We start from the raw sequence: 115,343 nt of genomic DNA, 5'->3' as shown, positions 1-115,343 counted from the left end.
AACCCTGGATGGATTTTATGCGAATATACAGGAGAACAGGGCTATCCCAAATTCTTCTAATCTTGGAGAGAATATTTCCATGACTATTTTATTGGCAGGAGTGGGATATGAATATAAAATTACAAATCATTTAGTATATTATCTGTATGGTGGGCATACTCTTATGAATGACATTAGAATAAGGGATGATAACCGGGATGATGTATATGAAATAAATAAAGTAAATACATTTTATGGCCGTACAGGCTTAAAAATTAGTATATTATAAATATGGCAAAGATTCTAATTATTGAAGACGAAGCGGCAATACGCCGGGTCCTTGTAAAAATACTTTCTGAAGAAAATAAAACTTATGAAGTTGACGAGGCCGAAGATGGCCTCGCGGGAGTGGAAAAAGTGAAGGAAGAAGATTTTGACCTCGTATTATGTGATATCAAAATGCCTAAGATGGACGGGATAGAGGTCCTTGAGGCTATAAGAAAGATCAAACCAGAGATTCCTGTTGTGATGATCTCGGGCCATGGAGATCTGGATACGGCTGTAAATACTATGAGACTGGGCGCCTTTGATTACATCTCAAAACCCCCAGATCTTAACCGGCTGCTTAATACTGTGCGCAATGCCCTTGACAGGAAGGAGTTGGTTGTTGAAAATACCCGGCTTAAGAAAAAGGTTGGTAAAAATTATGAGATGGTGGGAGAATCGCCTGCAATTTCCAGAATTAAAAATATCATTGAGAAAGTCGCGCCTACAGATGCTCGTGTACTTATCACCGGTCCTAACGGAACAGGTAAGGAGCTGGTAGCTCATTGGCTTCACCAAAAGAGCGAAAGGTCCAAAGGGCCAATGATTGAAGTGAATTGTGCCGCTATCCCATCAGAGCTTATTGAAAGCGAATTGTTTGGCCACGTGAAAGGCGCATTTACCTCTGCCAACAGGGACAGGGCCGGGAAATTTGAAGCCGCCAACGGCGGCACTATTTTCCTGGATGAGATAGGGGATATGAGCCTCTCTGCCCAGGCTAAGGTGTTAAGGGCTTTGCAGGAAAACAAAATCTCCAGGGTTGGAAGTGATAAGGATATTAAGGTAGATGTAAGGGTTGTGGCCGCCACAAACAAGGACCTTAAAAAAGAAATTGAGGATAAGAAATTTCGGGAAGACCTTTTTCATAGACTGGCCGTGATCCTTATAGAGGTGCCGCCATTGAATGAAAGACGGGAAGATATCCCGCTGCTGGTTGAATTTTTCAGTGAAAAGATCACCGAGGAGCAGGGTGGTAATAAAAAGGAATTTACACCAGAGGCTATTGACCTGCTTAAAGAATATAACTGGACAGGGAATATACGGGAGCTTCGTAACGTGGTTGAAAGACTTATTATCCTTGGTAGCAGCCAGGTAACGGAGGAAGATGTGAGGCTTTTCGCAAGTAAGAACTAGGACAGGGGGTATTAACTGCAAGCACAGCCGTCTTTTAAATTTTAGAGGTTAAGATGACTGTTCTTTCAGGGATTTTGGGATGTATCTTAAGAAATACATAGTATCCCCGCTTGGATGATTCCATTTATGGAATAGTTCAAATCCAAATCTTTGATATACAATGGCGTTTTGCCGCATCCTGGTTTCAGCATAGAGCGGAAGTTTGAATTTTTCTGCCCGGCGATAGAATTCATCCTTCATTTCCTTACCGGTTTGGGTATCGGCCCCGCGGGCATCTGCCAGGATCCCCCAGAACCAGCAATAAAGATATTCCCCTTCTTTGGGACGTTGGTTCTTGATATAAGATTGAGATTTAAGGATCTTCATGGCGTTCTTAAAGCCGGTGACATTTTTTAGAAGACCAATTTGTGTAGGTAGTTCCTGCCAGAAATTCTCATCCTTCTTACTTGTTTTGAATAAGATCGCAATACCTTTTTGATTTTCAGAAATAATAAGGGCATCCTTTTCAATAGCTTTTTCGACCATATGGGTTGCCAGGTAATGAAATCGTTGATCCTTTTTTGAATCATCTTTTACAATTTCCATGGAAGTAGGTATTTCCTTAAGGAGAATTGCAACTTTTTCAATAACTTCTTCTTTTTTCAAGCTTTCAGCATTTAAGGGCGAAGATAAAAAAAATATAGCTGAAGAGATTGTATATTTAGGGAAACACGAAGCTTACCAATGAAAAATATCGACCACAACCAATTTAGAGTAACATCTCCTATTAATGTAAAAGAACTTGGTACCTCCATAGACATGGAGGCAGATGAGAAAGAGATCAAAAAACATCTTAAGGAGACAAGGAAAAAACTGGCCGACTGGCAGGATACCTTATATGCCCATAAAAAATATTCAGTGCTGTTTTGCATCCAGGGAATGGATACCTCTGGGAAAGATAGTTTAATAAGGGAGGTGTTTAAAGGGTTTAATTCGCGCGGAGTTGTAGTGCACAGTTTTAAGGTGCCAAGCTCAAAGGAACTTAAACACGATTATCTGTGGCGGCATTATATAGCACTTCCTGAACGGGGTAAATTTGGGGTGTTCAATCGTACACATTATGAGAATGTGCTGGTCACCAGGGTGCATCCAGAATATATACTTAAGGAGAACCTCCCGCAGGTTAAAAACCTGGATGATATTGATGACGAGTTCTGGGAAAGGAGGTTTAACCAAATAAGGAATTTTGAGAAACACCTGGAAGAAAATGGGACTATCATTTTTAAATTCTTTCTAAATATTTCCAAAGAAGAGCAACGGCAAAGGCTCTTAAGAAGATTGCGAAAACCTAACAAGAACTGGAAATTCTCTCCTGGGGACCTGGAAGAAAGAAAGCTTTGGAGCAAATATCGGGAGTATTATCAAGACGCTATTAACAGGACTTCTTCAGAGAAGGCACCGTGGTATATTATCCCGGCAGATGATAAAGCCACTGCCCGCTACCTGGTTGCCAAAGTGTTATGGGAAGAGCTATCTAAATATAATGACGTAAAAGAGCCGGAATTACCTGCAGATATACGTCATAATCTTGAGGATTATAAGGAGCAATTACAAAAAGAACACTAACCCGGTTTCCTTTTAAGGATTTATTTTTTTTATTTAGCTGAAAATTTAATGACTATGAAAAAGTTTCTCTTTCTGTTTTTATTTGGAATAACCGCCCCTGGATTTTCCCAGGAGCAAACTTCAACTGAAGATTCCCTGGAGATTAGAAAGATCTATGATATGGCACTGCTAAATGGGCAGGCATATAACTGGCTGGAACATTTATCATTGAAAATTGGTCCCCGGCTCTCGGGATCCCTTAATGCCCAGAGAGCTGTTGAATATACCAGGAATGAACTGGAGGAACTGGGCCTGGATAAAGTTTGGTTACAATCTGTAATGGTTCCAAAATGGGTGCGGGGAGCAAAAGAAAGAGCCTATGTCCAAACCGATGCCACCACCCGTAGAGAGATCAAGATTGCTGCCCTTGGTGGCTCTGTTTCGACTCCTGCAAATGGTACAAAAGCCGGGGTTATCGAGGTGCAGGGGATAGAAGATCTCGCAAGGTACGGGGAAAAAGAGATCAAGGGAAAGATCGTTTTCTTTAACAGGCCAATGCGGGCAGATGTTATAAATACCTTTGAGGCATATGGTGAATGTGTCGATCAACGCTATGCAGGCGCGGCAGAGGCGGCTAAATATGGCGCTACCGGGGTGATTGTTCGTTCCCTCACTCACAGGCTGGATGATTTTCCCCACACGGGAAGCATGACCTATAATGACCTGCCTGTTTCTAAAAGAATACCCGCGGCTGCTATAAGTACAAATGATGCCGAATATCTAAGCTCCTTGCTAAAATTGGATCCCACAGCAGAGCTTTATATGAAAATTAACAGCAGGCAAATGGAGGATGTGGAATCCTTTAATGTCATAGGAGAGATCACCGGCTCTGAATTTCCAAATGAATATATCGTCGTGGGTGGCCACCTGGATTCCTGGGACCTGGGAGATGGCTCCCATGATGACGGTGCCGGGGTGGTTCAATCTATGGAAGTCCTGCGCCTTTTTAGGGAATTAGGGTATAAACCTAAAAGAAGCATACGAGTGGTGCTTTTTATGAATGAAGAGAATGGCCTAAGGGGGGTAATAAGTATGCCGAAATGGTCAAACAAAATAAAGAAAACCACATCTTTGCACTTGAAAGCGATGCCGGTGGGTTCACTCCCCGCGGATTTTCCTTTGATGCCGGTGATTCTCAATTTGCTCAAATAGAAAAATGGAAATCCCTGTTTGAACCATATTTGATCCATCAATTTGACCGCGGTGGGAGCGGGGCAGATATTGGCCCACTTAAGAACAATTCCATCGTACTGGCAGGACTCCGGGCAGATTCCCAGAGATATTTTGACCATCACCATTCAGATAATGACACCTTTGAGCATATCAACAAAAGGGAACTTGAACTTGGTGCAGCTACTATGACGTCTCTCATATATTTAGTGGACAAATATGGGTTTAATCGTATTAGAAATGTGGAGGAGCCTAAAATGTAGTTGAAACCGGATTACGCGGAGAGGATAGTCGTTAGTCTTTAGTCTTTAGTCGTTAGAGGGATTTGTTGTTTGGGGTTTGGCGTTTGGTGTTTGGTGTTGTTTACCGTTTACCGTTCGCTGTTTTCCGTTTTCCGTTTACCGTTTGCTGTTTTTCCTTTGATTTGGAATTTGGTGCTTGGAGTTTGTTTGTTGTTGGGTCGCGATAAGTGGGGTGATTCTCCTATTTTCGAGTCTATTTTTATATAACCACGGAGTTTGGCGGAGTTCTTATTTTTAACATGTATAGACTATTTAAGTTCCACTTTCCCTTTAAAATAAACTAACTGCATGGAGGTCTGCAATCTAAAATCTTGCAGTGCAGCATTCTTTTTTATATTGCTCCCCTATGGGGGTAGGGAGCCACGTCCAGACTTTCCTCTCTCCTCTTTCCACTTTCCACTTTTTTAAAGAATGAACTGCAATCATTAATATATACATGCTATTATAATTCAATCAATATAAAATTTCCTCAGCAGGAAAAGCATACTATCTTTGCACACTAATTTTCGGCTTTGCAATTATCACAATATACGAGGGAATTTCGCACCAACTTAAACATCGCCTTCCCGGTGATGATGGGGCAGTTGGGGCACGTGCTGGTGGGGCTGGTGGATAATCTTATGATTGGAAGACTGGGTGCTGCTCCCCTGGCAGCTGTTTCACTTGGGAATAGTTTGGTTTTCATTGCCTTGTCCCTGGGAATAGGATTTTCTTTTGCCATCACACCCTTGATCGCAGAGGCCGATGGCGCCGGGGATCTTGATAAAGGCCGCAGCTACTTCCATCATGGGATCATCCTGAGTGCTACAAGCGGAGTCTTTTTGTTCCTCTTGCTACTGCTGGCCAAACCTATCCTATACCACCTGGACCAGCCGCCCGAGGTGGTGGAGCTTGCAATTCCCTATCTGGAGATCGTAGCTTTCTCGATGATCCCTCTAATGATCTTCCAGGGCTATAAGCAGTTTGCAGATGGGCTCTCCCAAACCAAATATGCAATGTATGCTACCCTTATTGCCAATGTGGTGAATGTAGTGGCAAACTTCCTTCTTATTTACGGGATATGGATATTTCCAAGACTGGAGCTGGAAGGGGCTGCCATTGGAACGCTCATTTCCCGCTTCTTTATGCTGTGGTTCATTTGGGAAATCCTTAGGAGAAAGAAGAAATTCAGGGATTACTTTATTTGGAGTAAAAGAAACCTTATAAAGCCTGAAATATTTAAACGTCTTTTATCACTTGGCTTTCCCACTGCACTACAAATGTTCTTTGAAGTGGGTATTTTTACCGGTACTATTATTCTTGCGGGAACTCTGGGAACGAATCCACAGGCAGCAAACCAAATCGCCCTCAACCTGGCTTCAATGACCTTTATGATCGCAGTGGGGCTTGGAGTTACTGCCACGATAAGGGTAGGAAACCAAAAGGGATTAAGGAATTACAGGGATCTAAGACGAATAGCTTTTTCTACCTTCCTCCTGGTATTCCTTATCGAGGCGGTGTTTGCGATTGGGTTTATTCTCATGAAAGACTGGCTGCCAACTTTATATATAGATAATATGGAGGTGATCCTACTGGCAGCGCAACTACTGGTAATAGCGGCTCTATTCCAGTTAAGCGATGGTTTGCAGGTGGTGATATTGGGAGCGCTAAGGGGGCTTCAGGATGTGAAGATCCCTACGCTTATCTGTTTTGTTGCGTACTGGATCATTGGTTTCCCTGTATCTATCTATTTTGGACGGGAAGATCAGCTGGGAAGTATGGGCATCTGGTTGGGTCTTCTCGCGGGTTTAACAGCTTCAGCAGTGATGCTTCATTTTAGATTTAACTATCTTAGCAAAGAATTGATCCTGAAGCAGGAAACAGCCCTCGAAAAGCCAGCTGTTTGATGTGAAGAATAACCTTCAGAAACAAGATGAAGAATGATCTTTTCTGAAACATTTAATTTTAATAGAAACTAAACGATCTATGGATTTTCCAAAATTCCTTTTAGGTGATAATACAGATTATCCCGATGCCATTTTTGTTGTACATACAGAATATCCACGATTTATTATAAATCTTGAAAACGACGATGTGGAGTGGCTCGAAGATTTTGACCAGAGTGATGAAAAAGAACTGGCCGAACAAGCTGAGGATTTGATCACCCAGGCGAATGAGTTTTATGACAGGGAGGTATCCCGTTACGAAGAGTAGATAAATGCTGGAAAAAATAAACGAGCTGGATCGCCAGCTGTTCTTTTATTTTAACAATCTCGGAAATTTCACCTGGGATCCTTTTTGGCTGCTGGTTACAGAAAAATGGACAGCCATTCCTCTCTATGCCTTGCTGCTTTATTTAATCTTTAGAAAGTTTAAATTAAAAGGAGCTATAATTACAGCAATCCTTATCGCCCTGCTCATTACGGTTACAGACCAGCTTGGCAATATCTTTAAAGATCATTTCATGCGCCTACGCCCTTGCGGACAGGAAGGAGTGATGGAATATGCCCGTTTTGTGGCTAAACGTTGTGGCAGGTATGGGTATTTTTCTGCACATGCTTCCAACTCCATGGGAGTGGCAGTGTTCCTGGGAATTATTTTAAAGAAGTATTACCACTATCTCATCTACTTCTTACTTGGCTGGTCCCTGCTGGTATCGTATAGCAGGGTATACCTTGGAGTACACTATCCCGGGGATATTTTGACGGGGATGTTTATTGGTGCTCTTTTCGGGTATTTGTTTTCCTTACTCCACAATTACCTTATGAGGCGTTTTAGGGTTCCTGCAGGATAAGAAGGTAGTAATTTCGAATAAGACGGTTATTTGTACCTGTTTGATGAACCGGGTTGAGGTCCAGTACCCCTAGGGCTTCAGTTTTATATTCAGGGAAGTCCTTTTTCCATTCGGGAAAAGCACTTTCCTCTACCAGCAGAAGAAATCTTTTGGCGGTAGGAGCGGGAGTTTTTTCCAGAACCTGTGGGATCGAAGTCCCAAAATGCCAAACCAGCTCTGGCAACATACTCTTATAATCGTATACCTTGAGGTTTTCCTTAATACTTAGTTCTTTTATGTGAGCTACATTAGGAGAATTTCTTTCCGGGTTTATTAATTTCAACAGTGGAAAACCTGCTGCAATAATTATGATCATGAGGCTTACCTGCAGCCCAAAAAGCAACTTCATATTCTTTTTTATAAGTGCGTAAATAAATGCTAAAGCGCATCCTAACATAAGTATGGAAAAAATGAAGAAAGTCCATTTCATTTCCAGGATCTCTGTTCCTGCAATTACTACCAATGTTACAGGGATAGCCAGCGAGATTATTATAAGCACTACAAAGTTGAAGTAAACTGGGATCTTTTCAAGGACTTTAAATTTATTTTTAAAGTTCTTTATAACATATTCTGCATAAAAACCTGTAGTGGTGGCCAGCGGGATGAGGACGGGAAGCAGGTACCTGCTTTTCTTTTCAGGAATTATGGACAGAAGTACCACAGAGCAGACAACCCACAGGAAGAAAAATTTATAGGCACCGGGTTTAGAGATTTTTGGTTTAAGGTACCAATATCCCAATCCCATAAGTGCCGGGATGGTCCAAATGCCGCTTTGGGTAAAGAAACTCCAGTAATAATAAAATGGTCGCACGTTATAATTAAACCAGCGATCACTCTCTACCTCTGCAATGCGGGTAAATTCGGCCGGGTCATAATAATGCACGAGTAAGGTCCACCAACCCCCGGTAAGTAGCCCAATAACAACCATTAACAGCAGTGACTTCCATTTAAGCTGTAGATTTTTGAATCTAAAAGTGAACGCATAGCTAATAAGGAAAGGCAGGAACAGAGCGTAGACTGATACCGGACCTTTGCTCATTAAGCTCGCTCCCAGGAAGAGGCCTGCGTACACTGCATTTTTATAATCTTCATCCGGCTTTTTTAAAAGCCGGATAAGGAAAAAAATACTGCCGGCCATAAAGCTGTGGGTAAATATATCCCATTGCCCTTCACGGCCGGCAAAGAAAACATAGAACGAGGTGATCAAAATAAGGGAGGAAAGGAAAGCCAGGGATTTATGCAGCTTTAGTTCCAGTTGTATCCTGTAGAATATCCACATTAAAAATAAAGATGCCAGGGCGGCAGGAAGACGATATGCATATAAGCTTTCCTCTCCAAAGATCCCTGCGCTTATTGCCGTTAGCCATGTGGGCAGGGGCGGCTTTTGATACCTGGGCATCTCGTTCATGGTAGTAAAGATCCAGTTATCATGAACCAGCATTTCCCTTGCAGTTATAAAATTACGGGCTTCCATGATATTCACAAAAAGTGCATCAAGGTTCATAAGAAAAACCAGGCTGCCGGCCAGGAGCAGAAGCAACTGCGGATATTTATGGTAAAGGTGTGGAAGCAGCTTCAAGCTATTTTGTGTTTTTTTCTTTTATATGGTAATTGATGTAAGTCTTCTTCATCCATACATATCCAAAGCAATCAAACAATGGCCCCAGGAACCTGTTCTTAAAGCTGTATTTTGATACCCCGGCACTTCGTGGGTAATGAGGAACAGGTACTTCTTTTATCCTGCCCTTTTGTAAAAGGATCATTGCGGGAATAAACCTTTGTAAGCCGGTAAACATGGGTATTTGCTTAGCATTTTGGGTATGTATGACCTTAAGTGGGCATCCTGTGTCATGAATTCCATCATTGATGAAAAGTCCCCTTACCTTATTACCTACTAAGGAGGAGATCTTTTTGACACCAGTATCTTCCCGCACCTGCCTCCAGCCGGTGACAAGTTCATAGTCATTGGCAAAAACCAGTAATCGTTCAAAATCTTCTGGATGGGTTTGAAGATCGGCATCCATATAACCCAGCAGGGGGGAGGTAGTGGCTTCAAAACCTGCTTTAAGTGCAGCACCTTTTCCTGCATTTTCCTGGAATAATATTCGATATATATCTTGATTTCTGTCGCTTATTTCCCTTATCATCTCTGTGCTACCATCTGTAGATCCATCATCCACAAGAATAACACAGGTCTTTTTCGATGCTTTTTTAAGGTATTCAAGCAACATTTCTTCCAGTCGCTTCAAACTTTCCGATTCATTGTAAACCGGAATTATGATCGTAAACTCATACTTCATTCCATAACTTTATCAAATGTTTTGCTGCTGCAAAGGGACTGGTCTTTTTTTGCTCAATAGCCTTTAGCTGCACCTGCAATTCTTTTTTTATTTCAGGATGTTGGTAAAAACTCTTCTTTAAATGTTCATTGATAGTTTGTAACATCCAGAATTTATTTTGTTCGTGCCTGTTTGCTTCAAAAAAGCCATTGGCCTGCACAAGCTCGAGATAATTCATTATTTCCTCCCAAACTTCAGGGATCCCTTGATGATTGATTGCACTGCTTAAGAGCACCTGTGGCTGCCACCGGCTTTCCCGTGGAGGATATAGATTCAATGCCCTTTTAAATTCAAGCCTGGCATCCCTGGCTGCTTTCTGGTTCTCCCCATCGGCCTTATTGATCACTATAAGATCTGCCATTTCAATGATCCCTCTTTTTATTCCCTGGAGCTCGTCCCCGGCACCGGCAAGCTTAAGCAAAAGAAAAAAATCTGTCATACTATGAACGGTAGTCTCACTTTGTCCTACACCCACTGTCTCAATAAGCAAGACATCAAAACCGGCCGCTTCACATAGAACTATACTTTCCCTGGTTTTTTGCGCAACCCCTCCAAGAGAATCACCAGAGGGTGATGGTCTTATAAAAGCATTCTCCATTGTTACCAGTTTCTCCATCCTGGTCTTATCGCCCATTATACTTCCATGAGTAACACTGCTAGAGGGATCAACTGCGAGCACAGCAACTTTTTTGCCCTTCGATACCAGGTAGGTTCCAAAAGCTTCTATAAAAGTACTTTTTCCTACACCCGGCACCCCTGTTATCCCAATTCGTACAGAACGTTGGGCGTGTGGTAAACAGGCTTCTATTACCTTTTGCGCTCGTTCCAGGTGGTCTTGTTGATGGCTTTCAACAAGCGTAATGGCGCGCCCCAAAGCGGTTTTGTTGCCGGCAAGAATTTTCCCTACTAGCTCCTCTTCAGGTATCTGTTTTTTTCTGAAGGCTTTGATCCTGGCTATAGATTTTGGATTAATACCCGGGGTAGAAGGAGTACCTTCAGACTCGTGTAATGCAGATTTATTGCGGGATTTATCCAAAACAGGTAAATAGATTTATGACAAATTTAAGAAACTTCCTTTGATGTAAACTGCAATAGTAGGTATATTCCAAAATTATATAATTCTATTAAACAGAAAAATAATGAAAAGATTATACAAAGCCGCTGTAACAGCCTCTGGCGGGAGGGAAGGCCATGTTAAAAGTGAGGACGGGATCCTTGATATGGATGTAAGTTTACCTAAAGGCCTTGGTGGCAAGGGTGAAAAGAAAACAAACCCTGAACAACTTTTTGGAGCCGCTTATGCTGCCTGTTACGGTAGCGCCTTGCAGGTAGTGGCAGAAAAACATAAGGTAGACCTTGGAGATTTTAACGTGACCGCTACGGTGGGAATAGGAAAAACCGAAGAAGGTGACCTTCAATTATCTGTAATCCTTGATTCCTGGATACCGGGAGTTGACGTTGAAACCGGGGAAAAACTAGTGAATGAGGCTCACGAGATATGTCCTTATTCAAGAGCCACCAGGGATAATATAGATGTTACACTTAACCTTTTACTGGACGAATAATTAACGGGATATTTATTTAAGGATTTAAAGGAGCGCCACGGGCGCTTCTTTTTTTGTTTGAATGGGAACGCTTACCAGGGTTTGGTCCCAGGCCAAATTAAGTGTTATCATCTCATTTCCTTTATCAAAAAAGATGCTGAACTGCTCCAGGGGGTCTTGCATTTCTTTCACCGGTACTTCCAGGATGAGCGTATCAAAGTCAGGATCCCTGTATGGTTTCTTATCCTTATCAATTCCCCAGGGATACATTTTTGAATTAAAGATCACTTTCCAGCTCTCGGGGCCTGGAATGGTCCAAAGCGTATATTTTCCCGAAGCTAAAAATGAGCCATCCACCAAAAGGTCCTGGTTTGTAGTAAAGGTAGTGGCTTCATTAGCTCCCGTACGCCATACTTCTCCATAGGGTACAAGGCCGCCAAATATCTCCCTTTCTTTTTTATATGGCCTGTTATAGAAAACCTCCAGCTCCAGGGACTGCTCCTGGTACACCACAATATCCTCAGGACTGTGGGCCTTGGTGCTATATCTTTGGAAAAAAAGTACAATAGCCACCACAACAAGCAGGCCTGCAACAATCTTAAGTATTGTACTAAAATTCATTTTCATTCTAAATGGTATTAATATACTCTACAGGTCTAAAATTATGCCATAAAAAGTAAAGTTAAACCTTTAATCATTGACAGGGTGTAAGCCACAATTAAAACCTCTTCGAGAATGCCGGGAGGGATAATATGGTTTTTATATCCCCGGTGCTTTAGCCTTTATCTTAATTTTCTTCTGAAAAAAATGTAATTTTTGCAACGCAAAGAAAATTGTTTCGTCTTTATGATACCAGCTAACCAATATTAAGTTAAATGCAACAGTTAATAGCAGATTGCCACGCAAATGACCGGAAGGCACAACTTAAGTTGTATAATCGTTACTGTGAAGGGATGTTCATCGTGGCAAAGCGTTTTTTAAAAGATCCTTTTGAGGCAGAAGATGCCATGCAGGAGGCTTTTATTAAAGCATTTTTAAAACTTCATCAATATAACGGGGATGTAACTTTTGGAGCCTGGCTAAAGAGAATAGTTATAAATAAATGCATTGACAAACTAAAATCCCGAAAGCTTGAGCTCGTGGCTTTAAATGAGCACGTGCTGGGCACAGCAGATGAGGATGAGAACTGGCAAATTGATGATGGCATAGGAATAGAGCAGGTTAAGAAGGCAATAGAAGACCTGCCCGAGAAATATAAATATCCGCTAATGTTATATCTCATAGAAGGATATGATCACGAGGAAATAGCAGAAATTCTAAATATTACCCAGGTGGCATCCCGAACCCTGGTTCATAGAGGAAAAAAGAAACTTCAGGAAGAACTAAAAACTATAAAAAATGGCACAGGACATTAGAGACATGTTCCGCGAAGATAAACCGGAGTCTAAGGAAAAATTAAATAAAGGCCATGAGCAACGCTTTAAGGCCAGGCTGGAAGAGGAAATGCCACTGAAACACAATAAGGGCAACAAATATTTTTACTTCAGTATTGCAGCTGTGCTGGTAGTAGCACTTGGAATAGGATTATTTCTTTTCAACGACCCCATTACAAACGGGAATGAGTTGGAACTGGTAGAAACTCCTGCGGTAGAGGAGGAGCCAGAAAATTCCCTGGAGCAAAGACAATTTCAGCTAAGTGATGTTTCTCCTGAATTCAAGCAAATAGAGAACTATTATATGGCCAGTATAAATTTGGAACTGGCAAAACTCGAAATAAACAATGACAACAAAGCCCTTATTGATGCATTTATGCTCGAACTGGAAGAACTCGATAAGGAATATCAACGTCTCAATGCCGAGTTAAATGAGGCAGGCCCCAACGAGCAAACAATAGAGGCAATGGTGGCAAACCTGCAGCTAAGACTGGAACTGCTGCTTAAATTAAAGAATAAATTAAACGAAATTAAAAACTCCAAAAATAAGAATTATGAGAATCTTCAAGCTTAATACCCTGTTACTTCTGCTGGTTTTATCCACAGGAACGGTTTTAGCCCAACACAAGAAGCTGGATAAGACCTTTAAGACAAATGAGGATGTTAAGATCAACCTGGACGCTAGGCATACCAATGTTAGCTTTGAAACCTGGAATAAAAACGAGGTGCGGGTTGAAGCTTATATCGATGGAAAAATAGATGCGGCTGAAGCCAAAGCTCTTCTCGACAGCTGGCAATTTGATGCCCGTGGCAACGCTGTTGAGGTTACTATTAGTTCAGGCGGAGGAATGATGAGGCAGCCAGATATGAATATGGCAGCACTTACTGAATCTCTTGGGCACCTCCAGGAACTCATTGCTCCTTTGATGACCGAGATGGTCGCCCCCATGATGCAAAGTTTTTCTGAAAACCCTCCACTTCCACCAGATTTTGCCGATAAAATGGGCGCACTTAATTTCGATTTTGAGGCCTATCAAAAGGACGGTGAAAAGTATATGAAGAAGTGGGAGGAGAAAATAGAACAGAAGTTCGGGAAAGATTTTGAAGCTTCCATGGAAAAATGGGCTGCCCAGTTTGAAAAGAATGCCGAGGTATGGGAGAAGAATATGGAAAAGAAAATGGAAGTAAAGGGAGAGAAATTTGAAAAATCCATGGAAAAATGGGCAGAGAGTTTTGGTGCAGAAATGGAAAAATGGGGAGAACAATTCGAGAAAGAAATGGAGGCCCGGGAAGGGAATTCCGGTGTCAGGGTAATGAGCATAAAAGGAGGGGCAAAAGCTAACCGTCACCTCAAAATTATGATACCTGCCAACGCAAAACTTAACCTTGATGTGAGGCACGGCGAGGTCAAACTGGGAGAAAAAACCACAAATCTTAAAGCCAGCCTTTCTCATAGCCAGTTAACGGCCAACATAATAGATGGGCAGGGTACAGAAGTAAAGGCGTCCTATTCTCCCATACGTGTTTCACAGTGGAATTATGGGGTGCTAAATACCAGCTATGTTCAAAACTGTGAGATCAAAAAAGCAAGGAGTATTAAGCTTGTTTCCAATTCCAGTGATGTGAGTATAGGTGAGATCGAAGAAACCGGGATCCTCTCGGGTACATTTGGAGAATTAAAAATTGGAAAGCTCAACCCTGCATTTAAAAACCTGGATATAAGTTTAAAGAACAGTGATTTGCACCTAAGTATCCCTAAAACAGGACTTAACTTTAATTACAATGGTTCCCAGAGCAAGATCGACTACCCTAAAGCTGCAACAGTGAAGTCTACCACATCATATGACAACCAATTGCTGAATGGATATTACGGTGCAGGAAATGCCAACAGGAGTATATCCATTAACGCAACTTTTAGTGAAATTGTAATAAAATAGGTTATTTTTGAAAAAAAATGACCAATGGCCACACAGGATTTTGCTAATCTTTTGAAGGAATGTACTACAGGGTTTACTCCTGTTATAGATACGAAGTATAAGCAAAAGGATTTTGTACATATAGATCTCTCAGGTAAAAATAAGGAGCTTAATGCCATTAAGATCCCATCCTCTGGAGAGTACAAAAAATATATAGATCAATATGTGGCTTCCAGGAAAGGAAAGGTGGCGTATGGCGGTTATAATGAAATACGTAATTTATACCAGCGCAGTGTGATATTCAATAATGAGAGTACACCATCACCCCGGGAGATACATATTGGACTTGACTTATGGTGTGATGGCGGTACAACAGTGCTGGCCCCGCTAGACGGGACAGTGCATAGTTTTCAGGATAATGAGGGTTTTGGGAACTATGGCCCTACTATTATCCTGGAACATGTGTTTGCAGAAAAGACTTTTTATACCCTGTATGGGCATTTGAGCCGGCCTTCGATTAAAAACCTAGCCTTTGGTCAAATTGTGGAAGCAGGTGATAAAATAGGAACCCTTGGTTCTTCTAAGGTAAACGGAGATTACGCTCCTCACCTACATTTCCAGGTTATTGATGATCTGCAGGGAAACTCGGGAGATTACCCTGGCGTAGCGGCAAAAGAGGATATTGAGTTCTATCTTGGTAATTGTCCCAATCCTAATTTGTTGTTGAAGATTGGTTAGAATTTAAGAGATAGGAGTTAGGGGTTGTCAGTTGTGAGTTATCGGTTGTCGGTTGTCAGTTGGGTTTCTATTAAGTTGAAGGATTTTCATTTCCTCGGGGCTATCTTTGTTTAACCACGGAGTATGAGGAGTTCTTCACGGAGTTTTTTTTAAGAAGAAACAAGAAACAAGAAACAGGAACCAAGAACCAAGAACCAGGATAATTTTTTGTGCTGAATGATTATCATTCTTCTCGAGACAACCTACAACCTACAACCTACATCCCTTCCACACTTATTCTACTCTCTTCGTCTTAACAAACCACGCGACTACTGCTGCAGTGACCACTCCCATAACCAAAGCGCCGAAGGTTGCCTGTATCATATAGGACCTAAGGCTAAAATAGGTTTCTGCCTGTTCCCTGGTCATCCTGTTATTCTCTACGCTGTAGGAGATGATGTTTTCAAAGTATTGAGGTGAGATGAGGGTGTAAACTATGTACTGGGAGAGGGGAGAGAGAATTGTGATTATAATCGTAAGCACGATCCCCGATGTAAATCCTTCTTTCCAGCTCATTTCATTTTTGAAGAACTTCAGCTTTTTCTCTCTTAAAGCCAGAATATAGATCACCACGGCTATTATTCCGAAGAAATTAGTATAGAGTGGGTGCTGGGCAATATAAACATCGTGCAGGCCAAAGATCACTTCGAGCCATACCCATAAGATGCCGGAGATAATGAAGATGATACCCCATTTAAGTTCAATGCTGAAATTTTTCATGAGTGGTTAGATTTAAAATAAAAGTAGGGAAAATTAATGTTGTGACCAGCACCTAATTAGAAGTGGATAATATCCTCATCCCCTTCATAGAACGCAAGATTTATTATTTAAGGATTTTCTGGTATAAAAAAATCCCGGCGTGCTGCCGGGATTTATGGTTTATGGCAAGGATGAATTACGGTTGGCTACCTGTCAATACCCAATCTCCTTTTTCTATAAGAGGAATGGCCTGTTTGTATTTCATACTTTTATTTTCACCTGTCATCACATTCTTAATGGTGACTTTGTCATTTCTTCCTATTTTAGCGTGCTCCCTTACAATAGTTTCAGTTACCTGCGGGCGTTGTTGAGTTCTTTGTCCGGCTGCACGGCTTTGTGCTGCACGTTCGTCCATATTTGGGATCTCTTCCTTGGAAGTTTCAACCTTCTCCTTACGACGGGTTTGTCTTGCTTCACTAATGTTCTGTACGTTTCCTTCCGGGATCTCTCCTTTGAACAGGAAAGAGATAACATCTTTGTTCACCAGGTCGATCATTACCTTGAAGAGTTCAAAAGCTTCAAATTTGTAAATTAATAGTGGATCCTTTTGTTCGTGAACTGCCAGCTGCACACTCTGCTTCAATTCATCCATTTTACGCAGGTGCGTTTTCCAGGATTCATCGATTATTGCAAGGGTGATATTCTTTTCGAAATCTTTTGTGAGCTGCTTTCCTTCGGTCTCGTAAGCTTTTTCAAGGTTTGTTACAACCTGCAGGCTCTTGGTACCATCTGTAAATGGAACAGCTATACGTTCAAAATTATTGGATTCGTCTTCAAAAACCTGTTTTATAATAGGGTAAGCGGTTTTCGCTGTACGCTCCATTTTGGCATGGTAATGCTCAAAGGCCGATTTATATACCTCACCGGCGATCTTCTGCACGTCCATTTTTGCAAATTCATCTTCAGTAACCGGGGAGCTCATTGAGAAATATCTTATAAGCTCAAACTCAAAATTCTTAAAATCCTGAGCCATTTTGTTGGTTTCAGTAATACTTTCAGCAGTATCAAAGATCATATTGGCGATATCTACCTTAAGACGTTCCCCGAACAATGCGTGGTAACGACGTTTGTAGATCACTTCTCGCTGGGCGTTCATTACATCATCATATTCAAGTAACCGCTTACGAACCCCAAAGTTGTTCTCCTCCACTTTTTTCTGAGCGCGTTCGATGGATTTAGAGATCATTGAATGCTGGATCACTTCGCCTTCTTCAAGACCCATACGGTCCATTAACTTGGCAATTCTTTCAGATCCAAATAAACGCATTAGGTTATCTTCCAAAGAAACATAGAACTGTGAACTTCCCGGATCTCCCTGTCGTCCTGCACGTCCTCGCAACTGCCTGTCCACACGCCTGGAGTCATGACGCTCTGTACCAATGATAGCAAGACCGCCTGCTTCTTTTACTTCCTTACTCAATTTAATATCTGTACCACGACCTGCCATGTTGGTAGCAATTGTTACTACCCCGGCATTACCGGCTTCAGCAACAATATCTGCCTCCTTCTTATGGAGTTTTGCGTTCAATACGTTATGCGGCACCTTACGTAGGGTAAGCATACGGCTCAAAAGTTCTGAAATCTCTACGGAAGTGGTACCAATAAGTACCGGTCTTCCTGCCCGTGAAAGTTCGGTAACCTGCTCGATTACCGCATTGAATTTTTCACGTTTGGTTTTATATACTAAATCCTCCTTATCATTACGGGCAATAGGCCGGTTGGTAGGAATTTCTACCACATCCATTTTATAGATCTCCCAGAATTCACCGGCCTCTGTAACCGCGGTACCTGTCATACCAGATAACTTGCGGTACATCCTGAAGTAGTTCTGCAGGGTAATGGTCGCGAAAGTTTGAGTGGCATCCTCAATCTTGACATTTTCCTTGGCTTCTATTGCCTGGTGAAGACCATCACTATATCGACGACCTTCCATAATACGACCGGTTTGCTCATCAACGATCTTAACCTTGTTCTCCATCACCACATACTCTGTGTCTTTCTCGAACAGGGTATAGGCTTTAAGAAGCTGCCGCATGGTATGAATACGTTCGCTCTTTACACTATAATCGCGGAAGAGTTCTTCTTTTTTCTCGGCTTCTTCCTCTTTGGTTAAACCTTCTTTTTCGATCTTGGCTATCTCCATTCCAATCTCCGGCATCACGAAGAAATCTGGATCATCCTTACCTGAAAGAAATTCGATCCCTTTATCTGTAAGATCTATTTGGTTATTCTTTTCTTCAATAACAAAATACAGCTCCTCATCTACCGTAGGCATCTCACGGTTATTATCGGCCATATATTTGTTTTCGGTCTTTTGGAGCAGTTGTCGAATTCCTTCTTCACTCAAAAATTTAATGAGCGCCTTGTTCTTTGGAAGTCCGCGGTAAACCCTTAAGAGTTGTAAGCCGCCTTCTTCTGTATTCCCTGCAGCAATAAGCTTTTTAGCCTCAGCCAGGATCTTTGTAAGATGCTGTCTTTGTACTTCTACCAGGTTTGAAATGGTAGGCTTTAGCACTTCAAATTCGTGGATATCCCCTTTAGGAATAGGTCCTGAAATAATAAGTGGGGTACGGGCATCATCAATTAAAACCGAATCCACCTCATCTACGATCGCATAGTTGTGCGGGCGTTGTACAAGATCATCTGGCGCATGGGACATGTTGTCACGCAGGTAGTCAAAACCAAACTCATTATTTGTCCCGTACGTAATATCAGCATTGTAAGCTTTTCTTCTTGCGGCAGAATTAGGCCTGTGGTAATCTATACAATCCACAGTTAGGCCGTGGAATTCAAATATAGGAGCCATCCAGGCGCTGTCACGTTTTGCGAGGTAGTCGTTAACGGTAATAAGGTGTACTCCATTTCCTGCAAGGGCGTTGAGGTACATAGGAAGAGTAGCTACAAGAGTTTTTCCTTCCCCTGTTTGCATCTCGGCGATCTTTCCCTGATGCATTGCAACCCCACCAATAAGCTGCACGTCATAGTGCACCATATCCCAGGTTACGGGTTTCCCGGCAGCGTCCCAGGAGTTATGCCAAATGGCCTGGTCGCCATCAAGTTCCACATAAGATTTTTCTGCAGAGATTTCACGGTCAAATGCACTTGCAGTCACTTTAAGCTGAGGATTGGCCACAAACCTTTTAGCGGTCTCCTTTACGGTCGCAAATGCTTCTGGCAGGATATCATTTAGAACATCCTGTGTAATCCCATACATAGTATCTTTTAATCCGTCAATTTCAGCATATATGTCTTCATTTCTGGTGATATCATCAGATGCGTCTGCTTCTTTATTGAGATCTTCTATTTGCTTTCTTACATCAGCAGTAGCATCAGAGATCTTCTTTTTAAAGGTGGTGGTCTTTTCGCGAAGTTCATCCAGGGAAAGTGCCTCGAACTCCTTTTCGAGGGCTTTTATTTTTTCCACAATGGGCTGTATTTCCTTGACGTCCTTCTTGGATTTATCGCCAACAAATACTTTTAATACAGAATCTAAAAAACTCATAGTTTTTTGTTGTTTTATACGGTTCAAATGTACGCAAAAAAAAAGCCTCAAATTTGAGACCTTTTTACTTTATCCTGCGTCATGTTTTTTAATATTCATCCTCATTCCAGAGGTAATCCTCATCTGTAGGATAATCAGGCCAAATTTCTTCGATAGAGTCATATGAGTCCCCTTCATCTTCAATAGACTGAAGGTTTTCCACTACTTCCAGCGGAGCGCCTGTTCGAATGGCATAATCGATCAACTCATCTTTTGTTGCCGGCCAGGGTGCATCACTTAGGTAGGATGCTAGTTCTAAAGTCCAATACATTGATTATCGGGTTTTGTTTTTTGCAAAAATAATTTTTTTGCTGTAATAGGCAAGTAAAAAATCTATTATTTCATCATTAATATAAAGAACATACTTTGCATTGGTAATGTTGGGGGCAATTACCTGTGAAAAAGGAAATCCACAGGGAGTTATTTACCTTTTTCAGGGATCCACTGGACCTCCTCTGCATTTAAATCTTTGGACAACTTTCGTGCCAGCACAAAAAGGTAGTCAGAGAGCCGGTTGAGGTACTGCAAAACCAGGACATCAAATGGGTTCAATTCGTGCAAAGCTGTAGCCATACGCTCTGCCCGCCTGCATACACAGCGTGCTATGTGACAGAATGACACTGCCTGGTGGCCACCTGGAAGAACAAAATGTGTCATTTCAGGCAATTCCTCATTCATCCTGTCCATTTCATCTTCAAGGAGCTTAATATCATCATTGGTGATCCCGGGTATGGTGAGGCGTTTTTTACCACTTTTCAACTGTGCTTTTTCAGGTTCAGTTGCCAGAGTGGAGCCAATGGTAAACAAACGGTCCTGCACCCGGTTAAGGACTTTGCGGGTGTCTTCGCCGCAATCCTGGTCCTTCACAAGCCCTATATGAGCATTAAGTTCATCTACGGTACCATAACTTTCTATCCTTATATGGTGTTTTGGCACACGGGTGCCACCAAATAGGGAAGTAGTTCCTTTATCACCGGTTTTAGTATAAATCTTCATTAGGATTCTTTTTAATTTTTTAATTGATGTATAGAACTTTGACTTATTCCAGAATCCTGGGTAAATGGCTTTCTTATCTCTTAATAATACGGTATAAAAGATACCCCACGAATTTATAGAATACTTTTTTAGTACTAAATATAAAGTCCTTTGCCCAAAGGTAAAGTAATATCCCTATTGACGCAAGCTGGTTCATTATCGTGGATATTTCTCCTGCTTATAAGGTTTTTAATAAAGTACAGCTTGAATTCAGCAAAAGTTGGAGCGCAATATGAAGCGGTATTTAACACTATTTTGTTACATTTGGCCTCACGATATTTAACTATGAAATACCTTTTCCTACTACTTTCCATTATTCTTATTAGTTCCTGCCAACGCCAGGAGGAGGAGATCACTGCTCAGGATGTTATTGACAGGACTATTGAAAGAGCAGGGGGAGAACGTTTTAAAAGGGCAACTGTAGAATTCAGGTTTAGAGATCATACTTATAAAAGTATAAGGAACGGCGGGGAGTTTCACCTGGAAAGAAATAGAAAGGATTCCATAGGACATTATAGGGATATCCTGAGCAACACAGGGTATCAACGATTTTTAAATGACAGCCTGCTTACCGTTCCTGATTCTATGGTGGTACGTTACTCCAGCAGTGTTAATTCTGTTCATTATTTTGCGCATTTGCCTTATGGACTTAACGACAGGGCTGTAAATAAGGAAATGGCGGGGGAAGCCGTAATTAAAGGAGAACCTTACTACCAGCTAAAAATAACTTTCCAGCAGGAAGGTGGTGGGGCAGACCATCACGATGAATTTATGTACTGGATACACAAGAAAAATTATACCATAGATTACCTGGCGTATAAATTTCAGGTTAATGATGGTGGGATAAGATTTAGAGCTGCATACAATCCCAGAGTAATAGGGGGCTTAAGATTTGTAGATTATAAGAATTATACCATTGAAGATCTCGAAACCAGGCTTGAAGAGCTTGACGAGCTATATGAACAGGGCCAGTTGGATATGCTCTCTAACATTAAAACCGAGATATTAAATGTCGAGGTGAGATGAAGGACTACACAAAAAAGTAGTCATAATTAAGGCCGCAGGGAACAGGAGTTGGATTACCTGGAACCGCTACGGCATATTAATTAGGTTGTACGACAGGAATCGAGGTCAAAAGATTTCAAATATGAGATTTTCTCAAATTCCTCAATTTCCAGAAGCCACTTTTATCTCACCACTTACCCCACTTAAATCTGGCCTGAAAATCCATATTTCAGAAACTTTTCCGCCTGCAGCTTCTTCCCAGTCTGCAGTAAATTTGTCGTAACTACCATTACCGTGAACTTCATTGTAAGCTTCTTTAAATTTAGGATCCTCTCCCATCCAGCTCCATTTATCAAAAAAGTAAACTACAGCGAGGTCATTTCCTTCAGAAGAATTAGTTAACTCGTTCGTATACACCATATATGTTAATTCCGGGAATTTTTCCATCATCACCTTTTGAACATTCTTTACTTGTTCCATTGCTTTTTCTCCCTTTCCACGATTTATAGTATAGGTGTCTATAAGAAGCTTATTGATGTTAAAGTCCTTTGGAATATTGCCCTTATCTGCATGAGCTCTCCAGAAGGTTCTTTCGCTTCCCGGGTTTGATTTTGCTATGACATTTGAATACCAGTCTGTGTCATGGTCTTTTGATTGTTCCGGCATCCCATCTGCAGCGGCCCAGGACATTGGGCCCATGATGACTACATATTTTCCTGTATTCTTTCCATTATATATCTCGTAAGTACGTGCACCAAACATTTCCTGGTTATGGAATTTTTTATTGTGAGCTGCAAGGCTCTCTTCAAACTCCTGCAAGTGCATTGGATTGGGAGAAATGATCTCATTAACGAGAACTCCATAATCGCCACTAACCTGTGATACTGCTAAAAATGGTAATAGCAGTAATAAATAAATTGCTTTTTTCATAATACTACAGTTTAATTAAACTTTGATTAAGCCATAATAGGGAAGTAGCAGGAGGAAGAATGAATGTGTAGAAAAAGGCAGATTAATGTACGAATAAATAACTGATAATCAATTAATTAATTTTAACTGGATGTAAAAATAAAAAAGGAAGCTTCGCCAGAAACTTCCTTTTTTACTATAGATAAAAATTTTCTAGAAATTATATTCTGCTTTATAAGCCGTAATGGCACTCTGCAGGTCCTCTTGATTTTCCATGAACGGGATGTGACCGCCATCATTTTTCCAGAGGAGCATGTTTGGGAATTTCATTCCTTTATAATGATTAGGTCCAACCATCCAGTCCTTTGTACCATAGTAGAATAGTACAGGAATAGTAACATTGGCAGTAGCCGGTTTAAAGTCTTTCCAATAGCCATCATATGAAAATGCGGCATTTCCAAAATCAAAATTCCAGTCTGGAATCTCAGAATAGGTGGCATCCAGAAGTGCTTCTGCTTCTTTTGTGGCAAAACCCATTTTCCAGAATATATCTTTCTGTTTTAATTCATAAATATGTGATTGCATTCGATTCATCAAAGGCAAAGTATCATTTGCACACCCGGGAAGATTATTTATTTCCAGGAACTCTGCTGCTTTTGGGCTCCAGCTCTCACAGAAACTCTCGTTTATATCAAGAGTACAATTTACCATAATGAGACCTTTTGTGGAATTTGGATAATTTTCTACATACTGCATTTGGAGGATTCCCCCAAAGGAATGACCCAGGGTAATCCAGGAATCGTAACCCAGCGCCTGTCTTACTTCCTCAAAATCTAATGCCATTCTTTCTGGTGAGAAATCTTTATTCCCGGGACTGGAAGATCTTCCCACCCCGCGTTGATCCAGATAGATCATTGTAAATTCACTCTCCAACTGTTTGCCATAGAATTTTTCTACCCAGTAGCTACCCGAGCCGGGACCGCCATGAAGATAAAGACAAGGCTCCCCGGTTCCTTCAATTTTTACATAGAGCTGGACCCCGTCTGAGGTGGTGATATATCTTTCTTCTGCCTTTAATTGGAAGGCAAGGAAAGTAAAAATACAGATTAATAAAATTTTTTTCATTGGTTTTGTATTACTGGTTATTTATTATAGAAGATTGTTTGATCAAAATGTTACAATCAACAACTTTTATTTTTTGAAAAATTTAATCAATTCCCACTCTATTACTTCGTTTTTCCAGGATCAGGTTGTCCTTCCACGTTTTGTGAAGTTTCCCAATTCTCACCCTATCGCCTATTAGCCTGAAACCACTTTGTAAATGAATCTTTAAACTGGCCGTATTTTCAGGAAATAATCCTGCCTGCAGGGTCCAAATACCATTATTCTCACTTTCTGTAATTAAATGGTTCAGGAGATATTTCCCTTTTCCCTTCCCGCGGTAACCGGAATCTACATAGACACTTACCTCTGCAACCCCACCATAGACGCACCTGCCGGAAACCGGGCTTAAAGCTGCCCACCCTGTGATACGTTCCTGCTCCAGGGATACCAGCCGGGAAAATTGCAGGTGAGCCCTGTCCCAATCTTCCCAGGTCGGGGCGGTGGTTTCAAAGGTGGCAATGCCTGTGGCTATTCCGGCTTCATAGATCTCTCTCACCCTATACCAGTCATCAGGCACCATAGGCCTAATTGTTACAGCTGCCATTCGTACAGGTATTGTTATCCTCACTAACAACCTCGGTTCTTACTACCTCCCGGCCATCGTTACCGGTCCACTGCTCCATTACCTCAGGGGCAGGCCTGGCATTTTCACCTTCTCCATATACTGTTGCAGAACCATGAGTATAAAATGCTTCCCAATCTACTCCCTGTGGGTCTGTGATCCAGCTTTTTTGGGACTTTGAATAGCAACAGGTGCATTCTCCTTCTTCTCTTACTGTTCCTTTGGCGTTTTGCAAATTCCTATATACTTCCAGCAGTTCCTGCTCTGTTTCGGTTTGCAAGCCTAGATGCTCTATTCCATTTTGATTGTGGCCAGAGGAGATTGCGAAATTAATATGAGGATCTTCCAGCATCCATTTAGCATAATCTGATTTTAGGATAGTAGCCGGTGTATCAAATAAGGCATTGTAAAATGCCACACTATCATTAAGGTCTTTTACTCTTACGTGTACGTGAAATCTTTTCATCTTAAAGGTTTTATATGTTTTACACCTTCAGGACGTAGAAGCATTAAAAAAGATGCAAAAAAATTAAAAATTTTTTTTGCGATAGGAAATCAATGGAGCACAGGTGGCTTTGATATCAAAAGATACAAGATTGCCCTGTGCATCTGTCTCAAAATTACAGCAGGTAATAAATTCCGCTTTAAGAAGCTGTCTTGCCCTTTGGATCCTGGATTTTGTTGCCGGGAGGGAGAGCCCTAACTTACAGGCAATTTCAGCCTGTTTTAAGCCATCGATATCTGCCATTTTAAGAGGGACTGCATATTCTTCAGGCAGAAATCCCAGCATAGGCTCTATAAAATTTACTGCCTCCTTAAAAGCCATATTCTCTTCTTCAGCAGCAACGTCAGGAATATCACGGTCCTGAAATTTGGAAGATTTTCTGTAATGGTCCATAATCGTATTTTGGGCTATTTGGAATAACCAGCTACGCAGGTTCCTTACTCCAGATTTTGACAGGCAAAAATTATAGACCTTCAGCAAAACTTCCTGGAGGATGTCTTCTGCAAGTTCCCTGTCCTTCACCCTTTTAAAAATATAATTATAAAGCTCCTTTTTATGCGAGAGCCATATCGCCGGTACATCGCAGGAAGCTAAAGCTGGAGGCAATTTTTTTACCATAGAATAACATCAAGGTACTCAAATTTAAATATTCTATCAATGCGCCGGCGAAATAAAAAAGCAGGCAAATTAAAATTTTTCACCTGGTTTTTGTTACGGTCTAAATTGTCTAAATATTTCAGCAGCATTGCCTTAAGGTAGAAGCTTTTTTATGAGTCTTTTCATGTGAAGTTCTATTAATTCCCTCTTTATAATTCTGCAAGTAGGCTTTTCAGGTCAAGGGGGCGGGTGTACATTTTGATCTTACCTTCCGGATCCCTGGGCCACTCCTGGCTTGGGCGATCCCAATAGAGCTCTACACCATTACCATCTGGGTCGTCAAGATATATTGCTTCACTAACCCCATGGTCTGCAGCTCCAGTAAGTGGATAATCTGCTTTCTGCAGACGGTCAAGAATTTCTGCAAGCTCTTTTCTTTCCTGATATAAAATAGCTGTGTGAAACAATCCAACGCCGGTTTTAGGGGCAGGAGGAGAATCCTTGCTGTTCCATGTGTTGAGGCCTATATGATGATGGTAACCTCCTGCCGATAAAAAAACCGCCTGGTCACCATAACTTTGGGTGACCTCAAAACCCAGCAGGTCCCGGTAAAATTCAAGGGCTCGGTCAAGGTTGGAAACCTTTAAGTGGATATGTCCAATGCGGGTATTTTTAGGGATTGAATATGCGTCCATTGTATAATTACTATGCTAAACCTTGGAGCGGTTATTTAAAAATAAGGATTAAAAAATAAATCGTTGATCCCCTGTCCATTCTTTTAACTTTTTAATAATCATAAGCAGCTCTTTCCTGGTGCCGGCAAAAGGTCATTCCGTGAAAAGACAACTGCCTTCAGAGCGTTTATTGAGGGTTATTTCTTCTCAGGAACTCAAGCTATGACACATCGCTGAAGTTAAAGGGAATGCAAGATTAATAAGAAAATTAATGAGGACTAAGAAGTTCTTTGAGAAAAATGTTTTTGAACTGTAAAAAAGCTTAATTTTAACCACTTTGCATACTATTAATCAACAGCTACAAATATGAAAAAATTAATTTTCTTAGGTGCGATGCTTCTGTTCCTGGTTTCCTGCAAGGAGGAACCAAAAGAAGTAGAGAAACGGGAAGTAGCCACTTATTCTATTGAGCAATTCATGGATAATGAGGCGGTCTACGGGGGCAGTTTTTCTCCAGATAATTCCAAATTACTGGTTACCAGTAACAGGTCTGGAATTTTGAATATGTATACAGTGCCAACCGCGGGTGGGGAATTTTCTCCTGTTACCACCAGTGATTCCTCTTCGGTTTATGCTATTTCCTATTTTCCTAATGACGAGAGAATACTTTTTAGAATGGATGATAATGGCGATGAGGTATATAAGATATTCTTGAAAGAGGGTGACAGCATAAAACGGTTAACACCTGCTGAAAATGCCCGGGCTTTATTTTATGGCTGGAAAAAGGATGGAACAGCATTCTATTACGGAAGTAATGAGCGCGATTCCCGTTATACAGATGTTTATGTCATGGATGTGGAAACATTTGCACCTAAGCTTTTATATGAGAATGATGAAGCTTTTGATTTTGGAGGAGTATCTCCAAATGGAAGGTATATCGCATTCGCGAAATCTATTAATACAAATGATTCAAACCTGTTCCTGTATGACACAGAAGAAGAATCTTATACTCAAATCAATACAACCCAAAGCGGAAATTCCCCACAGGAATTTTCTATGGACAATGAGTATTTTTATTATACTACAGATGTTGATGGGGAATTCTCATACCTTATGAGATATGATATAGAGAATGCCACTTCAGAAAAAGTCCTGGAACGGGATTGGGATATCATGGGAATGGGATTAAGTGAAAATGGCACTTATAGGGTTGTATATATCAATGAGGATGCAGCCAATGGCGTAGAAGTTATCAATACAAGAACCGGAGAAGAAATTAAATTTCCTGAATTTGAAAATGCTTTCATAACAGGGGTAAGTATTTCCAGAGATGAAAAAATGGCGATCCTTAATGTCGGCGGTTCTCATACCCCTACAAATCTTTACCCCTACAATATGGAGACCGGGGATATTGTTAAACTTACAAATGTCCTTAATAAAGAGATAGAGAAGGAGGACCTGGTTACGGCAGAGGTCATAAGATATGATTCATTTGATGGGGTGGAGATCCCGGCTATATATTATAAACCTCATAATGCTACAGAGGATAGCAAGGTCCCGGCACTGGTATGGGTACACGGCGGTCCCGGCGGGCAATCAAGGCAAAACTTTAGTGCCTTTATACAATATCTTGTAAATCATGGCTATGCCGTGCTGGCCGTTAATAATCGTGGCAGTAGTGGCTATGGCAAAACCTTCTTTCAAATGGATGATCAAAACCATGGGGAAAAGGACCTACAGGATTGTGTTGAAGGAAAGAACTGGCTTGCCGAACAACCCGAAATTGATCCAGATAAAATCGGGATCATCGGCGGTTCTTATGGCGGATTCATGACCATGGCTGCTTTGACTTTTACGCCTGAAGAATTTGACGTGGGTGTTAATATTTTCGGAGTTACGAACTGGATGAGAACCCTTCAAAGCATCCCGCCCTGGTGGGAATCATTTAAGGATGCCCTTTACCTTGAAATGGGAGATCCCAATACACAGGATAGTATAAGGCTTAAGCAAATTTCTCCACTTTTTCACACAGAAAATGTCACTAAACCTTTACTGGTGTTACAGGGAGCACAGGATCCCAGGGTGCTGCAGGTAGAAAGTGACGAGATCGTTGAAAGTGTAAGAAAGAATGGTGTTCCCGTTGAATATGTATTGTTTGAGGATGAAGGCCATGGATTCGTTAAAAAGGAAAACCAGATCGAGGCCTATGAGAAAACCCTTGAATTCCTCAATAAATATTTAAAGAATAAACCGGAAGAGGTAAAGGAAATCAAAACCTAATGTTCCTCTTTAGATAAATAACAGCTGCTCCCTCTTTTGGGGGCAGTTTTTTTATGTGGAGATTAGGGGGTTGTCACGATCTTCAATGTTATATGTATAGCCTAAAAAGAACATAAATGCGCCATAACATATAGTTCCCACGGCGACCAGGATAAAGAAAAAGTGCCCTATATTCTCTCCTATAAAATTAAAGGCTTTATCTGTATTTACAATGTAATTTGGATTTTCCAGAATGCCGGCCTTTATAAAGAAGAAGCCTATAATTCCAATTATGAAGCCTCTGGCAAAATATCCTGCCCAGGCAAGGATATTTATAAGCATCTTTAATTTACCGTTGAAATGTTTTATAGACAGCCTCTCTTTATAACCACGGGTAATCCCGTAAAAGAATTGTACCAGGGCGGTAAGGATAATGATCACCCCAATACTAACCACCACCCAGTCTCCCCAATTCTCACTCAACATACTTCCCACCATTTCACGTTCCTCTGCAGGAACTCCGTCTTCTCTTACATTACTGTTGCCAATAAGAATGACAATGGCAGAATAGGCTATAAGCACATCGGCAATGGAGCTAAGGCCAATGCCGGTCCTTCTCATTATACCTTTCCAATTACTCCCGTAGTTGTAAGGATCTTTGTAGCTCTCATATATTCGCCAGATGATATAGCTAAGTGTTCCCATTAGAATTATTCCTATGAGGATCTTGCCTAACAGGTAGTCGTTAAGGTAAGCCATAAGGCTGCTCTCATCTGCCCCGCCATCCTTTAATCTTAAAAAGGAAAGTATGGCTATTACCCCAATGGCCCCATAAATAAGTCCTGTAGAAAAGCTTCCGTAAATAGGCAGGTAGTGAATAAAAAACGTCTTCTCCTTGTTCTTACCCATATTTTAGAGATGCTTCTGGTTCAATTTTATCCCCGGCAGTTAATTATAATGCAAACCTTCCATTGAGATCTCATTCACCTGCACCTTCTAAAAATACCAAAAAAAAGGAATAAAGATGGAGGGGGAGGCGCTAATCTTCAGCAGTTATGGGATCAATAATAGATAAAACCTTGTTTACAGATCCGGCCGGGAGTCCTGCTCTTCTTGCATGTTCGAGGATCATTAATTCACTTGGCGCACTGTAGATACAATATACCTTGTTCCCGGTAATATAACTGTGCACCCAATTTATAGTAGGTCCAAGGTTATGAAGGACCTCACAGGAATTTTTAGAGATATTTTTTAGTTCCTCATTAGATAACCTCCCGGCTCCGGGAATATCCCTTTCGATAATGAATTTTGGCATTTTTGGCAAATATTACGGTAAATCCCGGCAACTATTTTTTTGCCGGAGTGAGTACCTGTTGGAGGAAGAAAGATACCTTATTTTAAGATTCAAAATGTAGAAGCCAATTGAAATGAAACTAGGGGATTTAACCCATTTTAAAACAGCCGAACTTTAACCTGTCATTAAAATTCCATTGCAGACACTACTTCCAGGGTAATTGGCTGCCCTATCTTTTCTTCAATCCTGGTTTTAATGGTTTGCATATCTTCTGGCTCGATGGCATCTGTACTCACCAATCTCAGCGATACAACAAGCCTTTTGCCGAATCTTACCTTTACATCTTTTAAAAATACCTGTTCGATCTGGCTTCCTTCCAGCTGGCGGGTTATCCTGGCTTCCTGGGTAATTCTTTCAAACGAGAGGGAAAGAGGTACCATTACAAGGATTATAATAACCAGGGTATAAATAAGACCCATTTTTGCCCTCCTAAAGGGGGCGAAGCCTAATATGAGAAAGGTGATTCCTGCAAACATAATAATACCTGCAAGGTTAGTAAGGTAGAGCAGGAATGCACCAGAAAAGACCTCCCAGTCCCACCAGCCAATTCCAATACCCGCAACTGCCAGTGGTGGCACCAGTGCAACCGCAATGGCAACACCCGCTAAACTTTTCGCAATGCCCTCCTCTGCATGTGCATAGGCTGCTGCAACCCCGGAGGCTACCGCAATTCCCATATCAAGAAGGGTGGGCGAAAGCCTGGCATCTATCTCTGAGGTAAGCAGCTTAAGCGGTATCATTAGGGTAACGCCTGCCGCAAATAATAAACTTACAATTGTACCAACCAAAATCGTGGTAATTCCCGTCTTCAACATTCTTATATCATAACGTACCATTCCCATGGAAAATGCCACAATAGGCGTAATAATGGGTGCGAGGATCATAGCACCAATGATCACAGGAGAAGAATTTGCAAAGAGTCCAAAAGTGGCAATAAGGGTAGAAAGCACCATCATTATAATGTATGGTGCACTTAGATTTGAATTTTCTTTTAAAACCTTGAAAAGGTCTTCAAACTCCTCAGTCGTAGCACGGGGTAAAAATGGAAGCTTTCTCTTGGTTAATTCATCCCTTTTTTGTCCTGTTGGTAACCTGCCGGTCTTAAAACTCTTCTTTACATCTGCTCCTTCTGTTTTAGTAGTATATATACTGGCTTGTTTTAAGATAAGTGCCTCGTGCTCAATTTCCAACACGATCTCCTGGGCTTTCTGTGGTATACCATCTACCGTATAATCTATTTCCTGTTTGTCCTCAATCTTGAGCTGCGATGTTTTGAGTTGGCCTATGAAAGAAGGCAAAACAGTCATTGTCTTACCGTTTGGTATCAAACTTCTTAAAAGAAACCACAGCAATTCAAAGATGTTTTGCGGGGAAAGTATAAGTACGTGGAACATCCCATCATTCATAGCACTTTTAGAAATGAGCCTTTTTGAGACTACTGAGCTCAAAGGGTGTTCTACGATAATAAGCCCCAGGGCAGAAGTGTGAATGACCTTTTCACCTTCTGCAGATAATAAAAATGATTTGTGGGTTAAAGAGGGTAGTTTTCTAATATTGCGCAGAAAGGTAAGAACTTCCCCTGTAAAATTGTTATTTACATTATCTTCCTGAAGTGCAAATACATCTCCAATATTTACAGATTGAAATACCGGTGTGCCATTACAGCGTAATATATCGAGATTGTGGGTCTCTTTACTTTCGAGGACCTCGGTGACAGCCTCTTCGAGGTTACCCGAAATTCCCAGGCCTTTGATGGTGTATTTGTTCCCCGGATGAGGTAGAACCCCAACAGGCCAGTTTTCCTTAGCCGCCAAAACAAGGAATTGTCTAAGGAATTCATCATCGAGATAAGTGATAAAGGTTGCGTCCTCCTCTGGCGAAAATTCTTTTACTATTGGAAATTCGACTAGCGTTGAATTAAAATTTGCAAGCAGGGGGAGAACATTATTTTCTACTTTTTCTAGATCTTCTGGATGATGTAGAATATAATACATAAAGGTACTTGAAATTGTTTGGTGCAAGATACTATATTTACCCTCCCTGCCTGCAGTTTTAACCTTAGGTTGACATACGTAAATCAATTTTTGGGATGAGACTACCGAACATTCTGCTAAATAAGGCCGGTTATGATCCCTTCATTATCAATGTTTATGTTCTCTGATGCCGGATGGGCCGGTAACCCGGGCATGCGCATCATTTCTCCTGTAATGGGGATAAGGAAGCCGGCACCTGCCGCAATTTCAATTTCCCGTACTGTGATGGTGAAATCTCTGGGCCGGCCCAAGAGCCCAGGATCATCTGATAATGATTTTTGCGTCTTTGCAATACAAACAGGGAGTTTTTCAAGTCCAAGCGATGCAATAGTCTTCAGGTCTTTTTTAGCCTTTGCAGAGAATTCCACATTTACTGCACCGTAGATTTTTTTGGCTATAGTATCTATTTTGGAAACTACGGGCATATCCCAGCTGTAAAGAGGTTTGAAAGAGGATGATCCCTCCTCCACGATCTCCACGACTTTCTCGGCAAGTTCTATGGCGCCATAACCGCCGTTGGCCCAAACATCGGCCACAGCTACCCTTACCCCTTTAGCTTCAGCAAATTCCTTGATGATCTCGATCTCTTCAAAGGAATCTGATGCGAAAAGGTTAATAGCAATTACAGGTGTAATGTGGAACTGCAATGCGTTCTCCAAATGTTTCTCCAGGTTAGGCAACCCTTTTCGAAGTGCTTCTGTATTAGGAATAGTTAGGGAATTTAAAGCTGCCCCTCCATGATATTTAAGCGCTCTAATGGTTGCAGTTAAAACAACTGCCTTTGGAGAAAGTCCTGCGCTCTGGCATTTAATATTAAGGAATTTTTCTGCACCCAGATCAAATCCGAATCCGGCTTCTGTGACGGTATAGTCGCTTAGGGTCATTCCCATTTTCGTAGCAAGGACAGAGTTGGTACCCTGTGCAATATTGGCAAACGGCCCTAAGTGAACTATGGCAGGATTACCTTCTATTGTTTGTACCAGGTTTGGCTTTATAGCATCTTTGAGCAAGGTTGCCATGGCACCTTCAGCTTTTAAATGACGGGCATACACAGGTTTTTTATCAAAGGTGAATCCCACGAAAATATTTCCCAGGCGTTTCTTTAGGTCATCCATATCTTCAGCAAGACATGAAATAGCCATAATTTCAGAAGCAGCGGTAATGTCAAAGCCACTCTCACGTGGTACTCCATTGTTTGTTCCTCCAAGTCCAATGGTGATATCCCTTAGGGCACGGTCATTCATATCCATCACCCGTTTTAAAGAAACTGTGCGGGGATCTATTCCCAGGTTATTGACCCGGCTTTGCAGGTTGTTATCAATAAGGGCAGCAAGAAGGTTGTTGGCTTTTTCTATTGCTGAAAAATCCCCGGTGAAATGGAGATTTATATCTTCCATTGGTAATACTTGTGAGAAGCCACCACCGGTAGCACCACCTTTTATTCCAAAAACAGGACCAAGAGAAGGCTCTCTTATCACTACTGTTGTTTTTTTACCTATCCTGTTTAGAGCTTCAGACAAACCGATGGAAACGGTTGTTTTTCCCTCACCCGCGGGAGTAGGGGAGATTGCACTCACCAAAATAAGATTCCCCTGCGATACTTTTTCTTCATCAATGATATCAAGCGGGAGTTTTGCCTTATACTTACCGTACATTTCAATATCATCGGGGTTCAGGCCAAGCTTTTCAGCTATTGCGGTAATATTTTTTAGTTCTACATCCCTGGCAATTTCCAGGTCATTCGGTACTTTAAGTGTTTCCATATCAGCTTATTGTTTGATAGGTTAAAAGTACAGGATACACTTAAAATAAAAAGTGATAAAGATCAGGATTTAGGTAATTTATAAGAGGATATCCCTACTATTTCTAAAATTCTGGTTCACTGGCGTCCGGTAAAAATAGTATTTCTTGTTTTAATCTTAATAAACCTTGATTCTACATCACTTCGATTTTGATTTTCAATCTATGGGGGTCCTATATCAAAAAGGTTAGGTGCAAGCTGTATATTTTTAGGATAAATGTTAGGATCTGCTGATTTTAAAAGTAAGTCTGTAACTCTTACATAATTCATTAAATGAAGTCTAAATAGCCCGCAAATCACCGAATAAGATAATCTGCAACGTCGAGACCCTTTTCGAGCTATTTGGACAAGTAAATCTGCTATAAGCGCACACCAGATTTGAATACGTATTGCATTCTCATTATCGCCAATAAAGCTGGTGATCTTGAGGTTTTGCTTGAGCCTTTTAAATAAAAGCTCAATTTGCCATCGCTGCTTGTATATTTCTGCAATTATGCAAGCAGGCAGCTGCATATCATTGGTAATAAATTCAATTTCCCGTTGATCTTTATTATCATAAAATTTTATTATGCGGCATTTTACTTTTTGTTTTTGTTGGCTATGCCCTAATTCTGCTCTACAGTCTTCCAATATGTCATATTGTTCGTCCTCCTTAGTTAAGAGGTTATAATTCCCCCAAGTTACTTTGCATCTTTTGTGCAGTCGGCTTACAAAACTGACATCGTTTTTACTCCAATGAATAAATAAACCAAAATTTAAGTATGCCTTATCAAAAACTACAATGGTCTGTGCAGGAAGTTTTTTAAATCGGGGCATAAAATTTTTATCATTTTCCGCTGCCTTAGTAATCATTATTAAGGAAGGAACCTGTTCTTTTAGCCACATTCCAGTATGTATTTTAACTCCTCCCTTACGCCTCCCGTTGGCCATAGCATTACCACAGGCCTTCATTATATTCTTGAATAACGTAACAGTGGTAGAGTCAACCAAAAACAGCCTGGAGAGCCATTTTTCATTTTTAGGTATACTGCTGTCCGAGAAAAAACGATAATGCTGTTTATAAATGCTTAAAAAGGTTTTTTCAAACAACTCAGAACACCGGCGCATATTAGCATCACTCACGGTGCTTCTGCATGGCATAGAACTCATTCCTAAATGTTTTAAACTTTGATTATGTGCTGCTAAACCAGAGCATAACTCACGTAATCCGCCAACATTCTCAATAACCGCAAACAACATACAGACCAGGTGATCCCAGGATGTAAATCGTTTGGTATAGCGATCTGTACCTAATTGGCCAACTAAACGGTTAAAATTGCTTCGGGGAATAAAAGATAACAGCTGTCCGAGAACCGGCATTCCAGAATTTCTTGTAATTTTGTCCATAATGTCCGCTTTAAGTGGAACCTTTAAAGGGAGTCTGTGGTCGAAAACGAGGACTCCCTTTTTTCATGGTATTAAGGTAGGATTTAATTTGGTTTACCGGACGCCAGTGAATTCTGGTTCCAGATTTTGAAGTAATCATATTCCCGGACCAACTTCCTAAGTGGAAGAAAATTACCAGCTCAATGAAAATCCTGAAGGATTTTTTTGAGTTTTAAATGCTGCAGAAGCATGATGGTTTTAGCATCTTTTAATTTTCCTGTTTCTACCCTGTTCCAGGCTTCTTTAAAATCTAGTTCCACAACCTCGATATCTTCCTGCTCTTCCTCCAGGCCGCCTCCTTCACCTACTTTCTGGTCTTTGCTGTATTCAGCTATGAAGAAATGCATGATCTCTGTGACAGAGCCCGGGGACATATAGGCTTCAAATACCTTTTGAGGGTTGGAGATACTGTACCCGGTTTCTTCCCTGGCTTCTTTTATCACACACTCCTCCGGCGAATCCTGTTCCAACAGGCCGGCACAGGCTTCTGTTAAAATTCCTCCGGGATTACAATTCAAGTACGTTGGCAGGCGGAATTGCCGGGTGAGGATCACTTTACCTGTGGTTTTATTATATAATAGAACTGTAGCCCCATCCCCGGTATCATAACTTTCCCTTACCTGTTTTTCCCAGCGTCCATTCCTGGTTCTTATTTCAAAAGTTATCTCGTTTAGAATACCCCAGTTGCTTGAGAGAACTGCCGTTTCCTTTACCTTTATGTTATCTTTCAAAGTCGTTTTTTTTATGCAGATGTAAAGTATCAAATCCTGATAATTCCTGAGGACGCTTTATTAAATCTTTAGCAAAGAATTAAAGCCCCTTTTAGAAATACCTGAAATTGCTTTATGATTTGAGAGCCGAAATTTTATTATCTTTAAGTTCATCCATTTTTAATCCTTTAATACTTATGAAAACCGGGAATCAAATTTTTACAGCTATGGCTATCATATTATTTTCATCCTTCGGTAATGCCCAGTCCAACTTTAGCATCAATAAGGATCATGATGCTCTGCAGGTGAAAGACCTGGAAGCTTCAGCAAAATTCTATAGCGAGGTTCTGGGCCTGCCGGAAATTTCGAATGGGGGATTGGGAAACCATATCCGCTGGTTTCAGCTTAATGACAAGGTACAGATCCATCTTATAGAAAATGAGGAGGAGATAAGTCACCACAAGGGTTTTCATATGGCTTTGAATGTGGATGACCTACCCGGTTTTATGCAGCATCTCAAATCCAGGAATATTCATTTTGAGAATTGGGAAGGAGAACCAGATACGACCAACACAAGACCAGATGGGGTGAAACAGATCTATTTCCAGGATCCCGATGGTTATTGGATCGAGGTGAATGACGGCTCCTTATAAGCTCGTATATTAAGAAGTTACTTATTGCTCAAGACACTCAAAACATTTGATAAGTCCGGGAGGTAGATCAATATCTTCAGATCCTTTTAAAGGCTCTTTAAGCCAATCCCTTTCTTCAACTATTTTTCTAAAGGCCATAGCATACTCCATAAGGTTTTCTCTTCGCTGTATTATCTTGGCTGCTATTTCTTTCCCGTCCTGTCTGTAAAAATCCTCATTCCACATTTTAAGTGCTGCAGTGATCTTTTCATTTGTTAGAGCCTGCTGTAGGAAAGCGGCTTCAGTCTCATAGATATCCACCGGAGTATTTTTAAGGAAATAAACATCTACGGGATACACAAGGCCGGGCATATAATCTATTTCTTTTTCAAAGGGTCTTACAAGCGGCTCCACGCTCCTATGAGAAATGATTGTGGGAATAACTCCTTCAAGTTTAAAAAAGGCATTATCGCGGTCACCCGGGAGAGAAATTGCTGTTAATTGACCGTCCACCTCCTGTATGACCCATCCCCATTGTTTGGCATGTCTGTCCCAATCGCCAATAAGAAGGTCAAAAAGCCGTGCACGAATCAGGGAGTGGCGGTCGATGCTTAATCGATCTCCAACTTCTGCTTTTAATTCCTGTAGATCATCTGTATCCAGGATCTCCTTTACATTTTGGTATGGAGTCCAGTTCACCACTCCTTCGGTTTCGAATTCAAGTAAATACAAACGGTTGCCATATTTTTCATTGTATTCTCCAAGGAGTTTTTGCTTTGGCACAAAAACGGGTCGTGGATGAGTATGCAATACCCCGGCTACATCTGCCAGTGCTGCAGCTGCAACTGCGCCATAAGGGTGTTGGGCAGATATGCCGTCTATCACAATATTTTGGAGCCCTAGCGTACGTGCAAATTCCGGGACGTGGGATTGAGGATCCTTATTTATGCTTCTAAGGCTGTAAAGGATTCCCCTGGCATCTTCCATTCGAAGGGAATGGGTTTGCGTGCCTCCGCCTTCTTTTACTATAGTCATGCCGCCAAAAAGGGTGTCAAGAAAAACAACAGGAATGGTGACAGGTGTTTCCCAGGCTTCCCTGTAATTTTTACCTTGCATGGTCTCTTTTAGCAAATTTCCTTTGTATAGTGAGCTCGCCGCCACAGTAACAGAATCGTGGAGTGTGAAATCGATGCCATCTACATCACCGGGTTCTATAATAACAGCCGTATCAAATTCTTCTTTCTGCCCCGAAACCGAAAGATATACAAGGCCCAGAAAGACTATAAGAAGTATAATGACAAGCCAAATGATCCTCTTCATGACTACGGGAATTAGACATTAAATTTAAGCTTTTTAGCCTAAGGTAAAGTAGGGGTTTGGTAGTTTATGACCATTGACTTAATAGAAATTTAGGGTTTTTTTTCCTGTAAAGGAAATTGGACATATACCTCCCAGGACCTTCCGTTATGCCACAGCAGGTAGAGATGGGCTGCAGTAAAGCTTATTTTATATTGACGTGCTTTTAGATCATTCCATGCCCTGTCGTAAAATTCTTCCTTAAGGTCGCGGGTGGCAAGGGTAATGTGCGGATGCAGCGGCTTGTTTTGTTTCTGAAGAGCACCAGGAATATCCTCCAGCACAGTTTGAAGGCGATCATAGAACCGTATGATTGGCTCTTTATTTTCAACATCGATAAACAAAACACCGGGAGGAAAACCGCCAAAACCCGAGAGAAAAATTTCCAAAGGCTCTTCCCTCGCTGTAAAATTCGTGAGGGTCTCCAACAGAGAAGTTTTCTGTTTCTCCTGAAGTTTAAACGGCGGTATCAAAGTGATATGAGCGGGAAGTTTTAGTGCATGTTTTGCAGCATACTTCAGGCGTATTTCCTCCTTCAGGATCTTTACCTCCTGTTTAATGATCTCCGGTGGTATAAGGGCAAGGAAATATAGATCCATCTTCAGCTTAGTTTAAAGCTTAAGATAATTAAAAGAAAATTTACTTACTATCCAACTGGCTTGAACAGCGGTAAATCCTTCAGAAAAAAAGAAATATTTGAAATTAATTAAAAACCCGAAAATTAAGCTTCAATTTTGTCGAAATCTATAACAACCTGATGCTTAAGAAGATCTTCAAAGGTTTCACGTTCCCTAATAATGTGTGCCTTGCCATTGTACCACATTACCTCTGCCGGCCTGTATCTTGAATTGAAATTGCTGGACATTGAAAAACTATAGGCACCTGCATTGCTGAATGCCAGGACGTCACCCTCTGTGATCTCGGCGATCCTGCGGTTGTTGGCAAAAGTATCTGTCTCACAAATGTAACCTACAACAGAGTAAAACCGGGGTTTTCCTTCCGGATTTGAAATATTGGTAATATCGTGGTGAGAACCGTAGAACATAGGACGTATAAGATGGTTAAAACCACTGTCAACCCCTGCGAATACCGTAGAGGTAGTCTGTTTAATAACATTCACCTTTGCAAGGAATTTTCCAGCCTCACTCACGAGAAATTTCCCCGGTTCAAATACAAGGGTTAATTTACGACCATAGTCATCGCAGAAATCCATAAACCTTTTTGTGAGCTTTTCTCCTAATTCTTCAATATCTGTTTCAATATCACCCTGGGTATACGGCACCTTAAAGCCGCTGCCAAAATCAAGGAACTCAAGATCCTTAAAATTCTTGGCTGCATCAAAAAGAATCTCAGATGCTCTAAGGAAAACCTCAATATCCAGAATATCACTTCCGGTATGCATATGAATACCATTGATATTCATTCCTGTATTATCCACAATACGCATTAGATGTGGCATCTGGTGAATCGAAATCCCGAATTTAGAATCGACATGACCCACAGATATCTTGGCATTCCCTCCTGCCAATATATGCGGATTTATACGTATACAGACCGGTACCTTTGGATGTTTTGCCCCAAATTGCTCGAGGATTGAAAGGTTATCTATGTTAATTGGTACACCCAGGGAAGAAACTTCCTCGATCTCTTCCAGGGAAACCCCGTTGGGCGTGTAGAGAATTTCCTGAGGCTCAAAACCGGCTTCCAGGCCCAAACGTACTTCCTGAATCGAAACCGTGTCAAGCCCTGAGCCCTGAGTTTTTAATAACTTAAGAATAGAAATATTGGAATTAGCCTTTACTGCATAGTTTATGCGTAAATCTTTAATTTGCCCAAAGGCCTTTTTAAGACGGTGATATTGGGAGATTATCTTCTCTGCATCATACACGTACAGCGGGCTTCCAAATTCCCGGGCTATTTCAACAAGGTCTTTCTCGTTCATGCTTTGAAATTATAAAGTGCAAAAATATATAGGATTTCCAAATATCCGTTAGGAATGCCAAAATATAACACAATCTAATTAATTGTATAAAATAGACCTCCCTGCACGCCTGGAAAATTTATTTCACAAGGGTTTATTATTCATATGCAATCACCAGTTCCTCTCTTTTCGCCCTTTTATGACGCATAACGATGATCCCAAAGGCGATGAACACTCCGGCACCAGCCATAGCAGCACCAACCAGGGTGGCAGAGCTTATACCATACCCCATTGCTATGGGCAGGCCTGCAAAATAGGCTCCTGAGGCATTTCCAACGTTAAAGGCGCTTTGGTTAAGGGAGGAGCCCAACATTTCAGATCCCTTTGCAGTTTTGATCATTGCCATTTGAATAGGTGTGGCAAGGCAAAACGCAAAGGTGCTAATAAGAAAAGTAAGTACCAGCACCACTATCTTATCCTGGGCGAACAGGGTATTGCTCACCAGTAATATAACCATAATGATAAGAGTAATAATCACTGCATTAATAGGGGAGAACTTTTCTGCCAGTTTTGCTCCAATGAAATTCCCTGCCACCATTCCAATCCCGGCAAGGATCATTACATAGCTCACAATACTCTCAGGATGGCCGGCCACGTTTGTTATAAGCGGGGCGATATAACTGTACCAGGCAAAAAAGCCACCAGTCCCAATGGTAGTAAGAAGAAATACCATCCATAATTCCCTTCGCTTTAAAACCTTGAGGTCCTTTCTAAACCCATTGGCAGATGATTTTGGAAGCTCTGGCATCCAGAACTTTACGCTAAGTACAGCGAGAACTCCAACCACCCCCACGGCAAGGAAAGAAGCTCCCCAGCTAAAGTGCTGCCCTAAATAAGTACCCAATGGCACACCCAGTACATTTGCCAGCGTAAGCCCCGTGAACATGATGGCAATAGCCTGGGCCGCCTTGCCTGGTTTGGCAAGTTTTCCTGCTACCACTGCGCCAATTCCAAAAAAGGCACCGTGAGGTAAGCCCGAAAGGAACCTTACGATCATTAAGGTGTTGTAACTGTTTGCAAAGGCAGAGAGGGTATTGAATACAGTAAACCAAACCATAAGCCACATAAGTATCTTATGCGCAGGCCAGCGGCCCGCAATACCTGTTAATAATGGAGCGCCAACCACCACCCCAAGAGCATAGGCAGATATAAAATGCCCCGCCTGTGGGATGGTTATATCAAGATCATTTGCTACATTGGGAAGAATACCCATAATTACAAACTCTGTCATTCCTATTCCAAAGCCTCCAACCGCCAAAGCTATCAATGCTTTTTTCATATGTAAGTTTTTATGGTCCCGCAGTGTCATTCGCAATTTGCTTTCTCGCAAGGACTTTTTTAGCCTTCCATTTCATAACCCTGCTGCACCGACCAAATTCAAAGAGGCAAAAATACAGCAGAATAAGGGCAGTAGATAAAATTTAAGATAAAAACTACTAAAACGTTATAGGGGCGAGGCCTTATCAATGCTGGGTTTGTTACCTCCTGAAGATAAAATAGACCAGAATTATCGCAAAATCCTGCTGTTACTTTTTAACATTTGCAATGGGCTTTTGAATTGGATAATAGATAATTGATAGATTTCTTAAGGTAGTGCGGGATAGGATTTTTTAGCCTGAAACAGGGATGATGTCTTTAAAATCATAATCTTAAAAAAGATTGGTTCATCTTATTACATTTGTTACTTTTGCTAACCGTAATTAATACTGAAGAAAAAGCAGATTATGAACATACACGAGTATCAAGGAAAAGAAATCTTAAGCAGCTTTGGCGTGCGCATCCAGCGTGGTATTGTTGCTCATAACGCAAAAGAAGCAGTAGATGCTGCAAAGGAACTTACAGAGCAAACCGGTACGGGATGGCATGTAATCAAAGCCCAGGTTCACGCAGGTGGACGTGGTAAAGGTGGTGGGGTTAAACTTGCCAAGAATCTTAAAGAAGTTGAAGAGATAGCAGGAAACATCATTGGGATGAACCTTGTAACTCCTCAAACATCTGCTGAAGGTAAAAAAGTTCACCAGGTATTGGTTGCTGAAGATGTTTATTATCCCGGGGACAATGAACCTGAGGAATATTATATGTCTGTTCTCTTGAATCGTGCTACAGGAAGAAATATGATCATGTATTCTACTGAAGGTGGAATGGATATCGAGACAGTTGCAGAGGAGACTCCGCACCTTATTTATACTGAAGAGATAGACCCTTCAGTTGGTCTTATGGGATTCCAGGCAAGAAGAGTTGCCTTCAACCTTGGACTTAGCGGGACAGCTTTTAAGGAAATGACCAAATTTGTGATGGCTCTTTATAAAGCATTTGAAAATTCAGATTCTTCTTTATTTGAGATCAATCCTGTTCTTAAGACCAGCGATGATAAAATAATGGCAGTAGATGCAAAGGTTACTTTAGATGATAACGCACTTTATCGTCATAAGGATTATGCAGAGATGCGTGATATACGTGAAGAGAATCCTGTAGAGGTTGAGGCTAAAAAAGTTGGACTTAACTATGTGGACCTTGATGGAAATGTTGGTTGTATGGTAAACGGGGCAGGACTTGCAATGGCTACTATGGACCTTATCAAGCAGGCAGGTGGTGAGCCGGCCAACTTCCTTGATGTTGGAGGTACAGCCGATGCTAAACGTGTTGAAGAGGCTTTGAGACTTATCCTGAAGGATGATAAGGTGAAAGCGATCCTAATTAACATTTTTGGAGGTATCGTAAGATGTGACAGGGTAGCACAGGGTATCGTTGATGCCTGTAAGAATATGGGAGATGCCGTACAGGTCCCAATCATTGTTCGTCTACAGGGAACAAATGCAGATATAGCCAAGGAGATCATTGACAATAGTGGATTTGATTTCTACAGTGCAACAGAATTCCAGGAGGCAGCAGATAAGGTGCAGGAAGTACTTAAATAGAGCTTCTCAACATAGTATATTAAAAACCCCGGTGCACCGCACCGGGTTTTTTTTGTACTCCTTTTAAAGTAAATAGGTAGAGCAAAAATAATTGAATGTAATTTCTATTGTGCGGGATATCATCTGCAGGAATTTACCTGTTAAAGTGTTAAAGTTGGTGAGCATTTGTAACAAGGTTGGTAATTATCTGTCTTTAAGGTAATTATCAATCAATTAAATCGAACAGTTATGAAACGATTACAAATTTTTGCAGTGGCTCTTGCCATGGTTTTGAGTAGCGGGGCATCGGCCGCTATTGGGAGCGGTATTTCAGAGGAGGTTATTCCTGCTTCCCTGGAAATCAAACAATTTTTAAAAGATTACTCTTTCCTTATCAAGGATGAGTGTAAAGTAGAAGTGGTTTTCACCTTAAATTCAGAAAGGCAAATAGTGCTGCATTCTATCTCCTCAAAGGAACTGGAGGTCAGGAATTTTTTGAAGGAGAATCTTCAGGGGAAACACATTCAGGACCCCGCTCTTAGCCCGGGAATAAAGTATACCCTCCCGGTGAGACTGGAGATCAAGGACTAAAAAAAATCCCGGCCTGGCCGGGATTTTTTATGAATTTAATTTACTTATTCCTTCTTTTCTTTTTTTACTTCACCTTTTTTCGGCATTGGTCCCCGCATATGGATCACAAGGCCATTGAGGAAATTGCGCAGGAACTGGTCCCCGCATTCCATATATTTTGGATGATCCTCTGCCCTGAAGATAGCTCCCAGTTCACTTTTTGTGACCTTAAAATCTACCAGTGCACAAATGTTCACTATATCCTCGTCACGTAATTTAAGAGCGACTCGTAATTTTTTGAAAATGTCGTTGTTTGATAATGCCATAGAACAAAATTAATCTTTTCTGAAAGAACGAGTGAGGGATGCAGAAAATTTTTCTGGCAGTAGTGACAAAACCTTTAAAGTCACTGCCAAAGTTTAGCTAAAAAATCTTTTCTTTGAAAGGCCTTGTTAAGAAAGCGAAACAGGCCCTTATTGGGAATGAAGCTTATTCTGCCGGAAAAATCTTTTATATGCAAAATGTACAGCAGGTTCAAAAGAAGGACCTTAAGATCTATGAACTAGAGAACAGTAATGGAATGATCCTAAGGATCCTTAATCTTGGAGCTGCTGTGTTCCAACTTCTTGTTAAAGATCACAAGGGGAAACTTATAGATGTTGCCGTAGGGCCCAAGGAACCAGAAACTTTTATTACCACAACCTATGAGGAGGAAAACAGGTGTTTTGGCGCGAGCGTTGGCCGGTATGCCGGGAGGATCTCCAATGGTACTTTCCAACTGGAAGGGAAGGAGTATCAACTTTCAGAAAAAGATGGGGTACACCTGCATGGAGGGGATCGTGGATTCCAACATAAGCTATGGAACCTGGAGGAGCAATCGCACAAATCTCTTAGTTTTAGTTATACTTCTGTGGACGGGGAAGAAGGTTATCCGGGAGAACTTAAAGTTATGGTGATTTATACGCTTACAGATGATAATGAGGTTGTGATCAATTATACCGCTAAAAGCGACAAAGCAACTCCTGTTAATCTTACCAACCACACCTATTTTAACCTTAATGGAAGGGATGATATTACAGATCATGAATTATTTCTTTCGGCGGAAAAAATCCTGCAGGTAGATGACAAACTAAGGCCAACCGGAGAATATGTGTCATTAGGAGCGCATAAAAAGAACTTCCACCCATCAAAGCCGATAGGAATGACGGAGGTTGATTATGTCTATGTGTTAAAAAAACAAAATTCTGTTGCAGTCAGGCTCTTTGCCCCTCAAACTCAAATTGGACTTGAAATTACCACCAATCAGCCTGCGGTGGTGGTTTATATTCCGAAAAATTTACCGCAATTATGGGAATACAAAACAAAACCGGTAGACTTCCCATCTGTTTGCCTGGAAGCACAAAATTTTCCTGATGCACCCAATCATCAAGCGTTTCCAAATTCTATTTTAGAACCCGGTAAAAAGTACTTAAATCGCACAGTTTTTAAATTTACATTGGGCGAAAATGATTTATAAATGTATGGCTTACATTTATATTAATTAAAATTTTATATTTAACCAGAAATTTTGATCTCAGTTCCCCTGGTGCTCTTATGGATCAAAAATTAGATAAGAACAAAAAATACTTAAAGAATGAATACAGGTTTTGAGTTTTGGGATTATTTTATTTTCATTTCATATGCGGCATTGATCATGGGGGTGGGGCTGTGGGTCTCGAGAGAGAAAAAGGGCCACCAGAAGAATGCAGAAGATTATTTTCTAGCCAGTAAATCCCTTCCCTGGTGGGCAATTGGGACCTCTCTTATCGCTGCCAATATCTCAGCCGAGCAATTTATCGGGATGTCGGGTTCCGGCTTTGCCCTGGGGCTGGCCATAGCTTCTTATGAATGGATGGCGGCGCTCACCCTGTTGATCGTTGGGAAGTATTTTCTTCCAATCTTTATCAATAAAGGCCTTTATACCATCCCTGAATTTGTTGAACAAAGGTTCTCCACCAATCTCAAAAGTATTCTTGCAATCTTCTGGATTGCACTCTATGTATTTGTGAACTTAACCTCTGTTCTATACCTCGGGTCCCTGGCCCTGGAAACCATTATGGGCATTCCTATGGTCTATGGTGTGCTGGGCCTTGCACTTTTTGCAGCAGCCTATTCCCTCTACGGGGGGCTTAAGGCCGTGGCGTGGACAGATGTTATACAGGTTGTTTTCCTGGTGCTGGGTGGGTTTTTTACAGCCTACCTCGCCCTTGATATGGTTTCGGGCGGAGAAGGCTTTGTTGCCGGACTTAAAACAGTATATGAAGCAGCTCCAGACAGGTTTACGATGATCCTGGATAAATCCAATCCGGAATATAAAAACCTCCCTGGAATAGGAGTTCTTGTAGGCGGAATGTGGGTGGCAAACCTATACTATTGGGGCTTCAACCAATATATCATACAGCGTACCCTTGCAGCCAAATCGCTTAAAGAAGCTCAAAAAGGTATCCTGCTGGCCGCTTTCCTTAAATTATTGATACCACTTATCGTGGTAATACCCGGGATAGCAGCTTATGTAATGGTTAACGACCCTGCTATCATGGCCAGGCTGGGGGAAGCAGGTTTAATAAACATTCCGCAGGAAGGATATGCCGACAGGGCTTACCCGTGGTTGTTGCAATTCCTGCCCACCGGGCTTAAAGGTGTTGCTTTTGCCGCGCTTGCTGCAGCAATTGTGTCTTCCCTGGCATCTATGCTTAATTCCACCTCGACTATCTTTACGATGGATATCTATAAGCAATACTTTAATAAGAATGCGGGAGACAAAGCTACTGTGAATGTGGGAAGGATCTCTGCAGGAGTTGCTCTGGCTATTGCCTGTATTATGGCACCACTGCTAGGTGGGATCGATCAGGCTTTCCAATTTATCCAGGAATATACAGGGGTGGTGAGTCCCGGTATCCTGGCTATCTTCCTTTTGGGTCTATTTTGGAAGAAAACGACCAATAAAGCCGCTATAGTTGGTGCCCTGGCTTCCATTCCTATTGCGATGTACTTTAAAGTTGCTCCCAAGGGCTGGTCCTCCAGCCCTGTATTCGTAGATGTTCCTTTCCTTGATCAAATGGGATATACGGCTATCCTTACAATGATTATCATAGCTATTGTTAGCCTTGCAGAGAAAAAGGGTAGGGATGATGAAAAAGGAATTCCGCTTTCTAAAGGTTTATTTAAAACAAGTCCAACGTTTAATATAGGTGCATTTGCGGTGATGGTGATCCTGGTAGCCCTATATGCTATATTCTGGAAATAGCCGCAAGAACCGGGAACCGGGAACCAGGAATCAAGAACCAGGAGCCAAGAGCCAAGAGCCAAGAGCCAAGAATCAAGAGCCAAGAATCAAGACTCAGGACTCAAATAGATAAGAGAAAAGAGACATAGAAGAAAGATGCAGGATGTGAATTGGGGGAAGGGGAAGTAGGGCTATTGTCTAGAGGAAAGCCTGAAGGCTAAATAATTTAGATTGGGATTGGGGACTAAAAAATACCAAAATATTCGTGTCTATTTTCAATGCGAAGTTCCAGATTACTACTTCTGCAGATAATGAACATCATCAAGATCCCGTAAGGTCTGCGCAGCCTGCTCAGCTGTTATATCTCGTTGGGGACTCGCAAATAGCTCATAACCCACCATAAATTTCTTTACCGTTGCCGACCGTAGGAGCGGCGGATAAAAGGACATGTGAAAATGCCACTCCGGGAATTCTTCCCCGCTGGTAGGCATTTGGTGAATTCCTGAGGAATACGGGAAGGATGTTTCAAAAAGGTTGTCGTATTTAATGCAGAGAGCTTTAATTATCCCGGCAAAAGCTACTTCTTCCCTGCTGTCAAGTTGTCCAATATGCTGATAATGTTTTCTTGGCAGGATCATCACCTCATATGGCCAAACAGCCCAGTAGGGGATGAGGGCAACAAAATGCTCATTCTCAAGTACGATCCTATCACCAGCTTCCAGCTCCTGTTCCAGGTAAGCTGCCAGCAAACTTTTGTTATTGGCCTCCCAATACTCCAATTGATGTTTGGACTTTTTAATGATCTCCGGCGGCAGGGATCTTTGTGACCAAATTTGCCCATGGGGATGGGGATTGCTACAGCCCATAATATCACCTTTATTTTCAAAGATCTGCACGTAGTTTATATTGGGAGAGGATCCCAATTCAAGATACTCCTTCTTCCAGGCTTTAATTACCTTCGTAATATCCTTAATTTCCATAAGAGGGAGGGTAAGGGAATGGTTGGGTGAAAAACAAACCACTTTGCAAATCCCTGTCTCAGATTCTGCTACCAGCAGGCCTTTGGAGAGATTTTCACCGGGCCCTTGCGGCATAAGGGCGGGGAAATCATTCTCAAAGACAAAAGGTTCCTTATAATCGGGGTTTATAGAACCGCCAGAGCGGGTGTTGCCGGGACAAAGGTAACAGGCCGGGTCATAGACAGGCCTGTCTTCCACTGTGGTCTTTTCAGTTTTCCCCTGCCAGGGCCGTTTTGTGCGATGCGGGGATACAAGGACCCATTCCCCGGTTAAAATATTATATCGCCTGTGTGGGACATTATTAAGTTCCTGGCTCATAGATCATTCTTTTTTAAAAATTTCCGTTCAAACTTCATTACCGGAGTATTTAAACTATACCCTTTCCACAACAGTTCCTTCCCCCGGCGAAACAATTATAACATCGGGATCTAAACCAAAAGCTTCAGCATAAGCCTGCTTAACCTCATTTTCAAATGACGGGATCTGGCTTTCTTCCACAATGTTAATGGTGCAGCCTCCAAAGCCACCTCCCATCATACGCGATCCATAGATGTAAGATATGTTTTCAGTAAATTCAACCAGGAAATCCAGTTCCTTGCAGCTTACTTCATAAAGGTCCCGCAGTCCATAGTGCGATTTGTACATTAAGGCACCAAAATCTTCTAACTGTCCGGCTTTTAGAAATTTAGCCGCATCCAGCACCCGCTTATTCTCTTCCAGAACATATTTCACCCGGTGAAATTGTGCCCCGGTCAAATGTTCGCTACTTTCTGTAAGCATTTCTAAATTTACATCCCTCAAGGTTTCGATCCCTGTGTAATGGGATTGTAACACCTTTAATGCAGCTTCACATTCCTTACGGCGTGTATTGTATTCCCCTTCTGCAAGGCTGTGGGATACCATGGTGTTTACAAGGACCATCTTACAGGAATTAAAATTTGCAGGGATAAATTCCGGTTCTAAATTAAGGCAATCCAGCAGAATGAGGTGATCCTTCCTGCTCATAACACTGGCAAATTGATCCATAATTCCGCAGTTGGAACCTACAAAATTATTTTCAGCAGCCTGAGAGAGAAAAACTATTTCCTTTTTTGTGAGCTTTAAATTAAACAGCTCGTTTAAACCGGCGGCCAGGCCACATTCAAGGGCGGCAGAGGAGCTAATTCCTGCACCAATTGGCAACTTACTCTCAATAATGCAATCAAACCCCTGCAGGTCTTTTTTCCTTTTTAAAATTTCATTTACCACCCCAAGAATATAATTTTCCCAGATCTCATTACTTTTTTCAATATCTTTAAGATCAAAGCTGAAACCTTTTTGGACAGTCTTGCTGTACACATTACATATACTTTGACTGTTATTGCGTTGGAATGAGAAGTTAATTTTCCTGTCTATGGCGGTTGGTAATACATACCCGTGGTTATAATCTGTATGCTCCCCAATAAGATTTATGCGGCCCGGTGCGGCAACATTGACCTGTGAATTAAATGAGAGAGGTTTAAGCAATGGCCGGGATATGTGATTAGCGTTATTTTTCAACACTTCTAAAATTAGGCATTTGTAAGAACCAAAGATAATAAATGTATTTTATACCATTATTTTATATTAAATAAAAAAGTGGTTTTTTTGTAAGATCAAACCAGTTCATTAAGTATATGGCTTCTTTTTCCCAGGATTCTTATTCGCAACATGACAAGATGTATGTTGCAACAGATTGTATAATTTTTGGCTTTGATGAGGGCAGGATCAAGCTATTATTATTTAAACGCAGGGTAGCACCTTTTGAAGGGGACTGGTCCCTTATTGGAAGTATTGTAAAACTGGAGGAGGATGTGGAGGTATCAGCCAAAAGGGTTCTGGAGGAGATCACCGGCTTGCAAAATGTCTTTATGGAACAATTAAAAGCATACGGCGCAGCAAACAGGGATCCCGGGTACCGTTGTGTTTCCATTGGACAATATGCTTTGATACGCATTAATGATTATGACAGGAAACTTGTTGAAAAACATGGTGCACATTGGCATGATATAGAGGAGGTACCAGATTTGGTACTCGATCATAACCAAATGGTAAAAGACGCCCAGGAGCGTCTAAAGAGAAAGGCCCGTTACCAGCCACTGGGATTTGAACTACTGCCAGAAAAATTCACAATTCCCCAATTACAGCAACTCTATGAGGCCATATATCAAAAGGAGCTGGATGCCCGTAACTTTAGAAAAAAGGTATTGTCACATAACGTTCTTATTAAACTTGAAGAAAAAGATAAAACCTCCTCCCGCAGAGGTGCTTTTCTCTATAAATTTGATCATAAAACCTATAAGAAACTTATGAAATCTGGTTATAATTTTGAGATATCATAAACCGCAGGTAATAGCGGACAAATCCAAAACTTTATTGAAATTTTCTTCTGAAAAAAATTGGTTTTACTAAAAATTAATGTAAAATTTACGCTTATAATTAGATTTGCTGAAAGCCTCTGTTTCAATACCTGAAAGCTTTGCTATCTTTATGGTTCCATGAGTTGGGGAATTATTAAATTTAGGTTTTAAACCACTTGCCATGAATAATAAATATACCCGTAGAGAAGCGCTAAAGAATCTGGCTCTTGGATCTGGAGCTTTGGGCCTTGGGGGTGTTTTAACCTCCTTTTCACCTGTTGCTTTTCAGGAAGATGAAACCTGTAAAGATTTCAGTAAAAATATTAATCATTCAGTATGTCGCTGGGCTTTTAATGAACTGCCCCTGGATGAATTTGCTGTTCAATGTAAAAAACTTGGCATTACAGCAATAGACCTTCTTCGGCCCGAAGAATGGCCGGTAATTGAAAAACATGGGTTGGTATGTTCTATGGCTACAGATTATTTTGCTGTGATCGAACATGGTTTTAATGATCCTGCAAATCACAAAGAACTTCAGAAAAACTACAGAGGTCTTATAGATAAAGCTTCAAAACACGGAATAAAAAATGTCATCGTTTTTTCCGGGAACAGGCGGGGGATGGATGATGAAACGGGGATTGAAAATTGCGCAACAGGATTGGCCCCTCTCCTGGACTATGCGGCCGGCAAAAATGTTACCCTTGTAATGGAATTGCTGAATAGTAAGGTGAATCATCCAGATTATCAATGTGACCATACCGTTTGGGGTGTGGCACTTTCAGAAAAACTCAACAAGGCCAATTTTAAATTATTGTACGATATCTACCATATGCAAATTATGGAAGGGGATGTGATCGCGACGATAAGAAAATACCATGAACATATCAATCATTATCATACAGCAGGAGTCCCTGGCAGGAATGAGATCGATGATACACAGGAACTATATTATCCTGCCATTATGCGGGCAATAGTAGAAACAGGCTTCGATGGCTATGTGGCACAGGAATTTATTCCCACAAAAAGGGACCAGATTGCAGCCCTGGCCGAAGCCGTAAAAATTTGTGACGTTTAAGAGAAAAAGGAATATGTTACTTAAAAGAATAATTGCACTAATGCTGTTTGCAGGATTGGCTTTTGCCTGTAAAAGCTGGGAGGAAGTGGTTGAACCGGAAGCAAGAAAAGAAAGCAGGAGCATAGAGAATTTTGGTAATAACTGGGAGTTCAGGCGCCTGGAGAACCTAAAGGAGAAAGGTACCGGTTGGGAGAAGGTGAATATCCCGCATAGCGTAAAGATTGAACCCCTGGTTGTTAATGATCAATGGCAGGGTACAGCGCTTTACCGCAAAACGTTTGAAGTTTCCAATCTCAATGATCATAAATGGTTTATTCATTTTGAAGGGGTTATGCAGGAGGCACAGGTTACTATTAATGGCTTCCTGGTTAAAACCCATAAGGGTGGCTTTCTGCCTTTTACAGTAGATGCCACTCCTTTTCTTGAAGAGGGGGAGAACAATATTGAGGTAGAAGTAAAAAATGTAGATGATCCCACCATTCCACCCGGAAAGGCCCTGGGAGAACTTGATTTTAATATGTACGGTGGCATCTATCGAAATGTCCATCTTATCAAAAAGAATAAGGTTTATATTACAGATGCTGTTAACGCGGCCGTTGAAGGCGGTGGGGGTATTTATTTTCATACCGCCACAGCTACAAAAAAAGTGGCAACCGGGAAACTCACTGTGCACGTTCAAAATGGCAGTCAGCGGGAGCAATCTATAAAACTTCAATATTCTCTATTAACAAGGGACGGGGATATTAATAGATTCTACTCCAGTTCCCGTGGACCCGGACATGCTGTTGTTGAAGCAGGAGAAACCGCTTCCCTTAGCCTTAATTTTAAAATTGAGAATCCTTTATTATGGTCTGTAGATGAGCCAAACCTCTATACACTTACAGTAGATATACTGGCAGATGATAAGCTGGTAGATACCCAGTCTTTGAAAGTAGGGCTTAGGGAAATAGCGCTTTCGGGAGAGGCATTCTTTTTAAACGGGGAGGAGCTTTTTATCAACGGGACCAACCGGCACCAGGAATATCCGTATATAGGCTATGCCTTGTCTGATGAGGCACAATATCGTGATGCATATAAAATAAAGCAGGCAGGTTTTAATTTTGTCCGGTTATCGCATTATCCACACGCAACTGCATTTTTAAAGGCTTGTGATGAACTAGGCCTCCTGGTGATGAACGCTATCCCGGGATGGCAGTTCTTTGAAGAAGGCGAGTTTGAAGAAAATGCCATAAGGGATATAAGGGAAATGGCCAAAAGGGACAGGAACCATCCAAGTGTGGTCTTTTGGGAAAATTCCCTTAACGAGTCGGGAATGACAGAGGAATTCATGGAGAGAGCTAATGAAGTTCTAAAGGCAGAGTTGCCTTATCCAGATACCTTTACAGCAGGATGGATTGACCATCCATCTTATGACCTGTTTATCCCGGCAAGACAACATGCAAAACCACCACTATACTGGAATGGTTATAATACACCAAACAGGCCCTATTAATAGCAGAATACGGGGACTGGGAATATTATGCCCACAATGCCGGGTTTAATCAAACCCTATATAGCGACCTGCAGGAGGAGGAGCGTTCCAGTCGCAAACTTCGCAGCACAGGGGAGGCGGGACTTCTACAACAGGCTCTTAACTACCAGGAAGCTTTTAACTCAAATTTGAAAGGAAAACAAACCATTGGACACGCCAATTGGTTGATTTTCGATTATAACAGGGGATATGCAAACGACCTGGAAGCCTCTGGAATATCAGATATTTTCAGGATCCCTAAATTCAGTTTTTTCTTTTACAGGAGTCAGAAATCGCCGGGTGAAGGCGAATTTAAGGAACCTATGGTGTTTATTGCCAGCTATTGGACCCCTCGCTCCACCACCTCTGTAAAGGTTTTTAGTAATACCCAGGAAGTGGCACTTTATCTAAATGGAGAACTTATAGATCAACGAACTCCTGAAATAAATGAGATCTCCTACGAATTACCACATCCCCCATTTATATTCAACCTGGATAGATATGTACCCGGTACCCTGAAAGCAGTTGGGATCATTGACGGGGAGGAAGTTGCTACCCACGTGGTGCGAACACCGCGGGCACCGGCAGGGATACAACTGGCGGTGGATTATTCACAAAAGATCATTTCTCCCAATTCTCCTGATATGTTCTTTGTCTATGCGATGATAGTAGATGAAGAAGGAACCGTGGTTCCAACAGCTAATCAGCGCATTGCTTTTTCCTTAGGTGATGATGCAAAAAATGCAAGGATCATTGGAGGAAAAGTTGTTAAGGCTGAAGCCGGGATAGCCACCATTCTCATAAGAACCGAACGTTTTTCAGGATCTTTAAATGTAAGAGCTACTGCAGAAGGGCTGGGAGAACAAACAATAGAAATTCGAAATCCCTAATTCATGAAAATATTAAGTAAAGAACTTAAAATCCTACTTCTCCTTTGCTGTGCTTTTTTTTCGGGAGTGGCATATGCGCAGGGCCAGGTACAGGAACAAAAGCAGGATGTGTATGTTGATGGCAGCGGAGTAATGCGTTGGGGGCATAATGATGAGGAGGTAAAAGGTTTTGGAGTGAATTATTCTGCTCCTTTTGCCCATGGATTTCGTGCAGCCGGCCGTTTAGATGTAGACCTAAAGAAGGCAATTGATAATGATGTGTATCATTTTTCCCGTCTGGGATTTGACCTTTACAGGATACATGTATGGGATACAGAAATTAGCGATGCTGAAGGAAATCTACTGGAGAACGAGCATCTGGAATTGTTCGACTATCTATTAAAACAGCTCAAGGACAGGGATATAAATTATATGATCACCCCCATTGCATACTGGGGCAATGGCTGGCCGGAACCAAATGAGGACACCCCGGGATTTTCCCATAAATATGGGAAAGAAGGGAGCCTCACGCATCCTGAAGCAATAAAAGCACAGGAGAATTATTTAGCGCAATTCCTGGAACACGTGAATCCTCATACCGGGATTGCTTATAAAGATGAGCCAAATATTATTGCCTTCGAGATTAGTAATGAGCCTCACCATAAAGGCTCGACTGAAGAGGTAACGAGTTTTGTTCAAAGAATGGTCACTTCTATGCGCAGTACCGGTACAAAGAAGCCAATTTTTTATAATGTAAGCCACAGCACCCATTTTATGGAGGCATATTTTAATGCCGATATACAGGGAGGAACTTTCCAATGGTATCCCACCGGACTGGGATTTCAAAAGGAGCTTGAAGGGAATTTGCTGCCCAATGTAAATGAATACAATATCCCTTTTGATAATATTATTAAGAAAAATAATGCAGCGAAGCTGGTATATGAATTTGATGCGGCCGATGTCATGAAATCCTATATCTATCCTGCAATGGCCAGAAGCTTCAGGGAAGCGGGGATTCAAATTGCGACACATTTTGCCTGGGACCCCACATATATGGCCTATGCTAATACAGAATACAACACACATTATATGAACCTGGCTTACACCCCTCAAAAGGCCCTTGCCTTAATGATAAGTGGCGAGGTTTTTCACCAGATTCCTATGTATAAGAATTATGGTACATACCCTCAAAATCTTCAGTTTGAAAACTTCAGGATAAGCTATGAGAAGGATCTAGCGGAATATAATTCATCTGAAAAGTTCTATTATACCAACTCTACTTCTTCCAATCCCTTATCATTGAAAGACCTGAAGCATATTGCAGGATATGGTATTTCTAATACTGTAAAGTATGAAGGCAGGGGAGCTTACTTCCTGGATAAGCTGGAGGAAGGCGTTTGGAGACTTGAAGTAATGCCAGATGCCATATTGGTAGACAATCCCTTTGGAAGAAATAACCTCGATAAAACGGTGGCAGTTATTAACTGGGAAGAGTGGGAGATGACAGTCAATTTACCGGGTCTTGGGAGGGATTTTTCGGTTACAACTCTTAGTGGAAAGAATGAAAAATTCACGGCTACAGCTTCTAAATTTCAAATAGGACCGGGTATATATTTACTTTCAGCAAAGGATAAAAAAATCGCATATCGTGGTAATGAGGATTGGAAGAATGGGGAACTCCACGATTTTTATGCTCCTGAAGCTACGGTGCATAAAACCTATGTTTTGCACCAGCCCGTAGAAGTGGTAATTGAAAATTCCTCTCTGGAAATAAAAGCCGAAGTTGTTTCAAAAGAACCGGTGCAAAAAGTCGAAGCCTGGTTCCAAAACGGGAATATCCATGATAGTGTTGAATTAAAGGAGATGGAAGCCTATACTTACGGGGCAGAGGTGCCTCAAAAACTGCTTGAAGAGGGATTCTTAAATTATCGCATCATTATCACCCAACAGGATGGTAGCAGGACGTTTCCCGCAGATGCTGAGGGAAATCCCGGGCAGTGGGATTTTCACGCCATGGAGCAATATCAAACCAGGATAACCGGGGAGCAGCAACCTTTGTACATTTTTACTGCAGCAAAGGATAGGGACTATATAGTGGGCGAATGGAAACGGGATAACCGGTTGGTTCCAGGCGATAGGACGGGTGAGGCAGAGTACCAGGTAAGGCTGGAGCAATTATTTGAGAAAGATGAGGAGAATAAAAATGCAGCTCCTGTTTACGATTACACTTTCCGCTATAATTTTAAGAACAAAATACAGGGAAGAGAAGCTGAACTTAAAGATTTTAAAAACTTAAAATTCAAAGCCCGATCTTTAGAAAAAGGTCCCAAGAAGATTCAAATAGCTTTAATCGATAAAAATGGAGCAGCTTTTGGTCAAATAGTTGAAATAAATTCCCAAAATCAAGAATATTCTTTAAAAATTAATGAATTTAAACCAGTAAAAACTGTAACTTTACCACGACCATATCCTACTTTCCTGCCTTATTATTTTGAACACGGCATTGAAGGGCCCTTAGAATTGGAAAATATTGAGAGTTTACAAATTTCAATAGGACCCGGGCTGGAAGAAAAAGAAAAGTTGGAGGGTCATCAAATTGGAATCACAAGTTTTAGATTGGAGAAATAGGTGTTAAAAAAATGTCTCCAAAAAAAGAGGCTGCCGGGATCTTCCCGGCAGTCTTTTTTATACCACACGGTTGCTGAATCTTTAGGAAGAAATAAAAAAGGTGCTCTCCAACTGGAAAGCACCTTTTTTTAAATTTCATTATGGACCTATTGTAATGGCCCTGGATTCTTAATTTTTATTCTGGCAGCGAAAGCGGTCCAGACTCTTTCCCCGGATATCCTAAAATAGGAGAAGCAAATATATTCCTGCTATTCCATTATAGAATACACACTGTATGAATTCCCCGGTGCTTCAATACTTACACCTCCATTGTCACCTGTTACAGGAGAGTAGCTTGTTTGATAAGTATAATCCATTATCTTTTTATTGTTCCAGCCGGTTGTAATATTTCTTCTCTTTGTATTACTGCTGTTATTAATATAAAGTATAAGCCCGGGATTAGTACCATCACCACTGCGCTTCATCACATATTCATCATTATCAACATAAAGAATCTCAACATCTCCTGTTGCAAGGGAATTATTGATAAGCATTAATTGTTTTAGATCCTCCTGGAAATTCTGGTTCTCATAATCTAAATAAAATATAGTAGGATATCCCGGGTGGGTTAGTATGAAAGCATAGGCTTTCATTTTATTTTCCACAGAGATGTTATTATGCTCATTCGGGTCTTTCTCTGTATCATGATTGGCGGTGAAAGTGACAGCTTTTTCAGGATAATTTTGCCACACCATATGTCTTTCCAATATGGTAAGATCGTCATTCCTGTCCAGAGCCTCGTCCAGTTTGTAAAAAGTAGCAAAGTCGAATACTGCTATTCCCGTCTCTTCAATATAATCCTCCAGCACATTTGGATTACCATCCCAAAGTTCGGCTACAGCGTATCCACCTACAGCGTCCATCCATTCCTTTACTACCCAAGGCTCAAACCCGAGTACATAATCAAATCTCCAGCCGTCAAATCCTACTTCGTTCTTATAATAATTGGCTACGGAATAATCTGCTTTCCATAACCAGTTTTGAACATATTCCTGGTTATGGTCAAGGTTTGTTTCCTCATAGAATAAACTGCCATCATCATACTGGCTGGTGCTGTTGGGGTAGAAATTCTCATAATTTCTATTGAATTTTCCCGAAGCATTCCCGTGTTCCTCATCAAATAACGTCCAGGTATCTTTCTCACGGTAAGGATTCCATTCAAGTCCACCGCCGGAATTGTGGTTGAGAACGATGTCTGCGATCACCTCTATGTTATTGGCATGGGCTGTGTTGATAAGGTCGCCCAGCTCTTCCCTTGTGCCAAATCTTGTTGGCAGGGTGCCGTGTTGCATATATTCACCCAGGTCAAAATAATCTGATGGGTCGTATCCCATAGAGTAACCTCCAGATTGGCCTTTTGATGCCGGCGGGATCCAAATTCGGTTTACACCTGCATCTGCCCAACCAGCTATTTTCTCGTCAATAGTGGTCCACCATTGATGCCTTGGCTCCACGTCCCAATAAAAAGCCTGCATCATTATACCGGAGCCATTATTATAATCGGCAAGGTTTAACGCTCCCGGTGCAGCAGGTGTTTCAGGAACCTCAGGGGTTTGTCCCGGGTTGTCATCATTGGGATCTACAGGATCATCACTTGAGCAGGCATTGAAACCCAGGCCCATTGAGATCATAGCTCCAAAAATTAAAAGTCTTTTCTTCATTTCTATTATATTTTAAATTAAAGAAGCTGTCCGGTGGAATTATAATGGTTTTGATATTCCCAACCATTTAAACCCGCGGACAGCTTCTATATGATCAATAGATCGTTTATTCTACAGGAATAAGAATATATCTACCCGTTAGGTCATTAAACCAGATGTCGTACGTGCCTTCCTGTGCTGGAATATCTGGACCTCCATTGGTGGCCAGACCGCTTGGGAAAGTATCAGATCCCCAATTAACATCCCAGTTGAGGTTTGCTCTAAATTTTATAGGCCCATCAGATAATTCTATGTCCTGAAGGAACCAGATGTGCTCATCAAATTGTGATTGGGTCATTTGAATATCCAGTTCAGGATTATCGTCATTTGGCCATCCTACAGAAGTTCCATCACCAACAAGACCCATAATGTCATAAGTAGCAGCACCACTGGCATCATAAGGTTCTAATGTATAGGTCATATCCTCAAGGTTGACTGTTATAGTATAATAACCGCTTGAAGGAATGGCGATTGCCGGTGGATCTGGATCTGCCTCAGTTTCTCTGTAAAGCAAAGTTCCATTTTCACCTCCATATTGTGGTGCCCACTGTCCTTTTACTTCGATCAACTTCCAGAACATATCATCTCCACCTTCAAGTCTTCCTGTGTAAGTATAGATATTAGGATTTGCAGGATCTCTGAATAAAGGATAGTTATTGCTGTTGGCTGTATTGTCCCAGCCGGTTGGGGAACCGCTTCCAACAAGAAAAAGATCCTTGAATACTTCTTCCTCTTCTACTGCAGTTTCAGGAAGAACTACTGTGATCGATCTTTCTTCAGAAGAGACATTCAAAGGATTTCCACCATCTGTACCTGCAAATGCGCGGACCCTGAAATAAAGTTGCCCCGAGTTTGGTGCATCGGTATCTGGATCATTATCCAAACCGGCATCTTCAGCAAGGCTTCTTAGTTGATTTACTGTTACTGCCAGGTTGTTATTTCCGGTAGCTCCCAGGACATCAAAGGTTTCAAAACTGGCGTCTGCCGTTCCCTGTAATTCGTAAGTTATATTTGTAGGAACATCAAAGTCTACTGTGTTCCATACAAATCTTTCAGCAACATTGGTGCCGGTAGCGGCGGTTAAAATGTAGGTTTCATTAAAAGTGTTGACAAAATTGATCCCTTCAGGATCTGGTTGTGCTATAAATACAACGTCATCGTCACTTGTACAGGAAGAGATCCCTGCAAATGCTACAAATGCCAACAATAAGATTGATAATTTTTTCATTTTAATTTTTTTAATATTAATAACCGGGGTTTTGAGTCAAATTGGTATTTACACCAAGTTCCGCAGCGGGAATAGGGAATAAATCTCTAAAAGCAGATGTAGTTGCCCCCTGGGGAACGCCTCCTTTAAATGCCCAGATTCCGTTATCTGAGAATCTATTAAATCTTATTAGGTCTGTCCTGCGATGTCCTTCCCAATAAAGTTCCCTGGCTCTTTCAGCAAGTATAAAATTAAGGGTAAGATCGGCTGCAGCTATATCACCGCTATTATCTCCATAAGCACGCTCTCTTAGCTCATTTATATAAGTTGCGGCCTGTGCAGGGCTTCCACCGCCACCTCTTACTACAGCTTCAGCATACATTAAGTAAGCATCTGCAAGACGGAACATTGGGAAATCTGTGTCTGGAAATTCGCCAGATGGGTCGCTACCCGGGGTGCCGTCAGACCTCATATTCGTAAACTTTGTCACGGCATAACCCTCTGTAAATGGAGCTATTCTTGTTACTTCCTTATTCTGTCCTTCAGTAAAGAACATAGCCCTTAAATCTTCAGACTCTGCACCATTTGGAAAGGTATCAACAAATTGCTGGGTAGTTCTAAGACCGGCCCAACCACCGTTTACTCCAAATTCTGAAGGATCCATGTCCCCGCCAATTGCTGCGTGGATGATATAAGTTGTTCCACCATAGCTTTGGGTGTTTAACCCATCATAGGTCACCGGGAAGATGATCTCATTTTGAGCTCCATTTTGGTCATTATCTGCCATGAACAGGTAACTGTAAGGAACATCTGCAATTTGATAACCGGAGTTTATGGTCTTTTGCGTGTATTCAATAACCTCTGCATATCTCGCATTACCGGTATAAACTTCAGCATTTAGATACAACTTTGAAAGGAGCATCCAAACTGCAGCCCTGTCTGCCCGGCCGTATTCATTTTGTTTTGCATCTATAATCTCATTCTCTATTGCCAGTAGTTCACTTTCAATATAAGAGAACAAATCTTCCTTTGAAGTTTGTGGAGGAAGGAAAGCTCCAGTAGGATCCTGTTCAGTCACAAAAGCTGGTCTTCCAAAAAGGTCCAGAGCGTGGTAGTAGCTAAGAGCTCTAAGGAACCTTGCCTCTGCACGGTAATCTTCAATAGTGGATCTAAGCTCTCCAGGAACTCCTCTGTCATCCAGGGAAGCAGGGTCTGTTTGCCTTAAAAATTCATTTACAAGACTCACCTGGTAAAGTAACCTGCTGTACATTGTCCTCACGAACTCATTACCTGCAGTCCAGCTTTGGTAATGAAGGTCATAAACAGTACCATCGTTCCAGCCAATAAGTGCCTCATCTGTGGTAAGTTCCTGGAGATTAAAGAATAATCTCACATAATTGGAGAAACCTTCATCCAAACCCTGAAGATCAGGATTTCCTGCCGGCCCTTGCTGCCCGCTTAAGGATAAGCCTGCATATAGTTTGGCCAAAAACTCTTCATAGGTTGCTGCATCCTGCAAGGCCGAGCCTGCAGTTGCTCTGTTATCTTCCGGGGAGAGATCCAGTGAATCCTGGCAGGACCACACCAGCATGCTTCCAAGAAACAGAATTAAAACCGGTTTAAATTTTTTATACATAATAGTAATCTTTTATTTAAAATATAAAGTTAAGTCCTAAAACCACGTTCCTGGTTCTTGGGTAGAAGTTGTTATCTATACCATTGCTTATTTCAGGATCAAGTCCTTCATAATTGGTGATCACAAAAAGGTTGGTACCTGTTAAGCTCACTCTCACAGCCACATCATCCCTGTTGTTTGGTATAAGGTATCCCAGAGATAGGTTATCCAGCCTTACAAAATCTGCTCTTTGAATGTAATAATCTGAAAAGAACTGATTATTTCTGAAATTAGATTCCAATACATTGGAGTTAAGGTTGGAATAATAAGGCTGCGGAGTTATTGTTCCTGCGCCTACAAATCCATTGGAAGACTGGGTGTTGTTATACACATAGTTATTAAAGTTTCCTCTAAATGTAAAGCTAAGGTCAAAATCTTTGTAGCTAAGGCTGTTTGTGAATCCCATATAAAAATCTGGAGTAGCTTTTTTATATGGCTGCCTGTCTGCCTCTGTTATCTGGTTATCACCGTTCACGTCTACATAGGCGCCTTCAATAGGCTGTCCCTGCTCATTATACACCTGGCGGAAAACAAAGAAGGTAGTTGGATCGTAACCTTCTTTCCAAAGCTGGATCGTATTTCCTACACCTCCGGAGATTCCTCCCTGCGGTATAAAGAAATCGGGGTTTTCACCAAGAGAAAGCTGGGTGATCTCAAGATCCTGGAAAGTTAAGTTATAGTTTACGCTCCAGTTAAAATCTTCTGTATTAACCAAAAGTCCGTTCAATCCAATCTCTACCCCGCGGCTAACGGTTTGCCCTACGTTAGTGGTAAGGAAATCTGACAGGTTTGCACCGGCCGGTACAGGCACTGTCGCAAGAAGGTCTTTTGTCTCCCTGTAATAAGCATCTACGCTACCTGTAAACCTGTTGTTAAAGAAACCGAAATCAATACCGGCATTATAGGTTTGAAGTTCTTCCCACTTAAGGTTGGCATCAAATTCTTCTGGCCTTATGGTATTCACAAATCTACGGCTACCATCAGGGTTATAACCAAATTGTACCCTGGCTCCACCCTGGCTTGGGGTGTATAATCCTAAATAACCATAATTAGGACCAATCTCCTGGTTACCGGTGACCCCGTAACCTGCACGCAATTTAAGGTCTGAGAATGTATTGCTGTTCTGCATAAAGGGTTCGTTCATTATCTTCCAACCTACAGATACCGATGGGAAATTCGCCCAGCGGTTTTCTTCAGAAAATCTTGACGAACCATCACGACGGAAACTTGCAGAAATTAAATACCTGTTGGAGATATCAAAGCTTGCTCTTGCAAAATACGATTCCAGGGCATTCCTGTTTATCGCCTCGGGAAAGGTTGTAAGTTCACTGTTTTGGGTAAATCTACTTTGGCTTTGAATATAGAACTCCTGGAAGGAATGACCGGCAGTAAGATCCAGTTTAGTGTTTATAGCATCTACCTCTGTCCTGTAATTAAAATAAAAGTCAAGTAAGGTGTTCCTGTTCATTCCCCAGTAATAATTCTCAAAAGCCACCGGCTCTCCTATTACTGCAGATGTAAGTGGTCGAAATTGTTCCCCTTCAAGTTCCGAATAATCTATACCTGCATTGAGGTTGAATCTAAGGCCATCTAAAAATGGAAGCCTGTAGTCTACATTAAGGTTAGTGATCGTCCTAAGGTTTTCGGCATTGTTATCATTTTGCTGAAGCATTGCTACAGGGTTTCTCGTGGCCTGTCTCATCTCGTCCATAGTAGTATCGCCTGTCCTGAATTCAAAGAAGCCGTCAAACGGGCTGGTAGGATCATATACGGGTTGAGTAGGGTCAAAGGAAACCGCGGCACCTATTGCGCCCTGGTCTGCAAACCTGTTACGGTCTACAATACCTTTTGCATTTAAAGTAAGTTTTAGATCATTGTCCAGCAGGTTTTGAGTAAGCACCAGGTTAACGGCATTCCTCTCATATAAATCTGTCTGTAGAACCCCTTGTTGATCTGTACGGTTAAAGTTCACCCTGTAGGTGAAATTCTCAAAACCTTCAGAAAGAGTAAGGTTATGAATAGCCCCTATTGAGGTGCGATAGATCTGGTCCTGCCAGTCTGTACTGGTATTTCCTAAAAGTGAAGGATCAGTTCCCTGTGTGTCATTAATAAGAGTACGAAATTGATCTGCATTTAAGACGTTCACCTTGTCGGTAATTTGGCCTACAGATGCTTTAAGATCATATTCAAGATTGAAACCGGAAGCAAGGCTTCCTCTTTTAGTTGTAATAAGGATAACCCCGTTGGAAGCTCTGGATCCATAAATGGAAGTAGCGGCAGCATCCTTTAGGATCACGAAATCTTCGATCTCCTCCGGGTTTATGGCATTAAGCTGGTTACGAACCCCCTGCACACCTCGCTGGTCCAATGGGATCCCATCCACCACGATAAGCGGGGAATTGTTCCCTGATAGGGAAGAACCTCCACGAATTCTTATTTCACCGCCACCACCCGGCTCACTGCTTGGGGTAATCCTAACCCCTGCAGATTTACCTGCTATAAGGGTTTCGGGAGATACAACAGCGCCACGGTTAAAGGATTCGGGGCTTATTTTTTCAACAGCTCCTGTAGCATCCTGCCTGGTGGTAGAACCATAACCTATTAAAACTACTTCTTCAAGGGTAGCTTCGCTTTCGTCCAGTTGCACATCCAAACGGGTTTGACCGGCGTAAACAATCTCTTTGGCCGCAAAACCAAGGAATGAATAAACAAGTACATCGTTTTCGTTAAGATTTGAAAGAGTGTAATTACCATCAAAATCGGTAGTTGTCCCGGTGGAGGTTCCCTGTACAATAATATTGACCCCCGGTATTGGCAAACCTGTGCCACTCTCTGTCACAGTACCACTTACGGTTGATTGGGCAAAAAAGCTCATTGGCAGCATAAACAGCAGTAACAATGTGCTTTTAAATAATGTTCTCATAAATGTATTAATTAGTTCGACTAAAATTTTTAACTTTTATATTCTCACTTCCAGATGTTAAAGGTATGTAAAATAGGAGTGCTTTCCAGACGCCATCTCCCGAAAACAGGATCGAAAACGATTTCGTGTTGAAAACTTTTGTATATTGATGCAATATGGAAATATTGTGATATTTTTACGAAAAACAGAAAATTGCATCCCTAAATTTTTAATCCCTTATGAAAAAGAAATTAACCCTGAAGCAAATTGCCCGGGAACTTGACGTATCGGTATCCACGGTGTCCAAGGCTTTAAGAGACAGTGCAGAGATAAGTGAGGATACCCGGCAAAAGATAAAAGCCTTTGCTAAACTCTATAATTACAAACCTAATAATATTGCCCTTAGCCTTAAGAATAGAAAGACAAAAACCATAGGAGTTATAATCCCCGAGATCGTTCACCATTTTTTTACCACTGTTATTAGTGGAATTGAGCAGGAGGCCAATCAAAAAGGGTATCATGTTATTATTTGTATGTCCAATAATTCCTTTGATAAAGAAGTGATTAATATGGAACTGCTGGCAAACGGGAGTACAGATGGGTTTATCCTCTCTGTGGCGAAGGAAACACAGCAAAAACAGGATTATCACCACCTTAATGAAGTTGTAAACCAGGGAATGCCTTTAGTAATGTTCGACAGGGTGATAGACGGGATCAAGTGTGATAAGGTAGTTATAGATGATATGAATGGAGCCAGGAAGGCGGTGCGGCACCTTATAGATCTGGATTGCAGGAATATTGCTCTAATTACCACAGTAGATTATGTAAGTGTGGGAAAATTACGCACCCAGGGTTATCTCCAGGCTTTAGAGGAAAATTCCATGCAAATACAGGAAGACCTTATTTTGAAGGTGGAAGATTTTGACAGCAGTGAGGAGGAAATTGCTGCTTTTCTTGAAAATAAAGATGTTGACGGGGTTTTTGCCGTCAATGAACATTTTGCAGTATATGCCATCAAAGCTCTTCAAAAAATGGGGCTAAGTGTGCCAGAGGATGCTTATGTAATTGGTTTTACCAATGGAGAACTTTCCAAACAGTTTATTCCCAGCCTCACCACGGTAAGCCAGCATGGAGCAGAGATGGGTGCACAGGCAGCAAGATTACTTATTAAAAAACTTGAAAATGAGGAAGTAGAAGATGGCCCGTATGAGACCATTGTAGTGGAAACCGAGTTGGTGGAGCGAAATTCTACAAAAAGGGTGCAAAAGACAGAAATATTAAAATTTTAGCTACCTTTACTGCTCAATTTATTGTCAGAACCTATATTTTCACTTCCGTTAATATGTTTTGACAAGACACAGTGCTTGTCGTAATAATAATTTAAACTTACGATATGCAAAAACGTACCCTCAGTTTTTGGGAGATCTGGAACATGAGTTTCGGATTCCTGGGTATACAATTTGGATTTGCTCTTCAAAACGCAAATACTTCCAGAATTTTTGAAACCTTAGGGGCAAACGTAGAGGACATTCCAATATTATGGATTGCTGCTCCCGTTACGGGTTTAGTCGTACAGCCTATTGTAGGATATTTTAGCGACAGGACCTGGACCAGGCTTGGCCGCAGGAGGCCATATTTTCTTATTGGTGCCATCCTGTCTTCCATAGCATTATTCATTATGCCTAATAGTCCCACTCTTTGGGTTGCTGCAGGTACACTGTGGATCATGGATGCCTCGATCAATATTTCAATGGAACCTTTCCGGGCTTTTGTTGGAGATAATTTACACGAGAGGCAAAGGACACTTGGCTTCGCCATGCAAAGTTTCTTTATTGGTATAGGTGCGGTAGTAGGTTCGTTGCTCCCGTATATGTTCTCCAACTGGATTGGCTTAAGCAATACAGCACCGGAGGGTATCATTCCAGATTCGGTAAAATGGTCCTTTTATGTAGGAGGGGTCGTGTTCTTTTTTGCTGTATTATGGACAGTGGTAAAATCCAGGGAATACTCACCAGAGCAGCTCGCAGCATTTGAAAAGGCACATCAAAAGGCGCATCCGGAAAGGGTGGAGGTTGTAGATAAAGAAAGTAATATAAATACCCAGTTTATTTCCGGAGTTGTAATGGCAGTGATTGGATTAGGGGTTTCTGCAATCGTGTATTTTCGGGATCTCACTAAGGAGCTTTATATTCTATTTATAGGTTTGTTGATCATTGGAGTCCTCTTTATGTTGGTTTCACAACTGCGTAAAAAGGAGGTAAGGAATGGATTTACTATTATTATAACCGATATGCTGAATATGCCTGCCACGATGAAGCAGCTAGCCTGGGTGCAGTTCTTCTCCTGGTTTGCCCTTTTTTCCATGTGGATCTATACTACGCAGGCGGTAACCGGGCATGTTTTTGGCACTCGCGATACAACATCTGAACTTTACAACGATGCTGCCGACTGGGTAACGGTTATGTTTACAGTATATAATGGGGTGGCCGCTGCTGTAGCATTTTTATTACCTGTACTTGCGCGAAGAACCAGCAACAAATTCACTCACCTGTTGGCCCTTTGCTTTGGAGGAATTGGACTTATATCCATATATTTTCTTTCCAGCAAGGTTGGCCTCCTTTTGGCAATGGTAGGGGTAGGAATTGCCTGGGCAAGTATACTCTCAATTCCGTATGCCATGCTTTCGGGATCCCTGCCCTCTGCAAAAATGGGATATTATATGGGAGTCTTTAATTTCTTTATAGTGATTCCTCAAATTGTAGCAGCTACGATCCTTGGCTTTCTGGTCAAGGAATTTTTTAATAATGAACCAATTTACGCTCTTATTATAGGTGGTTTTGCAATGATCCTTTCAGGACTCCTTACCTTAAGAGTAAAAACACAAAAACAAATTAATGTTACTGAACAGCAATAAAGGGGTGATCTTTGACCTGGACGGGGTGATCGTGGATACCGCGAAATTCCATTTCCTGGCCTGGCGAAAACTTGCCAACAACCTGGGTTTTGATATCACCGAAGCCCAGAATGAGGAACTAAAGGGGGTAAGCCGGGTGAAATCCCTGGAAAAGATTCTCGACTGGGGACAGGTAAGCCTTACTGAAGATAAATTCATGGAGCAGATGGCTCTTAAAAATGACAATTATTTGTCATATATTTCTACAATGACCTCAAGGGATATTCTCCCCGGGGTGTCAAAGATCATTGAATTTCTCATGGAAAACAATGTGCCAATTGCACTGGGTTCTGCCAGTAAAAACGCACGGTCCATCCTTGAGAAGACAGATCTTTACAGGAAATTCGATGCTGTTGTGGATGGGAATGATGTTTCAAAGGCAAAACCCAATCCCGAAGTATTTTTAATTGCAGCAGAGAAATTGAAGGTGGACCCGCAAAATTGTATCGTTTTTGAAGACTCTCAGGCGGGGGTAGAGGCAGCAAATATTGCCGGGATGTTAAGTATTGGAATAGGAGATGCTGGAGTGTTGGGAGAGGCAAATTATGTTTTTCAGGATTTCACAGGCATTGAAATAAATTTTATTAAGAACTTATTGGAAAAATAATATGAATCAAGATTATATAATACCAAACAGTTGGTCGATCATCGAAGAAGGATTTGAAAAAGACCGAGTAAAATCATCAGAAAGTTTATTCAGCATAGGAAATGGTGCCATGGGGCAACGGGCAAATTTTGAAGAGGCCTATACCGGACCCTCTTTCCAGGGTAGCTACATTGCGGGAGTCTACTATCCCGACAAGACAAAAGTGGGCTGGTGGAAGAATGGTTATCCCGAGTATTTTGCCAAAGTCTTAAATGCACCAAACTGGATAGGTATTTGGGTGGAGATCAACGGGGAGGTACTGGATCTAAATTCCTGTAAGACAGTTTCAGAGTTTCGCAGGGAGTTGAATATGAAAGAAGGCTGGTATAACAGGTCCTTCACTGCAACATTGCAAAACGGAATTGAAATAAAAGTAACATCTACCAGGTTCCTTTCCATGGAGCTGGATGAACTGGGTGCTATCAATTATGAGATAGAACTGCTTAATGGAGAAGCCAACATAACTTTTAAACCTTACCTGGACAGCGGGATCACTAATACCGATGCCAACTGGGAAGAAAAATTCTGGAAGACCCTTGATGTAAAGACAGACGGGCACCAGGGCTTTATCATTTCAAAAACCCTTAAAACCGAATTTCATGCCTGTACCTTTATGGAATCTTCATTCCTGGTGAACGGGGAGAAGGTTGAAACTCAATTTCAAAAAGAAACTACTGAAGATAAAATCATTTTCACCTATTCCCATGACCTTAAAGCCGGGGAAAAGGCCACCCTTCAAAAATTTGCCGGTTACGTGACAGATATGAACCATAAGAGGGATAGCCTCATTGAGGCTTCAAAAGCTGTTATTGCAAAGGCAACAAAGATTGGATATAAGGATCTGCTTGAAATGCAAAAGGAAGCCTGGTCCAAAATCTGGGAAATGGCAGATATAGTGATTGAGGGAGATATAAAGGCCCAGCAGGGTATAAGATTCAATATCTTTCAGCTTAATCAAACATATTCAGGTAAGGATGAGCGGCTTAATATTGGCCCTAAAGGTTTTACAGGTGAGAAGTACGGTGGTAGTACTTATTGGGATACAGAGGCCTATTGTATCCCTTTTTACATGGCTACAAAAGATCAACATGTTGCCAGGAATTTGCTAACCTACAGATACAATCATCTTAAAAAAGCCATTGAGAATGCAGAGAAACTAGGTTTTTCGAAAGGTGCAGCTTTGTATCCAATGGTTACTATGAATGGAGAGGAGAGCCATAATGAATGGGAGATCACCTTTGAAGAGATCCATCGTAACGGCGCAATGGTATTTGCCATTTATAATTATGTAAGATTCACGGGTGATTTTGATTATATCCCCGAGAAAGGACTGGAAGTGATGATCGCTATTGCAAGGTTCTGGAAACAAAGAGCAACCTTCAGCAAAGCAAAAAATAAATATGTCATCCTGGGGGTAACGGGACCAAATGAATATGAGAACAATGTAAACAATAACTGGTATACCAACTATACTGCTAAATGGTGCCTGGAGTATTGCACCGCTATGATCAAAAAAGTAAAGGAAACCTATAGGGGAGATTTTGAAAGGATCAAAGGGCATACGAATCTTGATTACAGCGAAGTTCTTAAATGGAAGGAAATTGCAGAACAAATGTATTTCCCATATTCAGATGAACATAAGGTCTACCTGCAGCAGGATGGTTTTCTTGATAAGGAGATCATTCCTGTATCACAACTGGATAAATCACACCGTCCTATAAATCAAAAATGGAGTTGGGACAGGATCCTTAGGTCCTGCTATATCAAACAGGCAGATGTGCTGCAGGGGTTCTATTTCTTTGAAGACCATTTTAGTGAAAAGGAACTGGAAAAACACTTTAATTTCTATGAGCCATTAACGGTTCATGAATCCTCTCTTTCTCCCTGTGTGCATAGTATACAGGCGGCAAAGTTGGACAGGATGGAGCAGGCCTATAATTTTTATTTACGTACCTCCAGGCTTGATCTTGATGATTATAATCACGAAGTTGAGGAAGGTTGCCATATCACCAGTATGGCGGGGACCTGGATGAGTATAGTAGAAGGCTTTGGAGGAATGAGGGTAGAAAATGACCAATTGTGTTTCTCTCCCAAGATCCCTGAACAATGGAAAGCCTATTCTTTTAAGATCAATTTCAGGAACCAGATAGTAAAAGTTCGTATGAATGGCGGCAGTACCAGTTTTTCTCTTGAAGGGGATGGGCCATTGGATATTAAGGTGCACGGCAAGGAGGTTACGATATACCCAGACGACGTGGTTACTATTTAGAACGCCATTTATAATTACCGAATAAATCAATAAAACATGCAGATAAATAAGTTTTTATGTTTGCTGGGATTTCTTTTGTCCGTTGCCGTACAGGCCCAGATCGAAAAGGTGGAACCACCCTTTTGGTGGAGCGGGATGCAACAGGAAGACCTGCAAATAATGTTCTATGGTGAAAATATAGCCGAATACGAAGTTGCTGCAGGGGATGATGTCATTGTAAAGAATGTGATCAAAACAGAAAATCCAAATTACATTTTTCTTACCCTGAACACGGGGACACTTCCGGCGGGATCTTATAATATTGATTTTAAGCGGAAGGGGAAAAAATCCTTCAGCAAAAAATATGAGCTCAGGGAGCGGCGGGCAAATTCTGCTATGCGTAAAGGATTTGATGCCAGTGATGTGATCTATCTTATCATGCCAGACAGGTTTGCCAATGGGGATCCTTCCAATGATTCCCATCCTTCAGTAACTGAAGTAGCAGACAGGAAAAAACAGGGAGGTCGGCACGGGGGTGACATTCGCGGGGTGATCAACAATCTTGATTACCTGGAGGACCTGGGAGTCACAGCCATTTGGAGTACCCCAATGCTTGAAGACAACGATCCTGCGTATTCCTATCACACGTATGCTCAAAGCGATGTTTACAGGATAGATCCAAGATATGGCAGCAATGAGGAATACCGCGAACTCGCTGCAGAAATGCACAAAAGGGACATGAAGCTCATTATGGATTATGTCACCAATCATTGGGGGGCAGAACACTGGATGATCAAGGACCTGCCAACTTATGACTGGATCAATCAATTCCCGGGTTATGAGAATTCCAATTACAGGATGACCACCCAGTATGATCCCAATGTTGCCGAAATTGACCTGAAATATTGTGTGGACGGCTGGTTCGTGAGAACCATGCCAGATCTTAATCAGCGTAATCCGCTGGTTTTGAATTATCTTATTCAAAACGCAATTTGGTGGATCGAGTATGCCGATCTTGACGGGTTTAGAGTGGACACTTATTCCTATAACGACAAAGAGGGTATTGCAAAATGGACCAAAGCGATTATGGATGAGTATCCTAATTTTAATATAGTTGGAGAGGTATGGATGCACGACCAGGCCCAGATCTCCTACTGGCAAAAGGACTCTCCTATTGGAGCAATTCAAAGCTATAATTCCTATTTGCCTTCTGTGATGGATTTTACCCTGCATGATGCCATCCTTGAAATGTTTCAGGAAGAGGAAGCCTCCTGGGATAAAGGAATGATCAAAGCTTATGAGAATTTTGTAAATGATTTTCTGTATGCCGATATTGATAATCTATTGGTATTTGCCGGTAACCATGACACCAACCGCATTAATGAACAGTTCGACGGTGACCTGGACAGTTATAAGCTGGCTACAACCCTGGTTTTAACCACCCGCGGCATCCCGCAACTTTATTATGGCGATGAAATTGGAATGCGTGGTGATAAAGGCAAAGGAGATGGCGATATAAGACGGGATTTTCCGGGTGGCTGGGAAGGTGATGAGAATAATGCCTTTAATGCTGAAGGAAGAACAAAAATGCAGGAGGATTATCACTCCTTTACCAAAACCCTTCTTAATTACAGAAAGCAAAAAGAGGTACTCCACTTCGGAAAGTTACTGCAATACCTTCCCGAAGAGAATGTTTATGTGTATTTTAGGTATAATGAGAATGAGCGGGTGATGGTGGTGATCAACAACAGTCCCAATGAAAGGTCGCTGGACCCGGGCCGTTACGCTGAGGGTATTAAAGGGTTCCCCGGTGGAACAGATATTCTTACAGGGAGAACCCATAAGCTTTCTGAACCAATTAAGATCGCAGGCAAAACGCCAATGGTAATAGAATTAAAATAGGAAAAATTTGAGAAGAATAAGATCAATACTTTCGGCTAATAACAAAATTTTGATATTTCTGGCTATCTTTTTTATGGGCCTTAATTTAAAGGCGCAGGATAGCATTCGTCCTAATATTGAGGAAAACAGGGATTCTGTAATTATTGCATCAAAGGAAGGGGTCTTTTCTTTAAGTTTTTCGGGAAAGGATAAACTGGAAACCAGCTTCTCAAATTCAAGCAGCAGCGATTCGCTGGTAGTTCATATGGGAAAAGGCGAACAGGATCTAAAGCTAAATGTCCCTGAGGTCGCCGATTCACTATCCATCTCTTCAGAAGGAATAGATATTTTTATTAATAAAGACCCGTTTGGGATTACTTATAATTTTGACCAGCTGTGGGTAGACCTCCAAACCGGGAAAAGGCATTTGCCGGGTAGCAGCATCCTTGTTTCGGGTGAAGAGGATATTGTTCCGGAGCTGGCGAGGAGTGGGGCCATTTTTACGGTTATCAAAGAGGAAAAGTATGGGGAACCGTTGAGATACCTTCAGCTGCATTACATATTTAGTTCAGCTACAGAGGAAAAGCAAAGAAACACCTGCGATGACAGTATAATTACCGGGGATCACTGCTTCCATATTGAAGTGAAATCTACTAACAGTCTGGATATCACAATTGAGCGGCAGCCCGCCCCATTCCGGGAGGCAGGTGAAGGATTAGATAGCGATGATGTGGATTTTGTAGTACATATCATCAACCGAACAGTAAAGTTTGTTTGGGTAAACGGGATAAAATATACCGGTAAGAATTATATGCACCAGGGGAACCTGGTGGTGCCACTAAGCTTCAGGGATGATAAAGTCGAACTTAAGGTCGAATGGAATTAAACCCGGGTGCAGCAACTGTGTGCACCTTTTTTTAAATAATTATTACTTATTCTATGAGAATTAAAGGAATTCAAATGGGATTATCTTTAATGGTGGTCTCACTTCTTTTTGCCTGTAAATATGAGCAACAGCCAGATGCAGAAATCAACCAAACAGAAACCGGAATGAAAAATAAAGAGGTGGTATACCAGGTCTTTACACGATTGTTTGGAAATACCAACACCACCAATAAGCCCTGGGGGACCCTGGAAGAAAATGGGGTGGGAAAATTTGAAGATTTTACAGAGAAGGCCCTTAAGGAAATAAAGGATCTTGGTGTGACCCATATTTGGTACACCGGGGTGCCGCAGCATGCTGTAATTACTGACTATACCGAATATGGAATCTCGCAGGATGATCCCGATGTGGTAAAGGGACGTGCCGGTTCTCCATATGCTGTCAAGGATTACTATAGTGTAAATCCAGACCTCGCTGTAAATCCTGCTAACAGGATGGAAGAGTTTGAAGCCCTAATTGACCGTACGCACAAAGCAGGGATGAAGGTTCTTATAGATATAGTGCCCAATCACGTGGCCAGGAAATATGAAGGTCTTAATAATCCTGAAGGTGTAGAAGATTTTGGATCAAAGGATGATACGAGCGTGACTTATAATATTAATAACAACTATTATTATAATCCTGCAGAAGCCTTTAAGGTCCCGGAATGGAGGGAGGGCTACCGCCCGCTTGGTGGGGAAGAACATCCTCTGGCCGATGGGAAATTTGAAGAAATGCCCGCCAAATGGACAGGAAATGGTGCCCGCGACTCTCAGCCCGATATGAACGATTGGTATGAGACTGTGAAAATAAACTACGGGGTAAGCCCAGACGGGAAAAAAGATTTTCCGGAATTGCCTGCAGGTTTCGAAAATGAGGATTATGAAACTCATTTCGAATTTTGGAAGAATAAAACTGTACCCGATTCATGGACTAAATTTAGTGATATTGCTTTGTATTGGATAGAAAAAGGGGTTGATGGCTTTAGATTTGATATGGCTGAAATGGTTCCCGTTGAATTCTGGTCTTATATGAATTCTGCTATTAAGATGAGAAATCCGGACGCTTTCTTATTAGCTGAAGTTTACCAGCCACACCTGTACAGGGATTATATCAAAAAAGGGAAAATGGACTACCTGTACGATAAGGTACAGTTATATGATACGATCAAGAATGTGATGCAGGGACACGGCAGTACAGATAATATCCCTCCAATTCAGGAAGATTTGAAGGATATTGAACATCATATGCTGCATTTTCTCGAGAATCATGATGAGCAGAGAATAGCCAGTCCGGAATTTGCAGGTAGTGCTGCAAAGGGGAAACCTGCCATGGTGGTTTCGGCTACTATTAGCTCTGCCCCAACCCTTGTATACTTTGGGCAGGAAGTTGGGGAACCCGGCGCAGAGGATGCAGGATTTGGAAAGCCTTCAAGGACTTCTATTTTTGATTATATCGGGGTTCCCGCACACCAACGCTGGATGAATGATAAAAAGTTTGATGGCGGCCAATCTACCGCTGCAGAAAAGGAATTGAGAGACTTCTATAAGAGGCTGCTTAACTTTACAATTTCCAGCTCTGCCCTCACAGGTGAGTACCGGGATCTTCATCAATACAACCGGGAAAATACACAAGACTATAACGATAAGGTTTTATCCTACGCCCGTTGGAGTGAAACCGAAAAATTGATCATAGTAACCAATTTTGATGCTGAAGCTAACCAGGAATTTCAACTGCAGGTCCCTGCTGAAGTGATATCTACCTGGGATCTGGATGACGGGATCTATGAGATGGAGGACAAACTTTATGAGATTTTTAGTTCAAAACTCACCGTCACCAACGGGAAGGCTAATATCAATATAAAACTAGAGCCCCTGGAATCCTTTATCCTGCAATTAAAATAAAACACATGAAATCCATAGCTTTATCTTTTTTATTCCTGCTTAGTATAAGCTGCAATACACTTACATCTAGCGACCAGACAGAGGAAACACCTGTCTTGGCCGAAAATGAGACGCCATTTGTGTGGGAGGGTGCCAATATTTATTTCCTGCTTACAGACAGGTTCAATAATGCCGATCCATCCAATGATGTAAATTTTGGAAGGAACCTGGAAACAGGGGTCTTACGTGGGTTCGAAGGGGGAGATTTTAAAGGTATAACTCACAAAATAAATGAGGGTTACTTCAACGATCTTGGTGTGAATGCTATTTGGATGACGCCGGTGGTAGAACAAATCCATGGAGCAACAGATGAAGGCACTGGCCGTACCTATGGGTACCATGGATACTGGACCAAGGACTGGACAGCCATAGATCCTAATTTTGGAACCAGAGAGGACCTTCAGGACCTGGTTACTGCAGCTCACGAAAATGGGATCCGTATCCTTCTGGATGCGGTGATCAACCATACCGGTCCCGTGACAGAGGAAGATCCCCAGTGGCCAGATGAGTGGGTGCGCAATGAGACCCCCTGTACTTATAAGAATTATGAAACAACCGTTACCTGTACCCTGGTAGAAAATCTGCCAGACATAAGGACAGAGAGCAATGAAGAAGTAGCATTACCTCCACAACTTGTTCAAAAATGGAAGGAAGAGGGAAGATATGAACAGGAGGTGGCAGAGCTGGATGAATTCTTTGAACGTACAGGCCATCCAAGGGCTCCAAGGTTTTATATCATGAAATGGCTTACAGATTATATCACAGATTTTGGAATAGATGGTTACAGGGTAGACACAGTAAAACATACCGAGGAATATGTGTGGCAGGAATTCAAGGAGCTGGCAGATCATTCTTTTGCTGAATACAAAAGGAATAATCCCGAAAAGGTACTGGATGATAATGAATTCTATCTTGTAGGTGAAGTTTACAATTATGGAATAAGCGGGGGCCAGAATTTTGATTTTGGGGACCGCAAGGTGAATTATTTTGACAATGCCTTTAACAGCCTGATAAACTTTGAGTTTAAATGGAATGCGCAACAGCAGGAACCGGAAGCCCTTTTCCAAAAATATGATGGTTTACTGAACACAGAACTAAAAGATTATGGTACCGTAAATTATTTGTCTTCCCATGATGACGGGCAGCCATTTGACAGGGAGCGGGAGAAGCCATATGAAACAGCAAGCTTACTTTTGTTAAGCCCCGGGACCTCGCAAATTTATTATGGAGATGAAAGCGCAAGATCCTTAACAATTGATGGAACAGTGGGGGACGCCACCCTTAGGTCTATGATGAATTGGGAAGATTTGGAAAAAGATAAAGAAACAGAAGAGATCCTTGAACATTGGCAAAAACTGGGGCAGTTCCGCGCTGCACACCCTGCTGTGGGAGCCGGAAGGCACGAGGTAATATCCCGGGAGCCTCATTATTTTGTTCGCCGCTATGAGCAGCGAGATCATAAGGATGTTGTAATCATAGGCCTTAAAGTTCCAGCCGGAGATAAGAACATAATGGTGGGTAATATATTTGAAGAAGGTCATCAATTAAAAGATGCATACTCAGGAGAGACAGGAGAGGTAAAAGATGGCTTGATTCGGCTTAATTCCCCATATGAATATGTCTTATTGGAAAGCAACTAAAGGCCAAATAAGTATAATTAGTAATTAATTTGATATCGTGTCAATAAATTGAATCACAGCAATTTATGATTTAAAATGATAATGGTCATTAAAAACCATATTTTATTAAAAAGATAATCTTTTTACAAATTCATTAAAAAAGAGCCCTATAAAAAGGGCTTTTTTTATGAGTTATTAACCGAAAACGATTGAGTGTCAAGGTAAATTAGGTTTTAAGGTAAAAATCAAATAATTTTACAGGAATGCAGAAAGAAATTAAAAAAATAGGTGTATTAACATCAGGAGGTGATGCACCGGGAATGAATGCTGCTATAAGGGCAGTTGTAAGAAGTTGTGCATACCACGGGGTGGGGTGTGCAGGGATATTTAGAGGATACCAGGGGCTTATTGAGAATGATATAGAGGACCTCGATGCCCGCTCGGTTCGAAATATTATTAGCCGTGGAGGGACTTTCCTTAAATCTGCCCGCTCAAATGAATTCAAAACTCCTGAAGGAAGAAAGAAAGCTTATGATAATCTCAAGGCTGCCGGCGTGGATGCTCTCATAGTTATAGGGGGAGACGGTACTTTCACCGGGGGATTACTATTTGAAAAGGAACATGATTTTCCTGTAGTGGGAATCCCAGCAACTATTGATAATGATATAAGCGGGACAGATTTTACCATTGGTTATGATACTGCTCTTAATACTGTAGTGGAAGCTATAGATAAAATTAGGGATACCGCCAGTTCCCATAACAGGTTGTTCCTTGTAGAGGTAATGGGGAGGGATGCAGGAGCTATTGCTCTTAACAGCGGTATAGGCGCAGGGGCAGAGGAGATCCTTATCCCTGAGGAAGATGAAGGTATAGACAGGCTTATTTCTTCTCTTAAAAAGAGTGAGAAATCGGGTAAAACATCCAGCATCATTGTAGTGGCAGAGGGTGACAAGAGTGGAAAGAACATCTTTGAACTCGCAGAGTTTATAGATTCCACTTTGGGGGGTTATGACATAAGAGTTTCAGTATTGGGACATATACAGCGAGGGGGTTCCCCAAGTTGCTTTGACAGGGTGCTTGCCAGTAAATTAGGTGTTGGGGCCGTAGATGCAGTGCTGGATGGAAAGAGAAATATAATGATAGGAATACATCACCAAAAGGTGATCACGGTTTCTCTGGAAACCGGCATCAAAGGTGAGGATAAATTTGACAGAGATCTAAGAAGGGTGGCAGACATCACTTCAATTTAAAAATTAAAATCAATTACAATGAGTACAAAAATTGGAATAAACGGCTTTGGTCGTATTGGAAGAATAGCTTTTAGAATAGCTGTAGAGAATAAGGATGTAGAAGTAGTAGCTGTTAATGACCTGCTGGAAGTAGATCATCTTGCCTATCTTTTAAAGTATGACTCTGTTCACGGGAATTTCAAAGGAACTGTAGATGTAAAGGATGGTCACCTGGTGATCAACGGTAAAACCGTGAGAGTGACTGCTGAAAAGAACCCGGAAGATCTTAAATGGGATGAAGTTGGTGCTGAAGTGGTTCTTGACTGTACCGGTATTTTCACCAATATGGAAGGTGGCCAAAAGCATATTACTGCAGGAGCCAAAAAAGTTGTTATTTCAGCTCCATCCAAAGATGTACCTATGTTTGTAATGGGGGTTAATCATAAAGATGTGAAGCCAGATCAAAATATAGTTTCAAATGCATCCTGCACAACCAACTGTCTTGCACCATTGGCAAAGATCGTTGATGATGAATTTGGACTGGTTGAAGGGTTGATGACGACCATTCACGCCACAACTGCTACACAATTAACCGTTGATGGTCCATCCAAAAAAGATTTCAGGGGTGGTAGAAGTGCCCTTATCAATATAATTCCATCCTCTACCGGTGCTGCCAAAGCAGTAGGTAAGGTGATCCCAAAGCTGGACGGTAAACTTACCGGTATGGCGTTTAGAGTTCCAACCGCCGATGTTTCTGTAGTAGACCTTACGGTGCGTACAGAGAAAGCTGCTTCTTATGACCAGATCAAAGCTGCATTTAAAAAGGCTTCTGAAGGGGAATATAAGGGAGTCGTTTCTTATACTGAAGAAATGGTTGTATCCCAGGATTTCGTATCAAATGCGTACACCTGTAATTTTGATGCCGAGGCAGGTATTGCTTTAAATGATAATTTCTTTAAATTGGTCGCGTGGTACGACAATGAGTATGGGTATTCAGCAAAATTGCTTGAACTGGCCGCTCACGTTGCAAAAGTATAATTGCCGGGACCATTAAATAATCAAAAAGGCTGCTTTAAGAATAGGTAGAACTGCGGTTGAAGCAGCCTTTTTTACTCTTTAAAGTACATATAATGATATTAATTGCCGATGGTGGTTCAACGAAATGTGACTGGATACTTTTAAATAATTCAGGTGAACAACTTTTAAAGACCAGGACAAAAGGTCTTAATCCGGCTGTTTTTCCAGAGTTAATGCTGGAGCAGCGAATAGAAGAAAACCCCGACCTGCAGGAGGTTAAGGATAAGGTAGAAAGAATTCATTTTTTTGGTGCCGGTGCAGGAACCGATACTCCCCGTAAGATATTAAGGGATATTATCGCCAACTTTTTTACCAATTCCATAGAAGTAATAGTTAAAGAAGACATGGTTGCAGCTGCCTATGCTGCGACTACAGAGCCCGGCATCGTATGTATTCTGGGTACAGGCTCCAATAGTTGTTTTTTCGATGGAACGAATATACAAATGGCTGTAGATTCACTCGGTTATATTCTTATGGATGAAGCCAGTGGAAACTATTTTGGAAAGCGTCTCATAAGGGATTATTACTATAAAAGAATGCCCCCGGAACTTGCTGAAAAATTTGAAACGACTTATGATCTTCGTGCAGATGAGATCAAAAGAAACCTTTATAAGAAAGAAAATCCCAATACATACCTGGCTTCTTTTGCTGAATTTATTTTCACCAATGAGCGCAATGGGTATTTCTATAAATTGGTGCACGAAGGGATCAATGATTTTATGCAATCAAGGGTTCTTTGCTTCAAAGAAGCCCAGAATGTGCCAATTCATTTCATAGGCAGCATAGCCTATTTTAGTGCCGATATTATTCGAGCAGTGGCACAACCTTACCGTCTTGAGATTGGAAATATAATTCGACGGCCAATAGATGCCCTAATTGAGCACTACAGAAAAAATGTATTGCCTAATTATTAAAAATAGTATACTTTTTTTATAAAAGAAACAATTTAGAAAACCCGCTGCATGAACTGCAGCGGGTTTTCATTTTTAAAGTGGTTGAAGTTCTTAGATTAATAAATTCACAAAAATTTAGGATACTATTTAGTTTATCCTTTATCCGTTTCCTTTTTAATTTATTAATTTTAAGAAAATCCTTAATTCATGCTGGTAAAAGTTTATGGAAGTGCTGTATTTGGTGTAGAGGCGACCACCATCACGGTAGAAGTAAATATGTCTCCCGGGATCGCCTTTAATTTAGTTGGACTCCCAGATAATGCCATTAAAGAGAGCAGTTATCGTATCGCGGCAGCTTTACAGAACAATGGCTATAAATTTCCCGGTAAGAAGATCACAATAAACATGGCTCCGGCCGATCTTAGGAAAGAGGGTTCTGCCTATGATCTTACTCTCGCGATAGGAATTCTTGCCGGTTCCGGTCAAATAAAGGAAGCTGCCATAGATGAATATATAATAATGGGGGAACTCTCCCTCGATGGAAGTTTGCAACCAATTAAAGGGGCTCTACCCATTGCCATCAAGGCCAGGGAAGAGGGTTTCAAAGGTTTTATTCTGCCTAAGCAAAATGTAAAAGAGGCAGCAATTGTTAGCGACCTGGAAGTTTATGGGGTAGAGAATATCCTGGAGGTCATTGAGTTTTTTGACAAAGGGAAGCCTTTGGAAAGAACCGTGATAAATACCAGGGAAGAGTTCTACAACAGTCTGGAACACCTGGAGCACGATTTCGCCGATGTTAAAGGGCAGGAGTCAATTAAGCGCTGTATGGAAATAGCAGCGGCAGGAGGCCATAATATTATTCTTATTGGCCCACCGGGAGCAGGTAAGACCATGTTGGCCAAAAGGCTTCCTAGTATTCTTCCTCCCATGACTCTCCACGAAGCGCTCGAAACTACAAAGATACATTCAGTAGTAGGGAAGGTAAAGGAAAATGTGGGGCTTATGTCCCAGCGGCCTTTCCGCAGTCCTCATCATACGATATCCGATGTGGCTTTAGTAGGGGGAGGGGCCTATCCTCAGCCGGGAGAGATCTCCCTTTCTCACAACGGGGTTTTGTTCCTGGATGAGTTGCCGGAGTTTAAGCGCGGGGTGCTGGAAGTAATGAGACAACCGCTGGAAGACCGTGAAGTTACCATCTCCAGGGCCAAATTTACAGTTACGTACCCTTCCAGTTTCATGCTTGTGGCAAGTATGAATCCAAGTCCAAGCGGATATTTTAATGATCCCGATTCGCCAAGGACTTCCTCCCCGGCAGAGATGCAACGGTATTTAAGTAAAATAAGCGGACCTCTCTTAGACCGCATAGATATTCATATCGAGGTAACGCCGGTTCCTTTTGAGAAATTGAGTGAAGAGCGTAAAGGTGAAAGCAGTGTGCAAATAAGGGAGAGAGTTACCAGGGCAAGGCAAAGGCAAACGGAACGTTTTCGGGAATATGAAAATGTGCATTATAATGCACAAATGAGCGTAAAGCATATCGCTTTTTTTTGTGAATTAGATGAATCTTCAAGACAACTATTGAAAACCGCGATGGAGCGCTTAAATCTTTCAGCCAGGGCATATGACCGCATTCTTAAAGTTTCCCGCACAATAGCCGATCTGGAAGGGAAGGAGAAAATTGAAGGAGCCCATATAAGCGAGGCTATCCAGTATAGAAGTCTGGATAGGGAAGGCTGGTTAGGTTAAATCTTTCTAACATCTTAAATGCTTCAGTCCTATTTTTATACATTTGATACCATTCCAAAAAAAATATCTATTTTCCCCGAAGGGATCGGGCAATTAAAATCCATCGTTGAATAGAAGTGAACTGGATATGCCCAATTAAAAAGACAAATCCTACATATGAGAAATATCCTCCTGGCCATTATGGCGTTATTAATTATTGGTTGTAAAGGTGAAAACCGTTTAAAAGCTGAAGAAAATGAAGCAAAACTCGATAGTTTGGAAAATTCCAGGACCACAGAAGTGGTGGATGAAATAGAAGGGGTTCAGCTTACTCTGGATCAAGCCAATAAACTTGTTGAGCTGCCTTTGAAGTGCATCAACGTTCAATATCCCAATAAACTGGGACAAACCCTTGGTAGTGAGAAAGACCTGCAATCTCCAAAGGAGCTACATCCTGCTTTTTATGGTTGCTTTGACTGGCATTCTTCTGTGCATGCACACTGGTCCCTGGTGAGACTGCTAAAGAAATTTCCGAAGCTCGATAAAGCAGAAGAGATCAGGGAAACCTTGAAGGCCTCACTTTCCAAGGAAAATATACAAGGGGAACTTGCTTATTTCAGAAAAGAACATAACCGGGATTATGAGCGTACTTATGGCTGGGCCTGGTTACTTAAATTATCCCAGGAACTTAATAGCTGGGACTCCAACCTTGGGAAAGAATTGAGCGGGAATCTGCAGCCGCTTACAGATCTTATTGTAGAAAGATATACCGAATTCCTTCCAAAACTGGTTTACCCTATTAGGGTTGGGGAGCATACCAATACGGCTTTTGCACTTAGCTTTGCCTATGATTATGCTGTTGCAAGCGAAAACGAGGAGTTTTTGAAGCTAATTGATAAACGTTCGAAGGAATTCTACCTATCAGATAACAGCTGTCCCATAATATGGGAGCCGAGTGGCTTTGATTTTCTTTCTCCTTGTTTACAACAGGTTGACCTAATGAGGAAGATCCTTCCCAAAGCGGCATTCTCGCTATGGATAGATGATTTCATGCCTCAATTAAAAGACCCGTCATTCGAAATGGTACCTGGAGAGGTGAGCGATCGTAAAGATGGAAAGCTGGTTCATTTGGACGGCCTTAACTTTAGCCGCGCCTGGGTCTTTTACGGGCTGGCAAATCAATATCCAAAAGATTATGCTCATCTCAAAAGAGCGGCCAATGAACATGTTTCCCATTCCTTTCCTAATCTTGTTGGGGATAGTTATGAAGGAGGGCATTGGCTGGGCAGTTTTGCCTTATATGCACTGGAGGAATCTGGCTCCCAAAAGTGAAAAACTGGTTAAAAAATATTGGGCCGGGGGTTCTTATCTCGGCAGCGTTTATAGGGCCCGGTACAGTGACGGTATGCACTCTGGCGGGTGTGAATTTTGGATATGCCCTGCTTTGGGCACTGCTTCTTTCAGTGATCGCCTGTATAATATTACAGGAAATGGCTGCCAGGCTGGGAATAATTTCTCAAAAGGGATTAAGTGAATGCATAAGGCAGGAATTAAAAAATCCGCTTGGGAGGACACTTGCCCTTATTCTTATATTCTCTGCTATCGTTATAGGAAATGCTGCATATGAGGCAGGTAATATAACAGGGGCGGTCCTGGGAATAACAGCAATTGTAGAGCCCAGCTCGCTTGAAATAGGCTCCTTTTCCCTTAATCTGTACAGCTTGCTGGTTGGTTTGGTAGCCTTCACTTTGCTGGCAGTGGGTAGTTATAAAATCCTGGAACGGGTGTTTATAGGCCTGGTAGCATTTATGAGTATTTCATTTCTTATCACTGCAGTCCTTGTAAAACCAAATTTTGGAGAAATTATGAGTGGATTGTTCCTCCCTTCAACCGGGGCTGCGGGAATGCTAACAGTCATAGCGATCGTAGGAACCACTGTAGTACCTTATAATCTCTTTTTGCACGCATCCCTCGTTGGTGAAAAATGGAAGCAGCCGGGGGACCTTAAAATCGCCAGGAAAGAATTGTTCTTCGCGATAGCCCTGGGAGGATTGGTATCCATGGCAATAGTGATCGTGGCTGCTGCTTCCTCACTTTCACAAGTTGAAACTGCGGCCGATCTTGCTGTGGGCCTGGAGCCGCTTTTTGGAACTTATGCAACCTGGTTCATCGCCCTGGGTTTAATGGCTGCAGGTATTACCTCGTCTATTACCGCACCGCTGGCAGCTGCATATGTTGTAAAAGGATGCCTTGGATGGAAGGAAGGGATGAATTCCCTGAAATTTAAAAGCGTGTGGGCAGGTATACTTATCCTGGGGGTGATCTTTTCCTCCCTGCAAATTAAACCGGTAGAGATCATCAAATTTGCACAGGTTGCAAACGGCCTGCTTTTGCCGGTGATCGCAATTTTCTTATTTTGGATAGTCAATAAGGCTTCGATAATGGGAGAGAGCCGTAATACCACCTTACAGAATGTGCTGGGACTTGTTATCATTAGTATTAGTATATTACTGGGAGCAAGATCTATTTATACAGTATGGGAGCAGCTGTAGGATAAAATACTCTTTTATGGAAGAAGATTATATACATATCAATTGCGATCTTGGGGAAGGGGGCGATAATGATGAACAGCTCATGCCCTTGATATCAGCTTGCAATATTGCTTGTGGCGGGCATGCAGGAACCCTGGAGACAATGACGACCACTGTTAATCTCGCGCTCGAAAACGGGGTTGAAATAGGGGCCCATCCTTCATATCCCGATAAGGAGAATTTTGGGAGAGGCACAATGGATATATCTGCTGAAGATCTCGAGACAAGTTTAGTGGCACAAATTCTTTCTCTGAAACAAATCGTGGAAGCTGCCGGTGGAAAATTATCCCATGTGAAGCCTCACGGCGCTCTTTATAACGATGCCGCAAAGGATAAAAATATAGCTGAAATTGTCATCAATTCAGTGCTTAAATTTGATGAGGTCCTGCCTCTTTTTACACCCCAAAATTCGGTTTTATTTGAGCTTGCAAAAGGCAAAATCCCGGTGAAAACCGAAGCTTTTGGTGACCGGAATTATGAGGAAAATTACCAGCTGGTTTCAAGGCAAAAAAAGGAGGCTTTAATAACCGAAAAAGAAGCGGTTTTCAGGCATCTTTTATCTATGTTCCGGGAGGGGAAAATAAGCTGTATGACAGGTCGAAAAATATCGTGTGAAGCAGATACTTTTTGCCTCCACAGCGATACTCCTAATGCGCTGGAAATTCTGCAATATTTGCACATAAAATTCAGGGAAAAAAATATACGAATCCTCAATACATGATGCTATCAAATTATACTATTAAACCAATGGGGGAGAAGGCAATTCTCCTCGAATTTGAGGCAGAAATTAGTGAGAAGATGCTGGAAAAAGTCCTTTCTTTAAAAAATGTACTTGAAAATTTTTTTATTAAAGAAAGGGTTGAGGTAATAAATACATACCACTCGTTATTAATAATTTACCCTTTTACTATAGAGGATGTCTATGAGAAGATTTCAGCATTAAAAGAACTGCTTGACAGGGCGAATATAGGAAAAAAACATGAGAGTGATCTTTTCCATATTCCTGTATGTTATGACCCTTCTTTTGGTTGGGATCTGGAGTTTATTTCAGAGGCTAAAGGTTTACCTTTTGAGGAAATTATTAACCTCCATTTACAGCCAATTTACACTGTTTATTTTGTAGGTTTTTTACCCGGATTTTTATACCTGGGAGGGCTTGAAAAAGCCCTTCAATTTTCACGCAAAAAAGAGCCTCGTTTGGAGGTGCCAAAAGGAGCTGTTGGAATAGGAGAAAATCAAACCGGAATTTACCCAAAAACCAGTCCCGGGGGATGGCAAATTTTGGGCAGGGCCCCGGTTGAAATTTTTGATAAAAATGAGAATCCACCCTGTGAAATTTCAGCCGGAGACAAGATCAAATTTTACCCCATCGATTTGCAGGAATATGAGGTGGTCCGGGAGCAGATTTCCGCTGGAAAATTTCAGCTAAAAAAAGAAATATATGAGGGGCAGGATTGAGGTATTACAACCGGGTCTGTTTTCTACAATTCAGGATACCGGAAGATTTGGATTTGCAAAATTTGGGGTGCCGGGAAGTGGTGCGATGGATTCCTATGCGGCAACAATGGCCAACTTAATTTTAAATAATAATCCCGATGCCGCTGTACTTGAAATGACCCAGATGGGGCCAAAACTTAAATTCTCGGCACCGGTTAAAATTGTGATAACTGGTGCAAATCTTTCGCCGCGAATAAATAACGATAATATTAAAAACAATAAGATTATTTCAATTGCTGCCGGTGATGTTTTAAGTTTTGGAAAAAGAATACTTGGAGCAAGAGCCTATCTTGGAATAGCGGGCGGTTTTAGAACAGAAGTAATTCTCCAAAGCAGGAGCTGGTATAAAGACCTTACGGCATACAGCAGGCTTGAAAAGGGAATACTACTGGATTATAATGCAGGGGATCAAAAAGTAGTTGTTACTGCCTCCTCTGTTAAAACCAACTTCGATTATTTAACACAGAATGACCTTGAAGTAAACCCCGGGCCTGAATTCCATAAATTATCAAGTGAGGAGAAAAATGGCATCTTCAGCAAAAAATTTCATGTGAGCAGGAATAATAACAGGATGGGAATACAGCTTGAGGAAATCATCCCGAATAATTTACAGCCTATCATCACCGGGCCGGTAGTTGCCGGTACAGTGCAATTTACCCCAGGCGGCAGGCTCATCATACTAATGCGTGATTGCCAAACAACAGGGGGTTATCCCAGGATACTTCAGTTGAAAGAGTCTTCTATTAACCTGCTGGCGCAGAAAGTTCAAGGGGATGAAATAAGCTTTTTTAAGCCTGTTGCTATGGATAGGAAATGAGGTTAACATTTTGACATAAAAAAGTGCCGTTACTGTGTCTCAATGGATAATAAGAGCCCTACCTAATATTATCCCCAACACAATTAACGACACATTTTAACCCCAAAACACTTTAGTAAACTAAAATGACAATGTAAAGATACAGGAGGATCACACAGGATTCAAGGGGATTTTTCCCCTATTTGATTATAATTATGGTTAAAACGTATATCTTTCCTATTATAATTTTTAGCCGGTAAATGCTGATAGTAAGTGATCTTACCGCAGATATTGGAAATTTATCCCTGCATGAATGATAGAATATCTAATTGAAAATTTTCTTTTAATTTACATCCTGGAATTTGCGGCGGCCGTGGCAGGAGTATGTTTTTTAAGGATGGTGCAGGATGCTTCAAGAGCAGAACGCCTCCTCGTTGGATATCTTTGGCTGGTAGTACTTGTGGAAATGGTGGGGCTTTACCCCTTAATGAATTATTTCACAGATTTTAGAGCCTTTCCTTTTGTAAAGGGGACCTTGTTTGAGAGAAATTACTGGTGGTACAATGTTTATGCACTCTTTAAATTTCCAATTTTAATATATTATTTTTTGTTGAAGCTGGAATCCAAACGTCTAAAAACTGTTTCTAAAATCCTGGTGTTGTTTTTACTTACAGGGGCCTTTCTCGATCTATTCATTTCTCAAAAATTCTTTACCTCCTATTTAGCTTTTCTAACCATTTGTGGGACACTCATTTTAGGAATTGTTATTCTATTGTTCTATTATGAAATGCTGAAAAGCAGCAGGGTTTTGGAATTCTACCGGTTACCCTCGTTTTATTTTTCAGCAGGGATCTTATTATGGCACCTTACAGTTACGCCACTGTTCATCTACAATAAGTACTTCAGTTTGAAAAGTCCGGAATTCCTGGAATTGCATCGTACCATCTTAAAACTGTCTAACATCATACTTTATTCATTGTATATTACGGGTTGGATTATTGGTATAAGGAACAGGAAAATAAAAGATCCGGAAATAGAGAAGAGTTTTACCGAAAACAAAAAAGTGTCCTCCAGCAGTAAATATTAAGAGCCCTACCTAATAATATTTCCATTTGAAACGACACTTTTGTCTCCAAAACACTTTATGTTACTAAAATGATAAATCAAAGATACTGTGAAGAGAAAGTTTGCAAAAGGGGCTTTTTCCCCTTTTTGTAAAAAAGTTGAAAAATACTTATTGAGTCTTAATACTATCTCATAAAAGCTTCTGCCAAAAAGCTAAAATTATGTATACTTGTTATTAATTAGCTTTAAGTATGCTGGCAAGGGAAGAATTCTTATTAATAATCTATTTCATCGTGGTGATCTTCGTGCTCACAACCTTTGGGATCCTGTTTTTTGTGACTTTTCAAAGGAGAAAGAATAAGATGCTATATGAAAAGTTTGAGGCAGAGAAGCGCTATGAGCAGGAGATAGCACAATCCAGGATCGAGATACAGGAGCAAACACTTAAAAATGTTGGCTGGGAATTACACGATAATATTGGCCAGTTGCTTTCTGTGGCCAATATGCAGCTCAATATGCTTGCCCGCACCACGAAAGACGAGATGCAAACCTCTGTAACAGATATTAAGGAGATCGTGGCAAATTCACTTCAGGAAGTGAGATCGCTCTCAAAATCACTTAATAATGAAGTGGTGGATTATGCAGGGCTGGAAGAATCTGTACGAAATGAACTTACACGCTTTGAAAGATTGAATATTCTTGCAACTTCCATTGAAACTACCGGGGAAGCATATTTTATACCTTCCAAGGATGCCATTATTATCTTCAGGATATTACAGGAGTTCTTTTCCAATGCCATAAAACATTCCCGGGCAGATCATTTAAATGTGAAATTTGATTACACTCCTGCCGAGGTACTAATTGTGGTTAATGATAACGGGGTTGGATTTGATGTGCAGGAAGCTCAGAAAAGTTCAGGTCTTATCAATATGGAAAGCCGGGCGAAGCTTATAGGGGCACAGTTTGAGTTAAAATCTTCTCCAGAGGCAGGAACTTCCTTATCTTTACGATACCAACCAAAGCCAGATTAAAAAATGAGTAAGACCATCATTATAGTTGATGACCATACGTTATTTGCCAAATCCCTGGTTGGTCTCATTAATTCCTTTGACGATTTTGAAGTTGTGGAGGTTATGAAGAACGGGCAGGAACTTGTAAACCATTTTAAGGATAAAAAACCAGCACCTGAAATTATTCTTTTGGATATAAGAATGCCTGTTATGAATGGCATTGAAACCATGGCCTGGCTTAAAGATCATTGTCCCGACCAAAAGGTCCTGGCCCTGACAATGGAACACGATGAGGAAACAATAATAAAAATGATAAGGCTTGGATGCCGCGGTTACCTTCTCAAGGATATAGATCCAGATGAATTTCTTCATGCTCTTACCACTGTTTATAAGGAGGGCTACTATAATAATGAAGAAACCAGGGAGGCTATGTCCCACCAAATGAGGCATAAGAATATCGAGGAGCTTTCTCCGCGGGAAAAGGAATTCCTTCACCTTGCCTGCAGTGAACGCACCTATAAAGAGGTGGCAGAGGTGATGCACCTCAGCCCAAAGACCATAGATGGTTATCGGGAAAACCTTTTTAATAAACTGGAGGTGAAAAGCAGGGTTGGCCTGGTTTTATTTGCAGTGAAGAATAGAATGGTCACCCTCTAAGAAACTTGATTTTCCTCTCCTCATTACTAAACCATTGAATAAAATTTGGTCCTCATAAAAGGATTCAGGGGCATAGGCCTGTTGCGGGCTTTAACTTATTTTAACCCTATTCCCTTTAAATTAATGCTTTAACACAGTATCTTCGCTAACTAAAATTTAATGAATAAGTGATAGATTCAGCTAAAATAGAATTAAGGAATTTAAGGTTAAAAGATTATCAGGAACTCAAGATCTCTATGATCAAAAGCTATAAAACAATGGCCGATGAGTATTGGAGCAAAGCCGAGATCAAGACTTTAATCAACAAGTTTCCCGATGGACAATTCTGTATTGAAATTGACGGTAAAATTGCCGGCTGTGCTTTATCTATCATTGTAGACTATGATAAATTTGATGCAAATCACAAGTATGAGGATATAATTGGAGGAGAAAATTTCTCAACCCATACCAAGATTGGAGATGTTCTATATGGAATAGATGTTTTCATTCACCCGGATTATCGTGGAATGCGTCTTGGAAGGAGATTATATGAGGCTCGTAAGGAACTGTGTGAGCAATTGAATTTAAAATCCATAATCTTTGGTGGCCGTATTCCAAACTACGCACAATATGCCGAGGAGCTTACGCCTAAAAAATATATAGAGAAGGTTAAGCTTAAGGAGATCCATGATCCTGTACTTTCTTTCCAACTATCCAATGATTTTCACGTAAAGAAAGTTATAAAGGGATACTTGCCCGGGGATGATGACAGCCTTGAGTATGCTACTCTTATGGAGTGGAATAATATTTATTACACAAAGGAAAAAAAGCTCATTGACACCAAGAAAACAGTTGTAAGGCTGGGGCTTGTACAATGGCAAATGCGGCTTTTTAAGGATTATGATGCCCTGGTTTCCCAAATTGAATTTTTTGTTGATGCCGTAAGTGATTACCAAAGCGATTTTATTCTTTTCCCTGAACTTTTCAATGCCCCGTTGATGGCCCAGTTCAACCATATGAATGAAGCCGAGGCAATTAGAGGGCTTTCTTCTTATACTGAAAGATTACTTGAAACCTTTAGGGAATTTGCGATCAATTATAATATCAATATCATCACCGGTAGTATGCCCCAGGTGCAGGGCGAACATATGCATAATGTGGGTTATTTATGCCGAAGGGATGGTAGTTATGAGAAATATGAAAAGCTACACATTACTCCGGCTGAAGAATCGGCGTGGGGAATGAAGGGAGGTTCTGTCCTGCAGACTTATGATACAGATTGCGGGAAAGTTGGCGTTCTTATATGCTATGATGTTGAATTCCCGGAACTTCCGCGATTACTTGCAGAGGAGGGAATGAACATACTTTTTGTGCCTTTCATGACAGATACTCAAAACGGGTATTCCAGGGTTAAGATCTGTGCTCAATCCAGGGCGGTGGAAAATGAATGTTACGTGGCTATTGCGGGCTCTGTTGGGAATTTACCGAAGGTGAACAACATGGATATCCAGTATGCCCAAAGTGCAGTTTTCACGCCGTCTGATTTTTCTTTTCCCGTCAACGGTATTAAAGCTGAAGCAACACCCAATACGGAGAGTACTTTACTGGTAGATGTGGACCTTGATCTTCTGAAAGAACTTCATGCATTTGGAAGTGTAAGAAACCTCAAGGATCGTAGGAAAGACCTTTATTCCCTGAAGCGGAAGAAATAGTTTCAGAGACATTTCAGATAGAAAGAAATTGTAAGGGAAATCAATCATTTTTTTTATTTACGAGGGGGAATTACTACAAGGAAGGATAGTTCTTTCTTACCAGATTCATTCTCAGGAGATAACAATGTTAAATTTTAAATTTTCTGCGTCAAAACTTTGCAGGAATAATTTTTTATTTACTTTTACAACGTGATTTTAATAGCTCAAATAATAAGGCCCATTTTCCGCCGCCGGATCTTCATCCGCAGGTAGGGATATTCTACTTCCGCAATTCGCCTTAATTTTTATTTGAACTTTTTATCTTGAAACACATTACCCACATATTTAATAAATTATATTTCAGTATTCTTACTGATATATCTCCAATGCGCAGGCATTACCGTCGCACGTAAGTGCGCTACTATTCTATGAACTTAGGTGAGTCCGGTTCTTCTCTCAAAACATAAAATTTCTTTTTTAACCTTAATTTTTCTTAGCTGATGAAAATTGTCATTGCTAACAAAACACACGCAGCTTATGCTGATGTTATTTGCGACACTATTGAAGAATCTGCGAAAGTTCGCGGCACAGGGATCGCACGCCGTACCCCGGAATATATCCTCACCAAAATGGAGAACGGAAACGCGATCATTGCCCTGGAAGGGGAGAAGTTTGCTGGGTTCTGCTACATCGAGGTGTGGAGCCATGAAAAGTTTGTAGCCAATTCCGGTTTGATCGTACATCCCGATTACAGGAACAGAGGCCTGGCAAAAGAGATCAAAAAAGCTGTTTTTGAACATTCCAGGAAAAAATATCCCAACTCTAAAATATTCGGGATCACTACCGGGCTTGCAGTTATGAAAATTAATTATGAGCTGGGTTATCAGCCTGTAACTTTTTCAGAACTTACAGATGATGAAAGCTTCTGGAAAGGATGTCAAACCTGTAAGAATTTCGATATCCTAACCCGTACAGAGCGTAAAATGTGCCTTTGTACAGGAATGTTATATGATCCTGTGAAGAAGGAGAAACCCAGGGAGGAAATAAAACAAAAGCCAAAATTCAATGAAAAGGCTTTTACCAGGTTAAAAGGAATTAAAAATTCACTTTTTTATAAAAAGGAAAAATCAGCTACTGAGAAATAACCTTTTATAAAACAGTAAAAAAATTTAAAATGGAAAAATTAGTAATAGCATACAGTGGTGGGCTGGATACTTCCTACTGCGCCAAATATTTATCTAAGGAACAAGGTTTTGAAGTGCACGCGGTGAGTGTGAACACCGGCGGATTCACAAAAGAAGAGATTCAAAAGATAGGTGATAACGCCAGAAAAATAGGGGCTACTTCCTATAAGAATATCGATGCGGTTTTATCATTTTATAACAAAGTTGTCAAATATTTGATCTTTGGAAATGTCCTCAAAAATAACACTTATCCCCTCTCTGTAAGTGCTGAAAGGATCATCCAGGCAATTGAGATCGTGAATTATGCCAGAGAAATTGGTGCGGGCTATATTGCCCACGGCAGTACCGGAGCAGGGAACGACCAGGTGCGATTTGATATGATCTTCCAGACCCTGGCACCAGAAATCGAGATAATAACCCCCATCAGGGACAAAAAGCTTATAAGGCAGGAGGAGATTGAATATTTGGAGGCAAACGGAGTGGAGATGAATTGGGAGAAGGCGAAATATTCTGTCAATAAAGGGCTTTGGGGTACCAGTGTGGGAGGAGCAGAAACGCTTACTTCAGAAAAACCATTACCCGATGCAGCTTACCCTTCCCAACTTCAGGAAAAGGAACCAAAGCAAATTAGCCTTGGATTCACTAAAGGGGAATTGACAGCTGTGAATGGAGAAGAGCATTCACCCGAAAATAATATTGAGATCCTGGAGGAAATAGCTTGCAAATATGCAATTGGAAGGGATATTCACGTGGGGGATACTATTATTGGGATCAAGGGAAGGGTAGGTTTTGAGGCCGCTGCAGCTTTAATAACTATTAAAGCTCACCATTTGCTGGAAAAGCATACCTTAAGTAAGTGGCAGTTACAGCATAAGGATTATCTGGCCAACTGGTACGGCACCCATCTTCACGAGGGACAATACCTGGACCCTGTGATGAGGGATATGGAAGCCTTTCTGGAAAATTCCCAGGAGCAGGTAACCGGGACTGTTTATGTAAGTCTTCATCCTTTCAGATTTGTACTCGACGGGATTTCTTCCCCCAATGACCTTATGAATACCGGATTTGGAAAATATGGGGAAGAGAATAATGCCTGGACAGCCAGTGATGCCAAAGGATTTATAAAGATCCTTTCCAATGCCGGGAAGATCTATCAACACGTAAAACAAAACCAATGATAAAAGCAGGAATAATCGGCGGGGCAGGCTATACTGCAGGAGAATTGATAAGGATTCTGTTAAGACATCCAGAGGTAGAGCTGAATTTTCTCTACAGCACGTCCCAGGCAGGAAAACCGGTAGCGGGTATCCACCAGGACCTCCTGGGAGAAACAGAGCTAGTTTTTGACAGCGAGGTGAATCCTGATGCAGATGTAGTTTTTCTTTGCCTGGGCCATGGAAATTCGGTTAAGTTTTTAAAGGAAAATAAATTTTCAGAGAAAACCAGGATCATTGATCTAAGTACTGATTATAGAATTTCAGGTTCCCATTCCTTTGTATACGGTCTGCCGGAAGTAAACAGGAAAAAGATCCAGGAGGCCTCGCATATTGCCAATCCCGGTTGTTTTGCCACTGCGATTAGTCTGGCCCTGCTTCCCTTGGCTGCTAATGGGCTTATAAAGGATGAGCTGCACGTTAATGCAGTTACCGGGGCAACAGGAGCAGGTACTTCGCTTTCTGATACCACACATTTTACCTGGAGAGATAATAACTTCTCTGCATACAAGGCTTTTGAACATCAACACCTGGCAGAGATAAAACAGAGTTTCAATCAGCTGCAACCAGATTTTTCAGCTGAACTTAATTTTATCCCTAACAGAGGTAATTTTTCCAGGGGAATCCATGCTACTTCTTACACTGGTTATGGCGCCAGTATTAAAGAAGCAACAAAACTTTATAAAGATTTTTATAAGGATGCGGCTTTCACCTTTGTGGTGGAGGAGGAACTGCATTTAAAACAGGTGGTAAACACCAACAAGTGTTTGTTAAGATTGCAGAAGTTCAATAATAAATTATTGATCACCAGTACCCTCGATAACCTCCTGAAAGGTGCTTCGGGACAGGCAGTGCAAAATATGAATCTTATGTTTGGGCTGGAGGAGGATATGGGCTTAAAACTTAAGGCCAGTTATTTTTAACAATAGACAAGTTCGGAGTTTTGATTGCAAACTATATTTAAAGGAACAAGCTAAAAAACCAAAGATGAAAATAGCAATAATAGGAACCGGAAATTTGGGACAATCCATAGCAAAAGGCCTGGTAACAAGCAACTCCTTTACTTCCCTGTATCTCACCAGGCGTAAAACAGCAGAAATTGAATCTTTTAAAGATAATCCTAATATAAGAGTAACCGCTAACAACATTGCAGCAGTTAATGGATCTGAGATCCTGATACTGGCGGTGCAGCCTACCCAACTGGAGAATATCCTGGAGGAAATAAAACCTCACCTCACAGCAAAACACGTGATAATCTCTACGGTAACCGGATTTTCCATTGACAGGATACAGGCTATTGTGGGAGAGGATAAATATATCCTAAGGGCGATGCCCAATACCGCAATAGCTGTAGGGAAATCAATGACCTGCCTGTGCAGCAATACAAATGGGCAGAACCAAATTCCAGTTGCTGAAGCTATTTTTAAAAAGCTGGGCAGCACGATCATAATCCCTGAAAACAAAATGCAGGCAGCCACAGTGATATGCGCCAGTGGGATCGCCTTTTGGATGCGTCTTATACGCGCCACCACCCAGGGGGCCATACAACTCGGGTTCGATGCAAAGGATGCACACGAGCTTTCTATGCAAACCTGCCTGGGAGCGGCAAGTTTGCTTTTAGATTCAGGAAAACATCCCGAGGAGGAAATAGATAAGGTTACCACGCCTATGGGGTGCACCATAGAAGGACTTAATGAAATGGAGCACAATGGCCTAAGCTCTTCCCTTATCAAGGGAATCAAGGCATCTTTTAACAAAATTAATACAATCACCAATACCTAATTATGGAGCTATTTGACGTATATCCATTGTATGATATCACCCCCGTAAAAGGAGAGGGGCCGTATGTTTACGATGCAGAAGGAAAGAAATACCTGGATCTCTATGGAGGTCATGCAGTAATATCTATTGGGCATTCCCATCCTCTTTATATAGATGGCCTCCGCAATCAGGCTGGAAAACTTGGATTTTACTCCAATTCAGTTAAAAATCCGCTGCAGGAAGAGCTGGCTCAAAAGCTGGAAGAAGTTTCCGGGTGCCTGGATTATCAATTATTCCTGTGTAACAGTGGCGCAGAGGCCAATGAAAATGCCCTGAAACTTGCTTCCTTTCATACCGGTAAAAGCAGGGTGCTTTATTTTGAAAAAGCATTTCATGGAAGAACATCCGGGGTGGTGGCGGTGACAGATAATGAATCAATAAAAGCCCCGTTTAATAAAGGGCACCAGGTTACCAAACTTGCTTTTGATGATCTTGCAGGGTTGGAAGAAGAACTGAAAAAAGAAGATGTCGCAGCAGTGATCCTGGAAGTGATACAGGGCGTGGGAGGCCTTGATGAAGCTTCTAGCCAGTTTTATAAGTCGGCTTCAAAATTATGTAAGAAATACGCTGCGGTTTTTATAGCAGATGAGGTACAATCGGGCTATGGAAGGACCGGGAATTTCTTTGCCTTTCAGAAGCACGGAATAAGACCCGATATAATTTCCATAGCGAAAGGAATGGGGAATGGCTTCCCAGTAGGTGGGATCCTCATTGATAAAAATATTGAGGCGAAACACGGACTGTTGGGTACCACCTTTGGCGGGAATCACCTTTCCTGTGCTGCAGGACTTGCCGTGCTGGAGGTAATGGAAAAGGAGCAATTAATGGGCAATGCCGGTTCCATTTTTAATTATGTGCAGGATAAAGTTTCCAGGATCAAAGAAATAAAAAATCTGAAAGGACGCGGATTGATGTTGGGACTGGAATTTGACTTTGAAGTAGCAGGTCTTCGAAAGGATTTGTTATTTAAACATCACATCTTCACCGGTGCTGCCTCCAACAAAAAATTACTCCGGATCCTGCCACCGCTGAATATTAAAAAAGAACATTTTGACAACTTTTTTGAGGCATTGGAGGTTGAACTGGAAAAATTGGTTCATTCAGAAAGAGGATGAACTGTTCAAATTAAGGAATCACTAAAAAAGGAAAAATGAAGAATTACATAAATATATCAGATATTGAAGACCTTCAGGAAATAATAACCGAGGCCCTTCAGCTAAAAAAAGAAAATTCTGCAGCCGGAACCGGGAAAGGTAAAACTTTGGGGTTACTTTTCTTTAATCCCAGTTTACGAACCCGGCTTAGTACAGAGAAGGCTGCGAAATTACTTGGAATGGAGGTGATGATAATGAATGCCGATAAAGACGGCTGGGCCCTGGAATTTGAGGACGGGGCTGTGATGGATTCCAATAAAGCTGAACACATAAAAGAGGCTGCTGCGGTTCTTTCCCAATATTGTGATATTATTGGTGTGCGGGCTTTTCCCGGTCTGCAGGACAGGGAAAAGGATGAGCAGGATGTGGTGATCAATAGCTTCTTAAAATATGCTGAAGTACCGGTAATAAACCTGGAAAGCGCTACAGGGCATCCCCTGCAGGCCCTTACAGATGCTATAACCGTAACCGAATTAAAGAAGATAAAAAGACCAAAGGTGGTTTTAACCTGGGCTCCACATCCAAGAGCACTCCCGCAATCTGTTCCCAATTCTTTTGTGGAGGTAATGCAAAAAATGGAAGTTGATCTTGTGATCACAAATCCCGAAGGTTATGACCTTGCTCCTGAGATTACCGGCAAAACTCCTGTAATCCATAAACAGGAGGAAGCCCTCAAAAATGCCGATTTCGTTTATGTGAAGAACTGGAGCAGCTATGAGAAATACGGGCAGATACTTAGTAAGGACAACTCCTGGACCTTTAATAACGAAAAACTGGAAAGGACTAATAATGCGAAGGTGATGCATTGCCTCCCGGTAAGAAGGAATGTGGTCATAGCAGATGAGGTTCTCGACGGCCCAAATTCTATCGTGATCCAACAGGCAGGCAACAGGACCTTTGCGGCACAGGTGGTTTTGAAGAAGTTGCTTGAGAAGTAGAGGGTTGAAAAGAATCAAGAGCCAAGAGACAAGAAACAAGACAAAATAAAAAAGAATCCGGAATCTAGTCTGGAAACTAGACAACATAAAAATGATTAAATTCCGTGAAACTCTTTTTTAAAACTCCCTTTAAACTCTGTGTTTAAGCAGAATATTAGCCTCGAAGAAATTAAGATCAATCTTGCCAACTACCAAACAATTAACGACAAACGGTAAACAGCAAACGCTTAACCCACTAAACGACTAAAGAATAACACCATGTTGAAAATTGTAAAAATAGGAGGGAAGCTCATTGAGGATGAGGATAAATTCCAAAGCTTTTTAACTGATTTCGCAGCTTTGAAAGGGCCGCGGATCCTGGTGCATGGAGGCGGGAATTTCGCGACAGATATGGCTCAAAAACTGGGATATCCCATTCAAATGATAGACGGCCGCAGGATCACAGATGAAAACACGTTGAGAATTATAATTATGACCTATGGCGGACTCATCAATAAGAATATCGTAGCAAAATTACAGGCAAAGGGTAATAACGCGATTGGACTTTGCGGGGCAGACGGGCAGAGTATTATTTCCAAAAGAAGGGTGGTTAAGGATATTGACTTTGGTTTTGTGGGAGACATTGAAGAGATCAATACCGGCTTCATCGCTTCGCTGCTGGAGCAGAATATTGTTCCTGTATTTTCGGCGATTTCCAGTACCAGGGAAGGGGAACTGCTTAATACCAACGGAGACTCTGTAGCTGCTGAAATTGCCAAAGCTATGAGCCTTCACTATGACACTTCCCTTTATTACTGTTTTGAGAAAAAAGGAGTGCTCGCCAATGCTCAGGATGACGGGTCGGTTATAGAAGAAATGGACAGGAAGAAATACGAGGAATTACTGGAAAAAAAAGTGATAACTGAAGGAATATTGCCAAAGCTCCACAATTGTTTCCAGGCCCTGGAACAGGGAGTTTCTAAAATCTTCCTGGGAGATTTTCAATTACTGCAGCCCGGGGTTAAGCATACAAAAATTACAAACTAATGGAATTGCACCAACTTCAAAAGGAAGCTATTGAACTGCTTAAAAAGCTCATTGAGACCCCTTCATTTTCGAGGGAGGAGGAACACACCGCTGTTTTACTGGAAAACTGGTTAAGAAATCATCAAATCCCTTTTGAAAGGCACCTGAACAATATTTGGGTGGTGAATAAGTATTTTGATGAATCCAAACCTACGCTCCTGCTCAATTCTCACCATGATACCGTGAAACCGAATTCCGCTTATACAAATGATCCCTTTGAAGCCATGGTTGAGGAGGGGAAATTATTTGGCCTTGGAAGTAATGATGCCGGCGGTTGCCTGGTGTCCCTGTTGGCCACCTTTACTTATTTTTATGAAGCCGAAGGTCTTGAATACAATCTTCTGTTCGCAGGAACGGCAGAAGAGGAGATCAACGGGGCCAACGGAATTGCCTGTCTGCTCCCAAAGATCCCGAAGATCGATGTCGCGATAGTAGGTGAGCCTACATTAATGAAACTTGCCATTGCTGAAAAAGGCCTGATTGTATTTGATGCAGTTGTCAGGGGAACGCCGTCTCACGCCGCTCATCCCAATGATGATAATGCGATCTATAAGACTGCCAAAGTATTAGAATGGTTTGAAAATTTCAGTTTTGATAAAACATCAGAGGTCCTGGGGCCTGTAAAACTTACTGTAACACAAATTCAGGCCGGTTCACAGCATAATGTAGTTCCTGCCAACGTAGATTTGGTTATCGACGTTCGCGTAAATGACCGATACTCCAATGCCGAAATCGAGAAGATCCTGCAGGAAAAGGCTCCTGTAGATGAGATCAAAGCCCGCTCCCTTCGCCTCAATTCCTCATCAATAGCACAGGACCATCCGCTGGTGGAGGCAGGGGTTGCCCTGGGAATGGAAACCTATGGGTCTCCAACGCTTTCAGATCAGGCGATGTTAAGCTGTCCATCTTTAAAACTGGGACCGGGAGATTCTACCAGGTCACATTCTGCCAACGAATTTATCTATATTAAGGAAATAGAAGAGGGAATTGCCGGGTATATAAAATTGCTTGAAAAAGCCCTTCAGAAACAAAAATAAATGCTGCACATATGAAACTCTGGGATAAAGGAATATCGATCGATAAAAAAATAGAAAAATTCACCGTTGGAAATGATCGGGAACTGGATATGTTCCTGGCAAAATATGACCTGCTGGCTTCTAAAGCCCACGCTAAAATGCTTGGGAAAGTCGGCATCCTCTCTGCGGTAGAAGTAGATGATATGCTCAGGGAACTAGAAAAACTGGAGACGCAATTAGAGAAAGGAACATTTGTTATTGAGGAAGATTTTGAAGATGTACACTCCAAGATAGAATATGAACTTACGAAAGCACTGGGAGATACGGGGAAGAAGATACATACAGCGCGCTCAAGGAACGATCAGGTTTTGGTGGCAATGCAGCTTTACTTTAAGGAGAACCTGCAGGACATTTACGGAAAAACCGATACTCTCATCGATGTCCTGCTGGAACTCGCCGGGGAACACCGGGAAAAAGTACTGCCGGGCTATACTCATTTACAGGTGGCAATGCCCTCATCTTTCGGGTTATGGTTTTCGGCCTATGCTGAATTACTTATTGACGATCTATACCTGCTCAATGCCGGGCTACAGATCGTGGATCAAAATCCGTTGGGATCTGCCGCGGGATATGGTTCTTCCTTTCCTATCGACCGGGAATTTACCACTGCTGAACTTGGGTTTTCTACCTTAAAATATAATGTTGTCGCGGCGCAAATGAGCCGGGGAAAATGTGAGCGAACGGTGACTTCCAACATAGGATCCCTTGCCAATACCCTTTCCAGGTTCGCGATGGATATTTGCCTGTATATGAGTCAGAACTTTGACTTTATAAGTTTTCCCGATGAGCTTACTACAGGTTCCAGTATTATGCCCCACAAGAAAAACCCTGATGTTTTTGAACTTATTCGGGGGAAATGTAACAAGCTGCAGGCAATAGCCAATGAAATGGTGCTTATCACCAATAACCTGCCCAGCGGTTATCACAGGGACTTTCAGCTTATTAAGGAAAACAGCATTTACGCGGTTGAAAATATCAAGGAGATCCTGGATATCTTCATCCATTCCATTAAATTGATCGAGGTAAAAGAGGTAGATCTAAAGGATGAGAAATATAAATACCTGTTCACGGTAGACAGCATCAATGACCTTGTGATGCAGGGAAGCTCTTTCAGGGAAGCTTATAAGGAAATAGGGGAGCAGGTGCAGGCAGGCAGGTATGAACCGGGAACATCAATAGAACATACGCATACCGGGAGTAAAGATAACCTCGCCCTGGAGAAGATAAGAGAGAAAAAGGATTCCGCAGGGAAATCCTAATAATTTTATTTTCAGATCATTAAAAAAAGCCGTTCCCGTAACGGTTTTTTTTATGTGCAGGATTTGAAGCTGACGTATAAATTTTATAGGTTTTCTGAAACTTCTCTGTTTGGGGGATATACTGTGCGTTAAAACCGATTCATTTTTGTTCAGATTCTAGATTCCAGCAGCGCAGCGGTCCAGACTCTTTTTTATTCTCTGCTTCTGTGCAATTTCAGCGATCGTAATACCTTTAGGTTTAACTGTTTGATTTACAATAGATTAAGGTTTAGTCGGGAAGTTTGAGGATAATCTATGCTGCTTCTGCCGCGAGAGGTACAAATCTCAGCAGGTTAATTTAGAAAAAAATTAAAGAGAAGGTACCCAAGGATGTATAACAAATATAGTAAGCTCATAACCCAAAGCGATTCCCAACCCGCTTCCCAGGCAATGTTACACGCCATTGGACTCACAAAGGAAGACTTTAAGAAGCCTTTTATTGGAATTGCAAGTACGGGTTATGAAGGCAATCCCTGTAATATGCACCTTAACGACCTGGCAAAGCTGGTGAAGGAAGGCTGCAACAGCAATGAACTTGTAGGCCTCATTTTTAATACGATTGGGGTAAGTGACGGGATCTCCATGGGCACACCCGGGATGAGATACTCCCTCCCGTCGAGGGATATAATTGCAGATTCTATTGAAACTGTGATCCACGCAATGTCCTACGACGGATTGGTTACGGTAGTGGGCTGTGATAAGAATATGCCCGGAGCTCTTATGGCAATGTTGCGTATCAACCGGCCGTCAATCCTGGTATATGGCGGTACTATAGCTTCCGGTTGTCATAAGGGAAAAAAACTGGATGTGGTATCGGTTTTTGAAGCCTGGGGCGCAAAGGTTTCCGGAGGTATAAGTGAGGAAGACTATAACAGTACAATAGAAAAGGCCTGTCCCGGTGCAGGGGCCTGTGGGGGATGTATACCGCCAATACCATGGCTTCAGCTATAGAAGCTCTGGGAATGGCACTGCCTTACAACTCCTCCAACCCGGCAATCGGTGAGGAAAAGCAGGCTGAAAGTATTGAGGCCGGAAAAGCCGTGAGGCTGCTTATCGAGAAAGATATTAAACCCAGGGACATTGTTACCAGGGAAGCTATAGAAAACGCAGTAAAGCTGTTAACAGTGCTTGGAGGTTCCACAAATGCAGTGCTTCATTTTCTGGCTATTGCCAGGGCTGCCGGGGTTGATTTTGACCTTCGGGATTTTGAAAAGATCTGCGAGGCCACTCCTTTCCTGGCCGACCTTAAGCCCAGCGGAAAATATGCGATGGAAGATGTTCATAAGATTGGCGGAATTCCGGCAGTTTTAAAATATATGCTGAAAAATGGAATGCTACACGGGGATTGCCTTACAGTAACAGGAAAGACCCTGGCTGAAAATCTGGCGGAGGTCCCGGATCTGGCTGAAGGTCAGCAGGTGATAAAAACCCTTGAGGAACCAATAAAGAAGTCGGGTCACATAAGGATCCTGTACGGAAATCTGGCTGAAGGTGGTTCTGTAGCCAAGATCACCGGGAAGGAGGGTCTTCATTTTACCGGGAGTGCAAAGGTGTTTAACGGTGAGTATGAAGCAAATGACGGCATTGCAGCGGGGAAAGTTAAAAAAGGAGATGTAGTGGTCATAAGATATGAAGGGCCGAAAGGAGGTCCGGGAATGCCCGAAATGCTCAAGCCTACTTCTGCCATTATGGGGGCGCAGCTGGGAAAGGATGTAGCCCTGATTACAGATGGGAGATTTTCCGGGGGAACCCATGGGTTTGTCGTGGGACATATCACTCCCGAAGCTCAGGAAGGAGGTCTTCTGGCCTTACTCGAAGACGGAGATACCATCACAATAGATGCTGAAAAAAATACGATCTCAGTGGCTCTGGAAGACACTGAGATTGAAGAGCGAAAAACCAAATGGACGGCTCCCGCTCTCAAATTTGAGAGGGGCGTTCTTTACAAATATGCAAAAACTGTCTCTTCAGCCTCCCGGGGTTGTGTGACCGATGAATTTTAAAAACAGAGGAATATGAAAGTGAAAACTGCAGATTTTGGACAGGTTTCCGTAACTGAAACTATGACGGTTTCGGGGGCTGAGGCTATTATAAAATGTTTGCTGGAAGAAGGTGTGGATACTGTTTACGGTTATCCAGGAGGAGCCATTATGCCGGTGTACGATGAATTATTTAAATATCAGGATAAACTCCGTCATATCCTCACCCGGCACGAGCAGGGAGCAGCCCATGCCGCCCAGGGGTATGCAAGGGTTTCCGGGAAGGTAGGAGTGGCTATTGCTACTTCCGGTCCGGGAGCGACCAATCTTTTAACCGGGATTGCAGATGCTCACCTGGATTCTACCCCTGTGGTTTTCATTACAGGACAGGTAGGTTCACATTTGTTGGGAAGCGATGCTTTTCAGGAAATAGATATTGTGGGTATTTCAACCCCGGTAACTAAGTGGAACACCCAGATCACAAAGGCCGAGGATATTCCAGAGGTACTTGCAAAGGCCTTTTTCATTGCCAGGAGTGGCCGTCCCGGTCCGGTATTGATCGATATTACCAAAGATGCGCAATTTGCCTCGCTTGAATTCAGCTATAAAAAGTGCAGGGCTATAAGGAGTTATACTCCTGTGCCAGAGATCAACCTTCTGCAGGTGGAACGTGCGGCTGAGGCAATTAATAATGCAAAAAAACCGATGATCGTTTTCGGCCAGGGGGTGATCCTTGGAGGTGCAGAGGCGCTACTGAAGGAGGTAGTGGAAAAAGCGGGGATCCCGGCAGCATGGACCATCCTGGGGCTATCGGCACTGGACAGTGACCATCCTTTAAATGTAGGAATGGTGGGAATGCACGGGAATTACGCTCCCAATATGCTCACAAATGAATGTGATGTATTGATAGCTATAGGAATGCGTTTTGATGATCGGGTAACGGGAAATATTAACACCTATGCAAAACAGGCAAAAATCTTACACTTTGAAATAGACCCTGCCGAGATCAATAAAAATGTTACTGCCGATATCCCTGTTCTGGGCAACGTGAACCAAACCCTTAAGCTGTTACTGGAATTCCTGAAACCCAACAGTCACGATGGGTGGCATAAGAAATTCAAGGAATTATATGAGATCGAATATACCCGCATTATTAAAAATGACCTTACCGCTCTAAAAGGAGAGGTGAAGATGGCAGAGGTGATTGATGAGATAAATACCTGCTCAGGTGGGAATGCAATAATAGTATCAGATGTTGGCCAGCATCAAATGGTGGCCTGTCGCTATGCAAAATTTAAGAGCAGCAGGAGTAATGTCACTTCCGGCGGACTGGGAACCATGGGGTTTGCCCTGCCGGCGGCGATAGGGGCCAAAATGGGCTGCCCGGGTCGTGATGTAGTCGCAGTTATTGGAGATGGTGGCTTCCAGATGAACGTACAGGAATTGGGAACTATCTTTCAAACCGGGATCCCGGTGAAGATCGTGATCCTCAACAATAGCTTTTTGGGAATGGTTAGGCAATGGCAGCAAATGTTCTTTGAGAAGCGATACGCTTCAACAGAGATGGTCAACCCCGATTTTGTGAGCATTGCTGAAGGTTACCATATCAAAGCCAGGAAAGTTACAAAGAGAAGTGAACTGCAGGAAGCTGTGAAGGAAATGATGGAATCTAAGGAAGCCTACTTCCTGGAGGTAAAAGTGGAGCAGGAAGAGAATGTGTTCCCAATGATCCCTACAGGAGCATCGGTTTCAGAAATAAGACTGGAATAATGGAAAAGCAAAATTTTACAGTCTCTGTTTATACAGAGAACAATATAGGCCTGTTGAGCAGGATCGCAGCGATCTTTTTGAAAAGGCATATTAATATTGAAAGTATCACTGCCTCCAAAAGTGAGGTGAATGAAGTGATGAGGTTCATAATTGTTGTGGAAGTAACCGAAGAGCAGGTGAGGAAGATCGTGGGCCAGATAGAGAAACAAATTGAGGTTATCAAAGCATTTTATCATACAGATGAGGAGCTTATATACCAGGAGACAGCGCTTTATAAAGTAAGGTCTTCAGATTTTGTAGATGACTTTAATATCCAGGATTTTATCAAGGAGACGAATGCAAGAATAGTAACAGTTACCCCGGACTTTTTTGTTATAGAAAAGACCGGTAAGCGAAGGGAAACAGAAGGCCTGTATGAAAAACTGAAACCTTACGGACTTATGCAGTTCGTACGATCTGGAACAATAGCGGTTTCCAAAAAGGAGATGCCAATTTCGGAAATATTGGAAAAATTTAATACATCAAATATAGCATCATGAGTAACTATTTTAACAGCCTTACATTAAGAGAACAACTGGCACAGCTGGGAACTTGCCGGTTAATGGCAAGTGAGGAATTTAGCGAAGAAACAGCAGCTTTAACAGGTAAGAAAATAGTCATTGTAGGCTGCGGGGCCCAGGGTCTTAACCAGGGACTGAATATGAGGGACAGCGGTCTGGATATTTCCTATGCCTTAAGGGAAGGAGCAATCAAAGAAAAAAGACAGTCCTGGAAAAATGCTACCGATAATAATTTCCAGGTTGGAACCTATGAGGAGCTAATTCCCGACGCTGATTTGGTAATCAATCTTACCCCGGATAAGCAACATACTGGTGTAATAAAGGCCATACAACCATACATTAAGAAGAATGCGGTGCTTTCCTATTCCCACGGGTTTAATATCGTGGAGGAGGGGATGCAAATACGCCCGGATATCACTGTTATTATGGTGGCGCCAAAATGCCCCGGAACAGAAGTGCGGGAGGAATATAAACGCGGTTTTGGGGTACCTACCCTTATCGCGGTGCATCCGGAGAATGATCCCAATGGAATTGGGCTGGAATGGGCGAAGGCTTATGCTTATGCCACCGGCGGGCACAAGGCAGGAGTCCTGGAATCCTCTTTTGTAGCTGAAGTGAAATCGGACCTTATGGGAGAGCAGACAATCCTGTGCGGAGTGTTACAAACCGGATCAATTTTGAGCTTTGATAAAATGGTTGCTGAAGGGGTGGAACCTTCTTATGCAGCTAAACTTATTCAGTATGGATGGGAAACTATTACCGAGGCCCTGAAGCATGGTGGGATCACCAATATGATGGACCGGCTTTCCAACCCTTCCAAGGTAAGGGCCAACAGGATTTCAGAAGAATTAAAGGAGATCCTGCGGCCACTTTTCCAGAAGCATATGGATGATATTATTTCAGGCGCATTCAGTGCCCGTATGATGGAGGATTGGGAAAATGATGATAAGGAGTTGTTGGAATGGCGAGCAGCTACAGAGAATACGGCTTTCGAAAAAACCGAAGCAACTTCAGAAAAAATAACCGAACAGGAGTATTTTGATAAAGGGGTGCTGCTGGTGGCTTTTGTGAAATCCGGCGTGGAACTGGCTTTTGAGACCATGGTAGAGGCGGGGATCATAGAGGAATCTGCCTATTATGAGTCACTACACGAAGCACCACTTATTGCCAACACCATTGCCAGGAAGAAATTATACGAGATGAACAGGATCATTTCAGATACTGCAGAGTATGGCTGTTACCTGTTTGATCACTCCTGTAAGCCGCTTATCAAGGATTATGTGAACAGCCTGGAGCCGGAGGTAATCGGTAGGTCCTATAGCAGCAGTAATGGCGGCACCGATAATCAGGAACTTATTTGGGTGAATGAAGCTATAAGGAAACACCCGGTGGAAATTGTTGGCGCTTCTCTTAGAAAGGCTATGACAGCTATGAAAAAAATCGCAGCCTGATGGAAACTACCGAAACCGAAACCCGGACATATACACCACAATTAGAGGCGGTAAAGGAAGCCGCAAGACGAATCTCAAAAGTTTCGGTTTTGACGCCCCTAAGCCACTCCCTTACCTATAGCAGGAAATATGAGGCAAATGTATCGCTTAAAAGGGAAGACCTGCAACAGGTGCGCTCTTATAAGATACGAGGAGCTTACAACAAGATCGCCAGCCTTTCAAAGTCACAGTTGGAGAAAGGGGTAATTTGTGCCAGTGCCGGAAATCACGCCCAGGGTTTTGCTTTTGCCTGTAATAATTTTGGAGTGAAGGGGACGGTTTTCATGCCTGAAACCACTCCGCGGCAAAAGGTGGAACAAACTAAAATGTTTGGGGGTGAATGGATAACCGTAGTCTTAAAAGGAGATTCCTTTGATGATTCTTATAAGGAGGCGGTAAAAATTGGAAGGGAAGAATCCAAAGTGTTTATCCATCCTTTTGACGATGAAAAAGTAATTGAAGGCCAGGCTACTATGGGCCTTGAGATCCTGGAGCAGGCAGATGCGCCTGTAGATTATGTTTTTGCACCTTTAGGAGGAGGCGGCCTGCTTGCAGGTTTGTCTTCCATGTTCAGGCAATTATCTCCCAACACACGTATAATAGGGGTGGAGCCGGAAGGGGCGGCTTCTATGACCTATTCTCTTAGTGAAGGCCGGGTTACAGAGTTGCAGGAGATAGAAAGGTTTGTGGATGGCGCTGCAGTACAAAAAGTAGGCTTTCGCAATTTCGATCTTTGCAGGCAAAACCTGGATGCGGTGGTAACTATTCCTGAAGGGAAAATATGCCAGACCATCCTGGACCTTTATAATCACGACGCAATCGTGGCAGAACCCGCCGGAGCCATGGCACTCTCTGCTCTTGATCTTTATGCTGAAGAGATCAAAGGAAAAAATGTGGTTTGCATCCTTAGCGGAGGGAACAACGACATAACCCGCACAGCTGAAATAAAAGAACGGGCATTATTATATTCAGGCCTTAAGCATTATTTCATCGTGCGCTTCCCCCAAAGGGCAGGAGCCTTGAAGCAATTTGTAGCTTCGGTCCTGGGGCCGGGGGATGATATTACGCATTTTGAGTATTCAAAGAAACACCACAGGCAGAATGGCCCTGCAGTGGTAGGCATAGAATTAAATGATCCCGCCGACTTTGAGCCCCTGGTGCAAAGAATGAAAGAACAAAATTTCTATGGGCAGTACTTGAATGATAATCCGGATCTTTTTCAGTTTCTCGTATAGCCCCCCAGCCCCCAAAGGGGGAGCAAAGAAAAAGACCGCTGCGCTGCTGGAATATAGATGTTAGACTGCTTCGTTTTCTCTCCTCTCTAACTTTTTGTCTTGTCTCTTGATTCTTGTCTCTTGATTCTTTTTTCGCCACGAATGCACGAATATTTTTATATAATTCTTGACGGTGGAAATGTCTCCCCCACGTCATCCTGAACTTGTTTCAGGATCTAATGGGCTTTGGTGTAGCCCTTCTCACGAATCCCTCGCCTTGAATCCCGACCTTCCCTTAAGGCAAACCCGTCTATCGTAACGCGCCTTTTCTCTCTTCTCTCTTTTCTACCCGTCTTGTCTCTTGATTCTTTTTCCCGCCACGAATGCACGAATATTTTTTTATCCTTTTCTCGAAGACAGCACTCCGTTTCCTTGTCCTGTAGGGACTATCTATGGGTAGAAAAAAATAAATGGTGGACGTCCTGTGCCTTTAGGTACAGAATATGAACCGGTTATTTATATGCCGTACCTAAAGGCACGGGGGTTTTATTTCTAATTCAATTCTACCCATATGTGGTCCCTAACGGGACAAACACCTTTAACCCAGAATCCTCGATATTTAGAACCTCTCTCGACCCCCGTCACTAAATCCCAACTCCGCCTCACGCATCGCATCTCTTGAATGCCCTCTCTTCTCTCTTTTCTACCCGTCTTGTCTCTTGATTCTTGTCTCTTGATTCTTTTTCCCGCCACGAATGCACGAATATTTTTTTATCCTTTTCTCGAAGATATCACTCCGTTTCCTTGTCCTGTAGGGACTATCTATAGGTAGAAAAAAATAAATGGTGGACGTCCTGTGCCTTTAGGTACAGAATATGAACCGGTTATTTATATGCCGTACCTAAAGGCACGGGGGTTTTATTTCTAATTCAATTCTACCCATATGTGGTCCCTAACGGGACAAACACCTTTAACCCAGAATCCTCGATATTTAGAACCTCTCTCGACCCCCGTCACTAAATCCCCACTCCGCCTCACGCATCGCATCTCTTGAATGCCCTCTCTTCTCTCTTCTCTCTTTTCTACCCGTCTTGTCTCTTGATTATTTTCTCTTGATTCTAAAAGAAAACCTCCCCGAGGAGCTCAGAGAGGTTGAAAAAGGCTGAAAACAAACTAAATGATAGTCATTTGGCCCAGGCTAAGGTTTTCATTGTTAAGCCTCATATTTCCGGCTTCTATAATATAACCTTCCAGGAAATCGCCTACTTTTTCTGTGGAGTAATAGTTGTTTTTATTAAGATCCTGAGTGCAAACATTCATATGCAAACTCTCCTCAACAGCATCTCTTACCGCTTTTGCTTCTTTATGCAAATTAAAATGCTCCAAAAGCATTGCTGCAGAAAGAATGGAAGCCACAGGATTGGCGATACCTTTTCCTGTTGCCTGTGGATAAGAACCGTGGATAGGTTCAAACAGTGCGCTTTTTTCACCTACTGAAGCCGATGCCAGTAAGCCAATACTTCCGCCAATTACACTTGCCTCGTCTGATAAAATGTCACCGAACATATTTTCAGTAAGGATCACATCAAACTGTTTTGGATCCAGGATCATTTGCATCGCAGCATTGTCCACGAAAAGAAAATCCAGGGAAACATCGGTATATTCGCTTGAAATGTCTGCCACCGTCTTTCTCCATAACCTGGAGGTCTCGAGAACATTCGCCTTGTCAACCAGTGTTACTCTTTTTCTTCTTTTTTGCGCAGCCTTAAAGGCCAGATGGGTTAATCTTTCGATTTCTTCTACGCTATAGGTACAAACATCGGTTGCGCTTTTCCCATCTTCACTGGTACTCTTTTCACCAAAATATATTCCGCCGGTGAGTTCCCTGTAGATCACTAAGTCTGCACCCTCTATACGCTCCGGCCGCAGGGGCGAGTGGTCCAGGAGTTTTGTATAGGCTTTCACGGGACGAATATTGGCAAAGAGACCCAGCCCTTTTCTAAGATTAAGAAGTCCCTGCTCCGGCCTTACTTTGGCATTCGGGTCATTGTCATATTTCGGGTGACCTATAGCCCCGAAAAGAACGGCATCTGCTCCCGCGCAGAGTTCAAGGGTTTCTGGTGGCAGGGGATCTCCCGTTGCATCTATGGCAGCAGCTCCCACTATGGCTTCCTCGAATTGAAAATCATGGTCAAACCTTTCGGCAACCGCTTTTAATACTTTTACTGCTTGTTTTGTTATCTCAGGGCCTATTCCATCTCCCGGTAACACTGCTATTTTCAACTTCATAAGGCTAATTGTTTTTGTTCGTATTCTTTTATTGCCTGCAATTTGCTTAAAAGGAAATCAATTTCATCAAGACCATTGATCATACAGATCTTCTTGTATGGGTCTATTTCAAATCTTTCAGATTCCTGCGTAGCTGTGAGGCTAATTTTTTGTTTTCCAAGGTCTATCAATATTTCTGTGGAAGGTTCTTCCTGAATATGCGTAAATAGTTCTGCCAGAAATCCGGCTGATACCTGTACCGGAAGTATTCCGTTGTTAAGGGCATTTGCTTTAAAAATATCTGCAAAATAGCTGGAGACTACCACCTTGAATCCATAAGCTTTCAAAGCCCAGGCGGCATGTTCCCTGCTGGAACCACATCCAAAATTATCTCCCGCTACCAGGATTGAACCTTTATATTGCGAATTATTCAGACTGAAGCCCGGGTTGAGGCATCCTTCTTTATCAAACCTCCAGTCCCGGAATAAATTCTCACCAAAGCCCGCCTTATCTGTAGCTTTCAGGAAACGCGCAGGAATGATCTGGTCTGTATCGATATTTTCGATCTCCAAAGGCACAGCGGTATCCTGAAGTTGTATAAACTTTTCCATTTAATTGAGGTTTTTGGTGAAATCGGTTATTTTCCCGGCAATGGCCGTGGCGGCAGCTGTTAACGGGCTGGCGAGGATAGTACGTGCTCCCTGTCCCTGCCGGCCTTCAAAATTCCTGTTGCTGGTAGAAACACAATATTCTCCCGCCGGGATCTTGTCATCATTCATCGCAAGGCAGGCAGAACATCCCGGTTGCCGTAAGGTAAAACCGGCATCTTCAAAAATTTGCTGTAGGCCCTCTGCCTTGATCTGTTCTGCTACCTTTCTAGAACCCGGGACGATAAGGGCATTAACGTTGGCCGCTTTTTGCTTTCCCTTGATATAGGCAGCTGCCGTCCTAAAGTCTTCAATCCTGGAGTTTGTACAGGAGCCAATAAAGATCCAGTTCACCTGCTTTTCCAGCAAAGATTCCCCGGGAATAAAGCCCATATATTCCAGTGCCTTTGCAGCACTTTTGCCTCCATTGAGTGGCACATTTCCGGTTAATTTTATTCCCATTCCGGGGTTTGTCCCATAGGTGATCATAGGTTCAATATCTTCAGCATCAAGGAAGAATTCTTTATCAAATTCAGCTCCTGCATCCGTTTTAAGAGTTTTCCACTTTTTCTTCAGCCTTTCAAATTGTTCTCCTTTTGGTGCAAATTCCCGGCCTTTCACGTATTCAAAAGTAGTCTCATCTGGCGCGATCAATCCGCCACGGGCTCCCATCTCAATACTCATATTGCAAACGGTCATTCTGCCTTCCATGGACATTTCCTCAAATACATTTCCTGCATATTCGCAGAAGTACCCGGTGCCGGAATTTGTGCCCAACTGACTTATAATGTAAAGGATCACATCCTTGGGAAGAACTCCCGGCTTCAATTTTCCGTTTACATTCACCCGCAGTTTTTTCGGTTTCTCGACCAGCACGCACTGGCTTGCAAAAACCTGGGCTACCTGGCTGGTTCCAATTCCGAAGGCAATTGTTCCAAAAGCACCGTGGGTGGAGGTGTGGCTGTCCCCACAAACAATTGTCATTCCCGGTTGGGTGATCCCCAGCTCGGGAGCCATTACGTGAACGATCCCATTGAAAGGATGGCCCAGCCCATACAGGTTTATGTTATTTTCTTCACAGTTTTGAGTGAGTTCCTTAAGCTGTTTTCTTGAGAGCAGGTCTTTCACAGGCAAATGCTGGTCCAGGGTGGGGGTATTATGATCTGCTGTGGCAACCGTTTTTTCTGGCCGGAAAACGGGAATTTTACGCTCCCGCAGCTCATTAAAAGCCTGGGGGCTGGTCACCTCGTGGATCAAATGTTTATCAATGTACAAAACATCCGGCCCGTTGGGAATTGATTCCACCACATGGGCGTCCCATATCTTGTCAAATAAGGTCTTTTTCATCAGGCTATAGCTCTATTCTTGAATGATATGGACATGATCTCATGCAGGTCTGTATCTGCCACCTCTTTTCTATGGTCGGCGTAATTCAGGAATTCTGCATAGACGATATCAAGCTGAAGCTTGGTCAATTCATAGCCCATTTTTTTGGCTTTATATGCCAGGGCAGCCCTGCCGCTTCGTGCAGTTAATATAATAGCCGACTCTGTTACCCCCACATCTGCCGGGTCTATGATCTCATAGGTTTCCCTGTTCTTGATGACACCGTCCTGGTGGATACCTGAGCTGTGGGCAAAGGCATTGGCCCCTACTATGGCCTTATTAGGCTGTACAAACATTCCCATCTCACGAGAGACAAGATTACTTAGGGCGTATAACAACTTAGGCTGTATATTGGTATGCAAATTTAAAGTAGGATGCTGTCTAAGGATCATCACAACCTCCTCCAGAGCGGTATTTCCTGCACGTTCTCCAATCCCGTTAATGGTACATTCAATTTGCCTCGCGCCGTTCATTATTCCCGCAATGGCATTGGCTGTAGCCAGTCCCAGGTCATTGTGACAATGGCACGAAATAGTCACCTTGTCAATGTTCTTTACATGTTCCTTTAGATATTTGATCTTCTTTCCATATTCCTCGGGAAGGCAGTAACCGGTAGTATCGGGAATATTTAATACAGTTGCGCCGGCTTCAACGGCTGCCGTGCATACCCGGGCAAGATATTCATTATCTGTCCTGCCGGCATCTTCAGCATAGAATTCCACATCATCAACAAAATTCTTAGCATATGAAACAGCCTCCCTGGCCCGTACGATGATCTCCTCACGGGTAGAATTGAACTTGTATTTTATATGAGAGTCTGAGGTGCCAATGCCGGTATGAATACGCGGCCTTTTCGCAAATTTAAGTGCTTCAGCAGCTACTTCTATATCTTTTTTTACAGCACGGGTGAGTCCGCAAACAGATGCATTTTTTACCAGTTTGGAAATTTCCTGTACAGATTTGAAATCGCCGGGGCTGGAAACAGGAAAACCTGCCTCTATAACATCAACTCCCAGGGAGTCGAGTTCTTCAGCAATCTTTAATTTTTGAACGGTGTTTAATTTGCAGCCGGGGACCTGCTCGCCATCCCGTAATGTCGTGTCAAATATTTCTACCTTTCCATTACTCATATCACGTTTTTTTTACTTTATCTTTAACTAAAGTAACATTCCCACCTGCACTCTAACCTCTTTAAGAGATGATGGTTACGATAATGGATTAAAAGAATGCGGCTTCAATTGCATTGAATATCAACAAGTTAACCCTGCTCCTGTTACGATGACCAATGATCTAACTGAAAATTTATTCAGCCTTATAAAATCCCTTACCCCGTCAGAAAAGAGACAATTCTCTTTGTATGTTGGCAGGATTGGGGTAAATGCAGAGAGTAAATTCCTTAATCTCTTCAGGGTAATTTCTGCTCAAAAAGTTTATAACGAGAAGTTGATCCTGGAGAAGACCAACATTAGCAAACAGCAATTGTCCAATGTCAAAGGGCATCTTTACAAACAGTTGCTCATAAGCCTTAAGCTTAATCCTGTACATCAAAGTATACCTATTAATATAAGGGAGCAATTGGATTTCGCTTCCATACTTTACAGGAAGGGTTTGTATAAGCAGAGCCTTAAATTGCTCGATAAGGTCAAGGCTACCGCGTTATATTACGAGGAAAAAAATATTGCCTACGAGATCCTTGAATGGGAAAAAATTATAGAATCCCAGTATATCACCCGAAGCATTCACAACCGGGCTGAAAGTCTTATAAAGCAAACCGAAGAACTAAATGAACTGAACCAGATAGCAGGAAAACTATCCAATCTATCCCTGCAACTTTATAGCATTTTTTTAAAAATGGGTTATGCCAGGACAGAGGAAGAAGCGCGCTCTATAAAAGAATATTACCGGGAGAGCCTTCCCGCTTATGAATTTTCAAAGCTGGGCTTCCGGGAGAAATTATGGCTGTATAAGGCTTCTTTATGGTATAGCTTTTTAATCCAGGATTTCTTATCGTGTTACAGGTATTCCTCCAAATGGATCGCATTGTTTGATGAATACCCCCACATGGTTGCAGTTCATCCTGTATCTTATGTGAAAGGAAATCATTACCTCCTGGAGAGCTTGTTCTATCTTAACCATACCCGGGTTTTTGAAACCACACTTCAAAACTTTGAAAACAAATTAAAGGATCCCAAGATCCCTGATGATGATAATATCGCGGCGCTCGCCTTTCTGTATGTATATTCCAATAAACTGAACTTAAGATTTATGAAGGGGGATTTTGCCAATGGAGAAGCTTTGGTGGAGAAGATCCTGAAGAAAATTAAAAAGTTTGGAAGCAGGATAGATCACCATCACGTAATGGTATTTTACTATAAGATAGCTTCCCTTTATTTTGGGGATGAGGATTATGTGAAGTGTATTACTTTCCTGAAGAAGATCATAAATAATAAATCCCTGGAGATGAGGGAGGATCTTATGTGTTTTGCAAGAATTCTTAATTTGGTAGCCCATTATGAAGCAGGAAAGGACTATCATCTTGACAGTCTTATTCGATCTACTTATAAGTTCCTTATCAAGATGAATGACCTGCATGAGGTGCAAAAGGAAATGATCAAGTTCCTGCGGAATTTACCCGAGATCTCGCCTTTGGAGTTAAAAGATGAATTCAGAAAACTCCACAGCACCTTAAAACAGTACGAAGATCATCCTTATGAAAAAAGGGCTTTTCTTTATCTGGATATTCTTTCCTGGCTGGAAAGCAATATAGAGAACCGGCCGGTAGCTGAGATCGTTGCAGAGAAGGCGAGGCTTGTGGCCAGGTAAAATTGGCTGTTTTGTTTAATTGCGGTATCTGAATGCTCTCATTTTCCAGTAGCCCATCTTGAAATAACTAAAAGCTGCAATGGCGGCAATTAAATTAGAAATTGGAAAAGCCCACCATATGCCTTCGTAGCTCAGGGAGGTATTGTAGGAGAGGACGTAGGCCAGGGGAAATCTCACGATCCAGAGGCTTAATATGGAAATAAGCATGGAGGCTTTCGTAAATCCTGCTCCGTTGAAAACCCCGTTTGTCACCTGCTGCACACCAAGCAACCCAAAACTGGGAGCCATGATTTTTATAAAAAGTGCGCCATCCTGAATAACTTCAGGATCATTGGGAATGAAAAACGCGGTAAGGGGTTCAGCAAAGATAAACAGTAATAGGCCCATTCCTGTTAATCCGAAGAATGCCACCTTATTACTCAAATTAGCCACTTTCTCTGCCCGTTTGATCTTCCTGGCCCCAATATTTTGCCCCACCAGGGAAGTGGTGGCGATGGCCAGTCCCAGAGCAGGGATCACAATAAAACTCAGGATGCGGGCACCAATCCCGTATGCCGCCACAATGTCACTGCCGAAGCTGGTTACCAGGATTACCATCATGGTCATTCCAAGAGCTCTTGTAGATTGTTCTATACTTGCGGGGAAACCAATATTGAAAGTGCGTTTTAAGTTTTCCATATTGATCCTCATGGAGTTGACATTGATCTTTATTCCGCTTTTTCCGCGGAATAAGATTACAAGACCTATTAAAGCAGATAAACCCTGAGTAACCACACTGGCCACTGCGGCACCTGCCACTCCAAATCCCGGTACGGGACCATATCCGTAGATGAAGAGGGGGTCGAGGATAAGGTTTAGGAATACCGTGAACAGGATCACATACACCGGCAGCATCACATTGCCGATACCCCGCATTAAGGACTGAAAAATGAAAAACAGAAAGAGAAATACAAAGCCGAGGGAGGACACCTTAAAGTAAGCAACAGAGTCATCGTAGATTTCCGGTCCCGCACCAATAATTCGCATAAGTGGCCCTGCGGAATAAAAACTGATAAGTGCCAATATTGCCGAAATGATCAGGATCAAAAAGACGCTTTGTGAAGAGCTGAAGTCCACCATTTTTTGATTCTCGGCGCCCTTGTATTGTGCTACCATCACAGTTCCTGCCAGGGTGAGGCCCGAGCCCAGGGAAAGCACCAGGAAAAGTAAGGGAAAGCTCAAACTTACCGCCGCCACCGCGTTGGCCCCAAGACGTCCCAACCAAAAAGTATCGATTAATTGATACGTTGTTTGGAGGATATTGGCAAAAATAATGGGAAGCGCCAGGCTTATAAGGGAGTTTAATATCTTGCCTTCTGTGTATTTATTCTTTAACGGAGCCTTCATTACCGGCAAATTTAAAGGATTAAAAAGCCGGGAGTTCCTAAAGTTTGCTTAATAAAATTTGAAATTAATGAAGTTGTGTGTATCATTCAAAGCATTCAGGTTTATGTCACCCTTAACTTGTTTTAGGATCGAATGGGTTGGATTTTGGGGAGCAGTCGAGAAGGTGGGTCTCACCAAGAACGCTAGATGCTGAAACAAGTTCAGCATGACGCGGCGAGTTGATGTATGAAAATTAAAG

Annotated in this window: 95 protein-coding genes and 2 pseudogenes (1 of these 97 cut by a window edge); 60 read left to right on the top strand and 37 right to left on the bottom strand. The window is 41.9% G+C overall.

Going from position 1 to position 115,343, the window contains the following annotated elements:
• Together FHG64_RS04815 and FHG64_RS04810 are read left to right on the top strand one after the other, a co-directional pair.
• A protein-coding gene (locus FHG64_RS04815; RefSeq protein WP_139065356.1) for a DUF6268 family outer membrane beta-barrel protein crosses the window boundary here: on the top strand, nt 1-268 show its end. Its footprint begins 629 nt before the window's first position; the window shows 268 of its 897 coding nt (coding positions 630-897); the start codon falls outside the window, past its left edge; it ends in the stop codon at nt 266-268.
• Nucleotides 269-270: 2 nt separating this feature from the next.
• Nucleotides 271-1,437 carry a sigma-54-dependent transcriptional regulator gene (locus tag FHG64_RS04810; RefSeq protein ID WP_139065355.1) on the top strand — a complete coding sequence of 389 codons (1,167 nt, stop codon included), beginning with the start codon at nt 271-273 and terminating at the stop codon, nt 1,435-1,437.
• A gap of 48 nt (nt 1,438-1,485) precedes the next feature.
• On the opposite strand, the gene FHG64_RS04805 is transcribed toward FHG64_RS04810, so the two are convergent.
• Nucleotides 1,486-2,082 (bottom strand): hypothetical protein, encoded by a 597-nt coding sequence (locus FHG64_RS04805; protein WP_139065354.1) that lies wholly within the window; start codon nt 2,080-2,082, stop codon nt 1,486-1,488.
• A gap of 78 nt (nt 2,083-2,160) precedes the next feature.
• On the opposite strand from FHG64_RS04805, the gene FHG64_RS04800 reads away from it, so the two are divergent.
• The 5 genes and pseudogenes from FHG64_RS04800 to FHG64_RS04780 all read left to right on the top strand — a co-directional run bounded on the left by FHG64_RS04800 (nt 2,161) and on the right by FHG64_RS04780 (nt 7,326).
• Nucleotides 2,161-3,042: a PPK2 family polyphosphate kinase gene (locus FHG64_RS04800; RefSeq protein ID WP_139065353.1), complete on the top strand. Its 882-nt coding sequence runs from the start codon at nt 2,161-2,163 to the stop codon at nt 3,040-3,042.
• Nucleotides 3,043-3,096: 54 nt separating this feature from the next.
• Nucleotides 3,097-4,514, top strand: a pseudogene (locus FHG64_RS04795) (M20/M25/M40 family metallo-hydrolase).
• A gap of 551 nt (nt 4,515-5,065) precedes the next feature.
• On the top strand, nt 5,066-6,439 hold the full coding sequence (locus tag FHG64_RS04790; protein WP_139065352.1) for an MATE family efflux transporter: 1,374 nt from the start codon (nt 5,066-5,068) through the stop codon (nt 6,437-6,439).
• 79 nt (nt 6,440-6,518) lie between these two features.
• A complete protein-coding gene (locus FHG64_RS04785; protein ID WP_139065351.1) occupies nt 6,519-6,746 on the top strand; it encodes a hypothetical protein in 228 nt (75 codons plus the stop codon).
• A 4-nt stretch (nt 6,747-6,750) separates the two neighbouring features.
• Nucleotides 6,751-7,326, top strand: a complete 576-nt coding sequence (locus FHG64_RS04780) for a phosphatase PAP2 family protein (protein ID WP_139065350.1) — start codon at nt 6,751-6,753, stop codon at nt 7,324-7,326.
• On the opposite strand, the gene FHG64_RS04775 is transcribed toward FHG64_RS04780, so the two are convergent.
• The 3 genes from FHG64_RS04775 to meaB are packed head-to-tail and all read right to left on the bottom strand — an operon-like array spanning nt 7,307 to nt 10,740.
• Nucleotides 7,307-8,944 (bottom strand): ArnT family glycosyltransferase, encoded by a 1,638-nt coding sequence (locus tag FHG64_RS04775; RefSeq protein WP_246054298.1) that lies wholly within the window; start codon nt 8,942-8,944, stop codon nt 7,307-7,309. The two genes, FHG64_RS04780 and FHG64_RS04775, sit on opposite strands and share 20 nt — an antisense overlap.
• Before the next feature lies 1 nt (nt 8,945).
• Nucleotides 8,946-9,665, bottom strand: coding sequence for a glycosyltransferase family 2 protein (locus FHG64_RS04770; protein WP_139065349.1), 720 nt, complete (start codon nt 9,663-9,665; stop codon nt 8,946-8,948).
• Nucleotides 9,655-10,740: a methylmalonyl Co-A mutase-associated GTPase MeaB gene (meaB, locus tag FHG64_RS04765; protein WP_139065348.1), complete on the bottom strand. Its 1,086-nt coding sequence runs from the start codon at nt 10,738-10,740 to the stop codon at nt 9,655-9,657. Before meaB ends, FHG64_RS04770 begins: the two co-directional genes overlap by 11 nt.
• A 103-nt stretch (nt 10,741-10,843) precedes the next feature.
• On the opposite strand from meaB, the gene FHG64_RS04760 reads away from it, so the two are divergent.
• Complete coding sequence (locus FHG64_RS04760; protein ID WP_139065347.1) at nt 10,844-11,269, top strand: organic hydroperoxide resistance protein; 426 nt, start codon at nt 10,844-10,846, stop codon at nt 11,267-11,269.
• Nucleotides 11,270-11,293: 24 nt separating this feature from the next.
• Here the strand turns inward: FHG64_RS04760 and FHG64_RS04755 are convergent, their stop codons facing one another.
• Nucleotides 11,294-11,875 carry a DUF2911 domain-containing protein gene (locus FHG64_RS04755; RefSeq protein ID WP_139065346.1) on the bottom strand — a complete coding sequence of 194 codons (582 nt, stop codon included), beginning with the start codon at nt 11,873-11,875 and terminating at the stop codon, nt 11,294-11,296.
• 248 nt (nt 11,876-12,123) lie between these two features.
• Here FHG64_RS04755 and FHG64_RS04750 point away from each other — a divergent pair, with 248 nt between their 5' ends.
• Genes FHG64_RS04750 through FHG64_RS04735 form a run of 4 tightly spaced genes read left to right on the top strand, consistent with a single transcriptional unit; the run spans nt 12,124 to nt 15,335 of the window.
• The gene (locus FHG64_RS04750; RefSeq protein ID WP_139065345.1) at nt 12,124-12,663 is read left to right on the top strand and encodes an RNA polymerase sigma factor; all 540 of its coding nucleotides are present in this window, start codon (nt 12,124-12,126) and stop codon (nt 12,661-12,663) included.
• Nucleotides 12,647-13,255, top strand: coding sequence for a hypothetical protein (locus tag FHG64_RS04745; RefSeq protein WP_139065344.1), 609 nt, complete (start codon nt 12,647-12,649; stop codon nt 13,253-13,255). The genes FHG64_RS04750 and FHG64_RS04745 overlap by 17 nt, the downstream gene beginning before the upstream one ends.
• Nucleotides 13,236-14,618: a type 1 periplasmic-binding domain-containing protein gene (locus FHG64_RS04740; protein WP_139065343.1), complete on the top strand. Its 1,383-nt coding sequence runs from the start codon at nt 13,236-13,238 to the stop codon at nt 14,616-14,618. The genes FHG64_RS04745 and FHG64_RS04740 overlap by 20 nt, the downstream gene beginning before the upstream one ends.
• A gap of 24 nt (nt 14,619-14,642) precedes the next feature.
• The gene (locus tag FHG64_RS04735) at nt 14,643-15,335 is read left to right on the top strand and encodes a peptidoglycan DD-metalloendopeptidase family protein (protein ID WP_139065342.1); all 693 of its coding nucleotides are present in this window, start codon (nt 14,643-14,645) and stop codon (nt 15,333-15,335) included.
• Between the two features lie 273 nt (nt 15,336-15,608).
• Here the strand turns inward: FHG64_RS04735 and FHG64_RS04730 are convergent, their stop codons facing one another.
• The 4 genes from FHG64_RS04730 to FHG64_RS04715 all read right to left on the bottom strand — a co-directional run bounded on the left by FHG64_RS04730 (nt 15,609) and on the right by FHG64_RS04715 (nt 20,670).
• The gene (locus FHG64_RS04730; protein ID WP_139065341.1) at nt 15,609-16,094 is read right to left on the bottom strand and encodes a DUF4199 domain-containing protein; all 486 of its coding nucleotides are present in this window, start codon (nt 16,092-16,094) and stop codon (nt 15,609-15,611) included.
• A 175-nt stretch (nt 16,095-16,269) separates the two neighbouring features.
• Nucleotides 16,270-19,635 (bottom strand): preprotein translocase subunit SecA, encoded by a 3,366-nt coding sequence (gene secA / locus FHG64_RS04725; protein WP_139065340.1) that lies wholly within the window; start codon nt 19,633-19,635, stop codon nt 16,270-16,272.
• Nucleotides 19,636-19,723: 88 nt separating this feature from the next.
• Nucleotides 19,724-19,945 carry a DUF2795 domain-containing protein gene (locus FHG64_RS04720; protein WP_006989959.1) on the bottom strand — a complete coding sequence of 74 codons (222 nt, stop codon included), beginning with the start codon at nt 19,943-19,945 and terminating at the stop codon, nt 19,724-19,726.
• 149 nt (nt 19,946-20,094) lie between these two features.
• Complete coding sequence (locus FHG64_RS04715) at nt 20,095-20,670, bottom strand: cob(I)yrinic acid a,c-diamide adenosyltransferase (RefSeq protein WP_139065339.1); 576 nt, start codon at nt 20,668-20,670, stop codon at nt 20,095-20,097.
• Between the two features lie 324 nt (nt 20,671-20,994).
• On the opposite strand from FHG64_RS04715, the gene FHG64_RS04710 reads away from it, so the two are divergent.
• On the top strand, nt 20,995-21,735 hold the full coding sequence (locus FHG64_RS04710; protein WP_139065338.1) for a DUF6503 family protein: 741 nt from the start codon (nt 20,995-20,997) through the stop codon (nt 21,733-21,735).
• A gap of 141 nt (nt 21,736-21,876) precedes the next feature.
• Here the strand turns inward: FHG64_RS04710 and FHG64_RS04705 are convergent, their stop codons facing one another.
• The 6 genes from FHG64_RS04705 to FHG64_RS04680 form a co-directional block, all read right to left on the bottom strand.
• Complete coding sequence (locus tag FHG64_RS04705) at nt 21,877-22,644, bottom strand: hypothetical protein (protein ID WP_139065337.1); 768 nt, start codon at nt 22,642-22,644, stop codon at nt 21,877-21,879.
• A 192-nt stretch (nt 22,645-22,836) separates the two neighbouring features.
• Complete coding sequence (locus FHG64_RS04700; RefSeq protein ID WP_139065336.1) at nt 22,837-23,748, bottom strand: alpha/beta fold hydrolase; 912 nt, start codon at nt 23,746-23,748, stop codon at nt 22,837-22,839.
• 82 nt (nt 23,749-23,830) lie between these two features.
• A complete protein-coding gene (locus FHG64_RS04695; protein WP_139065335.1) occupies nt 23,831-24,331 on the bottom strand; it encodes a GNAT family N-acetyltransferase in 501 nt (166 codons plus the stop codon).
• The gene (locus FHG64_RS04690; protein WP_218937556.1) at nt 24,312-24,815 is read right to left on the bottom strand and encodes a VOC family protein; all 504 of its coding nucleotides are present in this window, start codon (nt 24,813-24,815) and stop codon (nt 24,312-24,314) included. The genes FHG64_RS04695 and FHG64_RS04690 overlap by 20 nt, the downstream gene beginning before the upstream one ends.
• Before the next feature lie 63 nt (nt 24,816-24,878).
• Complete coding sequence (gene sigZ / locus FHG64_RS04685; protein ID WP_168191317.1) at nt 24,879-25,460, bottom strand: RNA polymerase sigma factor SigZ; 582 nt, start codon at nt 25,458-25,460, stop codon at nt 24,879-24,881.
• 200 nt (nt 25,461-25,660) lie between these two features.
• Nucleotides 25,661-26,146, bottom strand: a complete 486-nt coding sequence (locus FHG64_RS04680; protein ID WP_139065333.1) for a VOC family protein — start codon at nt 26,144-26,146, stop codon at nt 25,661-25,663.
• Between the two features lie 345 nt (nt 26,147-26,491).
• Here FHG64_RS04680 and FHG64_RS04675 point away from each other — a divergent pair, with 345 nt between their 5' ends.
• The gene (locus tag FHG64_RS04675; RefSeq protein ID WP_139065332.1) at nt 26,492-28,405 is read left to right on the top strand and encodes a S9 family peptidase; all 1,914 of its coding nucleotides are present in this window, start codon (nt 26,492-26,494) and stop codon (nt 28,403-28,405) included.
• Between the two features lie 51 nt (nt 28,406-28,456).
• Here FHG64_RS04675 and FHG64_RS04670 read toward each other — a convergent pair whose 3' ends face one another.
• From FHG64_RS04670 to FHG64_RS04645, 6 genes are all read right to left on the bottom strand, one after another.
• A complete protein-coding gene (locus FHG64_RS04670) occupies nt 28,457-29,293 on the bottom strand; it encodes a DUF1206 domain-containing protein (RefSeq protein WP_139065331.1) in 837 nt (278 codons plus the stop codon).
• Nucleotides 29,294-29,423: 130 nt separating this feature from the next.
• Complete coding sequence (locus FHG64_RS04665; protein WP_139065330.1) at nt 29,424-29,699, bottom strand: DUF4242 domain-containing protein; 276 nt, start codon at nt 29,697-29,699, stop codon at nt 29,424-29,426.
• Nucleotides 29,700-29,863: 164 nt separating this feature from the next.
• Nucleotides 29,864-31,732 (bottom strand): TIGR00341 family protein, encoded by a 1,869-nt coding sequence (locus FHG64_RS04660; protein WP_139065329.1) that lies wholly within the window; start codon nt 31,730-31,732, stop codon nt 29,864-29,866.
• 116 nt (nt 31,733-31,848) lie between these two features.
• Nucleotides 31,849-33,534 (bottom strand): formate--tetrahydrofolate ligase, encoded by a 1,686-nt coding sequence (locus FHG64_RS04655; RefSeq protein WP_139065328.1) that lies wholly within the window; start codon nt 33,532-33,534, stop codon nt 31,849-31,851.
• A gap of 200 nt (nt 33,535-33,734) precedes the next feature.
• The gene (locus tag FHG64_RS04650; protein ID WP_139065327.1) at nt 33,735-34,958 is read right to left on the bottom strand and encodes an IS4 family transposase; all 1,224 of its coding nucleotides are present in this window, start codon (nt 34,956-34,958) and stop codon (nt 33,735-33,737) included.
• Between the two features lie 179 nt (nt 34,959-35,137).
• Nucleotides 35,138-35,728: an NUDIX domain-containing protein gene (locus FHG64_RS04645; RefSeq protein WP_139065326.1), complete on the bottom strand. Its 591-nt coding sequence runs from the start codon at nt 35,726-35,728 to the stop codon at nt 35,138-35,140.
• Nucleotides 35,729-35,934: 206 nt separating this feature from the next.
• Here FHG64_RS04645 and FHG64_RS04640 point away from each other — a divergent pair, with 206 nt between their 5' ends.
• Nucleotides 35,935-36,360, top strand: coding sequence for a VOC family protein (locus tag FHG64_RS04640; protein ID WP_246054297.1), 426 nt, complete (start codon nt 35,935-35,937; stop codon nt 36,358-36,360).
• Between the two features lie 21 nt (nt 36,361-36,381).
• Here the strand turns inward: FHG64_RS04640 and FHG64_RS04635 are convergent, their stop codons facing one another.
• From FHG64_RS04635 to FHG64_RS04620, 4 genes are all read right to left on the bottom strand, one after another.
• Entirely contained in the window at nt 36,382-37,659 is a 1,278-nt protein-coding gene (locus FHG64_RS04635) for a hypothetical protein (protein WP_139065324.1), read from the bottom strand.
• Between the two features lie 89 nt (nt 37,660-37,748).
• Nucleotides 37,749-38,294 carry a 2'-5' RNA ligase family protein gene (locus tag FHG64_RS04630; protein ID WP_139065323.1) on the bottom strand — a complete coding sequence of 182 codons (546 nt, stop codon included), beginning with the start codon at nt 38,292-38,294 and terminating at the stop codon, nt 37,749-37,751.
• Between the two features lie 122 nt (nt 38,295-38,416).
• Entirely contained in the window at nt 38,417-39,637 is a 1,221-nt protein-coding gene (gene lysA / locus FHG64_RS04625; RefSeq protein WP_139065322.1) for a diaminopimelate decarboxylase, read from the bottom strand.
• 136 nt (nt 39,638-39,773) lie between these two features.
• Complete coding sequence (locus FHG64_RS04620) at nt 39,774-40,955, bottom strand: MFS transporter (protein ID WP_139065321.1); 1,182 nt, start codon at nt 40,953-40,955, stop codon at nt 39,774-39,776.
• 445 nt (nt 40,956-41,400) lie between these two features.
• On the opposite strand from FHG64_RS04620, the gene sucC reads away from it, so the two are divergent.
• Both sucC and FHG64_RS04610 read left to right on the top strand, forming a co-directional pair.
• Nucleotides 41,401-42,594, top strand: a complete 1,194-nt coding sequence (sucC, locus tag FHG64_RS04615; protein ID WP_139065320.1) for an ADP-forming succinate--CoA ligase subunit beta — start codon at nt 41,401-41,403, stop codon at nt 42,592-42,594.
• A 228-nt stretch (nt 42,595-42,822) separates the two neighbouring features.
• Entirely contained in the window at nt 42,823-43,164 is a 342-nt protein-coding gene (locus FHG64_RS04610; RefSeq protein WP_139065319.1) for a hypothetical protein, read from the top strand.
• A gap of 44 nt (nt 43,165-43,208) precedes the next feature.
• On the opposite strand, the gene FHG64_RS04605 is transcribed toward FHG64_RS04610, so the two are convergent.
• Complete coding sequence (locus tag FHG64_RS04605; protein WP_139065318.1) at nt 43,209-43,469, bottom strand: DUF1456 family protein; 261 nt, start codon at nt 43,467-43,469, stop codon at nt 43,209-43,211.
• A gap of 113 nt (nt 43,470-43,582) precedes the next feature.
• Here FHG64_RS04605 and FHG64_RS04600 point away from each other — a divergent pair, with 113 nt between their 5' ends.
• On the top strand, nt 43,583-44,659 hold the full coding sequence (locus FHG64_RS04600; protein ID WP_246054295.1) for an aldose epimerase family protein: 1,077 nt from the start codon (nt 43,583-43,585) through the stop codon (nt 44,657-44,659).
• Nucleotides 44,660-44,776: 117 nt separating this feature from the next.
• Nucleotides 44,777-46,429: a sodium/sugar symporter gene (locus FHG64_RS04595; protein WP_139065317.1), complete on the top strand. Its 1,653-nt coding sequence runs from the start codon at nt 44,777-44,779 to the stop codon at nt 46,427-46,429.
• A gap of 275 nt (nt 46,430-46,704) precedes the next feature.
• On the opposite strand, the gene FHG64_RS04590 is transcribed toward FHG64_RS04595, so the two are convergent.
• Both FHG64_RS04590 and galK read right to left on the bottom strand, forming a co-directional pair.
• Nucleotides 46,705-47,745 carry a UDP-glucose--hexose-1-phosphate uridylyltransferase gene (locus FHG64_RS04590; protein WP_139065316.1) on the bottom strand — a complete coding sequence of 347 codons (1,041 nt, stop codon included), beginning with the start codon at nt 47,743-47,745 and terminating at the stop codon, nt 46,705-46,707.
• 54 nt (nt 47,746-47,799) lie between these two features.
• Nucleotides 47,800-48,969, bottom strand: coding sequence for a galactokinase (gene galK, locus FHG64_RS04585; RefSeq protein WP_394344206.1), 1,170 nt, complete (start codon nt 48,967-48,969; stop codon nt 47,800-47,802).
• 113 nt (nt 48,970-49,082) lie between these two features.
• On the opposite strand from galK, the gene FHG64_RS04580 reads away from it, so the two are divergent.
• The 5 genes from FHG64_RS04580 (at nt 49,083) to FHG64_RS04560 (ending at nt 55,887) form a co-directional block, all read left to right on the top strand.
• The gene (locus tag FHG64_RS04580) at nt 49,083-49,787 is read left to right on the top strand and encodes an NUDIX hydrolase (protein WP_139065315.1); all 705 of its coding nucleotides are present in this window, start codon (nt 49,083-49,085) and stop codon (nt 49,785-49,787) included.
• A gap of 199 nt (nt 49,788-49,986) precedes the next feature.
• On the top strand, nt 49,987-50,880 hold the full coding sequence (locus FHG64_RS04575) for a hydroxypyruvate isomerase family protein (RefSeq protein ID WP_139065314.1): 894 nt from the start codon (nt 49,987-49,989) through the stop codon (nt 50,878-50,880).
• A gap of 13 nt (nt 50,881-50,893) precedes the next feature.
• On the top strand, nt 50,894-52,372 hold the full coding sequence (locus FHG64_RS04570; protein ID WP_139065313.1) for a glycoside hydrolase family 2 protein: 1,479 nt from the start codon (nt 50,894-50,896) through the stop codon (nt 52,370-52,372).
• A 167-nt stretch (nt 52,373-52,539) separates the two neighbouring features.
• The gene (locus tag FHG64_RS04565) at nt 52,540-53,280 is read left to right on the top strand and encodes a DUF4982 domain-containing protein (protein ID WP_139065312.1); all 741 of its coding nucleotides are present in this window, start codon (nt 52,540-52,542) and stop codon (nt 53,278-53,280) included.
• Nucleotides 53,281-53,283: 3 nt separating this feature from the next.
• Nucleotides 53,284-55,887, top strand: a complete 2,604-nt coding sequence (locus FHG64_RS04560) for a cellulase family glycosylhydrolase (protein WP_139065311.1) — start codon at nt 53,284-53,286, stop codon at nt 55,885-55,887.
• 248 nt (nt 55,888-56,135) lie between these two features.
• On the opposite strand, the gene FHG64_RS04555 is transcribed toward FHG64_RS04560, so the two are convergent.
• The 4 genes from FHG64_RS04555 to FHG64_RS04540 form a co-directional block, all read right to left on the bottom strand.
• Nucleotides 56,136-57,557 carry an alpha-amylase gene (locus FHG64_RS04555; RefSeq protein WP_394344215.1) on the bottom strand — a complete coding sequence of 474 codons (1,422 nt, stop codon included), beginning with the start codon at nt 57,555-57,557 and terminating at the stop codon, nt 56,136-56,138.
• A gap of 136 nt (nt 57,558-57,693) precedes the next feature.
• Entirely contained in the window at nt 57,694-58,854 is a 1,161-nt protein-coding gene (locus tag FHG64_RS04550; protein ID WP_139065309.1) for a SusF/SusE family outer membrane protein, read from the bottom strand.
• Between the two features lie 16 nt (nt 58,855-58,870).
• A complete protein-coding gene (locus tag FHG64_RS04545; protein ID WP_139065308.1) occupies nt 58,871-60,469 on the bottom strand; it encodes a RagB/SusD family nutrient uptake outer membrane protein in 1,599 nt (532 codons plus the stop codon).
• Between the two features lie 16 nt (nt 60,470-60,485).
• Nucleotides 60,486-63,431, bottom strand: coding sequence for a SusC/RagA family TonB-linked outer membrane protein (locus tag FHG64_RS04540; protein WP_139065307.1), 2,946 nt, complete (start codon nt 63,429-63,431; stop codon nt 60,486-60,488).
• 218 nt (nt 63,432-63,649) lie between these two features.
• On the opposite strand from FHG64_RS04540, the gene FHG64_RS04535 reads away from it, so the two are divergent.
• The 35 genes and pseudogenes from FHG64_RS04535 (at nt 63,650) to ilvA (ending at nt 106,616) form a co-directional block, all read left to right on the top strand.
• A complete protein-coding gene (locus FHG64_RS04535; RefSeq protein ID WP_139065306.1) occupies nt 63,650-64,699 on the top strand; it encodes a LacI family DNA-binding transcriptional regulator in 1,050 nt (349 codons plus the stop codon).
• Between the two features lie 104 nt (nt 64,700-64,803).
• Entirely contained in the window at nt 64,804-66,324 is a 1,521-nt protein-coding gene (locus FHG64_RS04530) for an MFS transporter (RefSeq protein ID WP_139065305.1), read from the top strand.
• Complete coding sequence (gene pgmB / locus FHG64_RS04525; RefSeq protein WP_139065304.1) at nt 66,305-66,970, top strand: beta-phosphoglucomutase; 666 nt, start codon at nt 66,305-66,307, stop codon at nt 66,968-66,970. The genes FHG64_RS04530 and pgmB overlap by 20 nt, the downstream gene beginning before the upstream one ends.
• A gap of 1 nt (nt 66,971) precedes the next feature.
• The gene (locus FHG64_RS04520) at nt 66,972-69,278 is read left to right on the top strand and encodes a glycoside hydrolase family 65 protein (protein ID WP_139065303.1); all 2,307 of its coding nucleotides are present in this window, start codon (nt 66,972-66,974) and stop codon (nt 69,276-69,278) included.
• A gap of 36 nt (nt 69,279-69,314) precedes the next feature.
• Entirely contained in the window at nt 69,315-71,159 is a 1,845-nt protein-coding gene (locus tag FHG64_RS04515) for a glycoside hydrolase family 13 protein (protein WP_139065302.1), read from the top strand.
• 7 nt (nt 71,160-71,166) lie between these two features.
• Complete coding sequence (locus FHG64_RS04510; protein WP_168191316.1) at nt 71,167-72,024, top strand: hypothetical protein; 858 nt, start codon at nt 71,167-71,169, stop codon at nt 72,022-72,024.
• A 74-nt stretch (nt 72,025-72,098) separates the two neighbouring features.
• Complete coding sequence (locus tag FHG64_RS04505; RefSeq protein ID WP_246054292.1) at nt 72,099-73,964, top strand: alpha-amylase family glycosyl hydrolase; 1,866 nt, start codon at nt 72,099-72,101, stop codon at nt 73,962-73,964.
• Nucleotides 73,965-73,969: 5 nt separating this feature from the next.
• Complete coding sequence (locus FHG64_RS04500; protein WP_139065299.1) at nt 73,970-75,643, top strand: alpha-amylase family glycosyl hydrolase; 1,674 nt, start codon at nt 73,970-73,972, stop codon at nt 75,641-75,643.
• Between the two features lie 242 nt (nt 75,644-75,885).
• The gene (gene pfkA / locus FHG64_RS04495; protein ID WP_139065298.1) at nt 75,886-76,872 is read left to right on the top strand and encodes a 6-phosphofructokinase; all 987 of its coding nucleotides are present in this window, start codon (nt 75,886-75,888) and stop codon (nt 76,870-76,872) included.
• 18 nt (nt 76,873-76,890) lie between these two features.
• Nucleotides 76,891-77,889: a type I glyceraldehyde-3-phosphate dehydrogenase gene (gene gap, locus FHG64_RS04490; protein WP_139065297.1), complete on the top strand. Its 999-nt coding sequence runs from the start codon at nt 76,891-76,893 to the stop codon at nt 77,887-77,889.
• 92 nt (nt 77,890-77,981) lie between these two features.
• Nucleotides 77,982-78,842, top strand: coding sequence for a BadF/BadG/BcrA/BcrD ATPase family protein (locus tag FHG64_RS04485; protein ID WP_139065296.1), 861 nt, complete (start codon nt 77,982-77,984; stop codon nt 78,840-78,842).
• A gap of 186 nt (nt 78,843-79,028) precedes the next feature.
• Complete coding sequence (locus FHG64_RS04480) at nt 79,029-80,567, top strand: YifB family Mg chelatase-like AAA ATPase (protein WP_139065295.1); 1,539 nt, start codon at nt 79,029-79,031, stop codon at nt 80,565-80,567.
• 156 nt (nt 80,568-80,723) lie between these two features.
• On the top strand, nt 80,724-81,878 hold the full coding sequence (locus FHG64_RS04475) for a DUF2891 domain-containing protein (protein WP_139065294.1): 1,155 nt from the start codon (nt 80,724-80,726) through the stop codon (nt 81,876-81,878).
• Nucleotides 81,875-83,098 (top strand): Nramp family divalent metal transporter, encoded by a 1,224-nt coding sequence (locus FHG64_RS04470; RefSeq protein WP_139065293.1) that lies wholly within the window; start codon nt 81,875-81,877, stop codon nt 83,096-83,098. The genes FHG64_RS04475 and FHG64_RS04470 overlap by 4 nt, the downstream gene beginning before the upstream one ends.
• Before the next feature lie 16 nt (nt 83,099-83,114).
• Nucleotides 83,115-83,858, top strand: coding sequence for a 5-oxoprolinase subunit PxpA (gene pxpA / locus FHG64_RS04465; RefSeq protein WP_139065292.1), 744 nt, complete (start codon nt 83,115-83,117; stop codon nt 83,856-83,858).
• On the top strand, nt 83,855-84,595 hold the full coding sequence (gene pxpB / locus FHG64_RS04460) for a 5-oxoprolinase subunit PxpB (protein WP_246054290.1): 741 nt from the start codon (nt 83,855-83,857) through the stop codon (nt 84,593-84,595). Before pxpA ends, pxpB begins: the two co-directional genes overlap by 4 nt.
• Entirely contained in the window at nt 84,579-85,451 is an 873-nt protein-coding gene (locus FHG64_RS04455) for a 5-oxoprolinase subunit C family protein (RefSeq protein ID WP_139065291.1), read from the top strand. Before pxpB ends, FHG64_RS04455 begins: the two co-directional genes overlap by 17 nt.
• Before the next feature lie 292 nt (nt 85,452-85,743).
• Complete coding sequence (locus tag FHG64_RS04450; RefSeq protein ID WP_139065290.1) at nt 85,744-86,517, top strand: hypothetical protein; 774 nt, start codon at nt 85,744-85,746, stop codon at nt 86,515-86,517.
• Between the two features lie 229 nt (nt 86,518-86,746).
• Nucleotides 86,747-87,526: a sensor histidine kinase gene (locus FHG64_RS04445; RefSeq protein ID WP_139065289.1), complete on the top strand. Its 780-nt coding sequence runs from the start codon at nt 86,747-86,749 to the stop codon at nt 87,524-87,526.
• A 3-nt stretch (nt 87,527-87,529) separates the two neighbouring features.
• Complete coding sequence (locus FHG64_RS04440) at nt 87,530-88,162, top strand: response regulator transcription factor (protein WP_139065288.1); 633 nt, start codon at nt 87,530-87,532, stop codon at nt 88,160-88,162.
• A 167-nt stretch (nt 88,163-88,329) separates the two neighbouring features.
• Complete coding sequence (locus FHG64_RS04435; protein WP_139065287.1) at nt 88,330-89,853, top strand: bifunctional GNAT family N-acetyltransferase/carbon-nitrogen hydrolase family protein; 1,524 nt, start codon at nt 88,330-88,332, stop codon at nt 89,851-89,853.
• A gap of 479 nt (nt 89,854-90,332) precedes the next feature.
• Nucleotides 90,333-90,977 (top strand): GNAT family N-acetyltransferase, encoded by a 645-nt coding sequence (locus FHG64_RS04430; RefSeq protein WP_139065286.1) that lies wholly within the window; start codon nt 90,333-90,335, stop codon nt 90,975-90,977.
• A 29-nt stretch (nt 90,978-91,006) separates the two neighbouring features.
• On the top strand, nt 91,007-92,194 hold the full coding sequence (locus FHG64_RS04425) for an argininosuccinate synthase (protein ID WP_139065285.1): 1,188 nt from the start codon (nt 91,007-91,009) through the stop codon (nt 92,192-92,194).
• Nucleotides 92,191-93,153 carry an N-acetyl-gamma-glutamyl-phosphate reductase gene (gene argC / locus FHG64_RS04420; RefSeq protein WP_139065284.1) on the top strand — a complete coding sequence of 321 codons (963 nt, stop codon included), beginning with the start codon at nt 92,191-92,193 and terminating at the stop codon, nt 93,151-93,153. Before FHG64_RS04425 ends, argC begins: the two co-directional genes overlap by 4 nt.
• A gap of 64 nt (nt 93,154-93,217) precedes the next feature.
• Nucleotides 93,218-94,012, top strand: a complete 795-nt coding sequence (proC, locus tag FHG64_RS04415) for a pyrroline-5-carboxylate reductase (protein ID WP_139065283.1) — start codon at nt 93,218-93,220, stop codon at nt 94,010-94,012.
• 2 nt (nt 94,013-94,014) lie between these two features.
• Nucleotides 94,015-95,166, top strand: coding sequence for an aspartate aminotransferase family protein (locus tag FHG64_RS04410; RefSeq protein WP_139065282.1), 1,152 nt, complete (start codon nt 94,015-94,017; stop codon nt 95,164-95,166).
• Nucleotides 95,167-95,201: 35 nt separating this feature from the next.
• Nucleotides 95,202-96,143, top strand: coding sequence for an N-acetylornithine carbamoyltransferase (locus FHG64_RS04405; RefSeq protein ID WP_139065281.1), 942 nt, complete (start codon nt 95,202-95,204; stop codon nt 96,141-96,143).
• A gap of 258 nt (nt 96,144-96,401) precedes the next feature.
• Nucleotides 96,402-97,169, top strand: a complete 768-nt coding sequence (argB, locus tag FHG64_RS04400; protein WP_139065280.1) for an acetylglutamate kinase — start codon at nt 96,402-96,404, stop codon at nt 97,167-97,169.
• Nucleotides 97,169-98,245 (top strand): M20 family metallo-hydrolase, encoded by a 1,077-nt coding sequence (locus FHG64_RS04395; RefSeq protein WP_139065279.1) that lies wholly within the window; start codon nt 97,169-97,171, stop codon nt 98,243-98,245. Before argB ends, FHG64_RS04395 begins: the two co-directional genes overlap by 1 nt.
• 11 nt (nt 98,246-98,256) lie before the next feature.
• On the top strand, nt 98,257-99,543 hold the full coding sequence (gene argH / locus FHG64_RS04390) for an argininosuccinate lyase (protein WP_139065278.1): 1,287 nt from the start codon (nt 98,257-98,259) through the stop codon (nt 99,541-99,543).
• 369 nt (nt 99,544-99,912) lie between these two features.
• Nucleotides 99,913-101,585 (top strand): annotated as a pseudogene (gene ilvD, locus FHG64_RS04385) (dihydroxy-acid dehydratase).
• A gap of 12 nt (nt 101,586-101,597) precedes the next feature.
• Entirely contained in the window at nt 101,598-103,331 is a 1,734-nt protein-coding gene (gene ilvB / locus FHG64_RS04380) for a biosynthetic-type acetolactate synthase large subunit (RefSeq protein ID WP_139065277.1), read from the top strand.
• Nucleotides 103,331-103,870, top strand: a complete 540-nt coding sequence (gene ilvN, locus FHG64_RS04375) for an acetolactate synthase small subunit (RefSeq protein WP_139065276.1) — start codon at nt 103,331-103,333, stop codon at nt 103,868-103,870. Before ilvB ends, ilvN begins: the two co-directional genes overlap by 1 nt.
• Entirely contained in the window at nt 103,867-105,342 is a 1,476-nt protein-coding gene (gene ilvC, locus FHG64_RS04370; protein ID WP_139065275.1) for a ketol-acid reductoisomerase, read from the top strand. The genes ilvN and ilvC overlap by 4 nt, the downstream gene beginning before the upstream one ends.
• A complete protein-coding gene (ilvA, locus tag FHG64_RS04365) occupies nt 105,342-106,616 on the top strand; it encodes a threonine ammonia-lyase IlvA (RefSeq protein ID WP_139065274.1) in 1,275 nt (424 codons plus the stop codon). Before ilvC ends, ilvA begins: the two co-directional genes overlap by 1 nt.
• Nucleotides 106,617-107,768: 1,152 nt before the next feature.
• Here ilvA and leuB read toward each other — a convergent pair.
• From leuB to FHG64_RS04345, 4 genes are read right to left on the bottom strand one after another with little or no spacing between them, the layout of a single operon-like run.
• The gene (leuB, locus tag FHG64_RS04360) at nt 107,769-108,884 is read right to left on the bottom strand and encodes a 3-isopropylmalate dehydrogenase (RefSeq protein WP_139065273.1); all 1,116 of its coding nucleotides are present in this window, start codon (nt 108,882-108,884) and stop codon (nt 107,769-107,771) included.
• Nucleotides 108,881-109,474, bottom strand: coding sequence for a 3-isopropylmalate dehydratase small subunit (leuD, locus tag FHG64_RS04355; RefSeq protein ID WP_139065272.1), 594 nt, complete (start codon nt 109,472-109,474; stop codon nt 108,881-108,883). The genes leuB and leuD overlap by 4 nt, the downstream gene beginning before the upstream one ends.
• Nucleotides 109,475-110,857 (bottom strand): 3-isopropylmalate dehydratase large subunit, encoded by a 1,383-nt coding sequence (gene leuC / locus FHG64_RS04350; RefSeq protein ID WP_139065271.1) that lies wholly within the window; start codon nt 110,855-110,857, stop codon nt 109,475-109,477. It lies immediately after the preceding gene.
• Nucleotides 110,857-112,026, bottom strand: a complete 1,170-nt coding sequence (locus tag FHG64_RS04345; protein WP_139065270.1) for a 2-isopropylmalate synthase — start codon at nt 112,024-112,026, stop codon at nt 110,857-110,859. Before FHG64_RS04345 ends, leuC begins: the two co-directional genes overlap by 1 nt.
• Nucleotides 112,027-112,174: 148 nt before the next feature.
• On the opposite strand from FHG64_RS04345, the gene FHG64_RS04340 reads away from it, so the two are divergent.
• A complete protein-coding gene (locus FHG64_RS04340) occupies nt 112,175-113,719 on the top strand; it encodes a hypothetical protein (protein WP_139065269.1) in 1,545 nt (514 codons plus the stop codon).
• Nucleotides 113,720-113,734: 15 nt separating this feature from the next.
• Here the strand turns inward: FHG64_RS04340 and FHG64_RS04335 are convergent, their stop codons facing one another.
• Nucleotides 113,735-115,105, bottom strand: coding sequence for an MATE family efflux transporter (locus FHG64_RS04335; RefSeq protein ID WP_139065268.1), 1,371 nt, complete (start codon nt 115,103-115,105; stop codon nt 113,735-113,737).
• Nucleotides 115,106-115,343 lie beyond the last annotated feature (238 nt).

Origin of the sequence: Antarcticibacterium flavum (assembly GCF_006159205.1) — a bacterium.
GTDB lineage: Bacteria > Bacteroidota > Bacteroidia > Flavobacteriales > Flavobacteriaceae > Gillisia > Gillisia flava.
Note: the sequence above shows the minus strand (reverse complement) of the source record. Positions and strands in the feature narration are given on the sequence as shown.

Excerpts from the sequence above, each read along its gene's own strand:
- FHG64_RS04455 (WP_139065291.1), top strand. The coding sequence starts at position 84,579 with ATGAGGGGCAGGATTGAGGTATTACAACCGGGTCTGTTTTCTACAATT.
- FHG64_RS04340 (WP_139065269.1), top strand. The coding sequence starts at position 112,175 with ATGACCAATGATCTAACTGAAAATTTATTCAGCCTTATAAAATCCCTT.
- FHG64_RS04505 (WP_246054292.1), top strand. The coding sequence starts at position 72,099 with ATGGGATTATCTTTAATGGTGGTCTCACTTCTTTTTGCCTGTAAATAT.
- ilvC (WP_139065275.1), top strand. The coding sequence starts at position 103,867 with ATGAGTAACTATTTTAACAGCCTTACATTAAGAGAACAACTGGCACAG.
- ilvB (WP_139065277.1), top strand. The coding sequence starts at position 101,598 with ATGAAAGTGAAAACTGCAGATTTTGGACAGGTTTCCGTAACTGAAACT.
- FHG64_RS04575 (WP_139065314.1), top strand. The coding sequence starts at position 49,987 with ATGAATAATAAATATACCCGTAGAGAAGCGCTAAAGAATCTGGCTCTT.
- FHG64_RS04760 (WP_139065347.1), top strand. The coding sequence starts at position 10,844 with ATGAAAAGATTATACAAAGCCGCTGTAACAGCCTCTGGCGGGAGGGAA.
- FHG64_RS04440 (WP_139065288.1), top strand. The coding sequence starts at position 87,530 with ATGAGTAAGACCATCATTATAGTTGATGACCATACGTTATTTGCCAAA.
- FHG64_RS04695 (WP_139065335.1), bottom strand. The coding sequence starts at position 24,331 with ATGGCAGCTGTAACAATTAGGCCTATGGTGCCTGATGACTGGTATAGG.
- pxpA (WP_139065292.1), top strand. The coding sequence starts at position 83,115 with ATGGAAGAAGATTATATACATATCAATTGCGATCTTGGGGAAGGGGGC.
- FHG64_RS04410 (WP_139065282.1), top strand. The coding sequence starts at position 94,015 with ATGGAGCTATTTGACGTATATCCATTGTATGATATCACCCCCGTAAAA.
- FHG64_RS04675 (WP_139065332.1), top strand. The coding sequence starts at position 26,492 with ATGAAAAAATTAATTTTCTTAGGTGCGATGCTTCTGTTCCTGGTTTCC.
- FHG64_RS04750 (WP_139065345.1), top strand. The coding sequence starts at position 12,124 with ATGCAACAGTTAATAGCAGATTGCCACGCAAATGACCGGAAGGCACAA.
- FHG64_RS04335 (WP_139065268.1), bottom strand. The coding sequence starts at position 115,105 with ATGAAGGCTCCGTTAAAGAATAAATACACAGAAGGCAAGATATTAAAC.
- leuD (WP_139065272.1), bottom strand. The coding sequence starts at position 109,474 with ATGGAAAAGTTTATACAACTTCAGGATACCGCTGTGCCTTTGGAGATC.
- FHG64_RS04665 (WP_139065330.1), bottom strand. The coding sequence starts at position 29,699 with ATGCCAAAATTCATTATCGAAAGGGATATTCCCGGAGCCGGGAGGTTA.
- FHG64_RS04680 (WP_139065333.1), bottom strand. The coding sequence starts at position 26,146 with ATGGACGCATATTCAATCCCTAAAAATACCCGCATTGGACATATCCAC.
- FHG64_RS04620 (WP_139065321.1), bottom strand. The coding sequence starts at position 40,955 with ATGAAAAAAGCATTGATAGCTTTGGCGGTTGGAGGCTTTGGAATAGGA.
- FHG64_RS04445 (WP_139065289.1), top strand. The coding sequence starts at position 86,747 with ATGCTGGCAAGGGAAGAATTCTTATTAATAATCTATTTCATCGTGGTG.
- leuB (WP_139065273.1), bottom strand. The coding sequence starts at position 108,884 with ATGAAGTTGAAAATAGCAGTGTTACCGGGAGATGGAATAGGCCCTGAG.
- FHG64_RS04740 (WP_139065343.1), top strand. The coding sequence starts at position 13,236 with ATGAGAATCTTCAAGCTTAATACCCTGTTACTTCTGCTGGTTTTATCC.
- FHG64_RS04755 (WP_139065346.1), bottom strand. The coding sequence starts at position 11,875 with ATGAAAATGAATTTTAGTACAATACTTAAGATTGTTGCAGGCCTGCTT.
- FHG64_RS04590 (WP_139065316.1), bottom strand. The coding sequence starts at position 47,745 with ATGAGCCAGGAACTTAATAATGTCCCACACAGGCGATATAATATTTTA.
- FHG64_RS04570 (WP_139065313.1), top strand. The coding sequence starts at position 50,894 with ATGTTACTTAAAAGAATAATTGCACTAATGCTGTTTGCAGGATTGGCT.
- FHG64_RS04595 (WP_139065317.1), top strand. The coding sequence starts at position 44,777 with ATGAATACAGGTTTTGAGTTTTGGGATTATTTTATTTTCATTTCATAT.
- FHG64_RS04810 (WP_139065355.1), top strand. The coding sequence starts at position 271 with ATGGCAAAGATTCTAATTATTGAAGACGAAGCGGCAATACGCCGGGTC.
- FHG64_RS04475 (WP_139065294.1), top strand. The coding sequence starts at position 80,724 with ATGAGAAATATCCTCCTGGCCATTATGGCGTTATTAATTATTGGTTGT.
- FHG64_RS04485 (WP_139065296.1), top strand. The coding sequence starts at position 77,982 with ATGATATTAATTGCCGATGGTGGTTCAACGAAATGTGACTGGATACTT.
- gap (WP_139065297.1), top strand. The coding sequence starts at position 76,891 with ATGAGTACAAAAATTGGAATAAACGGCTTTGGTCGTATTGGAAGAATA.
- FHG64_RS04710 (WP_139065338.1), top strand. The coding sequence starts at position 20,995 with ATGAAATACCTTTTCCTACTACTTTCCATTATTCTTATTAGTTCCTGC.
- FHG64_RS04690 (WP_218937556.1), bottom strand. The coding sequence starts at position 24,815 with ATGAAAAGATTTCACGTACACGTAAGAGTAAAAGACCTTAATGATAGT.
- FHG64_RS04430 (WP_139065286.1), top strand. The coding sequence starts at position 90,333 with ATGAAAATTGTCATTGCTAACAAAACACACGCAGCTTATGCTGATGTT.
- FHG64_RS04500 (WP_139065299.1), top strand. The coding sequence starts at position 73,970 with ATGAAATCCATAGCTTTATCTTTTTTATTCCTGCTTAGTATAAGCTGC.
- FHG64_RS04405 (WP_139065281.1), top strand. The coding sequence starts at position 95,202 with ATGAAGAATTACATAAATATATCAGATATTGAAGACCTTCAGGAAATA.
- FHG64_RS04535 (WP_139065306.1), top strand. The coding sequence starts at position 63,650 with ATGAAAAAGAAATTAACCCTGAAGCAAATTGCCCGGGAACTTGACGTA.
- FHG64_RS04735 (WP_139065342.1), top strand. The coding sequence starts at position 14,643 with ATGGCCACACAGGATTTTGCTAATCTTTTGAAGGAATGTACTACAGGG.
- argB (WP_139065280.1), top strand. The coding sequence starts at position 96,402 with ATGTTGAAAATTGTAAAAATAGGAGGGAAGCTCATTGAGGATGAGGAT.
- FHG64_RS04630 (WP_139065323.1), bottom strand. The coding sequence starts at position 38,294 with ATGGATCTATATTTCCTTGCCCTTATACCACCGGAGATCATTAAACAG.
- FHG64_RS04670 (WP_139065331.1), bottom strand. The coding sequence starts at position 29,293 with ATGGGTAAGAACAAGGAGAAGACGTTTTTTATTCACTACCTGCCTATT.
- FHG64_RS04770 (WP_139065349.1), bottom strand. The coding sequence starts at position 9,665 with ATGAAGTATGAGTTTACGATCATAATTCCGGTTTACAATGAATCGGAA.
- FHG64_RS04530 (WP_139065305.1), top strand. The coding sequence starts at position 64,804 with ATGCAAAAACGTACCCTCAGTTTTTGGGAGATCTGGAACATGAGTTTC.
- pfkA (WP_139065298.1), top strand. The coding sequence starts at position 75,886 with ATGCAGAAAGAAATTAAAAAAATAGGTGTATTAACATCAGGAGGTGAT.
- FHG64_RS04655 (WP_139065328.1), bottom strand. The coding sequence starts at position 33,534 with ATGGAAACACTTAAAGTACCGAATGACCTGGAAATTGCCAGGGATGTA.
- FHG64_RS04345 (WP_139065270.1), bottom strand. The coding sequence starts at position 112,026 with ATGAGTAATGGAAAGGTAGAAATATTTGACACGACATTACGGGATGGC.
- sucC (WP_139065320.1), top strand. The coding sequence starts at position 41,401 with ATGAACATACACGAGTATCAAGGAAAAGAAATCTTAAGCAGCTTTGGC.
- FHG64_RS04635 (WP_139065324.1), bottom strand. The coding sequence starts at position 37,659 with ATGAAGAGGATCATTTGGCTTGTCATTATACTTCTTATAGTCTTTCTG.
- FHG64_RS04800 (WP_139065353.1), top strand. The coding sequence starts at position 2,161 with ATGAAAAATATCGACCACAACCAATTTAGAGTAACATCTCCTATTAAT.
- pxpB (WP_246054290.1), top strand. The coding sequence starts at position 83,855 with ATGATGCTATCAAATTATACTATTAAACCAATGGGGGAGAAGGCAATT.
- FHG64_RS04745 (WP_139065344.1), top strand. The coding sequence starts at position 12,647 with ATGGCACAGGACATTAGAGACATGTTCCGCGAAGATAAACCGGAGTCT.
- FHG64_RS04550 (WP_139065309.1), bottom strand. The coding sequence starts at position 58,854 with ATGAAAAAATTATCAATCTTATTGTTGGCATTTGTAGCATTTGCAGGG.
- FHG64_RS04450 (WP_139065290.1), top strand. The coding sequence starts at position 85,744 with ATGATAGAATATCTAATTGAAAATTTTCTTTTAATTTACATCCTGGAA.
- FHG64_RS04480 (WP_139065295.1), top strand. The coding sequence starts at position 79,029 with ATGCTGGTAAAAGTTTATGGAAGTGCTGTATTTGGTGTAGAGGCGACC.
- FHG64_RS04515 (WP_139065302.1), top strand. The coding sequence starts at position 69,315 with ATGCAGATAAATAAGTTTTTATGTTTGCTGGGATTTCTTTTGTCCGTT.
- FHG64_RS04580 (WP_139065315.1), top strand. The coding sequence starts at position 49,083 with ATGGCTTCTTTTTCCCAGGATTCTTATTCGCAACATGACAAGATGTAT.
- FHG64_RS04555 (WP_394344215.1), bottom strand. The coding sequence starts at position 57,557 with ATGATCTCAATGGGCCTGGGTTTCAATGCCTGCTCAAGTGATGATCCT.
- argC (WP_139065284.1), top strand. The coding sequence starts at position 92,191 with ATGATAAAAGCAGGAATAATCGGCGGGGCAGGCTATACTGCAGGAGAA.
- argH (WP_139065278.1), top strand. The coding sequence starts at position 98,257 with ATGAAACTCTGGGATAAAGGAATATCGATCGATAAAAAAATAGAAAAA.
- FHG64_RS04545 (WP_139065308.1), bottom strand. The coding sequence starts at position 60,469 with ATGTATAAAAAATTTAAACCGGTTTTAATTCTGTTTCTTGGAAGCATG.
- ilvN (WP_139065276.1), top strand. The coding sequence starts at position 103,331 with ATGGAAAAGCAAAATTTTACAGTCTCTGTTTATACAGAGAACAATATA.
- ilvA (WP_139065274.1), top strand. The coding sequence starts at position 105,342 with ATGGAAACTACCGAAACCGAAACCCGGACATATACACCACAATTAGAG.
- lysA (WP_139065322.1), bottom strand. The coding sequence starts at position 39,637 with ATGAACGAGAAAGACCTTGTTGAAATAGCCCGGGAATTTGGAAGCCCG.
- FHG64_RS04720 (WP_006989959.1), bottom strand. The coding sequence starts at position 19,945 with ATGTATTGGACTTTAGAACTAGCATCCTACCTAAGTGATGCACCCTGG.
- FHG64_RS04660 (WP_139065329.1), bottom strand. The coding sequence starts at position 31,732 with ATGTATTATATTCTACATCATCCAGAAGATCTAGAAAAAGTAGAAAAT.
- FHG64_RS04520 (WP_139065303.1), top strand. The coding sequence starts at position 66,972 with ATGAATCAAGATTATATAATACCAAACAGTTGGTCGATCATCGAAGAA.
- FHG64_RS04605 (WP_139065318.1), bottom strand. The coding sequence starts at position 43,469 with ATGGCATTATCAAACAACGACATTTTCAAAAAATTACGAGTCGCTCTT.
- FHG64_RS04785 (WP_139065351.1), top strand. The coding sequence starts at position 6,519 with ATGGATTTTCCAAAATTCCTTTTAGGTGATAATACAGATTATCCCGAT.
- FHG64_RS04715 (WP_139065339.1), bottom strand. The coding sequence starts at position 20,670 with ATGAAGATTTATACTAAAACCGGTGATAAAGGAACTACTTCCCTATTT.
- FHG64_RS04395 (WP_139065279.1), top strand. The coding sequence starts at position 97,169 with ATGGAATTGCACCAACTTCAAAAGGAAGCTATTGAACTGCTTAAAAAG.
- pgmB (WP_139065304.1), top strand. The coding sequence starts at position 66,305 with ATGTTACTGAACAGCAATAAAGGGGTGATCTTTGACCTGGACGGGGTG.
- FHG64_RS04780 (WP_139065350.1), top strand. The coding sequence starts at position 6,751 with ATGCTGGAAAAAATAAACGAGCTGGATCGCCAGCTGTTCTTTTATTTT.
- FHG64_RS04705 (WP_139065337.1), bottom strand. The coding sequence starts at position 22,644 with ATGAAAAAAGCAATTTATTTATTACTGCTATTACCATTTTTAGCAGTA.
- FHG64_RS04700 (WP_139065336.1), bottom strand. The coding sequence starts at position 23,748 with ATGAAAAAAATTTTATTAATCTGTATTTTTACTTTCCTTGCCTTCCAA.
- secA (WP_139065340.1), bottom strand. The coding sequence starts at position 19,635 with ATGAGTTTTTTAGATTCTGTATTAAAAGTATTTGTTGGCGATAAATCC.
- proC (WP_139065283.1), top strand. The coding sequence starts at position 93,218 with ATGAAAATAGCAATAATAGGAACCGGAAATTTGGGACAATCCATAGCA.
- FHG64_RS04650 (WP_139065327.1), bottom strand. The coding sequence starts at position 34,958 with ATGGACAAAATTACAAGAAATTCTGGAATGCCGGTTCTCGGACAGCTG.
- FHG64_RS04640 (WP_246054297.1), top strand. The coding sequence starts at position 35,935 with ATGGCTATCATATTATTTTCATCCTTCGGTAATGCCCAGTCCAACTTT.
- FHG64_RS04540 (WP_139065307.1), bottom strand. The coding sequence starts at position 63,431 with ATGAGAACATTATTTAAAAGCACATTGTTACTGCTGTTTATGCTGCCA.
- FHG64_RS04560 (WP_139065311.1), top strand. The coding sequence starts at position 53,284 with ATGAAAATATTAAGTAAAGAACTTAAAATCCTACTTCTCCTTTGCTGT.
- FHG64_RS04425 (WP_139065285.1), top strand. The coding sequence starts at position 91,007 with ATGGAAAAATTAGTAATAGCATACAGTGGTGGGCTGGATACTTCCTAC.
- FHG64_RS04730 (WP_139065341.1), bottom strand. The coding sequence starts at position 16,094 with ATGAAAAATTTCAGCATTGAACTTAAATGGGGTATCATCTTCATTATC.
- FHG64_RS04610 (WP_139065319.1), top strand. The coding sequence starts at position 42,823 with ATGAAACGATTACAAATTTTTGCAGTGGCTCTTGCCATGGTTTTGAGT.
- leuC (WP_139065271.1), bottom strand. The coding sequence starts at position 110,857 with ATGAAAAAGACCTTATTTGACAAGATATGGGACGCCCATGTGGTGGAA.